The organism is Pantoea deleyi, from assembly GCF_022647325.1.
GTDB classification, from domain to species: Bacteria; Pseudomonadota; Gammaproteobacteria; order Enterobacterales; family Enterobacteriaceae; genus Pantoea; species Pantoea deleyi.
In genome coordinates this window covers 401,969-512,169 of the sequence record NZ_CP071405.1, presented here as the reverse complement: position 1 = coordinate 512,169, position 110,201 = coordinate 401,969, and the positions used below count along the sequence as shown (strand labels likewise).

Below are 110,201 nucleotides of genomic sequence, written 5' to 3'. Positions count from 1 at the left end.
CAGCCCTACACGGCCGATCAGAAACGTATTCTCGATGCCCAGCTCCGCACCCAGCGAGAGCTGCTGAATTCCCTGATCTCCGGCTGCGACACGCTGATCCTGGAGATCACCAAACTGAAAGTTGGCAACACCCAGTTGCAGGACGCGCTGACTGAGGTCAAAGATGCGACCCACCGCTACCTGTTCTGGACCGCCGATGTCAGCCCGATCACTCTGAGCTACCCTTTGGATCTGGCGAAAGATCTCTCCCGTTTGCTGTCGCTGGACACCCTGGGCCAGCTCGGCAAAGCGATGGCGATGATGTTTACCAGCCGCCATTCGGTGCTGCCGATTATCGGCGCGCTGCTGCTGGTCGGCTTCAGCATCAGCTCGCGCCGTCACTTCAATGCCTTTCTTGAGCGCTCCGCCAGCAAAGTGGGCAAGGTCACGCAGGATCGCTTCCGCCTGACCATCCGGACGGTGTTCTGGTCGATTCTGGTCGCGCTGCCGCTGCCGGTACTGTGGGGCGCGCTGGGTTATGGCCTGCAGAACGCCTGGCCCTACCCTATCGCCGTGGCGGTTGGTGATGGCATCACCGCCACACTGCCTCTGCTGTGGGTCTTTATGATCAGCGCGGCTTTTGCCCGGCCCAACGGCCTGTTTATTGTGCATTTCCGCTGGCCGCAGAACCGGGTGGCGCGCGCCATGCGCTACTACTCGCTGAGCATCGGCCTGATTGTGCCGCTGATCATGTTGCTGATCGCCCTGGGAAATCTGGAAGATCGCCAGTTCTCCGCGTCGCTGGGCCGTCTCTGCTTCATCCTGATCTGCGGGGCCATCAGCATTGTCACGGTGAGCCTGAAGCGTTCCGGTATTCCGCTCTACCTCGACAAAGAGGGGAACGGCGAGAACATGGTCAACCGGATGCTGTGGAATCTGATGATCGCCATGCCGCTGATGGCGGCCCTCGCCTCCGCCACAGGCTATCTGGCGACCGCCCAGGCGCTGCTGGCACGTCTGGAAACCTCCGTCGCCATCTGGTTCCTGCTGCTGGTTATCTATTACATCATCCGTCGCTGGATGCTGATTCAGCGTCGCCGGCTCGGCTTTGACCGCGCCCGTCAGCGCCGTGCCGATATGCTGGCCAACCGCGCGCGCAGCGAAGAGGAAAAAGAGCAGGGCACTCAGAATACCGATGCGATTGAAATCGAAGAGCCGGTAATCGATCTGGATGCTATCAGTGCCCAGTCACTGCGGCTGGTGCGTTCTCTCCTGACGCTGATCGCGCTGGTGTCTGTGATTGTGCTCTGGTCGGAAATCCACTCCGCCTTCGGCTTCCTGGAAAATATTCAGCTGTGGGATGTCAGCTCGTCCGTGCAGGGCGTGGAGTCAATTCAGCCAATTACCCTGGGCGCGGTGCTGATCGCCATTCTGGTGTTTATCATCACCACTCAGCTGGTGCGCAATATGCCTGCGCTACTCGAACTGGCGCTGCTGCAGCACCTGAATCTGACGCCCGGTACCGGCTACGCCATCACGACCCTGACCAAATATCTGCTGCTGCTGGTCGGCGGACTGATTGGGTTCTCGATGATCGGGATTGAGTGGTCGAAGCTGCAGTGGCTGGTTGCGGCACTCGGTGTGGGACTGGGATTTGGTCTGCAGGAGATCTTTGCCAACTTTATCTCTGGCCTGATTATCCTGTTTGAAAAACCGATCCGTATCGGCGACACCGTGACGATCCGCGACCTGACCGGCAGTATCACCCGGATCAATACCCGCGCGACCACCATCACCGACTGGGATCGCAAAGAGATTATCGTGCCGAACAGGGCGTTCATCACCGAACAGTTTATTAACTGGTCACTGTCCGATTCGGTCACGCGCGTGGTGCTGACCATCCCGGCCCCGGCCAAAGTCAGCAGCGAACAGGTCACCACCATTCTGATACAGGCGGCCGAACGCTGCAGCTATGTGCTCGACACGCCACAGCCGGAAGCCTTCCTTGTGGATCTGCAGCAGGGTATTCAGCTGTTTGAGCTGCGCGTACATGCCGCAGAGATGGGACACCGGATGCCGCTGCGTCACGAGCTGCATCAGCTGATTCTGAGCGGGTTTGACCAGCACGGTATTGAGATGCCGTTCCCGCCCTTCCAGATGCGGATGGAAACCCTGGGTAAGAAGCTGCCTGCCAGCAACGGCACACCGGCGGCCCGCGCCTATAAATCTGGCGGTCTGTAATGCAAAACGCCCGGCTGAGCCGGGCGTTTTCACACTGCGCGATGCGTTACTGCTTAACGAAAGCTTCGCCCTGAGCAATGTCTTTCTTCAGCGTCTCCAGCATGCCGGAGAGCGCCTGCTGTTCATACGCGCTCAGCGTGCCAATCGGCCTGCGTTCCGCAATACCGTTTTTACCCAGCAGCAGCGGCTGTGAGAAGAAGCGCGCATATTCGCCCTCACCTTCCACATAGGCACACTCCACTACGCCTGACTCGCCATTCAGCGCCCGCACCAGAGACAGACCGAAACGGGCAGCCGCCTGACCCATCGACAGCGTCGCCGATCCGCCACCCGCTTTGGCTTCCACCACTTCTGTTCCGGCATTCTGGATCCGCTTCGTCAGATCGGCCACTTCCTGATCGCTGAAGCTGACGCCGCTGACCTGAGACAGCAGCGGCAGAATCGTCACGCCAGAGTGTCCGCCGATGACCGGAACTTCAACCTGGTCAGGTTGCTTGCCCTTCAGCGCTGCCACAAAGGTGTTGGCACGGATGATGTCCAGCGTCGTGACGCCGAACAGACGGTTTTTGTCGTAGACGCCGTGCTTTTTCAGCACTTCTGCCGCGATAGCCACGGTGGTGTTAACCGGGTTGGTGATGACACCAATCAGCGCTTTAGGCGCGGTCGTCGCCACCTGTTCAATCAGATTACGAACGATGCCGGCATTCACATTAAACAGATCTGCGCGGTCCATACCCGGCTTACGGGCGACACCGGCGGAGATCAGAACCACGTCTGCGCCCTGTAACGCTGGTGTGGCATCTTCGCCGCTGAATCCCTGAATGGAGACGGCGGTCGGAATATGACTGAGATCAACGGCAACGCCAGGCGTAACCGGCGCGATGTCATACAGTGAGAGTTCTGAACCTGCAGGAAGCTGGGTTTTGAGCAGAAGTGCGAGCGCCTGGCCTATGCCGCCAGCGGCACCGAGAACGGCAACTTTCATTCTTAACTCCTTATTAAGGTGGGGCAGAGATGGGCCGAAATTCTATCTGTGTCAGACCTTAATCAACTGCTCAGGCGATGATAATTATCCGCTGTTAATTCTACGTGCTTTCGCACTTAATCTCCGGATTCAAAAGTTACTTATCATTACGCCTGAATGACCGACAACCTTGCCGTCGTCAGACAGAGAACGGCTATGTGCGTTTTCTGTTACTACACCACCAATAATATAACAACTTTGCAACCTTTGCCTTCTGCGGCTGTGACGGGGGTTTTGGTCTGAGCGGATTTATTTGCTATTATCGCCGCCCGCCAGCCGCCCGAACCCTGCTCATCAATCGAACGATTGCATAAAAATGCATTTAAATGCATAATCACCACTCTGCCGCGGGCGGATGCGCGGTTATTCTCTCTATATATTGGTAACCTATGCGAAACCCATCGAAACAAGACGATCTGATCAAGGCTTTCAAAGCCTTATTAAAAGAAGAAAAATTCAGTTCCCAGGGCGAGATTGTTCAGGCGCTGCAGGATGAGGGCTTTGAGAATATCAATCAGTCCAAAGTCTCTCGCATGCTGACGAAGTTTGGCGCAGTGCGGACCCGCAATGCCAAGATGGAGATGGTCTACTGTCTGCCGGCAGAACTGGGCGTGCCAACGACCACCAGCCCGCTGAAAAACCTGGTACTGGATATCGACTACAACGACGCCCTGGTGGTGATTCATACCAGTCCTGGTGCCGCACAGCTGATTGCCCGCCTGCTGGATTCGCTGGGTAAATCGGAAGGGATTCTGGGAACGATTGCCGGTGATGACACGATTTTTATTACCCGTGCGCGCGACTTCACGGTGAAGCAGCTGCACAGCGCCATTCTCAACCTGTTTGAACAGGAACTCTGAGGATCGACTGACGGCTTCCGGTACAGACCTGGCCGTCAGCCCCTTAAGCCTGTTCAGGCTCGCCGTATTGCCCGCACGCATACACCCAACAGTCTGTTTTAAGCCCTGCGCCCGCGGACAGAAATCAGCTTCTGCTTCACCTTCTGCGCTATTTTACGCTGCTTTACATCACTAATCCGGCACCATCGCCCGGATCCAGATCAAACCCCAGCCCGAAACACCCCTGCATTTCGCACTAAACGTTAAAGTGATCTATATCACTGTTTTTGCAATTAAAAGCGGCATAAAGGCTATTTTTTCATCGTTTTTTATAACGTTGAGTTATTAAAAGTAGCCATAAGGATAAAGTATCACAAGAAAACATTATTAGCGGAATATTAATTTCTCGCGTTATTAGTTCTATACTTCTTTTCGTGACGCAAATCACACAAACCAGAAAGATAAAAATAGACGACGAGGAAATATCTATGAACGTTAAAACTACTATCGCTACCCTGAGTATTCTTTCCGCCCTTTCATTTGGCGCTGTCGCAGCAGAATCTATCGATGCTGCTCAGGCGCAGAATCTGCAGCCCGCAGGCACCATCAGCGTCAGCGGCGTCGCGGGTTCACCGATGGATATCCGTCAGCAGCTGAGTGACAAAGCCGATCAGCAGGGCGCAAAAGCCTATCGTGTGATCGAGGCTTACAACAACGGCAACTATCACGCCACCGCCGCGCTTTATAACTAAGACGCAGCCCGGTTTAGCCTGCCGCTCTCTGTCAGATGCGCACAGCCGCACCGGAGAGCAGAGGCAGAAACAGATATTGCAGGAGAGTGAATTATGAAAATGAAATTAGCTATCGCCGCCCTTGGCCTTTCCCTGATCTCAATGGGTGCTGGCGCTGCCAGCCTGGTGACCAATCAGGAAGCTCAGGGTTTGCAGTCGATGAACCAGACCATCAGCATTAGCGGCCGTAATGGCGACCAGACGCACGTGCGTCAGGTGCTGTCAGAGAAAGCGGATGCCCAGGGTGCCGGTCACTATCGCATCATCGAAAACAACCAGGATAACACCTGGCATATCACCGCTGAACTCTATAAATAACCGACCATGATGACGCCGGAACGGCGTTGAAAATATCGACGACCCGCCTTTACGATTAACCGCAGGTTGTTGAATGTATTGAGGAGACGAACATGAATATCAAAACAACCATTGCTACAGTCAGCCTGCTTTCCGTTATGGCGTTCGGCGCTTCTGCCGCTCAGCTGGTAACCGGCGACCAGGCACAGAATCTGCAGCCTGCGGGAACCGTGACCATCAGTGGTACAGCGGGTGCACCAATGGATTACCGCGCTGAACTTTCTCAGAAAGCCGATGCGCAGGGTGCCAGCGCCTATAAAGTGATTGAGGCGCGCACCGGTGACAACTACCACATCACCGCACAGCTCTATAAGTAATTCCTCGTCAGATGTTGACGAACCCTTTGGCCCCGCTCTCCGGGGCCTTTTTTTTATCTGACGTTAAAGTGAAGCTGCCCTTCCAGCTCCTCTTCCGCTTCATCGAACAACAGAATCAGCGCGCCGTAACGCCGTCGCTGCCCCCTGCCCAGATTGACAAATTCAATCTCCAGCGGCATGGGTAACAGATCGCCCGTCACCACATCCCATAATCCATCCAGATCGCAGATGCGGCGCTCTTCCAGCGCAAATCGCTCGCTGAACTGGCGGAAGAAATGGGCCTGATCGACAATTTCATTAAAATCAAAACGCTCGATTTTCATGCTGACCGCTCCCATGCTCCGTCTGTGGGCGACCTCTGCCGCCCGTTCCTGTCCGTTAGCTCAAACCGCCCAGGTGGAGCGCTTTGACCTCCAGATACTCTTCCATTCCCAGGACCGACCCTTCACGGCCCAGTCCCGACTCTTTCACGCCGCCAAAGGGCGCCAGTTCGGTCGAAACGGCACATTCGTTAATGCCGATCATGCCGCTCTCCAGCGCCGCCGAGACGCGGAACACCCGCTGCAGATTCTGGGTGTAGAAGTAGGCGGCCAGACCAAATGGCGTGGCGTTGGCGCGGCGGATGACATCCTCCTCATCCTCAAAGCGGAAACAGGCCGCCACCGGACCGAATGTCTCTTCCTGCGCGAGCTGCATCTCTTCGTGGGCATCGGCGATCACCGTGGGCTGCCAGAAATTGCCGCCCAGCGCATGGCGTTCGCCCCCCGCCAGTAGTTTGCCCCCTTTTGCGACGGCGTCTTTAACGTGCTGCTCCACCTTTTCCACCGCCGAGGCTTCAATCAGGGGACCGACGATCACGCCCTCCTCCATGCCGTTGCCGACCTTCAGCTTGTTGACCTCGGCCGCCAGTTGCTGCGTGAAGCGGTCATAGACCGCATCATGAATGTAAAAGCGGTTCACGCTGACGCACACCTGGCCCGCGTTACGGAATTTGTTGGCGATAGCGCCCTGGACGGCGGCATCGATGTCAGCATCGTCAAACACGATGTAGGGGGCATTGCCGCCCAGCTCCATCGACACTTTTTTCATGGTTTCGGCGGCATTGCGCATCAGCAGCTTGCCCACCTGCGTCGAGCCGGTGAACGAAATTTTACGCACCGCGCGGCTGGCCATGATCGCGTCGCTGATGGCGTGGGTGTCACCGGCCACCGCATTCAGCACGCCATCCGGGACGCCCGCCTGCTTCGCCAGGGCCAGCAGCGCAAAGGCCGACAGCGGCGTGTTATTGGCAGGCTTAATGATACCGGTGCAGCCTGCGGCCAGGGCGGGCCCCAGCTTGCGGGTCAGCATCGCCATCGGGAAGTTCCACGGCGTAATGGCCGCCACCACGCCAATCGGTTCGCGGGTAGCCAGGATACGCGAGCCCGGTTTCGCGGGCGGTATGATCTCACCGTTGGCCCGTTTTGCCTGCTCGGCGAACCACTGAATAAAGCTGGCGGCGTACTCAACTTCCCCCTCCGCCTCTTTTACCGGCTTGCCCTGCTCCGTGGTCATCAGTTCGCCCAGCCAGCGCTTGTTCTCAATAATCAGCTGGTACCAGCGCATGAGGATCTCAGCGCGCGCTTTTGCAGTGAGCGCCCGCCAGGCGGGGAAGGCGCGCTCTGCGGCGGCGATAGCCTGTTCCGTCTCCGCTTTGCCCGCTTTTGCCACCTGAGCAATGACCTCGCCAGTCGCCGGATTGGTGACGTCGAAGGTGGCGGCCGCCTGATGCCACTGGCCATCCGCTAAATAGCCGGTGCGGAACAGCTCGCTCTCTTGCAGTGATTTCATGGATTCGCTCCTGTCAGTTTTACGCTTCCGTTCAGAGAGTATAGTTGGCAAAAGCGGCAGGTTTTATGACGGGCGGGGATTGGGCAGGCCGCTGCCGGTGGCAGCGGCCAGATTCAGATTTGGATGAGGGTGTTCTGATATTTGTCGAGCATGAGCGCCAGCCGTCTGACCGGCTCCGTGACGCTTTCTGGTGCCTCATAATGGGCCAGTTTTTCCTGATAGACCGCCAGCTCTTTCAGCAGACGTTCAAAATAGTAACGCCGTTTGTCATCGCTGCTGGCGGAGATCACCCGATCCGCGGTGTAGCGCAGTTGCCGGTGATATGCTGAGAGATCGGCATTGATCGGCACTTCCGCATCCCGCAACCGCTGATGGCCGATGATCAACGTTAAGGCGATGCGGTACTTGTTGATATCGCCGGGAAACAGGTTCAGCAGCAGAAAGAGTTGCTGATAAAGCGCCGGTAAATGGTTTTCACGCCGGCGCGCCTGGTTGGTGGTCATCGCCGACACCGCCGCATACATAAAGCGGTTCAGCAATTTACGGCCGGTGCGCGCTTTCGATTTATCGCGGATCAGCAGGATCACCATCATCGCCACGAAGCAGCCGATGACCTGGCCAAGCACGTTGTCGAGAAAGACGTTGATGTGGAACTGCATCGGGTTATCAAGGACCAGCACGTTGAGCGTACCAATCAGCGCCCCGAGCGTGCCGAGCTGACGCCGCTGGATAAAGATGCCGCCAATAAAACCCAGCAGCCCGATGGCGATGCAGAGCAGCAGCGCGCTCTGCTGCGTGGCGGGCAGGACATACATAAAGTAGAGGGCGCCCAGCGGAACCGCGACCGTCATGCCGTAGAGGAAGTCTTTCGCCATCATCAGCGGGTTCGGCATACGCATCGCCAGCGCGGTGATCACCGCCAGCATGACCATGCAGCCGCTGCCGGAGGTCCATCCGGTGTAGAGCCAGAACAGCGAACCCAGCGCGGTTGCCACGAAGGTCCGGATCCCGTTGATCATCGCATGATGGGTCTCCGCAGAACGCGCCTGAATCACGACTTCGCGCTGCAGGATCGCCTCTTCCAGTGAGGTGATGCGGCTGTTGCTTTTAATGCCGTTGATCAGCAGCAGATATTCGGTGGCGGCACCGACCCAGCTGCCCAGCGTGACCGGCGTGGTTTTGCCGCTGGCTCCCATCACCCGCCGCATCACTTTCATCCGCTTGTGTACCTCCTCCACCGTGGTGGCAGGCTTCTCAACCATCAGGCGATACTGAGGCGGGATGTAGTCAGGGCGGGAGTTCTGGATCAGAAAGGTTTCGGCGGCCTGGGTAATCAGCGTCAGCGACAGCGTGTTCAGCATCTGCAAACGGCGATGGCTGTTCTTCCAGCGGGAGGATTCCATCATCAGCTGACTGCGCATGGTGTTCAGCGCCGTGGTGCGCCGGACCAGCGCGCTCCAGGCTTTGTCCACCTCTTCTTTGTCGCCGTGGGCGACGCAGAGCTGCAGCAGGTGATAGTGCGCCACCAGCAGCGAGTCGACCTCCGCATCGATCACTTTTTTGATCGAACGGGGCGAGAAGATCATATCGGCCAGGATAGCGCACAGGATGCCGAGCACAATCTCACTGCAGCGCTCGACCGCATACTGTGGCACCAGCGTCAGCCCGCCGCTGGCGTTCGCCGTCACCACGATAATCAGCGCGGTGTAGCCCGCCAGTCCCAGCGCGTAGGAGTTTTCGACCTTGATCAGCGAGGAGAGCCAGACGCAGAGTCCTGCCCAGATGCAGCACAGCAGCAGCATCACGACCGGCGCACGCACGGTGGCGATCATGATAGTCAGTGCGGCGATACAGCCGATAAATGTCCCGATAATACGCAAAACACCGCGATAGCGCAGCGCCCCGGAATAGGGGTCGCCACCGGCGGCGAAGGCGGTGCCGCCCGCCACGATCCCGGCGGTCATGACCGCCCAGCGCGGCGTTTCGAGGTTAAGGTGGAAGCCCACCATCAGCGCTAAAACCAGCGCGAAGGTGAGTTTTACCGGGAACCGCAGGAACTCGATCATATCGCCCTCTTAACCAAACTCACGCAGGCGATTCAGCAGACGGACCAGCGGTGAAACCTGTTCGGGCTGACGGTCGCCCGGCCCGGTGATGACGACGGTCGCCGTGGTGCCAGCCGGGAAGCGGTTGCCGGGCTGCTGATCCAGCCGGATGCGTACCGGCACACGCTGCGCCAGACGCACCCACTCCAGGTTGGAGTCCACCGTCGCCATGCCTTTGCTGTCCACCGAGCTGCTGCTGTTGGTGACGCCCGCGGCCACGCTGTCGACGGTGCCGCGCAGCACTATGTTGCTGCCGAGCGGTGTCACCTCGGCGCGGAAGCCCTTCTCCACGCCGTGAAGTTTGGTCTCTTCCAGATAAGCGAGCACATAGAAGGAGTGCTGCTGAACCAGCGCCACCGCCACGGAACCCCGGGTGATGAACTCGCCCTGATAGACATTCAGGTTAGTGACCCAGCCATCGGACGGCGCTTTGATGGTGGTACGCTCCAGATCAATCTCCGCCAGATCGCGAGTCGCCATCGACTTCGCCAGCTGATGTTCGCTGGTTTGCAGATCGTTGTTGGATTGTTCAATCGCTTCGCGCGACATCGCGGAGGTACCAAGCTGATTACGACGTCCGGCTTCGCGACGTTTCTCGCTGACCAGCGCCTGGTAATATTCAACATCCGCCTGAGCCTGTGCCAGCGCTTTCTGATAGCGCGGCCGATCCACCACAAACAGCGTATCGCCCTTCTTCACCAGCTGGTTATCGTGCACCGGAACATCGGTGATCAGGCCGGTGACATCGGGCGAGATCGCCACCACGTCAGCCGCAAAACGTGCATCGCGCGTCCAGGGGGATTCGGTATAGAAGACCCAGGCACGAAAGATGATAACCACTGCGATGATGACCAGCAGGAGTGTAATCGCGTAACGCGCGATTTTTCTTATGAGTGCTTTCACTTAAACCTCAGACTAATAAACGGGAGACAAGGTAAAACACACAGCAGTAAAGCGCTGTATTAAAAAGTGCCGGATGCCAGACAAGATCGTAGATGCCGCTCGGCGTCAGCACGCGTTTCACTAACCAGAACAGCATGAGTGAAATAATAAGTTCGATGAAAACGGGCGGAAAAGAGAGCCCAAACATGACAAATACCGGAAGCACACTCATCAGAAATCCTTAGTTCGACCTTGCCGGGAGACGCCTTTGCCTTCTGCAGATGCCACAGGAAAACCCTCTGCCAGCGCTATCTGAACCGCAGCTGGCTTAATAATAGCGTATCATCGAGGGGTATCAGGCAATGAAGAATCACCGGAAAATACCCCGGCCCGCTTATAATAACGTGCATTACTAACCATTTTCTACAGAATGTGATCTAAATCACTTTTAAGCCAGAGTAAACAATGGAACGACTGAAAGGTATGTCCGTTTTCGCCCGTGTGGTCGAACTGGGTTCGTTCACCGCCGCGGCGCGTCAGCTTCATCTGAGCGTCTCCTCAATCAGCCAGATCGTCGCCAGGCTGGAGGATGCGCTGCAGGTCAAGCTGCTGAATCGCAGCACCCGCAGTATCGGGCTGACCGAGGCGGGCAAAATCTACTATCAGGGCTGCCGCCGGATGCTGGCGGAAGCGACCCAGGTGCATGAACAGCTCTATGCGTTTAACAATACGCCGATTGGCGTACTGCGGATTGGCAGCTCCTCGACCATGGCGCAAAACGTGTTAGCCGGCATGACCAGCGAGATGCTGCGGGAGTATCCGGGGCTGAGCGTGAACCTGGTGACCGGCGTACCGGCACCGGACCTGATCGCCGACGGGCTGGATCTGGTGATCCGCGTCGGCACGCTGAAAGATTCCAGCCTCTTTTCACGCCGTCTTGGCGCGATGCCGATGGTAGTGTGCGCCGCCAAAAGCTATCTGGCGCAGCACGGTACGCCGGAGAAACCGGGTGACATCGATAATTTTTCCTGGCTGGAATATAGCGTGCGGCCCGACAACAACTTCGAGCTGATTGCACCGGAAGGGTTAGTGACCCGTCTGGCGCCGCAGGGCCGTTTTGTCACCAACGATTCGCTGACGCTGCTGCGCTGGCTGAAGTCGGGCAACGGTATCGCCTATGTCCCGATGATGTGGGTCATCGATGAGATCACCGCGGGCGAGATTGATATTCTGTTTCCGCAGTATCAGTCCGATCCACGTCCGGTCTATGCGCTCTATACCGAGAAAGATAAGTTACCGCTGAAGGTGCAGGTCTGTATCGATTATCTGACCGGCTATTTTGAGCAGGTGGCTGAGCAGTATCAGCTGCACCGTAAGAGCTGACAGGAACGGGTGATACCCGCTGGCTGCGAAACCCGGCCAGCGAAGTGTCGGAACGCGGCAGCGTTTCTCTTACTGAGGGGCTCGTTTCTGTTGCCTGTGCTTTCAGCCGGTGCATTGCCTGCCGGCATCGTGCGGGTCACTGCGTTCCGCAACCCGCCGGGCGGCGGGTTGCGGAGGTCACATCAGGCGGTGCCGCCGATGGTCAGTTTATCCAGCTTCAGGGTCGGCTGTCCGACGCCGACCGGCAGGCTCTGTCCCTCTTTGCCGCAGACGCCGACGCCTTTGTCCAGCGCCAGGTCATTCCCCACCATCGAGATCTGCTGCATCGCTTCGATACCGGAGCCAATCAGCGTGGCCCCCTTAACCGGTTTGGTGATTTTGCCGTTCTCGATCAGATAGGCCTCTGAGGTAGAGAAGACGAATTTGCCGGAGGTGATATCGACCTGGCCGCCGCCAAAGTTCGGCGCATAGATGCCATAATCGACGCTTTCGATAATGTCCTGCGGTGAGGATTTGCCCGCCAGCATGTAGGTGTTGGTCATGCGCGGCATCGGCAGGTGCGCATAAGATTCACGACGGCCGTTGCCGGTCGGGCTGACACCCATCAGTCGCGCGTTCAGCTTATCCTGCATGTAGCCTTTCAGCACGCCGTTCTCGATCAGCATATTGTACTGCCCGGGAACGCCCTCATCATCAATCGCCAGCGATCCACGCAGCCCTTCAAGGGTGCCATCATCGACCACGGTACAGAGTTCAGACGCGACCTGCTGGCCGATTTTGCCGCTGAAGACGGAGGTGCCGCGACGGTTAAAGTCGCCTTCCAGGCCGTGACCGACCGCTTCATGCAGCAGAACGCCAGGCCAGCCCGCCCCCAGCACCACCGGCAGAGCACCGGCTGGCGCGGCGACCGCAGAGAGATTGACCAGCGCCATCCGCACGGCTTCCCGCGCCCAGGCGTCAGCGCGGACTTCGCCATTTTCATCCGCCAGGAAAAACGCATAGCCGGTACGCGCACCGCCGCCGCTGGCGCCGCGCTCACGCTTGCCCTGATCTTCCACCTGAACGCTGACAGAGAGGCGCACCAGCGGCCGCACATCGGCGGCCAGCGTGCCGTCGGTAGCCGCCACCAGCACCTGCTCGTAAACGCCGGTCAGGCTGGCATTCACCTCCTGCACGCGCGGGTCTTCGGCACGGGCCACTTTATCGACGCGATGCAGCAGGGCGATTTTCTCTTCGCGCGTCAGGCTGCTCAATGGATCGACCGCCTGATAGAGCGAACGGTTCATCACGGCAGAGAGCGTATGGGCTTTGCCATTGCCCTGTTCGCGCACGATGCTGCGCGCCGCGTCAGACGAGAGACGCAGCGCATTCAGCGTAATCTGGTCCGCATAGGCGAAGCCGGTTTTCTCACCGCTGACCGCGCGCACGCCCACACCCTGATCGATATGATATGAGCCATCTTTAATGATTTTATCTTCCAGCACCCAGGATTCATGGAAGCTGGACTGAAAGTAGAGATCGGCATAATCCAGACGACGTTCTGAAAGCTGCCCTAACAGGGAAAATAGGTCCTGCTGATTAATGCCGTTAGCAGTCAGTAACTGCTCACTTACCAGGTTCAGAGTCATCGTTTCTCACTCATTATGTGCTCAGATAATCATAGCCTGCGGTAATTCCGGTACGGCGTCAAATTCACTTGTTATCCGTTTCACGCGGTTTGCGCAGTACCTCATTGATTTCCGGTTTATCCAGCGGGCCGCCGATGTGATAACGCAGCAGTGAGATCTTATTCCACAGCGGTCCCAGCGCCTTACTGGCCGCAAAGACTGCCGCACCGATCACCGGGTTGATGGCAAAGGCGGTTGCCACGCCGACCGACGCCGATATCTCAGGCGCGACCACCGCTTCCATATCGATCTGACGCTTCACCAGGTCGAGTTTACCCTGCATCGCGATGTCGGCTTCCAGCCCGTCCACCAGCAGATTGTCGGTGCGCATCACGCCATTTTCGATCCAGGCCGTACCGTTGATGGAATCGAAGTAGAAGGCGTTGGTGAAGGTGTCGCTGAAGTCGAAGCGCAGCTTACGCAGCAGCGCATCGAAACTCACCAGACGCAGGATTTTCCCCGCCGTGCCGGTGTTCACATCCGCGATCTGCCCTTTGCCGAAATGGGTCTTCAGGGTGCCGCTCAGGGTCTCTGCTGCGGGCTGCCACGGTGCCGATTTCCAGTGCAGGTCGTAGGCGATATCGAAAGGCGCATCGCGCAGCGGCGTATTCACGCCAAACCAGTTGGTGGCGTTGTTAATATTCGGCCCTTTCAGCGTGCCTTTCAGCGAAGTGCGCGGATCGCCCGGACGATTGACCCACTCACCGTCGATTTTCAGCTGTGAACTGCCGGTATCCACCTTTCCGTTAGTAAGCGCTAACGTATCCCCGCGAGGCTGAAGCCGCGCGGATATCTGCCCATACTTCTGGCCGAGTACCCAGCACTCTTTGCAGAAGAGCTGGAGTGCAGGCCACTGGCTGAAGTTAATCGTGCTGGCCTGCTGCGAAGCCCCTTTCTCGCCTTCGCTGGCTCCCTTCTCCCACTGCGGGTTGTAATAGAGATAATCCAGGCTGACCTGCCACGGTGCCGCAGGGGCCATGGTCAGTCTGCCGCGCAGCTCTTTCGCATTAACGCTGACCTGACTCCTGCCGCCCGCACTCTGCGCCAGGGTCGCATCGACATCATGCCATTGCTGCCCGCCCAGCGTGACCGCCGGGCTGCGCAGAGTGACGTTGCCAGGCAGCGTGACGCCGCCGGTCTGGAAATCGCCGTTGCCCGACTGCCGTCCGCCCGCGGAATCCCCGGCGGCCAGCATCGCTACCCAGGCTTCGCCATCCAGCGCGGGCAGATTCAGCACCATCCCCGTGTGATCGGGCAGTGCCGGGGTGTTGCGTGCCTCGTTCAGCCAGATGCCGCGATCCACGCGCAGCGTCGGCTCCAGCAGCCAGCGGCTGTTGAAACGCTGGTTGCTGTTAACGCTGCCGCTGAGATCGAAATGTTGCAGATCGCCACTGGCCTGAATCGTAACGGGCATCGGCTCGCCAGCCGGTTTTGCCAGCGGTGCAGGTAAGCGACTGCTTACTTCTTTCGCATTGCCGTTCAGCGCCACGTCATAACGTGCGCCGCCCTTGTGCGGTAACGTGATGCCGACCTCACCCTGCCACGGCAGATGTCCGCCCAGCTGCCTGCTGACGGCGGCCGGGATCTCGCGGATTTTAGCGGGTTGCCAGTCGCCCTGAAGGTTGACGCTGACGCCGAAGTCATCCGGGTTCTCCTGGGTGCTGAAACGCACGCCCATCGGCTGACCAAACCACTCCGCGCGCAGATCGTCGCTGACCAGATTACCGTTGTCATAGCGGAAGCGGCCGGAGAGGCGGTTGATTGTGGTTTTTAACGGTTTGATAAACAGCGCGTTATCTTTCAGGTCGACGTTGCCTCTGGCATGCACCTGCTCGCCATCCAGCGGGATATCCAGGTTCAGATGACCGTCGACCCGCCCGCTGATTTGCAGCTGCTCCAGCGCGGCACCCAGAGAGGGTTTCAGCGGGGTCTGCTGGAAGTAATCCGCAACCTGCGACCCCTGCCCGCTGATATCACCATCGATAATCAGCTTCTCTTTCAGGTAGTCCGGGATCACCGCACTGACGTTGCGCGCCTCCACCTCGCCCAGTCTGGCCACCGGCGCATTCATCCAGAGGCCATCATTCAGGAAGTTAAGGTCGATATCGAGATTGCTGATTGCGGGCCATTTCGGCTGAAACGCATAGGTCGCCTGGCGCAGCGGCACCCAGACCTGGAACATGCCGTCATTGTGCCTGAACGGGAACAGGGCCGGATTACCGGCAAACAGCAGCGTGGCGTTATCGACTTTGCCGCCCTTTACGGCGCCGCTCAGATAGTGCGTCAGGCCGTTGCCCATCAGCGGAACCGGGAAATAGCGCCAGGCATCGCCCGCATCCGTCACCCGTATGCCGGCCAGAATATCCAGACGTGGCTCGCCGCCGCTGTTCTGCTGGTAACGGAAGTCACCGTGCGCGTGCAGTGAACGCGCCTGCAGATCCAGATCCTCACCCGCCAGCGTCAGTCCATGTTCATCACGTAGCCAGCGCAGCCCGCCGGTCACCCCTTTGATCTCCAGCGGGGCCTGGAACATGTCGCCATAGGGAACGGTCGCCGCGCCCATATCGACGCTGATCTGGCCATTAGTCAGGCTGCCGCGCGCCTCGCCGCTGAGATGGCTGATGCCCGGCAGCAGCTTCCAGTGCTGCCAGCTGAAATCGTGCCACTTCACCTGCATCCGGGTTTTTTCAGGCTGCTGCAGCGGGATATCCAGCGCCAGCCCCTCAACGGTGCCCTGCGGCTGCAGCGCCTGCCAGTTCTCAAACAGCGCCGGAGAGAGCGGCGCGAATAGCGGAACGATCGGCGCAATGTGTTTCAGCACCAGCTGCGTGGCGCGTACGCGGACTTCCGCCTGGCTCCCGGTGCCCAGCAGCTGTTTGTCTTCTGGACGCCATAACAGCGAGAAGTGACCAGCGGGCCAGGGCTGGTTGTCGGTGCTGAGGCGGGTCTGCGGCACGCTGACCACCCAGCCATTCTGGAAGCGTGACAGGTGCGCGGTCAGCCCGTCCACCGTGATCTGATGGCGTCCGGCTTCGCCCTGCCAGCTGGCGCCGCCCTGACGTAACAGCAGATCGCCCGCGTAGATGTCCCCATCGCGCAGGCTGACCCAGGCCGCCAGGCTGAAACGGGCGCTGTCCAGACGGGTGTTGTCACGCATCCAGCGGCCCAGCCACGGCCGCATATCCACGTCGTCGGCCTGCATCCAGATCCGGCCATCGTTCAGCAGACCGTTGCTGTCATTGAGGTCGAGCCGCACCTGAACCACGCCATGCTGGCCGGTAAAGCTCGACAGGCTGACTTCCCCCTCGGCCCGGTGGCGATTATCTTCGTTGAGCCAGGTCAGGCGGGGGATCGCCAGCTCAGCGTGCTGCCCGGAAGGGGTGCGGAAACGGATGGTGCTGTCGCGCAGGTCGAAGTGGTCGAACTGGCGCAGGAAAAGTTCGTTAATCTGCGCCGGACGGAAACTGTTTTTCTCTTTGTCGTTATCCAGCAGCGGGCGATTGCTGTCGAGATGGAGCTGCCAGAAGGTAAGATCGCGGAACTGCCAGCGCCAGTGCAGCAGGGATTGCCAGACATCGAGCGCAAGGTTGATGCGTTTGATGGTGAGGCGGCCGTTGTCGTGCAGATCGACGCGGAGATCGCGCACCTGCAGCGTCGGGCCGAAGTTCTCCCATTTGCCCTGCAGTTCGCTGGCATCGACCGGCACGCCGCTGCGGGCCGAGATGAATTGCAGAAGGTTGCTGCGATAGCTGTCGAGATGCGGCATCACCAGACGCAATCCACTGACCAGCAGCGCAACAATCACGATGATTGCCGCGACCAGCAGTAACAAAATCCTCGGCAACTGCCTCACTCACGCCTCTCCTTGTGTTCCGTAAACAGTGGATAGTGGGTTCGCATACCCGACCGTCTTCAGATAAAAGCGTCCGTCCGCATTTTATCCCCAACAAGGGCGTTGAATCAGCCCGGTGGCCGGGCTGGCGTTACATCATGACAACGTCAAACTGCTCCTGCGTGTAGAGCGCTTCGACATGCACTTTAACCTGCTTGCCGACAAAGATTTCCACTTCGGCCAGCGCATGCGACTCATCGGTTTTCAGCGCCTCACCCACCGTCGGAGAGACATAGACCAGAAAACGATCGGCGTCGTAAGCGTGGTGCACCCTGACAATCTCACGCATAATTTCGTAGCAGACGGTTTCAACCGTTTTCAGCGTGCCGCGCCCTTTGCAGACCGGGCAATCCTGACACAGCACATGCTCAATGCTTTCACGGGTTCGCTTACGCGTCATCTCCACCAGTCCCAGCGCAGAGAAGCCGTTGATACCGGTCTTCACCCGATCTTTGCTGAGCGCACTCTCCAGCGAATGCAGGACCCGCCGACGATGGTCTTCGTTGCTCATATCGATGAAGTCGATAATGATAATGCCGCCCAGATTACGCAGCCGCAGCTGGCGCGCAATCGCCTGAGTAGCTTCAACGTTGGTGTTGAATATTGTCTCATCCAGATTGCGATGACCGACGAAGGCACCGGTGTTGATATCGATGGTCGTCATCGCTTCGGTCTGATCGATAATCAGATATCCGCCTGACTTTAGTTCAACTTTGCGATCCAGCGAGCGCTGAATCTCATTTTCCACGTCAAACAGATCGAAAATAGGCTGTTTACCGTTGTAGAGCTCCAGCTTACCGGCCATTTCCGGGATATATTCACCGGTAAACTCCACCAGCATGTCGCAGGTCAGACGCGAGTCAACCCGGATGCGATCCAGCGCGGCACCGGCGAAATCGCGCAGAATACGCTGGGCCAGCGCCAGCTCGCCGTAGAGCAGGCAGCGGGTCTGATTGCGCTTTTTACGCTCGCTGACTTTGGTCCAGAGACGTTTGAGGAACGCAGCATCCTGCGCCAGCTCCTCTTCGCCGATTCCTTCTGCCGCCGTGCGGATAATAAAGCCGCCCAGATGGTCGCAATAGTCCGCCACCACCGCCTTGAGCCGGTCGCGCTCTTTCTCGCTTTCGATACGCTGAGATACCCCAACGTGTGACGCGCCAGGCATAAAGACCAGGTATCGCGACGGCAGCGTGATGTCTGTAGTCAGACGGGCGCCTTTGGTGCCCAGCGGATCCTTGACCACCTGCACCACCAGATCCTGGCCCTGACGCACCAGCTCGGCGATGTCACGAACGATGAAGTTTTTCTTTTCATCACCCGCGACGCATTCCGTGTGCGGCATGATGTCGGAGGCGTGCAGAAACGCCGCTTTTTCCAGACCGATATCAACAAAGGCAGCCTGCATACCTGGCAGAACACGGCTTACGCGTCCTTTATAGATATTGCCAACGATGCCGCGCCGCGCTTCACGCTCAATGTGTATCTCCTGAAGGATGCCGCCGTCGATATAGGCCACACGCGTTTCAGAAGGCGTGACGTTAATCAGTAATTCAGCCGTCATGTTGACCCCTTACGGCACGCAGTGACTGGAAATGACTGATGAGCTCCGCCGTCTCAACCAGCGGTAATCCCACCACTGCATGGTAACTTCCATTAATTTTGCGGACAAAGTTTCCCCCCCTGCCCTGAATACCGTACGCGCCCGCTTTATCCATCGGTTCACCGGTCGCGATATAGTCGTCGATGTCGCTGCCGGTTAAGGTGCGGAAGGTCACATCCGTCGTCACGACACAATCCAGCGCCTGCTGACTGTCGGCCAGCACCACGGCGGTCATCACCTGATGCGTCTGTCCGGAGAGTTTGCGCAGCATCGCGTGTGCATCGGCGGCGTCGCGCGGTTTTTCCAGCACCTCGCCATTCAGCACCACGATAGTATCTGCGCCCAGTACGGGCAGATCCTGCGCGGCCAGCCGGACGCCCGCCTGCGCTTTGTCATGAGCGAGACGGCGGACATAGACCGCTGCCGCTTCACCGGGCTGACGCTGCTCCTCAACGTCAGTTACGATGCGTTCGAATGTCAGGCCAAGCTGAGTCAGCAGCTCACGACGACGCGGTGAACCGGAAGCAAGATAGAGGGTTACCATAAATTTCCTTATTGAACAGCAAACTGACGACGAATTTTTCTCATTAACAAGAATAGCCAGGGCCAGAGAATACCGTCGACAACACTGCTCCAGAAAATTTCAGGTCGGAATGAAACGTTGATTACCAGGAATTCAGCCCAGAAGACGATCACATCCATCGCCAGCGACAGGACCATTACCATCAGCGCCTGCTGCCATAACGCTAAGTTGCGGAATAGCTGGAACTTAAAGGCAATCAGGTAGGCGATGATGCTGAGCGCCAGCGCCCGCACACCGAGCGTGGAGCCTGCGATCAGATCCATGATGGCACCCAGCACGAAACCGGTGCCGACATTGACCCGATGCGGCAGGGCCAGCACCCAGTAGATCAAAATCAGCAGCAGCCATGACGGCCGGAACATATAGATCTCATCCGGCCACGGCATGATCTGCAGGACGAGCGCCACCAGGAAGGAGAGCCAGATGACCCAACGTCCCTGGCTGCGGTATCGACTCAAGGCTGGCCCCCGCGTGAACGCGAGGCGCCGCTCTGTCCGCCACTGCTGCTACTGCTGGTTGAAGGTGCAGGCGGTCCCATCTGCGTGGAAGACGCAGGCGGGCCCATTTCACCTGCAGGCGGTAAGACCTGCGGCATCATCTGCATCAGACGCTCATTCGCCACGCGATGAACTTCATCCTGCGGCAGCGGCATATCGCCGTTGCGATCCGCTCCCCATAACAGCAGCAGATAACGCAGACGCTGCAGTCCGGCGGTCGGATGGGCCTGAATCACCGTGTAGGCACGCTGGGTGTCCACTTTCACCGAGGAGACGACCCCGACCGGATACCCTTCAGGGAAGCGTCCGCCAATGCCGGACGTGACCAGCACGTCGCCGACCCGGATATCCGTGTTGCCCGGCAGATGCTCAAGCTGGAGATCTTCGGTACAGCCGTTACCCGCCGCAATCACACGAATGTCATTGCGCAGAACCTGAATCGGCAGAGCATGTGAGGCATCACAGATCAGCAGCACACGACTGGTGAGCTGCCCGACCGCAATGACCTGACCGACCACCCCTTTATCACTGATCACCGGCTGTCCTTCATAGACGCCGTTGACGCTGCCTTTGTCGATCACCACCTGGTCCGTATAAGGATCGGTGCCGGTCGAAATAACCTGCGTCACCATCTTTTGCTCATCCTGGCGCAGCGGTGAACCCAGCAGTTCACGCAGACGGGCGTTTTCCTGCTTATATTGCCCCAGCATTAGCAGGTTACTGTTTTTCAGGAAGAGCTCACGACGTAAGGCTTTGTTTTCCTGCTCCAGCTGCTGACGGGACGCCAGCGACTCTGACACGCCATCCAGCAGCTGACGTGGCCCATTGGCCAGGAAGTAAAACGGGCTGACCGACGTATCCAGATAGTTGCGTATTTGGGTGAAAGACCCCACACGGCTGTCGGCGATAATAATGGCAATTGCCACAATGACCGCCAGAAAAAGACGCAACTGCAGGGAAGGCCCCCTGCTAAAAATCGGCTTCATATAATCTGCGTGATCCTCGACAACAGGAGAGGAAGCAGCGGCAGAATACCGTGCTTCCCTGGGCTGAACGCAATGTACCGGTACAGACTTCGCCGGTTCACATGCCGCTCCCTTGCATGATCATCGCGTTCTCAGCCGGTTGAGGCAATTATTCTTCGCTGAACAAATCGCCGCCATGCATGTCGATCATTTCCAGCGCCTTGCCGCCACCGCGTGCCACGCAGGTCAGCGGATCTTCAGCGACGACGACCGGAATGCCCGTCTCTTCCATCAGCAGACGGTCCAGGTTGCGCAGCAGCGCGCCACCACCGGTCAGCACCATGCCGCGCTCTGAGATATCAGAGGCCAGCTCAGGCGGACACTGCTCAAGGGCAACCATCACCGCGCTCACGATGCCGGTTAACGGCTCCTGCAGCGCTTCCAGAATTTCGTTGGAGTTCAGCGTGAAACCACGCGGCACACCTTCTGCCAGGTTACGGCCACGCACTTCGATTTCACGGACTTCGTCGCCCGGATAGGCTGAACCGATCTCATGCTTAATGCGCTCGGCGGTCGCTTCACCAATCAGTGAACCGTAGTTACGACGCACATAATTAATAATAGCTTCATCGAAACGATCGCCGCCAATACGGACAGAAGAGGAGTAAACCACGCCGTTCAGGGAAATCACGGCGACTTCGGTGGTACCGCCACCAATATCGACTACCATTGAACCGGTCGCTTCTGACACGGGCAGACCTGCACCGATTGCGGCAGCCATCGGCTCTTCAATCAGGAAGACTTCGCGAGCACCTGCGCCCTGGGCGGATTCACGGATGGCGCGGCGTTCAACCTGGGTTGCCCCGACGGGGACACAGACCAGCACACGTGGGCTGGGACGCATAAAGCTGTTGCTGTGAACCTGTTTGATGAAGTGCTGCAGCATCTTTTCGGTCACGAAGAAGTCAGCGATAACGCCATCTTTCATCGGACGGATAGCGGCAATATTGCCGGGCGTACGGCCAAGCATCTGTTTGGCGTCATGACCCACGGCCGCGACACTTTTCGGTGAACCGGCACGGTCCTGTCGGATAGCGACAACGGAAGGCTCGTTCAGCACGATGCCCTGTCCTTTTACATAAATCAGGGTATTCGCAGTACCCAGGTCAATGGACAGGTCGTTGGAAAACATGCCACGAAATTTTTTAAACATACTAAGGGATAATCCTGCAAGCTGGGGGCGGAAAATAAAATCCGCTTACTTTACCAACCACACGAAGCGGCCACAAGGCGCAAAAACGTTCTGCTTCGGTGAAAAAAGAGGCCTGATTGCGTTTAAGTCATCTGAACCTGCGATCCGTCATGGCAGAATGGCGACCAGAGGCCATCAGCACTGCCTTTCCCGATCTCTGCCCGCTTTCTGCCCGACATAAAATCTAACATTTCCGACAGAACGGGCCGGGGTTCAGACGCGGCTAAACATTAAAAAAAACCGCCTATTACCGTCTGTATAACGGCAATTGATTAAATACGGTAACGTTGTGAATACTTTTTCACGTTACTGTTAACCGGAAGCGAAGGGGCAAAAAAATCGCCCTGACCGCCAGCCACACCCAGCGCCGCCAGCGTCTGCCACTCGGCTTTCGTCCGGACGCCGGCAGCAAACACCCGCACACCCGTACTCTTACAGACTTCCAGCAGACTCTGCACGAACAGCTGATTTTCGGTCCGCCGCTCGATGTTGCGCACCAGACCGGCATCCAGCTTGATCACTTCCAGCGGCAACTGCCGTATATAGGCGCTGCTGACCACGGTCAAACCGGCCTGATTCACCGCAATCCGGCAGCCAAAAGCCTTCAGCGCACGGAATACCGGCGCTAACCGGTTGATGTGTTGACAAACATCTGCCTCGGCAAGTTCAAATAAAAATCGTTTTCTTTGCGATTTCGGGCACTGCAGCAGCATGTTCTGCAGCCAGAGTACGAAGGATCGCTGCAGGAGCGAGTTGATCGTCACCGGGATCACCAGCGTCTCTTCGGGCCAGAGTTCAGAGAGCGCCGCGATGCGAGTCATCAGCTGGCGATCCCAGCTCTCCGCCATGCCGAGCTGCTGTACCAGTGGCATATACTCCGCAGCCAGCACCTCTTTATCGCCGTCGAAGATGCGGGTCAGCATGACCCGATGCTGCACCTTGCCTTCAAGGTTGACGGCGGGCTTATGGTAGAGCCGTGGCCCGCCCCGGCTCAGCGTATTCTCCAGCAGCGTCCGCCAGCGTACGCTTCCCCGCCCGGCATCCTGCGGATTACCGGCGCCGTTGGTCCAGTTGTTGCCGCCCAGCAGCGTCGCGCGGCGCGTCGCCATCTCAACATTTTCCATCACCTGCGGCACCGTCTGACCGCTGCACCAGGCGCTGATACCGATATGAATCAGGTCATCCCGATTGACCAGCCGCATCGGCGGCAGAGAGTCCACCGCATTGATCAGCTGATCGGCGATCGCGTTGGCCTCTTTAAGACTGCGATGCGGCAGCAGTACGGCGAAATCGCTGCGGAAATAGCGCGCCAGCAGCGCGCCGGGATAGCGCAGTACAAAGGTGGAGAGCATATTGACGAAGTTAAAGAGGTACTCCTCTGGCAGCCCCGGCTCCAGAGCGTCTCTCAGCGTGTCCAGATCGGGCAGACGGATCATCATCACCACGCCGTGGGTGCCGACATTTTCCTGATCCTCCAGCAGCGTCGCCAGCTGGTTATCGAAGAAGAGCCGGTTATTCAGGCCGGTGCGGCCATCCTGAGCGGCAAAGGTGCGGATCAGCGTGTCGATACGCAGACGCTGTTCGCCCGCCTCCTGCAGATCGGCCAGCAGCACATCCAGTGCGCGGCTGGCCCGGGGCGGCCACTCATCTATTGCGCGCTTCGGCATCACACCGCGCTCCCCGCTGATAATCGCTTCAGCCCGCGCTTCGAGATGCTCCATGCCGCGCCACTGACGCGTAAGCCAGCGATGCATCATCAGCAGCGTCAGGCTCATCACCAGTATGATGGCAAACAGCAGGCTCAGCGTGGAGGTGCCGGTGATCGAACCCAGCCAGGTTTTGGCCGGATCGAGCGTAACGACCCGCAGTGCTAAGCCGGTCTGATGCATCAACGGCACATCGACCTGAATAAACCGGTTAGGCTCATCCTGCAGCATCGGGTTTTCATGTCGGGAGAGGGTGAGAAACGTCTGTCTGCCGTTGTGAAGCAGGATCTGCTCGGCATTCATGACCGGCATCATGCGCACCAGCCAGCGCTGCATCTCTGACGGCGTCTGGGTGAACATCGCCTGATCCACTTCCGTGGCCAGCGCCTGCGCCCGATGTTCAACCCGTTCATGGCTGAACCAGAAAACGCTGAATGCGCAGCCCGCCAGCATCAGTGACATAGCCAGCAGGCTTACAAACGTGATAATCGCCGATAATTTTGTGGTTAGTCGCATCCCTGTGCCTGTCTTACTGGGGTGATAACCGGATCACCCAACCTTGTACCGTCAGCCTGACGAAAACGCGAGCAAAAATAGCATAATTTGCCGCTGTCGACAGCGCCGGGTGGCATGAAGCCGAAGTATATCGTTGTGACAGCGGGGCTGATGTTGATCCGGACACTTTTCAGTGCATTCTCATCGCTAAGCGCAGCCAGGAAATTTCACATTTTTCACGGCGAAACTGGCTGATATCAGCGATAGTCATCATGCTGGTTGATGACATCCTGTCTGGAGAAGCCCATGAAACGCACACCCTATCTGACCGAAGGCGACGTAACGCCGGAAAGCATTTTTAATATGAAGCGCCGTCAGGTGCTGAAAACGCTGGGGCTCAGCGCGGCGGCGATGGGGATGCCGGGCGTGGCAAATGCCGACATTCTCAGCTGGTTTAAAGGCAACGACCGCCCCGCCGCACCCGCAGGCCGGCCGCTGGACTTCACCAGACCCGCGCAATATCAGGCCGACCTCACCCTGACTCCGGCGGATAAAGTGTCCGGCTATAACAACTTCTATGAGTTCGGGCTGGACAAGGCTGACCCGGCGGCCAATGCAGGCACCCTGAAAACGGAACCCTGGAAACTGACCATTGATGGAGAAGTTGCGAAGCCGGTGACCCTGGACATGGATGACATCTTTAAAAAGTTCGCGATGGAGCAGCGAATCTACCGTATGCGCTGCGTGGAGGCCTGGTCGATGGTGGTGCCCTGGATAGGCTTTGAGCTGAATAAACTGCTCTCACTGGCGGAACCCACCAGCAAGGCGCGTTTTGTCGCCTTCCAGACCCTTTACGATCCTGAGCAGATGCCGGGTCAGAAAGACCGCTTTATCGGCGGCGGCCTCAACTATCCCTATGTCGAGGGGCTGCGTCTGGATGAGGCGATGCATCCGCTGACCATACTGACCACCGGCGTCTATGGCAAAGCGCTGCCGCCGCAGAATGGCGCGCCGATTCGGCTGACCGTGCCGTGGAAGTATGGCTTCAAGGGCATCAAATCAATCGTGAAAATTACGCTGACCGCGAATCAGCCGCCGACGACCTGGAATCAGATCGCCGCCGATGAATATGGTTTTTATGCCAATGTGAACCCGCACGTTAACCATCCGCGCTGGTCGCAGGCGACCGAGCGGTTTATCGGTCCGGGCGGCACGCTGAAGGTTGAGCGTCAGCCTACCCTGCTGTTCAACGGCTATGCCGATCAGGTGGCCTCGCTCTACCGTGGCATGGACTTACGGGAGAATTACTAAGTGGTGCGCCTGTCGCTGAAACAGATCACCGCCTTAAAGGTGATTCTGCATCTGGCGGCGTTTCTGCCGCTGGTCTATCTGATCCTTGCCGCGATGCAGGGTGGACTGAGCGCGGACCCGGCCAAAGATATCCAGCACTTTACCGGCCGGATGGCGCTCAAGCTGCTGCTGGGTACACTGCTGGTTTCGCCGCTGGCCCGTTACGGTAAACAGCCGCTGTTAATCCGCACCCGTCGTCTGCTGGGCGTCTGGACATTTGTCTGGGCCTCTCTTCACCTGCTGAGTTACTACCTGCTGGAGCTGGGCATGGATAACCTGCGTCTGCTGGGCAGTGAGCTGATCTCCCGTCCTTATCTGACGCTGGGCATTATCAGCTGGCTGATATTGCTGGCCCTGGCGCTGACCTCGTTTCAGCGTGCGCAGCGCAAACTCGGTAAACGCTGGCAGACCCTGCACAACCTGGTCTATCTGGTCGCTATCCTGGTGCCGATTCACTACATCTGGTCGGTGAAAATCCTCTCTCCCCAGCCACTTATCTACGCACTGCTGGCAGCGATACTGTTAGCCTGGCGTTACAAAAAATTTCTCAAATGGTGGCCCCGCTAGCGCTTCGCCCGTTGTTTTCCGCTGCTGTTTTCTGATAAAAGATGTGGCCCCCAGGCCACATCCGATCATCTTCGCAGATAAGACCAGTATTTTGCTGCGAAATGACACGAAACGGATATAATGCCCGGCTTTATTGCTCGTCGGGTCTTCTTTTTCATCCTGAAAGGTGACAAATGAAGATTCGCAAGGTATTTTACGCGATGCCTCAATGATTGCGGGAGATGGCAGCACGATGGCGCATAAATTACATATTCTGCTTTTGAACGGACCCAACCTTAACCTGCTGGGAACCCGTGAACCTGAGAAGTATGGTCATACCACGCTGCGTCAGATCGTTGACGATTTGACACAACAGGCAGACCAGCTGAATGTGGAGTTGAGCCACCTGCAAAGCAATGCTGAATTTCAGCTGATTGATCGCATTCATGAGGCCAAAGGCAATGTGGATTACATCATCATTAATCCTGCCGCGTTTACCCATACCAGTGTCGCACTGCGTGATGCCTTGTTAGCGGTAGAAATACCCTTTATCGAGGTTCATCTCTCCAATGTGCATGCCCGCGAGCCCTTCCGTCATCACTCCTATCTTTCTGATGTTTCTGCTGGCGTGATTTGTGGGCTTGGCGCTGACGGCTACACATGGGCTTTACAAACGGCAGTCAAACGCCTGTCTCAAACTAATTAATCAAACTGAGTACGGAACCCCACTCATGGATATTCGTAAAATTAAAAAACTGATCGAACTGGTTGAAGAGTCTGGCATTTCTGAGCTGGAAATCTCTGAAGGTGAAGAGTCCGTTCGCATCAGCCGTGCACCTGCAAATAGCGGTTACCCGATGATGCAGCAGGCTTACGCTGCGCCTGTTCAGCAGCCTGCGCTGGCAACGGCGGTTGCGCCTGTTGCGGCGGTTGCCGAAGCGGCACCGGCTGAGATCAGCGGTCACATCGTGCGTTCACCTATGGTAGGCACCTTCTACCGCACGCCAAGCCCGGACGCGAAAGCCTTTGTGGAAGTCGGTCAGAAAGTGAATGCAGGCGATACCCTGTGCATCGTCGAAGCCATGAAAATGATGAACCAGATCGAAGCAGACAAATCAGGCGTGGTAAAAGCGATCCTGGTTGAGAGCGGTCAGCCGGTCGAATTTGACGAGCCACTGGTTATCATCGAGTAACGGGGCAGATCATGCTGGATAAAATTGTTATTGCTAACCGCGGTGAGATTGCGCTGCGCATTCTGCGTGCCTGTAAAGAACTGGGCATCAAGACTGTTGCGGTACACTCAAGCGCGGATCGTGACCTGAAGCACGTGCTGCTGGCAGACGAAACCGTCTGCATCGGCCCGGCGCAGTCAGTTAAAAGTTACCTCAACATCCCGGCGCTGATCTCTGCTGCAGAGATTACTGGCGCGGTAGCGATTCACCCGGGCTACGGCTTCCTGTCTGAGAATGCCGATTTTGCCGAGCAGGTTGAGCGCTCAGGTTTCATCTTCATCGGTCCGAAAGCCGACACCATTCGCCTGATGGGCGATAAAGTCTCTGCGATCAATGCGATGAAGAAAGCCGGCGTGCCGACCGTACCGGGCTCTGACGGTTCGCTGACGGATGACATGGAAAAGAACCGTGCCTTTGCCAAGCGCATCGGTTATCCGGTCATCATCAAAGCGTCTGGCGGTGGCGGCGGTCGTGGTATGCGCGTCGTGCGCAGCGACAAAGATCTGGAACAATCCATCAACATGACGAAAGCGGAAGCCAAAGCGGCTTTCAACAACGACATGGTGTACATGGAGAAGTATCTGGAGAATCCGCGTCATATCGAGATTCAGGTGCTGGCTGATGGCCAGGGCAACGCGATCTATCTGGGCGAGCGCGACTGCTCCATGCAGCGTCGCCACCAGAAAGTTGTCGAAGAAGCACCAGGCCCGGGCATCACGCCGGAGCTGCGCAGTTTCATCGGCAACCGCTGTGCGAAAGCCTGTATCGAGATCGGCTATCGTGGCGCAGGCACCTTCGAGTTCCTGTATGAAAACGGTGAGTTCTACTTCATTGAAATGAACACCCGTATTCAGGTGGAACACCCGGTGACAGAGATGATCACCGGTGTGGATCTGATCAAAGAGCAGCTGCGTATTGCTGCCGGTCAGCCCCTGTCGATCAAACAGGATGAAGTGGTGATTCGCGGACATGCGGTTGAATGCCGTATCAACGCCGAAGATCCGGTGACCTTCCTGCCAAGCCCGGGTAAAATCACCCGCTTCCACGCGCCAGGCGGTTTTGGCGTGCGCTGGGAGTCGCACATTTACTCAGGCTATACCGTTCCGCCTTATTACGATTCCATGATCGGCAAGCTGATCACCTACGGCGAAACGCGTGACGTGGCTATCGCCCGCATGAAGAATGCGCTGGCGGAACTGATCATCGACGGTATCAAGACCAACGTTGATCTGCAGATGAAAATCATGTCCGATGAGAATTTCCAGCACGGTGGAACCAATATCCACTATCTGGAGAAAAAACTCGGCTTGCACGAGAAGTAATCGCAACGCTGAGTCAGTCAGAGGCCGGGTAATCCGGCCTTTTTCTTTTGCCGCTGGCGTTAAGGTTGAATCATGGATGCTCGTTTTATCCAGGCACATAAAGAGGCGCGCTGGTCTCTCTATCTCACCCTGCTCTGGCTCGCTGCCTGGGGGCTTTCCGCCTGGCTGGGTGGCAGCGAAAGCGGTGTGACCGGACTGCCACGCTGGTTCGAACTCTCCTGCCTGTTTGCTCCCCTGTTGTTCATTTTTCTGTGCTGGCTGATGGTGCGGATGATTTTCCGCGATATGCCGCTGGAGGATAAAAATGAACGGTGAAATTATCCTGCCGTTACTGATCTATCTGGTGCTGATCGCCGCGCTGTCGATCTTTGCCGTGCGTAAAAGGCGTCAGGGCAGTTTTCTGACGGAATATTTTCTTGGCAGCCGCTCGATGGGCGGATTTGTGCTGGCGATGACCCTCACCACCACCTACATCAGCGCCAGCTCGTTTATCGGCGGACCCGGTGCAGCCTACAAATATGGGCTGGGGTGGGTTCTGCTGGCGATGGTACAGGTGCCCGCCGTCTGGCTTTCGCTGGGCGTGCTGGGGAAAAAGTTTGCTATCCTGGCGCGGAAATATAATGCGGTCACGCTGAATGACATGCTCTATGCCCGCTATCAGAGCCCGCTGCTGATCTGGCTGGCGAGCCTGAGCCTGCTGATCGCCTTTATCGGTGCCATGACGGTGCAGTTTATCGGCGGTGCCCGACTGCTCGAAACCGCCGCGGGCATCCCCTATGACAAAGGATTGCTGATCTTTGGCGGCACCATCGCGCTCTATACGGCGTTTGGCGGCTTCCGCGCCAGCGTTCTCAATGACGCGATGCAGGGGATCGTGATGCTGATTGGCACCTTCCTGCTGCTGTTCGCGGTGATCCATCAGGCTGGCGGCCTCAGCATGGCCGTTGAGAAACTGCATGCGATCGATCCTGCGCTGCTGTCGCCGCAGGGGCCTGGCGAGATTATTACGCCAACGTTCCTGAGTTCGTTCATCGTTCTGGTCTGCTTTGGGGTAATTGGCCTGCCCCATACGGCGGTGCGCTGCATCTCATACAAAGACAGCAAGGCCGTGCATCGGGCCATTATTCTGGGCACCATCGTGGTGGTGATCCTGATGCTGGGGATGCATCTGGCCGGTGCGCTGGGCCGCGCGGTTCTGCCGAATCTGACCGTGCCGGATAGCGTAATACCGACCCTGATGATCACCGTTCTGCCTCCGCTGGCGGCCGGTCTGTTTCTGGCTGCGCCGATGGCCGCCATTATGTCGACCATCAATGCTCAGCTGTTGCAGGCGTCGGCTACGCTGATAAAAGATCTCTATCTGCGTGTCGCCCCGCAACATCTGGAGAATGAGCCGCGGCTGCGACGGCTATCTGCCACGATTACCTTTGCACTGGGTATTCTGCTGCTGATTGCGGCATGGAACCCGCCCGATATGATTATCTGGCTAAACCTGCTGGCATTTGGCGGCCTTGAGGCGGTGTTCCTCTGGCCCCTGGTTCTGGGCCTCTACTGGGAGCGCGCCAATGCCGCCGGAGCCATTACCGGCATGGTGGTGGGCGGAGGCTGCTACGCCTTTCTGGCGAGCCTCAACCTGCAGATTCTGGGTTTTCACCCCATCGTGCCCTCACTGATTCTGAGCCTGCTGGCCTTTTTAGTGGGTAACCTGTTTGGACGCGCGACGCACAGGGTCGACGCGCCGCAACATTGACGGAAAGAGAGACGTTATGCCGTGGATTCAAATCAAGATAAACAGCTCAGGTGAACATGCGGAAACGCTGAGCGACGCGCTGATGGAGATCGGTGCCGTTTCCGTGACGTTTCAGGATACCAACGACACGCCGGTTTATGAACCGCTGCCGGGTGAAACGCGCCTGTGGGGCGATACCGATGTCATCGGCCTGTTCGATGCAGAAACAGACATGGCTTTTGTCACCGCCGAACTGGCTCAGCATCCGCTGCTGGGCGCAGGTTTTCGCCATCGGATCGAGCAGATCGAAGACAAAGACTGGGAGCGCGAGTGGATGGAAAACTTCCACCCGATGCGCTTTGGCGAGCGCCTCTGGATCTGCCCAAGCTGGCGCGACGTGCCGGATCCCGATGCCGTCAACGTGATGCTGGATCCTGGCCTGGCGTTTGGCACCGGCACGCATCCCACCACCTCGCTCTGCCTTACCTGGCTTGACGGGCTGGATCTGGCGGGCAAGACCGTGATCGATTTCGGCTGTGGTTCGGGGATCCTGGCGATCGCCGCCCTGAAGCTGGGTGCCGCTCAGGCGATCGGCATTGATATCGATCCGCAGGCAATTCAGGCCAGCCGGGATAATGCTGAGCGCAATGGCGTCGCCGATCGCCTGTCGCTCTATCTGCCCCACCAGCAGCCCGATAATCTGCAGGCGGATGTGGTCGTCGCCAATATCCTGGCAGGCCCGCTGCGCGAGCTGGCGCCGCTGATTAGCGTGTTGCCGAAGGCTGGCGGTCATCTGGGGCTGTCCGGCGTGTTAGAGAGCCAGGCGGAGGGCGTCTGCGAAGCCTACGCCAGCGAATTTGCTCTCGACCCGGTGGCGGTCAAAGAGGAGTGGTGCCGGATTACCGGAATTAAATCCTGATTTCTGCCTGCGTCTGCCTCCGCGGATAGCGCGGTTTCAGGCGCAAAGCGCCGTAACAGCATATTCAACCAGTCCGCAGCGTAAGTTGCGGGCTTTTCTGACCTGAACTGGATGCTTGTATCGTTAATCACGGCATGTGACGTTTATTATCTGGTGAATTGCCGTACTTTTCTGGAAAAACTTTTGTTCACAATTTCAGCATAAATTATTAAGTAACTGATATTTAAGTTTAATTATCAATGCTACCGATCATCACCCGGTTTTCATTGATCTTTCTTGCTGATTGTTCAAAGTTTGGCCTTTCATCTTCCTGCAAAAATGCGTAATATACGCCGCCTTGCAGACACAGTATGGCCATTCTGACTTCATGCGTATTGGAAACCTCCAGCTGAGAAATCGACTGATTGCAGCGCCTATGGCCGGTATTACCGACAGGCCGTTCAGGACGTTGTGTCATGAAATGGGGGCAGGTATGGCAGTTTCTGAGATGTTGTCATCTAACCCCGAAGTCTGGGCAAGCGACAAATCTCGATTACGTATGGTGCACAGTGATGAGCCAGGCATTCGCGCCGTGCAGATTGCCGGTTGCGATCCCAGCGAAATGGCGCAAGCCGCACGCATTAATGTTGAGGCTGGTGCACAGGTCATCGACATTAATATGGGATGCCCTGCCAAGAAGGTTAACCGCAAAATGGCGGGTTCAGCCTTGCTGCAATATCCCGCCGTGGTGGAGTCGATTCTCTCCGCAGTGGTTAATGCAGTGAACGTGCCGGTCACGCTGAAAATTCGTACTGGCTGGGATCCTGAAAACAGGAACTGTGTCGCGATTGCCCAATTGGCTGAACGCTGCGGTATCCAGGCTCTGACGATACATGGCCGCACTCGTGCCTGCCTGTTCAACGGAGAAGCTGAATATGACAGCATTCGGACAGTTAAGCAGAGTGTTTCCATTCCGATTATCGCGAATGGAGACATAACTGACCCGCATAAAGCCAGAGCGGTGCTCGACTATACAGGGGCCGATGCTCTGATGATAGGACGCGCTGCTCAGGGAAGACCGTGGATCTTCCGGGAAATCCAGCATTATCTGGACACTGGGGAGCTGCTTGCCCCGCTGCCACTGGCAGAGGTCAAGCGCTTGCTTGTTTCGCATATACGTGAGCTGCACGACTTTTACGGTTCAGGCAAGGGATACCGTATAGCGCGCAAGCACGTCTCCTGGTACCTGCAGGAGCACGCCCCAAATGACCAGTTTCGGCGCACATTCAACGCCATTGAGGATGCCAGCGAACAGCTGGAGGCGTTGGAGGCATACTTCGAAAATCTTGCGTAACGAAATAAAGAGCTGAAAGAACTATGTTCGAACAACGCGTAAATTCTGACGTACTGACCGTTTCTACCGTTAACTCACAGGATCAGGTAACTCAAAAACCTTTGCGTGATTCGGTTAAACAGGCACTGAAGAACTATTTTGCTCAACTGAATGGTCAGGATGTGAGCGACCTGTATGAGCTGGTTTTGGCTGAAGTCGAGCAGCCTCTGTTGGACATGGTGATGCAGTATACCCGTGGCAACCAGACCCGTGCTGCCCTGATGATGGGTATCAACCGCGGTACGCTGCGTAAGAAACTGAAAAAATACGGCATGAACTGAGTCTGAGTTCAGTCTGTTAATCACGCCAGCCTTCGGGCTGGCGTTTTTATTTGTGCGGTGTCCCACAAAGTCGCGGCACCGGGCGTGAAACAGTTGCCCGCAATATGGTAACTATAGTTGCAGTTTCCGGCGTGATATTTTGCCCCCTCGCCTTTGCCTTTCGTCGCTGCGGTTTTTATTTCTGGTCTGGCTCTCCATCCCTGTCACCTCTGATTGTGTGATTTTCTGCGCATTAAAAAGCAACCGTTCCTCTCCATACATTTCTGCCTGAGTGAACGCTCACACTGCTCTCATATAGTGAAACTATTTGCACTAATTGTGATCGGGTCGACTCGCATTGCTTCCTTTTGGTGCGCGATATTAGCGGAACTTTCTAAGTGCTTCCGATTATTAACCGTTCTTTCAGCCCTGTTCAGGCCTCTGCAAACCTGGCATCAGCTTTGCAGAGTCGTGGATGGCTGACAGCCACAGACAGGAAAAAACGCACAGTAAAGTGCGCAAACATAACAACATAATCCCGCCACACAGGATGCTTTATGAAAAAGATGATGCTCTCTACGCTGATCGCCGTCGCCGCGCTGGCTGGCCTGGCTCAGCAGGCACACGCAGGCACCACACTGGATGCGATCAAGAAAAAAGGATTTGTTCAATGTGGGATCAGTGACGGCTTGCCGGGCTTTTCCTATGCCGACGCCAGTGGCAAGTTCACGGGTATCGATGTGGATGTCTGTCGTGCTGCGGCTGCCGCAGTGTTTGGCGATGCCACCAAAGTGAAATATACCCCGCTGACCGCCAAAGAGCGTTTCACCGCCCTGCAGTCCGGCGAAGTCGATGTGCTGTCACGTAACACCACCTGGACCTCATCGCGCGATGGCGGCATGGGCTTCCTGTTTGCGGGCGTGAACTATTACGACGGTATCGGCTTCCTGACTCACCAGAAAGCCGGTCTGAAAAGTGCGAAAGAGCTGGATGGGGCCACCGTCTGTATCCAGGCGGGCACCGACACCGAGCTGAACGTGGCGGACTTCTTTAAAGCCAACAAAATGCAATATACCCCGGTGACCTTTGACCGCTCCGATGAGTCGGCCAAGGCGCTGGATAGCGGCCGCTGCGACACGCTGGCCTCTGACCAGTCTCAGCTTTATGCACTGCGTATCAAGCTGGGCAAGCCTGACGACTTCATCGTACTGCCCGAAGTGATCTCTAAAGAGCCGCTGGGGCCGCTGGTACGCCGTGGTGATGATGACTGGTTCACCATCGTGAAATGGTCTCTTTACGCCATGCTTAACGCGGAAGAGATGGGCATCTCCTCGAAGAACGTCGATCAGATGGCCGCCAAGCCAACAACGCCGGATATGGCGCACCTGCTGGGCGCAGAGGGTGATTTTGGTAAAGACCTGAAGCTGGATAACAAGTGGGCCTACAACATCATCAAGCAGGTGGGTAACTATCAGGAAAGCTTTGACCGTAACGTGGGTAAAGATAGCGCACTGAAGATCGCTCGCGGTCAGAATGCGTTGTGGAACCAGGGCGGCATTCAGTACGCACCGCCGGTACGTTAACAGACCTCGCCAATCGGGCACCGTATTCTGCGGTGCCCTACCCCAGCTTTCGTTACTGAGGTTTCAACATGTCACAACGCCCAACCGTGAAAAGGGATTTTTCATTTGGTAATCCCACGGTTCGCGCCTGGATTTATCAGCTCATCGCCGTTGTTGCGGTGCTTGGTGTGGTGGGTTATCTGGTGCACAACACCATTATCAACCTCGCCAGTCGCGGCATCACATCGGGATTCGGATTTCTTGAGCGCACGGCCGGTTTCGGCATCGTGCAGCACCTGATTGAGTACACGGAGGGAGATACCTACGCGCGCGTGTTTATGGTCGGATTAACCAACACGCTGCTGGTCTCTGCGCTCTGTATTGTTTTCGCGTCGATTATCGGATTTGCGGTCGGTCTGGCTCGTCTGTCTGACAACTGGCTGCTGCGGAAGCTTTCAAATATCTATATCGAGACCTTCCGTAACATCCCGCCCCTGCTGCAGATCTTCTTCTGGTACTTTGCGGTACTGCGCAACCTGCCCGGCCCGCGCCAGGCACTGAACGCCTTCGATCTGGCCTATGTCAGCAATCGCGGGCTCTACGTGCCGTGGCCGACCTACGCACCGGGCAGCTGGCCGTTTATTATCGCACTGCTTCTGGCGTTAGCCGTGAGCTATGGCCTGTTCCGCTTCAACCGGACGCACCAGCTGAAAACTGGTCAGTTGCGTCGCACATGGCCCGCTGCGGTGGGGATGCTGATCCTCTTCCCGCTGCTGGCCTATATGGGGTTTGGCCCGGCGACGCACTGGGATGTGCCGCAGCTGCGCGGGTTCAACTTCCGGGGTGGCTCGGTCATGATTCCGGAGCTGGCGGCGCTGACGCTGGCACTCTCGATCTATACCTCGTCGTTTATCGCGGAAGTCATCCGATCCGGCATTCAGTCGGTGCCGCATGGTCAGCATGAAGCCGCACGATCGCTGGGCCTGCCGAATCCGGTGACGCTGCGCCAGGTGATTATCCCGCAGGCCATGCGGGTGATTATTCCGCCGCTGACCAGCCAGTACCTGAACATCGTGAAGAACTCCTCTCTGGCCGCCGCCATCGGTTATCCCGATATGGTGTCGCTGTTTGCCGGTTCGGTCCTGAATCAGACCGGCCAGGCTATCGAGACGATCGCGATCACGATGGGCGTTTACCTGATTATCAGCCTGCTGATATCGCTGCTTATGAACCTCTACAACCGCAAGATTGCGCTGGTTGAGCGTTAAGAGAACGGGATCCTTATGTCTGTTACTACACATGAAACGCCCCCCGTCCCGACGACGCTGTTCAGTCGCGCCTGGCTCTGGGCTCGTAAAAATCTGTTTTCAAGCTGGTTTAATACCTTACTGACGCTGCTGTGCCTCTGGGTAATCTGGCATGTCATTCCGCCCGCGCTGAACTGGCTGGTCTTTCAGGCCAACTGGATCGGCTCCACGCGCGCCGATTGCACCAAAGAGGGCGCCTGCTGGGTCTTTATCCATGCGCGATTCGGTCAGTTCATGTATGGGCTCTACCCGCATGAGCTGCGCTGGCGCATTAACCTGGCTCTGGTGATTGGCCTGCTGTCGATTGTGCCGATGTTCGTGAAAAGCCTGCCCTGTCGTGGACGTTACATCGCTGCCTGGGCGGTTATCTATCCGCTGACGGTCTGGTTCCTGCTCTATGGCGGCTACCTGGGGCTGGAGCGGGTCGAAACCCGTCAATGGGGTGGATTAACGCTGACGCTGATCATCGCCTCGGTCGGGATTGCCGGCGCGCTGCCGCTGGGCATCCTGCTGGCGCTGGGTCGTCGTTCACGGATGCCGGTGGTGCGCACGCTGTCGATTATCTTCATCGAGTTCTGGCGTGGCGTTCCGCTGATTACCGTGCTGTTTATGTCATCCGTAATGCTGCCGCTGTTTATGTCGGAAGGAACGACGATCGACAAGCTGGTGCGTGCGCTGGTTGGGGTAATCCTCTTCCAGTCCGCCTATGTGGCTGAAGTGGTTCGCGGCGGCCTTCAGGCGCTGCCTAAAGGGCAGTATGAAGCCGCCGAATCCCTGGCGCTGGGCTACTGGAAGACACAGATGCTGGTGATCCTGCCGCAGGCACTGAAGCTCACGATCCCCGGCCTGGTGAATACCATCATCGCCCTGTTCAAAGATACCAGTCTGGTCATCATTATCGGCCTCTTCGATCTTTTCAGCAGCGTCCAGCAGGCCACGGTCGATCCGGCCTGGCTGGGCATGTCGACCGAAGGCTATGTGTTTGCTGCGCTGGTCTATTGGATTTTCTGTTTTAGCATGTCGCGCTATAGCCAGTATCTGGAAAAGCGCTTTCACACCGGGCGTACACCGCACTGAGGTTTTACATGACTGACTCTATGACACACTCTTCCGACCCGTTGATGATCTCGCTTGAGAACGTGAATAAATGGTACGGGCAGTTCCACGTACTGAAAGACATCAATCTGCAGGTAAAACCCCGCGAACGCATCGTGCTGTGCGGCCCTTCCGGCTCCGGCAAATCGACCACGATTCGCTGCATCAACCATCTGGAAGAGCATCAGCAGGGGCGCATCGTGGTGGATGGCATTCACCTCAACGATGACGTTCGTAATATTGAGCGCGTGCGCACCGAAGTGGGTATGGTCTTCCAGCACTTCAACCTCTTCCCCCATCTGACCGTGTTGCAAAACTGCACCCTGGCACCATCGTGGGTAAGGAAGATTCCAAAGAAGGAAGCGGACGAACTGGCCATGCACTATCTGCAGCGCGTGCGCATCGCTGAACACGCGCATAAATTCCCGGGACAGCTCTCGGGCGGTCAGCAGCAGCGTGTAGCGATTGCCCGCTCGCTCTGTATGAAACCGAAAATTATGCTGTTCGATGAGCCAACGTCGGCGCTGGATCCTGAAATGGTGAAGGAGGTGCTGGATACGATGATTGGCCTGGCTGAGGATGGGATGACGATGCTCTGCGTGACCCATGAGATGGGCTTTGCCCGCACGGTCGCAGACCGGGTGATCTTTATGGATCGGGGTGAGATCGTCGAAGTCGCGCCACCTCAGGAGTTCTTTGCCAATCCAAAATCGGAGCGTACCCGGGCATTCCTGTCGCAGGTTATCCACTGACAGGACGTTCAGACAGTCTGTTAACCCGGCCTGGTGCCGGGTTTTTTATGGCCCGGAATCCCCTGGCCGCTTCGCTAGCCTGGTAGCCGATGCACAGACAGCAGAGCGATGGGGTAACAGACGCCAGAGAGAGTGAAAGGATTATTACGCCACAACGAAAAAAGCCCTTCGCATACGCGAAGGGCTCTCTCTTATTTGATGCCTGGCAGTTCCCTACTCTCGCATGGGGAGACCCCACACTACCATCGGCGCTACGGCGTTTCACTTCTGAGTTCGGCATGGGGTCAGGTGGGACCACCGCGCTACAGCCGCCAGGCAAATTCTTTAATTTACCGAACTCGTGTCTTAACTGGTGCTGATACCCAGAGTCGAACTGGGGACCTCACCCTTACCAAGGGTGCGCTCTACCAACTGAGCCATATCAGCACACTAAATTTGATGCCTGGCAGTTCCCTACTCTCGCATGGGGAGGCCCCACACTACCATCGGCGCTACGGCGTTTCACTTCTGAGTTCGGCATGGGGTCAGGTGGGACCACCGCGCTAAAGCCGCCAGGCAGATTCTGTCTTCCGCGCCGCCCTCGGGGCCGCGCAGATTATCCGGTTCAGGCTGAAAATTGTCTCTCAAAAACGCCTCTGGCGTTGTAAGGTTAAGCCTCACGGGTCATTAGTACCGGTTAGCTCAACGCATCGCTGCGCTTACACACCCGGCCTATCAACGTCGTCGTCTTCAACGTCCCTTCAGGACTCTCAAGGAGTCAGGGAGAACTCATCTCGGGGCAAGTTTCGTGCTTAGATGCTTTCAGCACTTATCTTTTCCGCACTTAGCTACCGGGCAGTGCCATTGGCATGACAACCCGAACACCAGTGGTGCGTTCACTCCGGTCCTCTCGTACTAGGAGCAACCCCCCTCAATTCTCCAGCGCCCACGGCAGATAGGGACCGAACTGTCTCACGACGTTCTAAACCCAGCTCGCGTACCACTTTAAACGGCGAACAGCCGTACCCTTGGGACCTACTTCAGCCCCAGGATGTGATGAGCCGACATCGAGGTGCCAAACACCGCCGTCGATATGAACTCTTGGGCGGTATCAGCCTGTTATCCCCGGAGTACCTTTTATCCGTTGAGCGATGGCCCTTCCATTCAGAACCACCGGATCACTATGACCTGCTTTCGCACCTGCTCGAGCCGTCACTCTCGCAGTCAAGCCAGCTTATGCCATTGCACTAACCTCACGATGTCCGACCGTGATTAGCTGACCTTCGTGCTCCTCCGTTACTCTTTAGGAGGAGACCGCCCCAGTCAAACTACCCACCAGACACTGTCCGCACCCCGGATTACGGGGCCACGTTAGAACATCAAACATTAAAGGGTGGTATTTCAAGGATGGCTCCACGCAGACTGGCGTCCGCGCTTCAAAGCCTCCCACCTATCCTACACATCAAGGCTCAATGTTCAGTGTCAAGCTGTAGTAAAGGTTCACGGGGTCTTTCCGTCTTGCCGCGGGTACACTGCATCTTCACAGCGAGTTCAATTTCACTGAGTCTCGGGTGGAGACAGCCTGGCCATCATTACGCCATTCGTGCAGGTCGGAACTTACCCGACAAGGAATTTCGCTACCTTAGGACCGTTATAGTTACGGCCGCCGTTTACCGGGGCTTCGATCAAGAGCTTCTCCTTACGGATAACCCCATCAATTAACCTTCCGGCACCGGGCAGGCGTCACACCGTATACGTCCACTTTCGTGTTTGCACAGTGCTGTGTTTTTAATAAACAGTTGCAGCCAGCTGGTATCTTCGACTGGCTTCAGCTCCGGGAGCAAGTCCCTTCACCTACGCGCCAGCGTGCCTTCTCCCGAAGTTACGGCACCATTTTGCCTAGTTCCTTCACCCGAGTTCTCTCAAGCGCCTTGGTATTCTCTACCTGACCACCTGTGTCGGTTTGGGGTACGATTCTGTGTTACCTGATGCTTAGAGGCTTTTCCTGGAAGCAGGGCATTTATCACTTCAGCACCGTAGTGCCTCGTCGTCACGCCTCAGCGTTAAAAGAGTCCGGATTTACCTGGACCCTCCGCCTACACGCTTAAACCGGGACAACCGTCGCCCGGCTGATATAGCCTTCTCCGTCCCCCCTTCGCAGTAACACCGAGTACAGGAATATTAACCTGTTTCCCATCGACTACGCCTTTCGGCCTCGCCTTAGGGGTCGACTCACCCTGCTCCGATTAACGTTGAACAGGAACCCTTGGTCTTCCGGCGAGCGGGCTTTTCACCCGCTTTATCGTTACTTATGTCAGCATTCGCACTTCTGATACCTCCAGCATGCCTCACAGCACACCTTCGACGGCTTACAGAACGCTCCCCTACCCAGCAACGCATACGCGCCGCTGCCGCAGCTTCGGTGCATGGTTTAGCCCCGTTACATCTTCCGCGCAGGCCGACTCGACCAGTGAGCTATTACGCTTTCTTTAAATGATGGCTGCTTCTAAGCCAACATCCTGGCTGTCTGTGCCTTCCCACATCGTTTCCCACTTAACCATGACTTTGGGACCTTAGCTGGCGGTCTGGGTTGTTTCCCTCTTCACGACGGACGTTAGCACCCGCCGTGTGTCTCCCGTGATAACATTCTCCGGTATTCGCAGTTTGCATCGGGTTGGTAAGCCGGGATGGCCCCCTAGCCGAAACAGTGCTCTACCCCCGGAGATGAGTTCACGAGGCGCTACCTAAATAGCTTTCGGGGAGAACCAGCTATCTCCCGGTTTGATTGGCCTTTCACCCCCAGCCACAGGTCATCCGCTAATTTTTCAACATTAGTCGGTTCGGTCCTCCAGTTAGTGTTACCCAACCTTCAACCTGCCCATGGCTAGATCACCGGGTTTCGGGTCTATACCCTGCAACTTAACGCCCAGTTAAGACTCGGTTTCCCTGCGGCTCCCCTATACGGTTAACCTTGCTACAGAATATAAGTCGCTGACCCATTATACAAAAGGTACGCAGTCACCCCATAAAAGAGGCTCCCACTGCTTGTACGTACACGGTTTCAGGTTCTGTTTCACTCCCCTCGCCGGGGTTCTTTTCGCCTTTCCCTCACGGTACTGGTTCACTATCGGTCAGTCAGGAGTATTTAGCCTTGGAGGATGGTCCCCCCATATTCAGACAGGATACCACGTGTCCCGCCTTACTCATCGAGCTCACAGACCGTGTGTTTTTGTGTACGGGAGTATCACCCTGTACCCTGCGACTTTCCAGACGCTTCCACTAACACACAGGCTGATTCAGGCTCTGGGCTGCTCCCCGTTCGCTCGCCGCTACTGGGGGAATCTCGGTTGATTTCTTTTCCTCGGGGTACTTAGATGTTTCAGTTCCCCCGGTTCGCCTTGCAGCACTATGTATTCATGCTGCAATGATGCACAGAGTGCACCGGGTTTCCCCATTCGGACATCGACGGCTGTAGCGGTTCATATCACCTTACCGTCGCTTTACGCAGATTAGCACGTCCTTCATCGCCTCTGACTGCCTGGGCATCCACCGTGTACGCTTAGTCGCTTAACCTCACAACCCACAGGCGTTTTTCACGCTGCGGACTGCAAGCATTGAGAGACCCGACCGTATCGCCCTGTCACCCCTTATTACGGAGGGATGACGCGCTACGTCGTTTCAATTTTCAGCTTGTTCCGGATTGTTAAAGAGCAAATATCTCAAACGCGTCTCCGCCGCTTACGCAGCCGAACCGGTTTTGAGATACTGTGGAGACACCTTTCACCTGTCACCAAGCAGGTGGCGTCCCCTAGGGGATTCGAACCCCTGTTGCCGCCGTGAAAGGGCGGAGTCCTAACCGCTAGACGAAGGGGACACGATAGTGTCACGACTTCGCAGCCGTCCTGCTCATTACTTTTTATCAGACAATCTGTGTGAGCACTGCGCGGGAAGGTATCTTAAGGTAAGGAGGTGATCCAACCGCAGGTTCCCCTACGGTTACCTTGTTACGACTTCACCCCAGTCATGAATCACAAAGTGGTAAGCGCCCTCCCGAAGGTTAAGCTACCTACTTCTTTTGCAACCCACTCCCATGGTGTGACGGGCGGTGTGTACAAGGCCCGGGAACGTATTCACCGTGGCATTCTGATCCACGATTACTAGCGATTCCGACTTCACGGAGTCGAGTTGCAGACTCCGATCCGGACTACGACGCACTTTGTGAGGTCCGCTTGCTCTCGCGAGGTCGCTTCTCTTTGTATGCGCCATTGTAGCACGTGTGTAGCCCTACTCGTAAGGGCCATGATGACTTGACGTCATCCCCACCTTCCTCCGGTTTATCACCGGCAGTCTCCTTTGAGTTCCCGACCGAATCGCTGGCAACAAAGGATAAGGGTTGCGCTCGTTGCGGGACTTAACCCAACATTTCACAACACGAGCTGACGACAGCCATGCAGCACCTGTCTCAGCGTTCCCGAAGGCACCGGGGCATCTCTGCCCCGTTCGCTGGATGTCAAGAGTAGGTAAGGTTCTTCGCGTTGCATCGAATTAAACCACATGCTCCACCGCTTGTGCGGGCCCCCGTCAATTCATTTGAGTTTTAACCTTGCGGCCGTACTCCCCAGGCGGTCGACTTAACGCGTTAGCTCCGGAAGCCACTCCTCAAGGGAACAACCTCCAAGTCGACATCGTTTACGGCGTGGACTACCAGGGTATCTAATCCTGTTTGCTCCCCACGCTTTCGCACCTGAGCGTCAGTCTTCGTCCAGGGGGCCGCCTTCGCCACCGGTATTCCTCCAGATCTCTACGCATTTCACCGCTACACCTGGAATTCTACCCCCCTCTACGAGACTCAAGCCTGCCAGTTTCAAATGCAGTTCCCAGGTTAAGCCCGGGGATTTCACATCTGACTTAACAGACCGCCTGCGTGCGCTTTACGCCCAGTAATTCCGATTAACGCTTGCACCCTCCGTATTACCGCGGCTGCTGGCACGGAGTTAGCCGGTGCTTCTTCTGCGGGTAACGTCAATCGGCGCGGTTATTAACCGCACCGCCTTCCTCCCCGCTGAAAGTACTTTACAACCCGAAGGCCTTCTTCATACACGCGGCATGGCTGCATCAGGCTTGCGCCCATTGTGCAATATTCCCCACTGCTGCCTCCCGTAGGAGTCTGGACCGTGTCTCAGTTCCAGTGTGGCTGGTCATCCTCTCAGACCAGCTAGGGATCGTCGCCTAGGTGGGCCATTACCCCGCCTACTAGCTAATCCCATCTGGGTTCATCCGATAGTGAGAGGCCCGAAGGTCCCCCTCTTTGGTCTTGCGACGTTATGCGGTATTAGCCACCGTTTCCAGTGGTTATCCCCCTCTATCGGGCAGATCCCCAGACATTACTCACCCGTCCGCCACTCGTCACCCGAGAGCAAGCTCTCTGTGCTACCGTCCGACTTGCATGTGTTAGGCCTGCCGCCAGCGTTCAATCTGAGCCATGATCAAACTCTTCAATTTAAAGTTTGATTTGCCGGAACAAGTCCAGCGATGCTCATCTGTAAAACGTCATAATGAATTTCATTATGTGTTCACTCGTGAGGCTTAATATTTTTTGCGTCCGGAGACGCTGATATCAATCCTGCGAGTGCCCACACAGATTGTCTGATAAATTGTTAAAGAGCAGTGCGAACAGTGCGTTAGCGTCCTGTCGCGAGGTGGCGTATATTACGCTTTCCTCCTTCAGAGTCAACCTCTTTTTTCAGAAGTTTTCTCCGGCGGCGCAGTCTCCTGTGCCTCTCAGCCCGTTTCCCGTTGCCGGTGTGCCGTGTTGATGGAGGCGCATTATAGGGATCCCGTTTCAGAGCACAACCCTTTTTTTGGATCTTTTTTCTGAATGGTTATAAATGATCCAGATTGATGAGATCGCCAGCGATCCAGGCCAGAATGGGCTTGTCAGCTGGTTGAAATCGCATCAGGCTGAACTGTAAACACGATAAAGGAGAACATAATGAGTTCCGCTCTACGTCCCTATAAACATCTTTTTCCGCAAACCGGTCAGCGCGTCATGGTGGATCCCAGCAGTGTCGTCGTCGGCGATGTGATTATGGAGGATGACGTCAGCATCTGGCCGCTGGTTGCTATCCGGGGTGATGTGAATCAGGTGCGCATTGGCGCCCGCACCAATGTCCAGGATGGCAGTGTTCTGCATGTGACGCACAAATCCGCATCTAATCCACAGGGCTTCCCGCTGATTATTGGCGAGGATGTCACGGTCGGACATAAAGCCATGCTTCACGGCTGCACCATTGGGAATCGTGTGCTGGTTGGTATGGGATCGATTCTGCTCGATGGCGTGATAGTAGAAGAAGAGGTGATGATTGGCGCGGGCAGTCTGGTGCCGCCGGGTAAAAGACTGGAGAGCGGCTATCTCTATCTGGGGAGTCCGGTCAGACAGATCAGGCCGCTGAATGAGAGTGAGAAAGAAGGTTTACGCTATTCCGCTAACAACTACGTTACCTGGAAGGATGACTACCTGGCTGGCGATAACCAGATCCAGCCCTGATCATCAATACGATCCTGACGTATTGCCGCTTCGGCTTCATCTTCCAGATCCCAGCGATGGTGCTGAAACAGCGCCATCGCCTCCCCTTCACCAAAACGCGCCACCAGCGCCGCAGCGCCGATGGCACAGTTCAGCCGCATGCCGTTTACCAGCACCGGGAAACAGACAGCATTCCGTTCCGCGTTATAGGTTTCCTCATCCGGAAACTGGATAGCCTGATTCACGGTTGCATGGCCTGCTTAAGCTGAACGATGACCGGCGCAATTTCCGGCATCACACCGTGCCACAGATAGAAGGCATGGGCGGCCTGGCCAACCAGCATGCCCACGCCATCGGCAAGATGCTGCGCGCCGTGCGCCTGGCACCAGTGCAAAAACGGCGTCAGCCCGCTTTGATAGAACATGTCATAGCAGCGCACCCCGGGATGGATGAGTTCCGCAGGTAAAGGCGGTGTCTTCCCCTCTACGCCGCTTGAGGTGGCATTAATGATTAAGTCGAAGTGCTGATCTGCTAACTGGTCGAAATCAGAGGCGCGGAGGGTGCCATGCTTATTGAACAGGCTGACCAGCTCTTCTGCCCGCGCGGCGGTGCGGTTGACCACCGTCAGTGTGACCCCTGATGAAAGCAGCGGCAGGATGACTCCACGCGCCGCGCCGCCGGCGCCCACCAGCAATACCTTGTCACCGGCAGTGATCATCCCCAGCCGTTCAAGATCGCTTAGCAGGCCAATACCATCCGTATTGTCGCCCTGGATTAGCCCATCGCTGAGTTTCTTCACCGTATTTACCGCGCCGGATAGCGCGGCACGTTCAGTGAGCCGATCGGCAAATTCAAATGCCTGCTGTTTGAAAGGCAACGTCACGTTGGCACCACGTCCGCCCTGTTCAAAAAAAGCCGTCAGCGCCTGAGGAAATCCCTCCATCGGCGCGCAGATACGGCCATAGCGGTGTTCGATGCCCGTCTGTTCAGCGAAAGCCTGATGGATCAGCGGAGATTTACTGTGGTTGATCGGATTACCGAAAACGGCGAAGTGGTCCATACATTAACCCTGACGTATAAGTTCGCCGCTGATGACATCGCGGATTTCGGAAGGATTGAGTCGTCCACCTGTCTTTCCAGACAGCACCGGGAAATGCTCGCCAAACTGGCGCTTCACCTCTTCTGCCGTGCGGCAGGGAGGCAGACCGGTCAGATTTGCGCTGGTCGATACCAGCGGTTTGCCGAATGCCCGGCAAATCGCCTGCACATCCGGATGGTCGCTGACACGGATCGCCAGTGAATCAAACTGTCCGGTAAGCCAGCGCGGCGTCTGAGGCGGAACGGGGACAACGAACGTGACCGGGCCAGGCCAGCATGCAAACATCCGTTCCCGCTGGGTTACAGAGAGTTCGCGCGCGGAGATGTAAGGCTCCAGCTGGCTGTAGTCAGCCGCGATCAGAATCAGCCCCTTCTCTACCGGACGCTGTTTCAGCGCCAGCAGAGCCATAACGGCGGATTCACTGTCAGGGTCACAGCCCAGACCAAATACGGCTTCAGTGGGATAGGCGATGACCGCCTGTCGATTCAGCTGCTCTAAGCAGGTTTCAAGCGAATCGGCGAGGTGTTGATTTTCCATGAACGATCAATTCTCTTCAGTAATGGCTTTGCCACAACGCTTACTGGCGCAGAAGCGTTTCACGCCCTGCGCCGTCTTTTTCTCAACTAACAGCGGATACTGGCAATAAGGACAGACTCCGGCAACGGGGGTCAGGTTTACGACAAACTGGCAGGCCGGATAGCGATCGCAGGAGTGAAACGTTTTGCCATAGCGGGAGCGGCGCTGAACCAGGTGGCCTTCATGACACTGCGGACAGGCCAGCGTGGTTTCATCCGGCTTGTCGATGGTTTCCGTATATCCGCATTCCGGATAGTGGCTGCAGCCAATGAACATGCCAAAACGCCCCTGCCGCAGCACTTTATCTGCGCCGCATTCAGGACAGGGATGCCCTTCCAGCACTTTGACCACATGGCCATCGGCCTGACTTTTTAAAGGACGAATGTAGTCGCACGCCGGATAGTTCGCACAGCCCAGGAAAGGACCATGTTTACCGGAGCGGATAACCAGTTCTGCCCCGCAAGCGGGGCAGGGATCCTGTTTAGGCACCGTGAAAAGTGCAGCTTTACTCATAGCGATCAATGCATGAAAGGAAATTTAGTGCAGCATACCGTCATTGACGTCGAATAACAGTTCTTCCATCTGCTGATAGGCGTTCTCACATCCCGGGATGTTGAACAGCACCATCAGCACCACCCATTTCAGATCTTCCAGGTCGAACTCTGAAGTGTCCAGCGCCATGACGCGTTCGATAACCATTTCACGGGTTTCCAGATTCAGCACCTGAATCTGCTCCAGGAAGAGCAGGAAACCGCGGCTGTCGGCATCTAAACGCTTGCTCTCTTCATCAGTGTAGATGCGCATAGAGAGCGGATCATTCGTCATTAAAACTGGCGCCACCAGTCCTTCCTGGTAATCCGCCAGTCTTTCCAGCCAGTTCAGCGCACTGTAGATATCTTCACGATGGAACCCGGCATCCGTCAGGTCGTCTGTCAATCTGTCCTGATCAACACCCATTTCTGCTTCGTTGTGGATATATGTTTCAAACAAATACATCAGTACGTCGAACATGGCATGCCCTCCTCAATCGGACATAGCCGCCGGGTACAGCTGCGATCCATCCTGCTAACTCCAGTTCCAGCAACTGAGCTGAGATAACTGGCACAGATTGGCCGGCACGTTCAGCGACAACGTCAACAGGTGTAACCTCATCACCTACGTTAGCCAACACATCAGCAAATGGCAATGGAGCAGCGTCACTCATCTCAGAATAAATTTCACTGGTCTGGATCTGCGGCAGCCAGTTAAGTGCGCTGGCCAGGTCTTCCAGGATGTTATTGGGGTGGGCCACCAGTAGCGCTCCCTGCTGGATCAGCCAGTTTACGCCTTCACTGAGCGGGTTGCCGAGCGCGCCCGGCAACGCGTAGACGTTGCGGTTCTGCTCCAGCGCATAACGGGCCGTCACCAGCGAGCCACTCCTGAGCGTTGCTTCTGCCACCAGCACGCCATGACTCAGGCCACTGATGATGCGATTACGGCGCGGGAAGTGATGCGGATGCGGGAGCGCCGTCAGCGGAAACTCTGAGACGACAGCCCCGCCCTGCTCAACAATCTCAGCGGCCAGCCGGGCATGATTTTTGGGATAGAGCCGCTGCAGGCCACTGCCTAACACCGCCACCGTTTTTCCGCCCGCGCTCAGCGCGGCCCGATGGGCCACACCATCGATCCCCCGCGCCAGCCCGCTGGTGATAGTCAGACCGCTGAGCGACAGGTGCCGGGTAAACCAGTCACACCAGTACCGGCCATTCTGAGACCCGTTCCGGCTCCCCACCACAGCTAGCTGAGGCGTACTCAGCGCGCCAGGATCACCATTAATATAAAGCAGCGGCGGAAAGTGACGGGTTTCTCTGAGACGAAGAGGATAGGCCGGGTCCAGCGCACTCACCAGATGATGGGACGGGCTCTGTGCCAGCCAGGTGCAGACCCCGGCAATCGTCTGTTCGCTGACGCCATCATATTGACGGCGCTGATTCGTATCTAACCCAGCCCGAATCAGAGGCGCAGGGTCTGCTGCACCGGCTTCGGTTTTCTGCACCGCATCAACCCAGCGTTTCCCTGTCATTCCACTCACGGCCGCCAGCCGCATATAGTGCGCTAATCTCTCCATCTTCGGCTCCCTGAACACCCCGGCTTCCTGCCGCACAATGCTGTCAATCAGGTCCCGAAAAGTCTACAATATGGGGTAGTAATCTTTTCATAACCGAATACAGATCTGGATATTTATGTCAGTTTTGCAGGTATTACATTTCCCTGACGAGCGCCTGCGCAAAGTCGCCGCGCCCGTTAAAGAAGTTAACGCAGACATTCAGCGTATCGTTGATGATATGTTCGATACGATGTATGCCGAAGAAGGTATTGGTCTGGCGGCAACGCAGGTCGATATTCATCAGCGCATTATCGTGATTGATGTCTCTGAAAGTCGCGAAGAGCGTTTAGTGCTGATCAACCCTGAGCTGCTGGAAAAAAGCGGTGAAACCGGTATCGAAGAGGGTTGCCTCTCTATTCCGGAACAGCGTGCTTTTGTTCCGCGCGCCGAGCGGGTGAAGGTCCGTGCGCTGGATCGCGACGGTAAAAGTTTCGAACTGGAAGCCAGCGAGTTACTGGCTATCTGTATCCAGCATGAGATCGATCATCTGGAAGGCAAGCTGTTTATCGATTATCTGTCGCCGCTGAAGCGTCAACGGATCAAAACGAAGTTAGAGAAGCTGGCGCGTCAGAACGCCCAGGCTTCCTGAGACCTTAAGAAGGGATAAACGTGTCTGCCCCGCTAAAAATCATCTTTGCCGGCACACCTGACTTTGCAGCGCGTCATCTTGACGCGCTGCTTGCTTCTGAACATCAGGTTATCGGCGTATTCACCCAGCCCGACCGCCCTGCGGGTCGCGGTAACAAATTAACGCCTGGCCCGGTCAAAACGCTGGCCCTCGCGCATGACATTCCGGTCTTTCAGCCTAAATCTCTGCGACCTGAAGAGAATCAGCAGCTGGTCGCTGATCTGCAGGCCGATGTGATGGTGGTCGTGGCCTATGGCCTGATTCTGCCGAAAGCCGTGCTTGATATGCCCCGCCTGGGCTGTATCAACGTGCATGGCTCGCTGCTGCCTCGCTGGCGCGGCGCGGCGCCGATTCAGCGCGCGCTCTGGGCGGGCGACAGCGAAACCGGCGTGACCATCATGCAGATGGATGTGGGTCTGGATACCGGCGATATGCTCTATAAACTTGCCTGTCCGATTACCGCTCAGGACACCAGCGCCACGCTCTATGATCGGCTGGCCGGACTCGGGCCGCAGGGGTTGCTGGAGACGCTGACCTTACTGAATACGCAGCAGGCTTCCCCGGAGAAGCAGGATGAGGCGCAGGTCAGCTACGCGGAAAAGCTCAGCAAAGAAGAGGCCCGTCTGGACTGGACCCTCTCTGCAGAGCAGCTTGAACGCTGTATTCGCGCGTTTAATCCCTGGCCGATGAGCTTCTTTACTGTCGGCGATCAACCGGTAAAAGTCTGGCAGGCAAGCGTTCTGCCGCACGTCGACCGTTCGCCAGGCGAAATCATCAGTGCCGATAAGCATGGCATCCGGATCGCGACGACGCAGGGTGTTCTGAACCTGCTGCAGTTACAGCCTGCCGGTAAAAAACCGATGTCGGCTCAGGATCTTCTCAACTCGCGCCGGGAATGGTTTGAACCTGGAACCCTTCTGGACTGACTCTCTGGCCCGGTGACTCGCCGGGCTTTTTGTTTGATGACAAAACCCTATGACGAAATCAATTAACCTGCGTAGCCTCTCCGCTCAACTCATTGAGCGCGTCGTCGACAAAGGTGAATCCCTGAATACCGCCCTGCCTGCCGCCCAGAAAAAACTCTCCGATAAAGACAGTGCCCTGGTGCAGGAGATCTGTTTCGGCGTCCTGCGCACCTTGCCGCAGCTGGAAGCCCTGATCGGCAAACTGATGGAACGCCCGCTGACCGGTAAACAGCGGGTTCTGCACTATCTGATCATGGTCGGGCTGTATCAGCTGGAGTATACCCGTGTCCCTGCCCATGCCGCACTGGCAGAAACCGTGGCGGGTGCCGAGGCCCTGAAGCGTACCAGTCTGAAAGGCGTGCTGAATGGCGTACTGCGCCAGTTCCAGCGCCAGCGGGAAACGCTGCTGGCCAGCATTCAGGAAGGCCCGCAGCGCTATCTGCATCCGGGCTGGCTGCTGAAACGCCTGCAGCACGCCTGGCCGACGCAGTGGCAGCAGATTGTGGAGGCGAATAATCAGCGTCCGCCGATGTGGCTGCGTGTCAACCGTCAGCACCAGGATCGCGACGCCTGGCTCGCGTTGCTGGCCGAAAGCGGCCGCAGTGCGCAGCCCGCTGACGACGTGCCGGATGCGCTGCGGCTCGATGCCCCGGCGCCGGTCAGCCAGTTACCCGGCTTCGGACAGGGCTGGGTGACCGTGCAGGATCTATCTGCGCAGCGCTGCGCCCAGCTGCTTGAGCCGCGGAATGGCGAACAGATTCTGGATTTGTGCGCGGCGCCCGGCGGTAAAACCACCCATATTCTTGAAATCGCGCCCAAAGCCAGCGTGCTGGCGGTCGACGTGGATGCGCAGCGCCTGAAGCGGGTTCATGAGAATCTGACACGACTGGGCATGAACGCCGAGGTGAAACAGGGTGACGGACGGACGCCACAACAGTGGTGCGGCGATCGTCAGTTTGATCGTATCCTGCTGGATGCCCCCTGCTCCGCTACCGGCGTTATCCGCCGTCATCCCGACATCAAATGGCTGCGCCGGGATCGGGATATCGCCGAGCTGGCCGCGCTTCAGCGCGAAATTCTGGACGCTATCTGGCCCCATCTGAAACCTGGCGGTACGCTAATCTATGCCACCTGTTCTATCCTGCCCGAAGAGAATCATCAGCAGATAGACGCTTTTCTCCAGCGTCAGCCTGATGCCCGGGCCGAACCGCTGCAGGGTGCGCCCGCGAACGGGCTACAGGTTTTCCCACAGGCCGAAGGCGGAGATGGTTTCTTCTACGCGAAGCTGATAAAGAAATCGGGTACAAACTGAGATGAGTATTGATAAGCGATGAAAATAATCATTCTGGGTGCAGGACAGGTTGGCGGCACGCTGGCAGAAAATCTGGTGGGCGAGAATAACGATATCACGGTGGTTGATACCGACGCGTCGCGCCTGCGCCATCTGCAGGATAAGTTCGATCTTCGCGTGGTGCAGGGTCATGGTTCCCATCCACGCATCCTGCGTGAGGCAGGCGCCGAAGATGCCGACATGCTGGTTGCCGTCACAAACTCCGACGAAACCAACATGATTGCCTGTCAGATCGCCTATTCGCTTTTCAATACGCCTAATCGTATCGCCCGTATTCGCGCTGCCGACTATCTGCGTGACGCAGATAAGCTGTTTATCCCTGAAGCGGTGCCTATCGATCATCTGATCTCACCTGAGCAGCTGGTGATCGAAAATATCTATCGTCTGATCCAGTATCCCGGCGCACTGCAGGTGGTAAACTTTGCGGAGGGGAAAGTCAGCCTGGCCGTGGTCAAGGCTTACTATGGCGGACCGCTGGTCGGCAATCCGCTGTCGATCATGCGTGAACATATGCCGCATATTGATACGCGCGTCGCCGCTATCTTCCGTCAGGATCGCCCTATCCGCCCGCAGGGCTCTACCATCGTCGAAGCCGGCGATGAGATCTTCTTCATCGCGGCCAGCCAGAACATTCGTGCGGTGATGAGTGAAATGCAGCGGCTGGAGAAACCCTACAAGCGCATTATGCTGGTCGGTGGCGGCAATATCGGGTTTGGTCTGGCGCAGCGACTGGAAAAACACTACAGCGTGAAGCTGATTGAACGGAACCCTCAGCGGGCCGCCGAGCTGGCAGAACATCTGCAGGACACGGTGGTCTTCTATGGCGACGCGTCAGATCAGGAGCTGCTGGCAGAAGAGCATGTCGAACAGGTCGATCTCTTTATCGCCGTCACCAATGATGATGAAGCCAATATTATGTCAGCGATGCTGGCGAAGAAGATGGGCGCGAAGAAGGTGATGGTGCTGATTCAGCGCCGCGCCTATGTCGATCTGGTTCAGGGCAGCGTGATTGATATTGCGATTTCACCTCAGCAGGCGACCATTTCTGCCCTGCTGGGACATGTGCGCAAAGCCGATATCGTGGGTGTCTCTTCATTACGACGCGGTATCGCAGAGGCGATCGAAGCAATAGCGCATGGCGATGAATCGACTTCACGCGTAGTGGGTCGCTCAATTGATGATATCAAGCTGCCGCCGGGCACCATTATCGGCGCGGTGGTTCGCGGCGACGACGTGATGATCGCCAACGATAACCTGCGCATCGAACAGGGCGACCATGTCATCATGTTCCTGACCGACAAAAAATTTGTCTCCGATGTGGAACGCCTGTTCCAGCCCAGTCCGTTCTTCCTCTGACTTTCATCAGTACAGGCTCACCCAATCAGCGGTAACTAAAACTGCCGCTTAATTCGCTGTGCAGATGGCAAAACCAGTCAGGTTTGTTAGACTTTATGACATTGGCTTGGGCAAGGAGATAAGTATGAGTTTAATCAAAGAGTTTCGTGAGTTTGCAATGCGCGGCAATGTGATAGATCTGGCCGTCGGTGTCATCATTGGTGCGGCTTTCGGTAAGATCGTTTCATCACTGGTCGCCAACATCATCATGCCGCCGCTGGGCTTACTGATTGGTGGGGTCGATTTTAAATCTTTCCAGTGGGTGCTTAAGCCTGCAACCGGCGACGCGCCAGCCGTGGTCATGCAGTATGGTATCTTCCTGCAGACGATCTTCGATTTTGTGATCATCGCGTTTGCGATCTTTATGGCTATCAAACTGATGAACCGTCTGTATAAGAAAAAAGAAGTTGAGAAGCCGGTTGCTAAGCCGTCGAATGAAGAAGTGCTGCTGACTGAAATCCGCGACCTGCTGAAACAGCAGAATACCCGCGTATAGTCTCTGAGCCGTCAGAACTTATCTGACGCTTTTAGCAGAAGGGCAGTGATAAGACGCTTTCTTATCACTGCCCTCCCATCCATTCCCCTTGTTGTGTTTTTCCTTCCGCTTAAAACTTCCTTTACCCTTTTGCTTCTGCTCCACGCGCTGCCTGAAGAGCGGGTCGTGTAACAGAGCCTGAATTGCGTTATCGCGAATCTGCCCTTTGGTATGCTGATATTTACTCATGACGCCTCCTGTTGAGATAGAGTGATACTTTATGCTTTTGCAGCAAAATAACAATACGCTTATTTATCCTGTGCCCCGCCGCGCTCCAGCGCTTCCAGAATTGAGCACGAAACGCTACTGTGACTGTCACCGCAGCAGGCATCGGAAAGGTGCCGAAGCGAACGCTGCATCGTTTCTAATTCTGCGATCATTTCAGCCACTTCACTGAGCCGCTTTTCGACGATCGCTTTCGACTCCTGACAGGTATGATGCGCGGGATCGACCCGGATCGAGAGAAGCTCTCTGATGGCTTCCAGGCTGAACCCCAGTTTGCGGCCATAGCGGATAAACTTCAGACGCTGAAGGTCGCCCTCGTTGTAGAGCCGAAAACCGCCCTCCGTCCGGCCATCATGATCCATCATCTGCTGCTTTTCATAGAAGCGGATGGTGTCTGGCGTGACCTCAGCCAGCTTCGCTAACTGCCCGATGCGAAACATTTACTCCTCCTCGCGGAAACGCTGCTCAATCGCCGTGGAATAGGATCCGTGCAGAAAATCAGTACTCATGCCCGCCTGACGCAGTCTCAGCTCCAGTATCTGCAGCCGATGACAGTGATCCTGATAGTGACGATCGTCCGGATCGAGCTGACGGATCAGATCGTTCACCTCCACGGCCTCGCGTCTCAGCTCAAGCTCGGGCGGCAGAAAGCCTGCATTTTTCAGTAACCGGTAGCCCGCTCTTAATTCTGGCGGAACATGACTGTCATCATCCAGCTGCAGCGGCTTACCGGCGCCGGGAAGATTACTCAGCTCGCCTTTTTGCAGTGCTGCTCTGATATGCTGTTCAGCAAGTTCGTCAACCAGCCACATAGCCGACTCCTCTGAAGTTAATTGCGCTGCTTCTAAAATAGTAAATTTCAGGCAATAAAAAACCCGCCGAAGCGGGTTTTTTACGTTGCTGCAGATTACTCTGCGGCTGCTTCTGCTTGAGCTTCTGGACGATCAACCAGCTCGATGTAAGCCATCGGAGCGTTGTCACCAGCACGGAAGCCACACTTCAGAATGCGAGTGTAACCACCGGCACGGCTCGCGAAACGCGGGCCCAGCTCGTTAAACAGTTTTGCCACGATCTCGTTATCACGAGTACGGGCGAATGCCAGACGACGATTAGCTACGCTGTCGGTCTTGGCAAGAGTAATCAGCGGCTCAACTACGCGACGCAGTTCTTTGGCTTTCGGCAGAGTCGTTTTGATGATCTCGTGACGAACCAGAGAACCGGCCATGTTGCGGAACATAGCCTGACGATGGCTGCTGTTGCGGTTCAGTTGACGACCACTCTTACGATGGCGCATGACCTTATCCTTCTCAGTGAAACCTTAACCTGTGATCTGATTATTCATCAGCAATGCTTGCTGGCGGCCAGTTCTCAAGGCGCATGCCCAGAGAAAGACCACGCGAAGCCAGCACATCTTTAATCTCAGTAAGAGATTTTTTACCAAGGTTAGGCGTTTTAAGCAGCTCAACCTCGGTACGCTGTACCAGATCACCGATGTAGTGGATAGCTTCTGCCTTGAGGCAGTTAGCAGAGCGGACAGTCAATTCCAGATCGTCAACAGGGCGCAGCAGGATCGGATCGAATTCTGGTTTCTCTTCTTTCACTTCCGGCTGACGTACATCACGTAAGTCAACGAAAGCTTCAAGTTGTTCTGCCAGAATGGTTGCCGCACGACGAATCGCCTCTTCAGGATCGATTGTGCCGTTGGTTTCCATTTCGATGACCAGCTTGTCCAGGTCGGTGCGCTGCTCAACACGTGCTGCTTCAACATTGTAGGCGATACGGTCTACAGGGCTGTAGCAAGCGTCAACGAGCAGACGGCCGATTGGGCGCTCATCTTCTTCCGAATGAATTCGGGCAGAAGCCGGTACATAGCCACGACCACGCTGAACTTTGATACGCATGCTGATAGCAGCGTTCTCATCGGTCAGATGGCAAATGACATGCTGAGGCTTGACGATTTCGACATCACCATCATGGGTAATGTCGGCTGCAGTCACAGGGCCAATGCCAGATTTATTCAGGGTCAGAATAACTTCATCTTTACCCTGAACTCTTACCGCCAGCCCTTTCAGGTTGAGCAGGATTTCCAGGATATCTTCCTGTACGCCCTCTTTGGTGCTGTACTCATGAAGTACACCATCAATTTCAACCTCGGTCACCGCGCAACCCGGCATGGATGAAAGCAGAATACGGCGCAGTGCGTTACCAAGAGTATGGCCAAAGCCACGCTCTAAAGGCTCAAGGGTCACCTTGGCGTGCGTCGAACTCACTTGCTCGATATCTACCAGGCGCGGTTTTAGAAACTCTGTCACAGAACCCTGCATTGTGTCCTCTCTTTGGTACTAAGCTTTACTTGGAGTAAAGCTCGACGATCAGGTGTTCGTTAATGTCCGCAGACAGATCAGTACGTTCAGGAATACGCTTGAACACACCTTCCATCTTAGTCGCATCAACTTCCAGCCAGGTTGGCTTTTCACGCTGCTCAGCCAGCTCCAGAGCGGCCTTCACGCGAGATTGCTTTTTGGCTTTCTCACGGATGCTAACGACATCATTCGGAGATACCTGATAAGAAGCGATGTTAACAACGCGACCATTTACCAGAACAGACTTATGGCTTACCAGCTGACGTGCTTCTGCACGAGTGGCACCAAAGCCCATACGATAAACGACGTTGTCCAGACGACCTTCCAGCAGAGCCAACAGGTTTTCACCGGTGTTGCCTTTCAGACGAGCTGCTTCTTTGTAGTAGTTACGGAACTGACGCTCCAGCACGCCGTAGATACGACGAACTTTCTGCTTTTCACGTAACTGACCGCCGTAATCAGACAGACGCGGTTTACGCGCACCATGCTGACCAGGGGCTTGTTCAATCTTACACTTGGAATCGATCGCGCGAACGCCAGACTTAAGGAATAAGTCAGTGCCCTCACGACGGCTCAGCTTGAGCTTAGGACCCAAATATCTTGCCATTTTCTTTCTCCAACTATCCTAAAAAACGGGCGTTATACGCGACGTTTTTTCGGCGGACGACAACCGTTATGAGGGATAGGAGTCACATCAGTAATATTAGTGATGCGGAAACCAGCGGCGTTCAAAGCACGAATAGTAGATTCGCGACCTGGACCCGGACCCTTTACCATAACTTCCAGATTCTTAATTCCGTAATCTTTTACCGCTTCTGCACAGCGCTCTGCAGCGACCTGGGCAGCAAACGGAGTGGATTTACGTGAACCGCGGAAACCGGAACCACCGGCGGTTGCCCAACCCAGTGCGTTACCCTGACGATCGGTAATGGTAACGATGGTGTTGTTAAAAGAAGCATGGACATGAGCCACGCCATCTGAGACTTGTTTTCTTACACGCTTACGTGCACGAACTGGTGCCTTTGCCATTATTTACTCACCCCGATTATTTCTTGATCGGTTTACGCGGACCCTTACGGGTACGTGCGTTGGTCTTGGTACGCTGACCGCGAACCGGAAGACCACGACGATGGCGCAAACCACGGTAGCAACCAAGGTCCATAAGACGCTTGATGCTCAGGGTGATTTCACGGCGCAGATCACCTTCAACAACGAATTTCGCAACTGCATCACGCAGCTGATCAATTTGTTCTTCAGACAGCTCACTGATCTTAACATTTTCAGCAATACCCGTTGAAGCGCAGATGGCTTTTGAACGAGTTTTGCCGATACCGAAGATCGAAGTTAATGCGATAACGGTATGTTTTTGATCAGGAATGTTAATGCCTGCTATACGGGCCACTATGCACTCCTATAATTAAATAAGCACGTCCCATGCTGAAAAGCCCGTTTTCAGGATACTCAAATGGAAACGCACTGACATACAAAAGATTGGCTGGCTAATCTAGCCAGCTCAACCCGACTTTGCAAGAAAAATATGTGACAAAATCAGCCTTGGCGCTGTTTATGCTTTGGCTCGGCGCTGCAGATCACACGTACGACACCGTCGCGACGAATGATTTTGCAGTTACGACATAATCTCTTGACGGAAGCACGAACTTTCATTTTTACTCTCCGTAACTTCTCAACCAACTGAATTAACGGCCGTAGCCTTTCAGGTTAGCTTTCTTCAGTGCCGACTCGTACTGACTTGACATCATCAGAGTTTGCACTTGAGCCATAAAGTCCATGATGACGACAACTACAATAAGCAGTGAAGTACCGCCAAAGTAGAAGGGAACCTTCATCGCATCACGCATGAACTCCGGGATAAGGCAGATAAAAGTAATGTACAGCGCGCCGATTAAGGTCAAACGCGTCATGACTTTATCAATATACTTCGCCGTTTGCTCTCCCGGACGAATTCCCGGTACGAATGCACCAGACTTCTTCAGGTTATCTGCTGTTTCACGTGGGTTGAAAACCAACGCCGTATAGAAGAAACAGAAGAAGATGATTGCAGTCGCATAGAGTAGCACATAAAGCGGCTGTCCTGGCTGCAAATACAGCGAAATTGTTGTCAGCCAGTTCCAACCGGTACCGCCCCCAAACCACGATGCAATCGTTGCCGGGAACAGAATAATGCTGGAAGCAAAGATGGCTGGAATAACACCCGCCATGTTCACTTTCAACGGTAAATGTGTGCTCTGTGCAGCGTAAACGCGACGACCCTGCTGACGTTTTGCGTAGTTCACCACAATGCGGCGTTGACCACGTTCAACGAAGATAACAAAGAAGGTCACTGCGAATACGAGTACTGCAACCAACAGCAACAAGAGGAAGTGCAGGTCGCCTTGCCGCGCTTGCTCGATGGTATGGCCAATGGCCGGCGGAAGACCCGCAACAATACCCGCGAAGATAATGATCGAAATACCGTTACCGATACCTCGTTCAGTAATCTGTTCGCCCAGCCACATCAGGAACATGGTTCCTGAGACCAGACTTACAACAGCGGTAAAGTAGAAGGCAAAGCCTGGATTCATAACCAGACCTTGCATTCCTGGCATATTCGGCAGACCGGTAGCAATACCGATCGACTGGAATATGGCCAATACCAACGTACCGTATCGGGTGTACTGGCTAATCTTACGACGGCCAGCCTCCCCTTCTTTCTTAATTTCCGCTAACGCTGGATGCACCACCGTTAATAACTGGATAATAATCGATGCCGAAATATACGGCATGATACCCAGTGCGAAAATAGAAGCACGGCTGAGAGCACCACCAGAGAACATGTTAAACATTTCAATGATGGTGCCACGCTGTTGCTCAAGCAGTTTGGCAAGTACAGTGGCATCAATACCAGGGATTGGAATGAAAGAGCCAATTCGGAAGACAATCAGTGCGCCGATAACAAACAGAAGTCTGCGTTTCAGCTCACCAAAGCCGCCTTTGGCGCTTTGAAAATCTAATCCCGGTTGTTTAGCCATCTGCTACTTATTCCTCGATTTTACCGCCAGCAGCTTCGATTGCAGCACGAGCACCTTTGGTGACACGCAGACCGCGAACCGTTACCGGTGTAGAAACTTCACCAGACAGAATTACTTTAACGAATTCAATCTGAACACCGACAATGTTGGCTGCTTTCAGCGCGTTCAGGTCGACGATACCGCCTTCAACTTTCGCCAGATCAGACAGACGAATCTCTGTCGTGATCATTGCTTTGCGAGAGGTGAAACCGAACTTCGGCAGACGACGGTACAGCGGCATCTGACCACCTTCGAAACCGCGACGTACGCCACCGCCAGAACGAGAGTTCTGACCTTTGTGACCACGACCACCGGTTTTTCCGAGGCCAGAACCGATACCACGACCCAGACGCTTGGTAGCGTGCTTAGACCCTTCGGCCGGAGACAGAGTATTTAAACGCATCTCTTACTCCTCCACTTTAACCATATAGGAAACCGCGTTAACCATACCGCGTACTGCAGGCGTGTCTTCACGCTCAACGGTGTGGCCAATACGACGCAGACCCAGGCCAACCAGAGTGGCTTTATGCTTAGGCAAACGGCCAATAGCACTGCGGGTTTGAGTGATTTTAATAGTCTTAGCCATCGTGATTACCCCAGAATTTCTTCAACGGATTTACCACGCTTAGCAGCGACCATTTCCGGAGATTTCATATTGCCCAGGCCGTCGATAGTTGCACGAACCACGTTAATCGGGTTAGTAGAACCATAGGCTTTTGCCAGAACGTTATGAACTCCAGCGACTTCCAGAACGGCGCGCATTGCACCACCGGCGATGATACCGGTACCTTCTGAAGCCGGCTGCATGAACACGCGGGAACCCGTGTGTGCACCTTTAACAGGGTGCTGCAGGGTGCCGTTGGTCAGCGCGACGTTAACCATGTTGCGACGGGCTTTCTCCATCGCTTTCTGGATCGCTGCTGGAACTTCACGCGCTTTACCGTAACCAAAACCTACGCGACCGTTGCCATCGCCTACCACAGTCAGTGCTGTGAAGGAGAAGATACGACCACCTTTAACAGTTTTAGAAACACGGTTTACCGCGATCAATTTTTCCTGCAGTTCGCCAGCTTGTTTCTCGATGTGTGCCATCTTAGACCTCTACCTTAGAACTGAAGGCCAGCTTCACGGGCAGCATCTGCCAGTGCCTGGACGCGACCATGATATTGGAAACCGGAACGGTCGAAAGAAACACCAGTGATGCCTTTTTCGATTGCGCGTTCTGCGATAGCTTTACCTACTGCAGCTGCGGCTTCTTTATTGCCGGTATACTTCAGTTGTTCAGTGATAGCTTTTTCTACAGTAGAAGCAGCGACCAGAACTTCGGAACCGTTCGGGGCGATTACCTGTGCGTAAATATGACGCGGGGTACGATGTACCACCAGGCGAGTAGCACCCAGCTCTTTGAGCTTGCGACGTGCACGGGTCGCACGACGGATACGAGCAGATTTCTTATCCATAGTGTTACCTTACTTCTTCTTAGCCTCTTTGGTACGCACGACTTCGTCGGCGTAACGGACACCCTTGCCTTTGTAAGGCTCAGGACGACGGTAGGCGCGCAGGTCCGCTGCAACCTGACCAATCAGCTGCTTATCAGCGCCTTTCAGCACGATCTCAGTCTGAGTAGGACATTCTGCAGTGATTCCCGCGGGCAGCTGGTGATCGACTGGATGAGAAAAGCCCAGAGACAGGTTAACCACGTTGCCTTTGATGGCCGCACGATAACCTACACCAACCAGCTGCAGCTTCTTAGTGAAGCCTTCGGTAACACCGATAACCATTGCGTTCAGCAGCGCGCGAGAAGTACCCGCCTGCGCCCAGCCGTCAACGAAACCTTCGCGCGGAGCGAAAGTCAGAGCGTTGTCAGCATGCTTAACTTCAACAGCATCATTGATAGTACGAGTCAGCTCGCCGTTTTTACCTTTAATCGAAATTACCTGACCGTTGAGTTTTACCTCTACGCCGGCAGGAACAACGACAGGTGCTTTAGCAACACGAGACATATGTATCCTCCGATTACGCTACGTAGCAGATAATTTCGCCACCAAGACCAGCCTGGCGCGCTGCACGATCAGTCATGACACCTTTGGATGTAGAAACTACAGCGATGCCCATACCAGCCATTACCTTTGGCAGCTCATCTTTTTTCTTATAGATGCGCAGGCCAGGACGGCTTACTCGCTGAATGCTTTCTACAACAGCTTTACCCTGGAAATACTTAAGAGTCAGTTCCAGTTCCAGCTTGATGTCGCCTTCGATTTTGAAATCTTCAATATATCCTTCTTCCTTCAGAACGTTGGCAATTGCCAATTTCAGCTTGGAGGAAGGCATGGTGACCGCAACTTTGTTCGCGGCCTGACCGTTACGGATACGGGTCAGCATATCCGCGATCGGATCTTGCATGCTCATCTGTGTTACTCCCGTGATTCAATTGGTGACAATTACCAGCTAGCCTTTTTCAGACCCGGAATTTCACCGCGCATGGCGGCTTCGCGGACCTTGATACGGCTCAACCCAAACTTCCGCAGGAAACCGTGCGGACGACCTGTTTGACGGCAGCGGTTACGCTGACGTGAAGGGCTGGAATCACGCGGCAGACTCTGCAGCTTCAGAACAGCATCCCAACGATCTTCGTCGGAAGCGTTCACATCAGAGATGATCGCTTTCAGTTCAGCGCGTTTAGCGAAGAATTTGTCTGCTAATTTCGCACGCTTAACTTCGCGTGCTTTCATAGATTGCTTAGCCATTAAGTAACCCTACCTTACTTACGGAACGGGAAGTCAAAGGCAGCCAGCAGAGCACGGCCTTCATCATCAGATTTCGCAGTAGTGGTAATGGTGATATCCAAACCACGAACGCGATCGACTTTGTCGTAGTCGATTTCTGGGAAGATGATCTGTTCACGTACACCCATGCTGTAGTTGCCACGGCCATCGAATGACTTAGCGGACAAGCCACGGAAGTCACGGATACGTGGAACAGCAATGGTGACCAGACGCTCAAAGAACTCCCACATGCGCTCGCCACGCAGAGTTACTTTACAGCCGATCGGATAGCCCTGACGGATTTTGAAGCCTGCAACTGATTTGCGTGCTTTGGTGACCAGCGGTTTTTGACCGGAGATTGCTGCCAGGTCAGCTGCTGCGTTATCCAGCAGTTTCTTGTCAGCGATCGCTTCACCAACACCCATGTTCAGGGTGATCTTCTCGACCCGAGGGACTTGCATGACAGAATTGTAGCCAAACTCTGTCATGAGTTTCTGGACTACTTCGTCTTTGTAGTAATCATGCAGTTTCGCCATCGTACTACTCCAAATTACTTGATAGTTTCGCTATTAGACTTGAAGAAACGGACTTTTTTGCCGTCTTCGAATCTAAAGCCTACACGGTCAGCCTTACCAGTTGCCGCGTTGAACAGTGCAACGTTAGAAACCTGAATAGCAGCTTCTTTTTCAACGATGCCACCTGGCTGGTTCAGAGCCGGAACCGGCTTCTGATGTTTCTTCACCAGGTTGATACCTTCAACGATGACCTTACCAGAAGACAGGACATTCTTAACTTTACCGCGCTTACCTTTATCTTTACCGGTCAACACGATAACTTCGTCATTACGACGGATTTTAGCTGCCATTGTTCGCTCCTTAGAGTACTTCTGGTGCCAGAGAGATAATTTTCATGAACTTTTCAGTACGAAGTTCACGAGTTACCGGCCCAAAAATACGCGTACCGATAGGCTGCTCACTGTTATTGTTCAGAATAACGCATGCATTACCATCGAAGCGAATGACAGAACCGTCCGGGCGACGAACACCCTTCCTGGTGCGCACCACTACCGCCTTCAGGACATCACCTTTCTTCACTTTACCACGCGGAATTGCTTCCTTGATGGTAACTTTGATGATGTCACCGACGCCTGCGTAGCGACGGTGCGAGCCACCCAGAACCTTGATACACATTACGCGACGTGCACCGGAGTTGTCGGCGACGTTCAGCATAGTCTGTTCTTGGATCATTTTAGTGCTCCGCTAATGTCAACTACTACTTCGGGACCTAAACCTCAGGTCGTTAGAAAGCCCCATAATTGAGGGCGCGGCATTGTAACACCGGTTCTCACAGATGGGTAGAAAAAATAAACGGCTCTCAATCGAGCCGCTGATTTTCCCTGATGACAGGGAGGGCGTATTCTAGGGAATAGTGCGAACAGTAGCAAATGTAATCTGCCTTATTTTTCGTCGATCTCTGAATAAAGTCCATTACAGGTGCCGCCCGTCTCTTTTTCAGCCAGTGCGTTATGCTGAGGCTTCGCTAACGGCCATACAATTACTGCCCGTTGTTCGTCTGGCTCCTGACTTATCCGCTGATCATGCTGTAAGTGAGTGGTCAGAGGGTTCTGCGTCTGCCCTGCCCCGCCACCCTGGTGTGCAGATGCCTGTTCCGCTGCTGGCTGACCTCAGCCTGTCTCTGAAAGAGTATTCTGTGGCCGCACGTTCTGCGCCCCTGTGGATAGGGGGCAGACGGGCCCTGACAGAGAACGACATGTTGCAGAGCTCTGTCGCCTGCCGGGTGTGCTGGCTGGCGCCGGCACCTGAGCGGTGTATCTCTCTAGCCACACGCACCGATGTTGTACCGAAGAAGCGGTAGCGCTGCAGTGCACAGATAAGCCGTTACCGCGTGTTGTGCGGTGTGCTGCCAGCGTTCCGCACCTGCAGCGTCGCGCTGTATAGCGCAACCTTATTATCACAAACTGCGTAACCCGCATCTGGCAAGCCTGCACGCGTGGAAACCGTTTCCAGCACAAGGTAGCGGCACGCTATCCTGGGCCTCTTTTGAGAGTGCGCGTGCCCGTCCGATAGGCCTCCTTACAGCGCGCAGTCCTGAGATGCAGGCAAAAAAAAACCCCCTGCCGAAGCAGAGGGTTTCTCAGAAAAAACGGTTCCTGTTACAGAACAGCTTTCTCGATTACGCGAACCAGGGTCCAGGATTTGGTCTTGGACAGTGGACGGCATTCGCGGATTTCTACCACGTCACCAATTCCACATTCATTGTTCTCGTCATGGATGTGCAGCTTAGTCGTACGCTTGATGAATTTGCCGTAGATCGGGTGTTTCACGAAACGTTCGATAGCAACAACTGCAGATTTCTGCATTTTGTCACTTACTACACGACCCTGCAGAGTACGGATTTTATCGGTCATTACGAACCCGCCTTCTCAGTCAGTAAAGTCTTAACGCGTGCAACATCACGGCGAACCTGTTTCAGCAGATGAGTCTGCTGCAGTTGGCCAGATGCTGCCTGCATGCGCAGGTTAAATTGCTCACGCAGCAGATTAAGCAGCTCAGTGTTCAGCTCTTCAACGCTTTTTTCACGCAGCTCAGTTGCTTTCATTACATCACCGTCTTAGTTACAAAGGTGGTTTTGATAGGCAGTTTTGCTGCTGCCAGCTTGAATGCTTCACGGGCCAGCTCTTCTGGTACGCCGTCCATTTCATACAGGACTTTACCAGGCTGGATCAGGGCAACCCAATACTCTACGTTACCCTTACCTTTACCCATACGCACTTCCAGCGGCTTCTCGGTGATCGGTTTGTCCGGGAATACTCGGATCCAGATCTTACCTTGACGCTTAACTGCACGGGTCATAGCACGACGTGCTGCTTCGATCTGACGAGCAGTCAGACGACCACGGCCAACAGCTTTCAGACCGAAAGTACCGAAGCTGACATCCGTACCCGCAGCCAGACCGCGGTTACGGCCTTTATGCACTTTACGGAATTTCGTACGCTTTGGTTGTAACATCAGCGACTCTCCTTACTTACGGCCTTTACGCTGCTGCTTTTTAGGTTGAGCAGCCGGTTCCGGTTGTTCAACAGCAGCCATACCACCCAGGATCTCACCTTTGAAGATCCATACCTTAACGCCGATTACACCATAAGTGGTGTGCGCTTCAGAGGTGTTGTAGTCAATGTCAGCACGCAGAGTGTGCAATGGCACGCGACCTTCACGGTACCATTCGGTACGTGCGATCTCAGCGCCACCCAGACGGCCGCTAACTTCAACTTTAATACCCTTCGCGCCAAGACGCATGGCGTTCTGAACTGCACGCTTCATAGCACGACGGAACATCACACGACGCTCCAGCTGTGAAGTGATGCTGTCAGCTACCAGTTTCGCGTCCAGTTCCGGCTTGCGGACTTCGGCGATATTGATCTGTGCAGGAACGCCAGCGATTTTCGCGACGACCGTGCGCAGTTTTTCGACATCTTCACCTTTCTTACCGATAACGATGCCCGGACGAGCGGTGTGAATAGTCACACGGATGCTCTTCGCTGGACGCTCGATAACGATACGAGAGACAGACGCTTTAGCCAGTTCTTTAGTCAGGAACTGACGTACTTTAAAATCGCTGTCCAGGTTGTCAGCGAATTCGTTGGTGTTCGCAAACCAGGTAGAGTTCCATGGTTTTACAATACCCAGGCGAATACCATTAGGATGTACTTTCTGACCCATTGCTAGTCTCCAGAGTCTCAGCGATCGGACACAACCACAGTAATGTGGCTGGTGCGCTTCAGGATGCGATCTGCACGACCTTTGGCACGCGGCATAATGCGTTTCATGGTCGGACCTTCATCAACGAAAATTTTCGTGATTTTCAGATCGTCGATATCAGCGCCATCGTTGTGTTCGGCGTTAGCAATGGCAGATTCCAGAACTTTCTTGACCAGTACAGCCGCTTTCTTGTTGGTGTAGGTCAAAATGTCCAGAGCCTGCGACACTTTCTTACCGCGAATCAGGTCAGCAACAAGGCGAACCTTCTGAGCAGAAGAACGAGCGTGGCGATGTTGAGCAATAGTTTCCATCTCTTCCTCCTACTTATTTCTTCTTGGCTTTTTTATCAGCCGCGTGACCGCGATAAGTACGTGTCGGCGCGAATTCACCCAGTTTGTGACCAACCATTTCGTCGGAAACAAAGACAGGAACGTGCTGACGACCATTATGGACAGCGATGGTCAAACCGATCATGTTAGGAAAGATCGTTGAACGACGGGACCAAGTGCGCAAAGGCTTCTTGTCACCGCTTTCCACCGCTTTCTCTACCTTCTTCAGCAAGTGCAGGTCAATAAAAGGACCTTTCTTGAGAGAACGTGGCATGGCTTATCCTCTAATATTATTTGCTACGGCGACGTACGATAAATTTATCGGTACGCTTGTTGCTACGGGTCTTCTTACCTTTGGTCTGAACGCCCCACGGTGAAACCGGGTGCTTACCAAAGTTACGACCTTCACCACCACCGTGCGGGTGATCAACTGGGTTCATCGCGGTACCACGAACGGTCGGACGAACACCACGCCAACGGGCTGCACCAGCTTTACCCAGAACGCGGAGCATGTGCTCAGCATTACCGACTTCGCCCAGTGTTGCGCGGCAGTCAGACTCGACTTTACGCATTTCACCTGAACGCAGACGCAGGGTAACGTAAGAACCTTCACGCGCAACGATCTGCACGTAAGCACCGGCTGAGCGAGCAATCTGACCGCCTTTGCCTGGTTTCATTTCTACGTTATGCACGGTTGAACCCACCGGGATGTTACGCATCGGCAGAGTGTTACCTGCTTTGATCGCAGCATCAACGCCAGATTGGATCTGGTCGCCGGCTTTCAGGCCTTTAGGGGCCAGGATGTAACGGCGCTCGCCGTCTTTGTACAGAACCAGTGCGATGTTCGCAGAGCGGTTCGGATCGTACTCAAGACGTTCAACAACTGCCGGGATACCGTCTTTGTTGCGTTTGAAGTCAACAATACGATAAGCCTGCTTGTGACCACCACCGATGTGACGGGTAGTGATACGACCATTGTTGTTACGGCCACCGGATTTGCTGTTTTTTTCTACCAGCGGGGCAAATGGTTTGCCCTTGTGCAGCTCCGCGTTTACCACTTTAACTACATGGCGACGACCCGGAGATGTCGGTTTACATTTAACAACTGCCATTGTCTTTCTCCTCCGACTTACTCAGCGCCGCCAGCGAAGTCCAGATTCTGGCCTTCTTTCAGGGTGACGTAAGCTTTTTTCCAGTCGCTACGACGACCGATACGCTGTCCTTGACGCTTAACTTTGCCCTTAACTACCAGGGTGTTTACGTCTTTAACTTCTACTTCGAACAGTTTCTCAACAGCAGCAACGATCTCTGCTTTGGTCGCGTCATTAGCAACTTTGAGAACGATGGTATTGGTTTTTTCCATCGCGCTAGATGCTTTTTCAGATACGTGCGGCGCGCGCAGTACTTTCAGCAGACGTTCTTCACGGATCATGCCAGCATCTCCTCAACTTGCTTAACTGCGTCAGCAGTCATAACGACTTTGTCGAAGGCGATCAGGCTAACTGGGTCGATACCTGATGCATCACGCACGTCAACCTTGTACAGGTTACGGGCAGCCAGGAACAGATTCTCATCCAGTTCACCGGTGATGATCAGCACGTCTTCCAGCGCCATGTCTTTCAGTTTCTGTACCAGCAGCTTGGTTTTCGGTGCTTCGACAGCAAATGATTCGACAACGATCAGACGATCTTGACGTACCAGCTCGGACAGGATGCTTTTCAGCGCGCCGCGGTACATCTTTTTGTTAACTTTTTGACTGTGGTCCTGCGGCTTCGCAGCAAAGGTCACGCCACCTGAACGCCAGATTGGGCTCTTTACAGAACCTGAACGCGCACGGCCGGTGCCTTTCTGACGCCAAGGCTTTTTGCCTGAACCAGTTACTTCGGCGCGAGTTTTCTGCGCACGAGTACCCTGACGGGCGCCTGATGCGTAAGCAACTACAACCTGGTGAACCAGCGCTTCGTTGAAATCACGACCGAAGGTAGTTTCGGAAACAGTCAGCGCGCTCTGCGCGTCTTTCAATACTAATTCCATTGCTATCCCCTTACGCCTTCACAGCTGGTTTAACAATCAGGTCGCTACCGGTAGCACCGGGAACTGCACCTTTAACCAGCAGCAGGTTGCGCTCAGCGTCAACACGTACTACGTCCAGACTCTGAACGGTTACGCGCTCATTACCCAGCTGACCTGCCATTTTCTTGCCTTTGAACACTTTGCCCGGAGTCTGGTTCTGACCGATAGAACCCGGAACGCGGTGAGACAAGGAGTTACCGTGAGTCGCGTCCTGGGTACGGAAGTTCCAGCGCTTAACGGTACCAGCGAAACCTTTACCTTTAGAGGTACCGGTTACGTCAACTTTCTTAACTTCAGCGAAAATCTCAACGCTGATGCTCTGACCTACAGAATATTCTTCACCTTCAGCGGTGCGGAATTCCCACAGACCACGGCCAGCTTCAACGCCAGCTTTAGCAAAATGACCAGCTTCAGGTTTGGTCACACGGTTTGCTTTTTTAGCACCGGTGGTAACCTGAATTGCCTGGTAACCATCGTTTTCCAGGCCTTTGACCTGAGTAACGCGGTTCGCTTCAACTTCGATTACGGTGACGGGGATAGAAACGCCATCTTCAGTGAAGATGCGGGTCATGCCCACTTTTTTACCGACTAAACCAATCATTGTTTCAACCTCTCAATCGCTCGATGACCTGATTAACCCAGGCTGATCTGCACGTCAACACCGGCAGCCAGATCCAGACGCATCAGAGCATCAACGGTTTTTTCAGTTGGCTCAACGATGTCTACCAGACGCTTGTGAGTGCGAATTTCGTACTGATCACGCGCATCTTTGTTGACGTGCGGAGAGATCAGAACAGTAAAACGCTCTTTGCGGGTTGGCAGCGGGATTGGACCACGAACCTGCGCACCAGTGCGCTTGGCGGTCTCAACGATTTCCGCGGTTGATTGATCGATCAGACGATGATCAAACGCTTTAAGACGGATACGGATTCTTTGGTTCTGCATGAGACCAGAGCTCCAAACTTTTTATAGACGAAAAAAATTACTACTCGAACCCATTACGATTGATGGGAGAGTGTAATCGTTCAGCATATAACTCCCCAATTGGGAGTATTGTCAGGCGGCCCAAATTTCAGCCGTCTGCGATTCTGCTCGAATCGCGCCTGCAATATCTGCAGGCCCGCGCATTATACGTAAATCTGTTCAGGAAGCAACCCGTGTTGTGGTTTTCACAGGTAAATAGTGGCGCGCAGCTGTGATGCGACTCGCATGGTGCTGTTGCCTGACAGAGAACGCCGCTCTCTGGTTGCGGGCTGCTCTCCATTGCGGCGGATTCGCTGATGACGCAGACCACGTTGCCGGTGAAACTCTGCCTGTCTCTATTACCCGGAGCCTTATTATGGTCGCTGTTGTTATCACCTGGCTGGCTGCGCTTGCAGGCGGAGGCGCACTGGGCAGCTTCCTGTCGCTGGCCTGCGCCCGCTTTTCCCCTGCCCTCTCACCGGCGCAGTGGTTTGCCGCAATGTGCTCTCCCGCCTCACGCAGCGACTGCTGCCAGAGACGCCTGTTATGGCGCGATACCCTGCCCCTGGTAAGCTGGCCAGCGTTGAGAGGACGCTGCCGCGTCTGTCAGCAACCGTTCGACGCAGGCAGTTTTCTCACCGAGTGGCTGTTCGCCCTGCTCTGTCTGCTGCTTCTGCAAAGCGTTGATAGCCATGCAGAGAGGCTTTACCTGATCGCGGCCGCCAGCCTCCTGTTTCTGCTGGCAGCCATCGATCGCCGCCACTACTTTCTGCCGGACCCGCTTAACTACCTGCTGCTCTGGCTGGGCATACTCCATGCAGCACTGACTGGCCGCGAAACGGCGGCTATCTATGGCGCGGTGGCGGGCTACTGTTCGCTGTGGCTGCTCGCATGGGGCTATCGCAGAGTGCGGGACGTGGAGGGACTAGGCTACGGCGATATCAAGCTGTTTGCTGCGCTGGGCGCCTGCTGTGGCTGGCAGGCCTTACCCGGTATCGCGCTGGGCGCCACCTTGCTGGCGCTGGCGGCAATGATGTCAGCGCTGTGGCGTGGGTTAAGACCGGGTGACAGTCCGCTGCCGTTTGGTCCTTTTCTGGCCATTGCAGGCTGGGTCACCCTTGTGCTTCAGACCCGGTTCACTCTTCTTTAATCTGAGCCTGCAGGTAGTTCTGGATGCCCATCATCCGGATCAGCTCCAGTTCGGTTTCAAGCCAGTCGATGTGATGCTCCTCATCGGCCAGGATCTCAATCATCATGTCACGGCTGACATAGTCGTGCACTTTGTCAGCGTAGGCGATCGCCTCACGGAGATCCTTCGCGCCTTCCAGTTCCAGGCTCAGGTCTGAGCGGAGCATCTCCTCGACGTCTTCGCCGATACGAAGCCGCCCCAGATCCTGAAGGTTCGGGATCCCCTCCAGAAAAAGAATGCGCTCGATATATTTATCGGCATGCTTCATCTCGTCGATCGATTCGTGATACTCCACGTCGTTCAGACGGGTCAGCCCCCAGTTTTTAAACATGCGCGCATGGAGAAAATACTGATTGATGGCAACCAGTTCATTTCCCAGCAGTTTATTCAGATGAGTGATGATTTTGATATCGCCCTTCATTGTTAACCCTCCGCGTCTGGTTTATTAGAGCGTAGATGCGGTTAAAAAGAAGTCAAAAAACCGTGACAGAAACTGTGGGTATTGCCACAGCAGAGAGAGGTCAGGCGATCTCTTTATAGAGCGGGGCGTGCTGCATTTCAGCATCCATGATTTCCCGCGCAGCGCGGATGCACTTGCCGCACTGTTTGCCTACGGGCACAAACTGACGCAGCTGCTGGATAGATTTGGGCTGGTAGCGACGCACGACTTCACGGAGGGTTTTATCACTGATGGCATTACACAGGCAGACGTACATTGTTTCATCACTCGGGTACATTTTATGCACAGTGTAAATGCGAATCGTTTTTATTTCAAACCCACCCTTAGCAGGGTTATCCCGGATGTCGGGCAAAAAAAAAGAGCACCGAAGTGCTCTTTTTTTATGTTGCAGTGGCCGTTTGCACGACCACAGCAGATATCACAATTAAGCGATAACTTTAGCAACAACACCCGCGCCAACGGTACGGCCGCCTTCGCGGATTGCGAAGCGCAGACCTTCGTCCATAGCGATTGGGTGGATCAGGGTAACAACCATTTTGATGTTGTCGCCTGGCATAACCATTTCAACGCCTTCTGGCAGCTCTACTGAACCGGTCACGTCAGTGGTACGGAAGTAGAACTGTGGACGGTAGCCCTTGAAGAACGGAGTATGGCGGCCACCTTCGTCTTTAGACAGAACGTAAACTTCTGACTCGAACTGGGTGTGTGGCTTGATGGTGCCTGGCTTAGCCAGAACCTGACCACGCTGGATGTCTTCACGCTTGATACCGCGCAGCAGAACACCACAGTTTTCGCCTGCCTGACCCTGGTCCAGCAGCTTACGGAACATCTCAACACCGGTACAGGTTGATTTCGCAGTATCTTTGATACCAACGATTTCAACTTCGTCGCCGACTTTAACGATGCCGCGCTCAACACGACCGGTAACAACGGTACCACGGCCAGAGATTGAGAAGACGTCTTCGATTGGCAGCAGGAACGGCATGTCGATCGCACGCTGTGGTTCTGGAATGTAGTTATCCAGGTGTTCAGCCAGCTCGATGATTTTAGCTTCCCACTCTGCTTCGCCTTCCAGCGCTTTCAGCGCAGAACCGCGAACGATTGGGGTGTCGTCGCCTGGGAAGTCATAAGCTGACAGCAGGTCACGAACTTCCATCTCAACCAGTTCCAGCAGCTCTTCATCATCAACCATGTCACACTTGTTCAGGAACACGATGATGTAAGGAACGCCAACCTGACGACCCAGCAGGATGTGCTCACGGGTCTGTGGCATCGGGCCATCAGTCGCAGCAACAACCAGGATCGCGCCGTCCATCTGCGCAGCACCGGTGATCATGTTTTTCACATAGTCGGCGTGGCCTGGGCAGTCAACGTGTGCGTAGTGACGAGTCGGGGTTTCATACTCAACGTGTGACGTGTTGATGGTGATACCACGCGCTTTCTCTTCTGGTGCGTTATCGATCTGATCGAATGCACGCGCCTGGCCGCCGTAAGTTTTAGACAGTACGGTGGTGATAGCTGCAGTCAGGGTGGTTTTACCGTGGTCGACGTGACCGATGGTGCCCACGTTTACGTGCAGTTTGTTACGCTGAAATTGCTCTTTCGCCATGGCGATAATTCCTTACGTTGTGCCTTCACCCTCGGGTGAAGGCATCAGTTCAAATTTAAACCGTAGCTTATTTGCCACGAGCTTCAATAACGGCCTGCGCTACGTTGTTCGGCGCATCGTCATACTTCAGGAACTCCATGGAGTAAGAAGCACGACCTTTGGTCAGAGAACGCAGCTGAGTTGCGTATCCGAACATTTCAGACAACGGAACTTCAGCGTGAATCTGAACGCCAGTAGCGTTAGATTCCTGCCCTTTGAGCATACCACGACGACGGCTAAGGTCACCGATGACATCACCCGTGTTCTCTTCCGGCGTTTCAACTTCAACCTTCATGATAGGCTCAAGCAGAACAGGTGTCGCTTGTTTAAAGCCTTGTTTAAAGGCAATAGACGCGGCCAGTTTAAACGCCAGTTCTGAGGAGTCGACATCATGGTAAGAACCGAAGTGCAGACGCACGCCCAGATCCACAACCGGATAACCAGCCAGAGGGCCTGATTTCAGCTGCTCCTGGATACCTTTGTCAACCGCAGGGATGTATTCACCAGGAATCACACCACCTTTGATGTCGTTGATGAATTCGTAACCTTTCGGGTTCGAACCTGGCTCCAGTGGGTACATGTCAATCACAACATGACCATACTGACCACGACCACCAGACTGCTTGGCGTGTTTACCTTCAACATCGGTAACTTTGGTGCGAATCGCTTCACGGTAAGCAACCTGTGGTTTACCCACGTTTGCTTCAACGTTGAACTCACGCTTCATGCGGTCAACGATGATGTCGAGGTGCAATTCACCCATACCTGCGATGATGGTCTGGTTAGATTCTTCATCAGTCCATACGCGGAATGATGGGTCTTCTTTTGCCAGACGGCCCAGAGCCAGACCCATTTTTTCCTGGTCAGCTTTGGTTTTTGGTTCCACGGCGATAGAGATTACCGGCTCCGGGAACTCCATGCGCTCAAGGATGATGACGTTGTCTGGGTCACACAGGGTATCACCAGTGGTCACATCTTTCAGGCCGATCGCAGCTGCGATATCACCCGCACGGACTTCTTTGATTTCTTCACGTTTGTTAGCGTGCATCTGAACGATACGGCCCAGACGCTCACGGTTTGACTTAACCGGGTTAAATACGGTGTCACCGGTGTTAACAACACCAGAGTAAACGCGGAAGAAGGTCAGGTTACCTACAAACGGGTCGGTAGCGATTTTGAACGCCAGTGCAGCGAACGGCTCGTTGTCGTCAGAGTGACGAACAGCCGGCGTGTCTTTACCGTCGTCCAGCATACCGTTGATCGCGGTAACGTCAGTTGGTGCTGGCAGATATTCAACCACGGCATCCAGCATCGCCTGAACACCTTTGTTCTTAAATGCAGAACCACAGGTTACCAGGATGATTTCGTTGTTCAGAACACGCTTACGCAGAGAAGCTTTGATCTCTTCTTCAGTCAGTTCTTCACCACCGAAGAATTTCTCCATCAGCTCGTCAGAGCCTTCAGCAGCGGCTTCAACCAGCTTCGCACGCCATTCTTCAGCCAGTTCCTGCATATCAGCTGGGATATCTTCGTAGTCGAAGGTTACGCCCTGATCGGCGTCGTTCCAGTTGATTGCTTTCATTTTCACCAGGTCAACAACACCGGTGAATTTCTCTTCTGCGCCGATAGCCAGCTGCAGAGGAACTGGTGTTGCACCCAGACGAACTTCCATCTGGTTAACAACTTTCAGGAAGTTAGCACCCATGCGGTCCATTTTGTTAACGAACGCAATGCGTGGAACTTTATATTTGTTAGCCTGACGCCATACGGTCTCAGACTGTGGCTGAACGCCACCAACTGCACAGTAAACCATTACCGCGCCATCAAGCACACGCATAGAACGTTCAACTTCGATGGTGAAGTCAACGTGTCCAGGGGTGTCGATGATGTTGATGTGGTGTGGTTCAAACTGCTTAGCCATACCAGACCAGTAACAGGTGGTCGCAGCGGACGTGATGGTAATACCACGTTCCTGTTCCTGCTCCATCCAGTCCATGGTTGCTGCGCCGTCGTGTACTTCACCAATTTTGTGGTTTACACCGGTGTAGAACAGAACGCGTTCGGTAGTGGTAGTCTTACCGGCGTCGATGTGCGCACTGATACCGATGTTACGGTAGCGAGCAATGGGTGTTTTACGAGCCATTTGATTCCTCTGATTCTCGGACGTTCAAGGTAAGTCGACCCCAGCGGGTTGGCTATCTGAGCGCCCGCTGGTTTAACAACTACGTGGTTATTACCAACGGTAGTGAGCGAACGCCTTGTTGGCTTCTGCCATGCGGTGAACGTCTTCACGTTTCTTAACTGCAGTACCTTTGTTCTCTGCAGCATCAGAAAGTTCGTTCGCCAGGCGAAGAGCCATTGATTTATCACCGCGTTTACGAGCAGCATCTACGATCCAGCGCATTGCCAGGGCATTACGACGAACCGGACGGACTTCAACAGGAACCTGATAAGTAGAACCACCAACGCGACGTGACTTAACTTCGACAGTCGGACGCACGTTTTCCAGGGCTACTTCAAAAGCTTCCAGAGAGTTTTTACCTGAACGCTGAGCCAGGGTCTCAAGCGCGGTATAAACGATAGATTCTGCAGTAGATTTTTTACCATCTACCATCAGGATATTTACAAATTTGGCCAGCAGCTCTGATCCGAACTTAGGATCTGGCAGAATTTTACGCTGACCAATGACGCGACGACGTGGCATGGAAATACTCCGTTGTTAATTCAGGATTGTCCAAAACTCTATGAGTTTATTTTGACATTTAATTTAAAACGTTTGGCCTTACTTAACGGAGAACCATTAAGCCTTTGGCTTCTTCACGCCGTACTTGGAGCGAGCCTGCTTACGGTCTTTAACACCTGAGCAGTCCAGCGCGCCACGAACGGTGTGGTAACGCACACCTGGCAGGTCTTTTACACGACCGCCACGGATCAGGATCACGGAGTGTTCCTGCAGGTTGTGACCTTCACCACCAATGTAGGAGGTGACTTCAAAACCGTTGGTCAAACGCACACGGCAGACTTTACGCAGTGCGGAGTTTGGTTTCTTAGGAGTGGTGGTGTACACACGAGTACAAACGCCACGTTTTTGCGGGCAAGCTTCCAGCGCCGGCACGTTGCTCTTTGCAACTTTGCGGACGCGTGGTTTGCGAACCAGCTGGTTAACTGTTGCCATTAAATAGCTCCTGGATTTGCTTTTGCTTCGTAAACACGTAATAAATCGCCTCGTAGAATTACGAGGAGGCAGAATTTTAGGGCTGCGTCAAAGGGGTGTCAAGAAATAACCAGGTTTTAGCCGATCACCAGACCATTTGTTGCGGATGCCTGATCGTTAGCGTGACAAACCCATTATAGTCTATAGCGTGTACGCTGGTCGAAATTTGTCCAGCGAGCCCGCGCGCCTGAACGTCCTCCTCCAGCACCCACAGCGTCGCAGGGCTGGCGGCCAGTTGCTGCAGAGCGCGACTGCCCGCCACGGCTGCCAGTACTCCATCCTGCAGCAGCAGCAGGTCATCTCCGGCTTCCGTCATCAATATCAGCGTTTCAAGATCGCTGTGTGACGGGGAGTGCAATAAAGTGTGCAGCATTCGCGCCTCTCAGAAAGTCAGGATGCGGTCGTAGCTGGCCAGGGTCTGGCGCAACGCAGGCGCATCCAGCAGCGTAACGTCCAGCAACCGCTCAGCCTCAGCATCCAGCCCCCGTGCCTCCAGTGAGGTCCGGCAGAGATAGCACTGCTCAATGTCATACAGGGCCAGTACGCCAAAGGTCGCCGCGTAGTGACGGCTCCTGATCGCCTCAGGTTGCTGATGCAGGTTGAGCTGCAGAACGCCATCGCCAATAAAAAACAGGCCGATATCCTCGCTGAGTGCGCCCGTTGCCAGCGCCGCGTCCAGCCCTTCCCGTCCGGCACTGCTTCCGTGCGGTGCCTGCGTAAAGACAAATGCGACCCGGTTCATCAGAATTGCACCAGACGTTCGCAGCGCAGCGCCGCCTCGGCCAGCGCCCCCAGCCCGCTCAGGGTAAAGCCCGGCTGCAGGTTACTGCCCGCCAGCTGAAGCCGTGCCGACTCCTGCGGATCGCTGACGCCACGCCGCAGCGCGGCCGCCACACAGATATTCAGTACCACGCCCTGCTCCTGATGCAATGTCTGCCACGCCCGGACCAGATCAAACTCGTCGCTGGCTGGCGCGGTAAGCTGGTTCGCGTTCAGCACCCCTTCCCGGTAGAAGAACACGCTGTCAAGCTGATGGCCCGCCGCCAGCAGCGCACGGGCAAAGAGCCACGCGCTGGTCGCCTGTTGTGTTCCATAGGCCGGGCCGGTGACCAGCAGGGTGTAACGCATTACCGATCCTGTCCCTGGAAGTCGCCGTTTTTAAACTGGCGGATATAGAGATAGACCGTGTGCTTTGAGATGTTCAGACGATCCGCCACCTGGTTTATCGCATCCTTGATGTCAAAGATCCCCTTCTCATAGAGATTCAGCACAATCTGACGGTTCTTGGCGTTGTTTGAGACATTGCGGTCCGCGCTCACCTCTTCGATCGTAAACTCCAGCGTCTGCATCACCAGGTCGTCCACCGAGCTGGCGAAGTTCACGCTGGAATCAACCTGCTGCATCTCGGGCGGCATAAAGGTCGACATAATCTGTGAGAACGGCACATCGAGGTTCATGTTGATACAGAGCAGGCCAATCACCCGCTGCTGACGATTACGGATCGCGATCGTGACCGACTTCATCAGCACGCCACTTTTGGCCCGGGTGAAATAGGCGCGCGACACATTACTGTCCGCTCCGTGCATATCGTGCAGCATGCGCAGCGCTAAATCGGTAATCGGTGAACCGACTTTACGTCCGGTGTGCTCGCCATTGGCGATGCGCACCGCCGAACACTTAAGATCCTCAAGCGAATGCAGGACAATCTCGCAGTGGGAGCCAATCAGCATGGCCAGGCCATCCACGACAGCCTCGTACGATTTCAGAATATCGTAATCAGTTTGTTCGAACGGGCGCTGCTCAAGCAGATCGAAGTCGCTCAGTTCACCCGGATTGAATGGATTAGACATTGAAGAGTTTCACCCTGAATGGCTGGAGCCTGTCACAGCGGCTTATGGGCAGACTCAATATTGGGATAATTCGGCAGGCATTAGTCTGGCAAATGTCGTCGGCTTATGCCAGAGGTTTGTCGTGACGCGGAAATGAAACCGCCGCCCGGAGGCGGCGGCTGGCAGATTACTGCGCTTTCTGTGCAGCGGCAGCAGGCGCTGGGGCCTGTGCTTTTTCATCGGCCTTTGGTGCCGGTTTGATATCCAGCAGTTCAACATCGAACACCAGCGTGGAGTTAGCCGGAATGCCCGGAACGCCATTTTTACCGTAGGCCAGCTGTGGTGGGATCACCAGCTTGATCTTGCCGCCTTTCTTCACGTGCTTCAGACCTTCAGTCCAGCCCGGGATCACGCCATCCAGACGGAATGAGAGTGGCTCGCCACGGGTGTAAGAGTTATCGAACTCTGTGCCGTCGATCAGCGTACCTTTGTAGTTCACAACTACGGTGTCGCTGTCTTTAGGTGCGTCACCGGTGCCCTCTTTCTCAACTTTATAGAGCAGGCCGGTTTCAGATTTCTTTACGCCGCTCTCTTTAGCAAATTTGGTTGCGTAAGCTGCGCCCTTATCGGCGTTCTCTTTCGCATCTTTTTCCATTTTCGCTGAGGCTGCGCCTTTTACGCGGCCTTCGAAGGATTGCAGGGTCTGCTCGATCTCTTCATCAGAGAGTTTGCTCTTGCCACCGAATGCATCCTGAACGCCCGCGATCAGCTGCTGCTTGTCCAGTTTGATGCCCAGTTTTTCCTGCTCCTTCAGGGAGTTGTCCATGTAGCGTCCCAGTGAAGCACCCAGCGCGTAAGCAGACTGCTGGTCTTCATCTTTGAAGGCCGCATTTTTCGGTGCCTGAGGCGCAGACTGTGGCGCCGCAGCCGGTGCAGCCTGAGGTGCGGCTGCCGTGTCTGCCGCCATGGCCAGCGGAGCATTCAGCGCAACGGCCATCGTGGTAGCTAACATTGTGACTTTAAACAGTGATTTCATCCTTTCTCCAAAACCGAAGCGTCTAACCTCGGGAAACATTGCGGACTTGAGGGTCCACACTATAACTTTACGTGGCAGTGTCGAACACTCCCACAATGTAATTACCCGGTCTACCTCCGACCTTTATAACATCGGGAAGTTTCATCAGAGATGATGGCGCGCCCCCTTTTTTCAAGCGCAACGCCGGAGAACGTGAAAAAAACAGGTGATTCCTGGCAGTCAGGTCGTAGAATCACGCCCCGAATCGCACCTTAACAGAGGAACAGGTCATGCAACAATCCGAGTGGGAACAGCGTCTGGAGACGTTAGAGAGCAAACTGGCCTTTCAGGAGATGACGATTGATCAACTGAACACGGTGGTCGTTGAGCACGAGCTGCAGATGAGTAAGCTGCGGGAGCAGATGCGCATTTTAACCGACAAGCTCAAGGCTAATGCGCCCTCCATGGTCGCCTCTCAATCTGAAGAGACCCCTCCGCCGCACTATTAAGCGCACGGACATCAGACACACCGGACCCGATACGCGCCAAAAGAAAGGCCACCCGGAGGTGGCCTTGAACGATGTGTCGGGACTTAGTGGCTGCAGCCACAGCCGCCTGTACCACAACCGCCTTTACCGTGATCGTGGTCGTGATCATGACCATGATCGTGGTCGTGATGATGGCCATCAGCACCGTGAACGTGGCCATGTGCCAGTTCTTCCGGTGTGGCTTCACGGATAGCAACCACTTCAACGTTGAAGTTCAGGTTCTGACCCGCCAGCATGTGGTTACCATCAACCACGACGTGATCGTCTTCCACTTCGGTGATTTCTACCGGTACCGGGCCCTGATCGGTCTCTGCCAGGAAGCGCATGCCGACCTGCAGTTCGTCAACGCCCATGAAGACGTCTTTAGGAACGCGCTGCACCAGGTTGTCGTCATACTGACCGTAAGCGTCGTTTGCCGGGATATGCACGTCAAACTTGTCGCCGGCAACGTGGTTTTCCAGCGCATTTTCCAGACCAGAAATCAGGGAACCATGACCGTGCAGGTAGTCTAACGGTGCACTCACCGGTGACTCGTCAACTAACACGCCGTCTTCTGTACGTACCTGATAGGCCAGGCTTACCACCAGGTCTTTTGCTACTTTCATGATATCTCCTAACCGTTGAGAGCTGAGATCCCGTCTCATTGGTCTATTCTTGCGTGCAATAACACCAACCAGAAAGGTTCGGGGCTGAGTACAAGAGGGGTTTCACTTTCTCTTGCGACTCCAGCCTTAATGGCGTCAATTGTAACGGAATTCAATGCCGCTGTAAGTTTAAGCGTAAAAAAAGCTGGTCGCTTACGCTATTCCGGATGGAAAATGCCGATAACCTGCTCATTCGTGCGAACCTGATCGCGGGCCTGTTTATCGGCCTCACGCATCTGGTGACCGCATTTCACGCACTCCACCACATCGACATTATTTTCGCGCCACATCGCCAGCGTGTCCTTCTCCTGGCAGTGCGGGCATGTCGCACCTGCAATAAAACGTTTACGCATCAGCTTCTGCCTTTAAAAAGATTATTGATCATCGTCCCAGCCGTCGATCTGCCGCTTCTCGCGCTGCATTTCACGCTGGAAGATATCTTCCAGTTCACGCCGCGCTTCACGCACGCGCGAAGCCTGGGCGCTTTCGGCCGGATTCGGCATCAGCTCGCGCAGCATCCGCATATCCAGCCGGCGGAAATGCTGCTGGGCGCGGTGCGCCTGATGCGGATGCATCCCCAGCGACATCAATGTTTTGCGTCCCAGCTCCAGCGCACTGGAGAACGTTTCGCGCGAGAACTGCGTCACGCCAGCCTGTAACAGCTCGTGCGCTTCCACACGTCCACGAGCGCGCGCCTGAATCTGCAACTGCGGAAAGTGCTGCTGGCAGAGATGCACGATGGTCATCACATCTTCCGGCTCGCTACAGGTAATCACTATCGACTGGGCGCTGGCCGCACCGGCGGCCCGCAGCAGTTCCAGTTCGGTAGCGTCACCGTAATAGACCTTATAGCCATATTTCCGCATCAGGTTAACCGCGCTGATATCGCGCTCCAGCACGGTGATGCGTTTGTTGTTCGCCATCAGCAGACGGCCCACCACCTGACCGAAGCGGCCAAAGCCCACCACAATCACCTGCGGCTGATCATCCTCAACGAAGTGCTTCTCCGCCTCATCGTCCGGCTCGTTAAAGCGTCGCGCCAGCAGACGATCGATCCCCTGCATCAGCAGCGGCGTGGTCATCATCGACAGCGTTACGGTGACCAGCAGCATCGGCAGCTGATCGCCGGCGAACAGTTTTGCCGACGACGCCGCAGAAAAGAGCACGAAAGCGAACTCGCCGCCCTGGCTCAGCACGCCCGCAAACTGCTGCCGCTCGGAGCTGCGCAGACCATAGATGCGGGCCAGCAGATAGAGCACCACCGTTTTCACCGCCACCAGCGTGATCACGCCCAGCAGGATGGTCACAATATGGGTATAGAGCACCCCGAGGTTGAGCGCCATGCCCACCGAGATAAAGAACAGCCCCAGCAGTAACCCTTTAAACGGCTCGATCGCGACTTCCAGCTCGTGGCGATATTCGCTCTCCGCCAGCAGGATACCGGCGATAAAGGTGCCCAGCGCCATCGACAGCCCCAGCGCATCCATAAAGAGCGCCGAGCCAAGAACCAGCAGCAGCGACGCTGCCGTAAAGACCTCGCGTACGCCCGATGCGGCGATATAGCGGAAGATAGGCCGCAGCAGATAGCGTCCGCCCACCAGCATCCCGGCGAACGCCACAACCTTCATGCCGACTTTCATCCAGTCAATATGGCCGCTGTCGGTGCCCGCCAGCAGCGGGATCAGCGCCAGCGCAGGGATGACCGCGATATCCTGAAACAGCAGAACCGAAAAGCCCAGTTGCCCCGCCTCGCTGCGGTTCATGCCCTTGTCCATCATCAGCTGCAGCGCCATGGCGGTCGAGGACATCGCCAGCCCGATGCCGCCGATGATCGCCGCCTGCCAGCTAAAGTCCGTCAGCCACAATAAACCGCCGAGAATCGCGGCGGAGAAGATAACCTGCGCCGCGCCGACCCCAAAAATGGAGCGGCGCAGCGCCCACAGCTTTGCCGGGTTAAGCTCCAGCCCGATGATAAACATCAGGAAGACCACGCCCAGCTCCGAGAAATGAAGAATCTCTTCGACGTCACTGATAAAGCCTAATCCCCACGGGCCGATAGCGATACCCGCGACCAGATAACCCAGCACGGCGCCAATCCCCAGGCGAGCGGCGACCGGTACCAGCAAGACCGCCGCGACCAGATAGATCACCCCGGCGGTCAGCAGCGTTTGTCCTTCCATCTATACTCCTCCGTTCGGCAGCGGTGCTGCCAGCCAGTCGCCATAGGCGCGGGCGTAGTTTTTCATTAATTCCGGCCCCTGACGACGCGCCCAATAGACTATCATCGGCGGCATCCAGTGCATCCGGCACATCTGCGCGGTCAGCTCAAAAGGACGCATAATGTCATTGAGCGAATAGCGGTTCAGGCCCTGCTGTTTAAAAGCACTTTCCGGCTCGCCGGTGGTGACGACGCTGCGCCAGTACTTTCCTTCCAGCGCATTGCCATCCACGCCGTTGGCGAAGCCGCGCGACAACACGCGATCCAGCCACTCTTTCAGCAGGGCCGGACAGCTATAGGTATAGAGCGGATGTTGAAAAATGATGACATCATGCTCACGCAGCAGCTGCTGTTCGTGATGAATATCGATAAAAAAATCCGGATAGGTCGCGTACAGATCGTGCACGGTGACATGTTCCAGCGCCTGAGCCGGCTGCAGCAGAATCCGGTTAGCCACCGAATCCTGTAATTCCGGATGAGCAAAAAGCAGTAATACCCTGGGTGGCTGCGACATCCTTTCCCTCCAAAGCGTCGTCATTGAGGCGGTTTTCCGCTACCATGCACGACGCAGCAAAATCTCATTATGTTGCCAGTAAATTAACATATTCTGACGATACGGCGCTTACATGATTGTCTTCTCTGCCTTACAAATTCGCCGCGGCATCCGCGTCCTGCTCGACAACGCCACCGCCACCATCAATCCGGGTCAGAAGGTCGGGCTGGTGGGAAAAAACGGCTGTGGTAAATCCACGCTGCTGTCGCTGTTAAAAGGTGAAATCACCAGCGATGCCGGCACCGTTACGCTTCCGGCACACTGGGCGCTGGCCTGGGTGAATCAGGAAACCCCGGCGCTCGACAAAGCCGCGCTGGAGTATGTCATCGACGGTGACCGCGTCTATCGCCAGCTGGAGGCAGAACTGGCGGAGGCCAATCTGCGTGACGATGGCAACGCCATCGCGCTGCTGCATGGCAAACTGGATGCGGTACAGGCGTGGAGCATCCATGCACGCGCCTCAAGCCTGCTGCACGGTCTGGGCTTCAGCCAGGAGCAGCTGCAACGGCCGGTCAGCGACTTCTCCGGTGGCTGGCGCATGCGACTCAACCTGGCGCAGGCGCTGATTTGCCGCTCCGACCTGCTGCTGCTGGATGAACCGACTAACCACCTGGATCTCGATGCCGTGATCTGGCTGGAGCGCTGGCTGAAGAGCTACGAAGGCACGCTGATCCTGATCTCACACGATCGTGATTTTCTCGATCCGGTCGTCGACAAAATCATTCATATCGAACAGGCGTCGATGTTCGAATATACCGGCAACTACAGCTCCTTTGAGCGGCAGCGCGTCGCCAAACTGGCGCAGCAGCAGTCGCTGTATGAGAGCCAGCAGCAGAAAGTGGCGCACCTGCACAGCTACATCGATCGCTTCCGCGCCCAGGCGACTAAGGCGAAACAGGCGCAGAGCCGCATCAAGATGCTGGAACGCATGGAGATGATCGCGCCCGCCCACGTCGATAACCCGTTCAGCTTCACCTTCCGCAAGCCGGAAAACCTGCCCAATCCGCTGCTGAAGATGGAGAAGGTCACCGCGGGTTATGGCGATCGCATCATTCTGGACGCCATCAAACTTAACCTGGTGCCGGGTTCGCGCATTGGCCTGCTGGGGCGCAACGGTGCCGGTAAATCGACGCTGATTAAGCTGCTGGCGGGCGAGCTGGAGGCGATGGAGGGCAGGATCGGGCTGTCTAAAGGGATCAAGCTCGGCTACTTCGCTCAGCATCAGCTGGAATATCTGCGGGCCGACGAATCCCCGCTTCAGCATCTGGCGCGCATTGCGCCCAACGTGCTGGAGCAGCAGCTGCGCGACTACCTGGGCGGTTTCGATTTCCGTGGCGATAAGGTAACTGAAAACACGGAGCGCTTCTCCGGCGGCGAGAAAGCGCGGCTGGTGCTGGCGCTGATCGTCTGGCAGCGCCCTAACCTGCTGCTGCTCGACGAACCGACCAACCACCTCGATCTTGATATGCGTCAGGCGCTGACCGAGGCGCTGATCGACTTCGAAGGGGCGCTGGTGGTGGTCTCGCACGACCGTCATCTGCTGCGCGCCACCACCGACGATCTCTATCTGGTGCACGATGGCAAAGTCGATGTATTTGCCGGCGATCTCGAAGATTATCAGCAGTGGCTGAGTGACCTGCAAAAGCAGCAGGCGCAGCAGGAGGCCGCGCCGAAGTCAGATAACGGCAACAGCGCCCAGGCGCGCAAAGATCAGAAGCGCCGCGATGCCGAACTGCGCACCCAGACGCAGCCGCTGCGTAAAGAGATCGAGAAACTGGAAAAGCAGATGAGCAAGTGGCAGAGCCAGCTCGCCGAGGCGGAAGCGCAGCTCTCCGACAGTGCGATTTATGAGCCGGGGCGTAAAGCCGATCTGACCACGGCGCTGCAGCGTCAGGCGGAGAGTAAATCGGCGCTGGAAGAGGTGGAGATGGCGTGGCTCGACGCGCAGGAACAGCTCGAAAAGATGATGAGTGCCTGACACGCAGGCGTTCTCCCTGCCCGCAGGGAGAACGCCTCGCGCTTAGCGCGGCCTGTCGCCCAGTACCGTCGCCCGCTGCATGACCCGCCGGGCAGGATAGTAGTCAGCATTGGCATAATGCTGCGTCACCCGATTATCCCAGATCGCCAGATCGTCTGGCTGCCAGCGCCAGCGCACCTGAAACTCCGGTTTGGTGGCGTGGGCAAACAGAAAGCTCAGCACCGCATCGCTCTCCTTCTCGCTGAGATCCACAATCCGCGTGGTAAAGCCCTCATTCACAAACAGCGCTTTCCTGCCGCTGACCGGGTGGGTGCGGATCACCGGATGCTGCACCGGCGGATGCTTCGCCACCGCCTGCTGCCAGCGCTGATGCTCCTCTTCCGTTTTGCGGTACTTAAACTCCTGGAAAGACTTTTTAAAATCATGCTCGGCGCTCAGGCCGGCCAGCAGCTGCTTAAAGGGTTCAGAGAGCGCCTCGTAAGCCGCAATCCCGCTGGTCCAGAGCGTATCGCCGCCCGCTTCCGGCAGCACCTTTGAGGCCAGCAGGGCGATGGCTGGTGGCGTGTCGATGAAGGTGACATCGGTGTGCCAGTTGTCGTTGTCCGGCGGATTATCCTGGTGCGTATCCAGCACGATGATCTCCTTCACGCCCTCCGCATGGGGATAGACCGGATGGATGTGCAGATCGCCAAAGCGGATCGCCAGCGCCCGGTGCTGTTCCGGCGTTATTTTCTGGTCGCGCAGAAACAGCACCTGGTGACGCAGCAGGCCGTGATAGAGCTGCTCAAACTGTGCATCGCTCAGCGGGCGGGAGAGATCCAGGTTTGCAACCTGCGCGCCAATCCACGGACCAAGCGGGGTAAAACTGAGACGTTCATTCATGACTGTTCTCCACTCCAGGGCGTCAGGCGACGCTGCAACGCGCGCAGCCCGAGTTCTAAACTAAAAGCGATAAGGGCGATCACCGCGATCCCCGCCAGCACCACATCCGTGGCGAGAAACTCTCCCGCGGACTGCACCATAAATCCCAGACCCCGCGTGGCGGCAATCAGCTCCGCCGCCACCAGAGTGGACCAGCCCACCCCCAGGCCAATACGCAGGCCGGTGAGGATCTCCGGCAGGGCGCCGGGCAGAATCACCCAGCGCAGCAGCTGCCAGCGATTCGCCCCCAGTGAACGCGCCGCCCGCAGCCGCACCTGTTGTGTATTCCGCACGCCCGCCAGGGTCGAGAGCGTGACCGGTGCGAAGATGGCCAGGTAGATCAGCAGGATCTTCGAGGTTTCTCCGATGCCGAACCAGATCACCATCAGCGGCAGATAGGCGAGCGGCGGAATCGGCCGATAGAGTTCGATCAGCGGATCGAGCAGCCCGCGGGCAATCGGGCTGAGCCCCATCAGAATCCCCACCGGAATGCCAATCGCCGCCGCTGCCGTCAGCGCAATCAGCATCCGCGTCAGGCTGGCGGCCAGGTGCTGCCACAGCGTGGCATCCATAAAGCCCTGCGCGCTGGCGATCACCAGCAGCTTGCTGAACACCTGCTGCGGCGACGGCAGGAATAGCGGCGCGATCAGGCCCAGCGCGGTCACGCCCCACCAGATCAGTAGCAGCAGTGACAGGCTCAGCAGGCTCAGCGTAAAGGGGATCGAAAAGGGCCAGCGCAGGCGGCGACGAGCCGGCAGCGATTTGTCATGCGTGAAGGCGCTCATGCAAACGCCTCCCGCTGGTCGAATACCCGGCTCAGCACATATTCACGCTGAGCGATAAAGTCCGGATCGGATTTGATGCTGCGGCACGACTCGCCCGCGGCAAAGCGCTGACCGAAGCCGGGGCGCAGCCGCTCAACGATGCGGCCCGGCCCGGGCGACAGCAGGATCAGTTCACTGGCGAGAAAGATCGCCTCTTCTATATCGTGGGTAATCAGCAGGATCTGTTTTCCACTGTCGCGCCACAGCGTCAGCAGCAGGGTCTGCATCTGCTCACGGGTAAAGGCATCCAGCGCGCCAAAGGGTTCATCCAATAGCAGCAGTTGCGGATCGGTGGCCAGCGCACGCGCGATACCGACCCGCTGCCGCTGACCGCCGGAGAGCTGCCAGATGGCGCGCGTCTCTGCACCTTCCAGACCGACCTGCCTGATAAGCCTCCGCGCAATGGTCTCCCGTGCCTGACGCGCCATCCCCGCCAGCTGCAGGCCAAAGGCCACGTTTTCCAGCACGTTACGCCACGGCAGCAGGCCTTCATGCTGAAACACCACGCCGCGCTCTGCGCCGGGTCCGGTCACCGGCTGATTATCCAGCGTGATACTGCCCGACTCCACGGGCAGAAATCCGGCAACCAGATTGAGCAGGGTCGTTTTGCCGCAGCCGGACGGGCCGAGCACTACCAGCAGTTCATGGCTGTCCAGCTGCAGGTTGATATCCTGCAACACCGGCTGTCCGGCATACCGTGCGTTGAGGTGAGCGATGCGCAGCATGGTGCCTCCTTAGGGTTTCACGAGTGGCGCGACGAAGCGCGAGGTCACGTAGCTGCTGTAGTCGTTGTCCGCCTGCGGCACTCTGCCCTGTGCTTTCAGGAACTGCGCGGTATCGACGATCGCCTGGTTGACCGGTTTGCCCAGCTGCTCAACCTGCTGCTGTGCCGTGAGGTAGGTATTGCCTTTGACCAGTCCCGGCACCTGCGCTTCCGGCACGCCGCTCAGGCGCGAGAGCTTACTGAGGTTCTCAGGCTGCTTCAGCCAGTTATCGGGGCCGTTTAGGTAGGCCTGCTGCGCCTCGATCGCGCTGCGGGCGAAAGCGGTGACGATCTCCGGATGCTGCTCCGCAAAATCTTTGCGCACCACCCAGACATCCAGCGTTGGCGATCCCCAGCGTCCGACTTCCGCCGAGTCGGTTAACACCCGGCCCTCTTTTTCCAGCTCGTTCACCGCCGGTGCCCAGACGTAGGCGCCATCAATATCGCCCCGCTGCCAGGCTGCGATAATGGCGGGCGGCTGCAGGTTTACCAGCTGGACCTGCGATGGCTTAATGCCCCAGTGTTTCAGGGCCGCCAGCAGGCTGTAATGGGTGGTGGAGATAAACGGCACGGCGATGCGCTTGCCGATGAGATCCTGGGGATGCGTGATGCTCTTCTTCACCACCAGCGCTTCAGAGTTTCCCAGCTGAGAGGCGAGTAAAAAGGCTTCGATCGGCAGCTTCTGCGCCGCCGCGACCGCCAGCGGGCTGGAGCCGATATTGCCAATCTGCACGTCGCCGGAGGCCAGCGCGCGAAGCACGCCTGCGCCGCTGTCAAACTTGCGCCAGTCAACGCTGGCCCCGCTCGCTTTAGCAAAACTGTTGTCGGCCTGCGCCACCTTTGCCGGTTCAGCAGAGGTCTGCCAGGCGACGGTGACATTGACCGCTTCTGCCCTGAAAGCCAGCAGCGCCAGCGCCGCCGCTAAAAATGTTAAACGTGTTGCTGCCATGATCGCGTCCCCCTTTTTTATCGTGGGGGCAGTGTCTCCGGGCGCTATAATTTCATAAAGGAATTAAAAATTATCCCCTATAGAAATAAGTTCTTAGATCACTATCTGCAAACGTAAGTCGGAAATCGCAATTGCTGAAAAAGGCTAAAGTAAGCAAAAATGTCAGGCGCTCACATTGCCCCTGTGTTATTGATATGCATTCCCAATCACTGCCTGTTAAGGTCTCTGTATCTGATGTCGATCGAGAAAGTCGCTCAACTGGCTGGCGTCTCTAAAGCCACGGTATCGCGGGTTCTCAACGCGCATCCCGGCGTAAAGCCTCACACGCGTGAGAAAGTTCTGGCGGCAATCTCTGCCTGCGACTATCAGCCCAACCTGCTGGCGCGTCAGTTGCGCACGGCGCAGAGCCACATGCTGCTGGTGCTGATCTCGGATATCACCAACCCCTTCTGTTCACGCGTGGTTCAGGGTATCGAGGCCGAAGCCGAACTGCATGGCTACCATATCCTGCTCTGCAACTCCGCCTCGCAGCTCCAGCGCGAAGCCGCCTATCTGAGCTTGCTGACCGGCAAAGTGGTGGATGGCGTGATCACGATGGATGCGGCGTCCGGCTTGCAGGATCTGCAGGCGCTGATTGCGGGTGCGCCCTGGGTGCAGTGCTGTGAATTCGATCCGGCAATCCCCGCCTCATCCGTCAGCATCGACCACCTCGAGGCGGCGCGCGACACCGTCCACTACCTCGCGGGCAAAGGGCGCCAGCGCATCGGTCTGGTGAATGGCGACATGCGCTACCTCTATTCACATCACCGGGAAAAGGGCTACCGGCAGGCGATAGACGAGCTGGGCCATGCGTGGTCCGCCGTTGCCTATACCTATGAGATTACGCCCGAAGCGGGCAGTCAGGCGCTGCGCGAACTGATGGCGCTGCCAGAACCGCCCGATGCGGTGTTTGCCGTATCCGATGTGCTGGCGGTCGGCGTGGTGCACGCCGCGCTGGAGGCGGGTCTCCGGGTGCCGGAGGATCTGGCCGTGGTAGGATTTGATGGCGTGCCCTTTACCCGCAGCCTTAACCCGCCGCTGACCACCATTGAGCAGCCGATGAACGAGCTGGGCGCGCGCAGTGTGCAGTTGCTGCTGCAAAAGATCCGTCAGCCTAACGCGCCGGTGATCCATGAGGTATTGCCCTGGACGCGCGTTGAACGCGCATCCAGCTGACTCAGTGCCAGATTAACAGGACGCAGGCAGCGGTCAGCAGCCCCATCGCCACGTTAAAGATTTTCCAGGCGCGACGGCTGCGCAGGATGCGGCCAATCATCGCGCCAAATCCCATCCAGATGACGCCAGACACCAGGTTAACCATAAACATGCCGACGCTGATCGCCATCACAGAGTGACGATAGGCGTCACCGGCCAGGCTGAAGCTGGCGACCGCGCCCAGCGCCATCAGCCAGGCCTTGGGATTGATCAGCTGCAGCAGCCCACCCTGCCAGAACGGCATGGGCGCATCGGGTGCCGCATCGGTCTCCAGCTTTTCGTAACTGGCGGTGGCGATTTTCCACGCCAGCCAGAGCAGATAGAGGCTGCCGGCAATTTTCAGCACCAGATGCAGCGAAGGATAGAGCAGGATCAGCCCCCCCACGCCAAAGGCCACCATCAGCAGCATCACCTGCATCCCGATCATGATGCCAATCATCAGTGGAAAGGTGCGCATGAAGCCAAAATTAGCGCCCGAGGCGGTGAGTAACATATTATTGGGGCCGGGCGTGATCGCCGCGACCCAGAGAAAGCCCAACATTGATAAGAAAAGACTCAGTTCCATGACAATCGGGTACTCCCTGCCCCGGCAAGAAAAAACCTATCGAAGCTAACAGTGTGATATGGAACAGACAAGCTTTTACCACATGAAATTTACCGGACCGGAAAACGAGCAGTTCATGCCGCCTGCCGGGCTGCGAAACGCGCACCTGCAGACGATGCTGCCGCGTCTGTTACGCCGACGCAGCACGCTGGTTCCCCACTGGCAGCGTCTCGATCTGCCCGATGGCGATTTTGTCGATCTCGCCTGGAGTGAAGATCCGCACTCTGCGCAGCATAAGCCACGCGTGGTGCTGTTTCACGGGCTGGAGGGGAGTTTTCACAGCCCCTATATTCACGGCCTGATGGCGATCTGTCGCGCGCGCGGCTGGCTGGCGGCGGTGATGCATTTTCGCGGCTGCAGCGGCGAGCCTAACCGGCTGAACCGCATCTATCACTCCGGTGAAACCGACGACGCCCGCTTTTTCCTGCGCTGGCTGCACACCCGCTGGGGCCGCGTGCCCACCGCCGCCGTGGGGTTTTCGCTGGGCGGCAACATGCTGGGCTGCCTGCTGGGTCAGGAGGGCGCCGCCGCAGAGGTCGACGCCGGTGTAATTGTTTCCGCGCCGCTGCTGCTGGCACCCTGCAGCGTCAGACTGGAACGCGGTTTTTCACGCTTCTACCAGCACTATCTGCTGGCCCAGCTCAAGAAGAATGCCCGCCGTAAGCTGCACGCCTGGCCGGACACGCTGCCGGTGAATCTGGCGGAGCTGAAGGCGCTGCGGCGGCTGCGCGATTTCGATGATGCAATTACGGCACGCGCCCACGGTTTTCTGGATGCGGCAGATTACTATCATCGCGCCAGCGCCATGCCCTGGCTGAAGCAGGTAGAAAAACCGCTGCTGATCCTGCACGCCCGTGACGATCCCTTTATGAGTGATGAGGTGATCCCGCAGAGCGGTCAATTATCTGCCACTATTACGTATCAACTGACATCACACGGCGGCCACGTAGGTTTTGTCGGCGGCACATTACGCCAGCCTGAAATGTGGCTGGAACAGCGCATCCCTCAGTGGATCGCCCCTTTTCTGGATAACTGATCTCGTGATTATTCCCTGGCAACAGGTCTCGCCTGAGACCCTTGAAAACCTGATTGAAACCTTTGTGCTGCGCGAAGGCACAGACTACGGCGAGCAGGAGCGCAGCCTGCTGGACAAAGTGGCGGATGTACGACGCCAGCTGGAAAGCGGTGAAGTGGTACTGGTGTGGTCGGAACTGCATGAATCGGTCAATATTATGCCGCGCAACGCCTTTCATGGCTGATGCGCCTGCTGCCATTTCATGCTAACAATGCCTGTTACCCGATCTCACAGGGAGCTTCTCTATGTCTGCACGTCATCCTATTATCGCGGTGACCGGTTCCAGCGGTGCAGGAACCACCACCACCAGCCTCGCGTTTCGCAAAATCTTTCAGCAGCTTGATCTTCGTGCGGCGGAGCTGGAAGGCGACAGTTTTCACCGTTTTACCCGTCCTGAGATGGATATGGCGATTCGTAAGGCGCGCGATTTAGGACGTCACGTCAGCTACTTCGGCCCCGAAGCCAATGACTTTGGCCTGCTGGAGCAGAGCTTTAAAGAGTATGGCTATAGCGGACAGGGGCAGTCGCGCAAATATCTGCACACCTACGATGAGGCGGTGCCGTGGAATCAGGTACCGGGTACCTTTACGCCGTGGCAGCCGCTGCCGCAGAACACCGATATTCTTTTCTATGAGGGGCTGCACGGCGGCGTGGTGACGGCGCAGCACAACGTGGCGGAGCAGGTCGATCTGCTGGTTGGCGTGGTGCCGATTGTTAACCTTGAGTGGATCCAGAAGCTGGTGCGCGATACCGGCGAGCGCGGCCATTCCCGTGAGGCGGTGATGGACTCGGTGGTCCGGTCGATGGAGGATTACATTAACTTCATTACGCCCCAGTTCTCCCGCACCCATATCAACTTCCAGCGCGTCCCGACCGTGGACACCTCCAACCCGTTCGCCGCCCGTGCCATCCCGTCGCTGGATGAGAGTTTTGTCGTGATTCACTTTCAGGCGCTGGAAGATATCGACTTCCCCTATCTGCTGGCGATGTTGCAGGGCTCCTTTATCTCGCACATCAATACGCTGGTGGTGCCGGGCGGCAAAATGGGTCTGGCGATGGAGCTCATTATGGGCCCGCTGGTGAAACGGCTGATGGAAGGCAAACGGATAGAGTAAGGGGCCAGGAAAGCGCTCTTCAGACGGTTTAAAAACCAGAGCAGGCAATGTTATCGCAGCGGATAAGCTTAACTCGCTGAGCAGGCTTCAGGAAGCAGACGTCCGGTAGCCGCATCCGGTTTCAGTCAGGCCGCGATAGACAACCGCGGGCAGAAAGCATCTGGCCGTAACAGAAAAGTTCAGCAGGCAGGGAAGAGCGTCAGAAGCGGAAAGTGTCCCGCGCCAGGAGGGCGCGGGCAGAGCATGCCATAAAGGGCGGACGTTGCGGCTTTACCGATCTGACCCGCTTCGCTGCGCCATCACTGTCTCAACGCAGACTCTCTGCGATGCTAAGGTCTGACAACAGACTACCGGCAACCTCAAACACCGATGACGGTTACAGCGCGATCACTTCGTAGCTGTGCGTGATCGTCACGCCTTTGCCCAGCATGATGGCGACCGAGCAATATTTTTCCGCCGAAAGATCCACCGCGCGTGAGACCGCTTTATCCTGGAGCGCTTTGCCACTGACGATAAAATGCAGGTTGATGTGCGTAAAGATTCGCGGCGCCTCTTCACGACGTTCTGAGGTCAGTTTTACTTCACAATCAGCCACATCGTTGCGGCCTTTTTGCAGAATTGAGACCACATCGATCGCGCTGCATCCGCCCGCCGCCATCAGCACCATCTCCATTGGGCTGGGCGCTTTATCCCCTGAATTACCATCCATCAGGATCTGATGGCCGGATGAGGATTCTCCGAGGAATGTCAGCCCTTCTACCCACTTCACTCTTGCCTGCATGTTTTTTGCTCCGGAATACACTGTTTTGCCGCCAGAGTACGCTTTCCCCTGGTAAACAGCAATCCGGAGAAATCCGCCCGTAGCTGAAGCGAGACAACAGAAGACAGTCGGCTAAAGCTGTGCTACAAACAGTGCTGAAAATATTTTTCGTCACCCGATGACGAAGCCGGGAAGAATGATGCGCACTGCGCCTGATGCGGCCCGAATAATTTCCTGAAATGGAAAACGCTTGAAGCTTTCACCGCCTGACAGGGAAAACTGCCCCCTGTATTTTGGGCACGATTACAACAGAGGATAATAGCGAATGGTTCTCGGCAAACCGCAAACAGACCCTACACTCGAATGGTTCCTGTCCCATTGCCATATTCACAAGTATCCATCCAAAAGTACGCTGATTCATCAAGGTGAAAAAGCAGAAACGCTTTACTACATCGTGAAAGGTTCCGTCGCGGTTCTGATTAAAGATGAAGAAGGCAAAGAGATGATTCTTTCCTACCTGAATCAGGGTGATTTTATTGGTGAGCTTGGCCTGTTCGAAGAAGGCCAGGAGCGCAGCGCCTGGGTACGTGCGAAAAGCGCGTGTGAAGTGGCAGAGATTTCGTATAAGAAATTCCGTCAGCTGATCCAGGTGAACCCTGACATCCTGATGCGACTCTCGTCGCAGATGGCGCGTCGCCTGCAGGTCACGTCCGAAAAAGTGGGTAACCTCGCTTTCCTCGACGTTACCGGACGCATTGCACAGACCCTGCTTAACCTGGCGAAACAGCCAGATGCCATGACGCATCCCGACGGCATGCAAATTAAAATTACGCGTCAGGAAATTGGCCAGATTGTAGGGTGTTCACGTGAAACCGTGGGCCGTATTCTGAAGATGCTGGAAGATCAGAACCTGATCTCTGCACACGGCAAAACCATCGTCGTTTACGGCACCCGCTGATTCCTGTCACCCACGGCGTGATGGCAACATCACGCCGTTATTGTTTGTGCTGAGCCGATGTGGCGTCGAATAATCTACCATCCTGAAGTGAACTACGCCCTGCGGCAAACGCTGGTGCTCTGCCTGCCGGTGGCGCTGGGCTGGCTGGCTGGCGACCTGCAAAAGGGTCTGCTCTTCTCACTGGTGCCCGCCTGCTGCAACATCGCCGGTCTGGATACGCCGCATAAACGCTTCTTCAAACGCCTGATCGTCGGTGGCAGCCTGTTTGCCCTCGGCAGCTTCCTGATCCAGTGGCTCACCCTGCAGGCGGTGCCGCTGCCGCTGATCCTGTTTATTATGCCGCTGCTGCTCGGCGTAACCGGGGAGATCAGCCCGCTGCATGGCCGCCTGCTGCCCGGCACCCTTATCGCCGCCATCTTTACCCTGAGCCTGATCGGGCGCATGCCGATCTATGTTCCGCCGCTGCTCTATATCGGCGGTACGCTCTGGTACGGGCTGTTTAACTGGTTCTGGTTCTGGCTCTGGAAAGAGCAGCCGATGCGCGAGAGCCTGAGCCTGATCTACCGCGAGCTGGCCAACTACTGCGACGCCAAATATACCCTGCTGACGCAGCTGACCGATCCGGAGAAGGCCCTGCCGCCGCTGCTGGCTCGTCAGCAGAAGGTGGTCGATCTGATCAACACCTGTTATCAGCAGATGCACATGCTGTCGGCCAGCCGCGACCACAGCCACAAGCGGCTGACGCGCGCCTTTCAGGTGGCGCTGGATCTGCAGGAGCATATCTCGGTCAGCCTGCATCGGCCGGAAGAGGTGCAGAAGCTGGTCGAGCAGAGCCATGCCGAAGCGGTGATCCGCTGGAATGCCAAAACCATCTCGGCCCGGCTGCGGGTGCTGGCGGATAACATCCTCTATCACCGGTTACCCGAGCGCTTCGCGATGGATAAACAGCTCGGCGCGCTGGAGAAAATCACCTGGCAGCATCCCGACAATCCGGTGGGGCACTTCTGCCTCTATCACTTCAACCGGATTGCCCGGGTCCTGCGCACGCAGAAACCGCTCTATCAGCGCGACCTGATGGCCGATCGCCAGCGTCGTCTGCCGCTGCTGCCCGCCCTGCGCAGCTATCTCTCGCTGCGCTCCTCGTCGCTGCGTACCGCCGGACGCTTTGCGGTCATGCTGATGCTGGGCAGCGCGCTGGCGCTGTTCTTCAACATTCCCAAGCCCTACTGGATCCTGATGACCATTATGTTCGTCAGCCAGAACGGCTACAGCGCCACCCGCGTCCGCATTCAGCACCGGGCGCTGGGCACCTTTGCCGGGCTGGTGATCGCGGCCGCCACGCTGCGTCTGGCGGTGCCGGAGTCGCTGGTGCTGCTGATCATGCTGGCCATCACCTTTATCAGCTATCGCTTTACCCGTCAGTTTTATGGCTGGTCGATGATTGGCTTCACGGTGACCGCCGTCTACTCGCTGCAGCTGCTGTCGCTGAACGGCGCGCAGTTTCTGCTGCCGCGCCTGATGGATACGCTGATGGGCTGTCTGATCGCCTTTGGCGGAATGCTCTGGCTCTGGCCGCAGTGGCAGAGTGGCCTGCTGCGGCAGAACGCGCATGATGCCCTGGAAACCTATCAGGATGCGCTGCGGCTGCTGCTGGGCGATGAGCAATCGCCCGGCAAGCTGGCTTACCAGCGCGTGCAGGTGAATCAGGCACACAATGCGCTGTTCAACTCCCTTAATCAGGCGATGCAGGAACCGGCGTTCAACGCCCAGTATCTGAAAGATATGCGGCTCTGGGTGACGCACAGCCAGTTTATCGTCGAGCATATCAATGCGATGACGATTCTGGCGCGCGAACACACCATGCTCACCGCCTCGCTGGCCGAGCGCTATCTGCAATCCTGTGAAATCGCGCTGCAGCGGTGTCAGCAGCGGCTGGAGTATGAGGGTGCAAGCTCGCAGGTCAACCTGCTGGATGAGCTGGAGAATATCAGTGAGGGGCCGGTTACGGTCGTGGAGCAGCATGTGCGGCGCATCCTCGATCATCTGAGCGTGATGCACACCATCTCATCGCTGGCGTGGAGCCAGCGACCGCAACATGGCCGCTGGCTGATCCGGCATTTACGGAAGCGCTGATTTAGCCGTTGAGCACTTTGCCGACCGCCGTGGCGAAGCGACGCATGCCCTCTTCGATGTCAGTGGGTTCAATGATCAGTGACGGCGCGAAACGCATCACGTCAGTACCGGCAACCAGCACCATCACCCCTTCGGCCGCCGCGGCATTCAGGATGTCGCGCGATTTACCGGCGTGCTGAGGCTTCAGCGCCGCACCAATCAGCAGCCCCTTGCCGCGAATATCGCTGAACAGATCATACTTCGCGTCAATCGCCTGCAGCGCCGTCACAAAGTGCTGACGACGCTCTTCCACGCCCGCCAGCACGGCCGGGGTGTTGATGATATCCAGCGCGGTTTCGGCGATGGCGCAGGCCAGAGGATTCCCGCCATAGGTGGTGCCATGAACGCCCGGCGCCATCGTCGAGGCAATCTCATTGGTGGTCAGCATGGCGCTGACCGGGAACCCGCCGCCCAGCGCTTTGGCCGAGGTCAGGATATCGGGCTGAATGCCATAGTGCTCATAGGCGAAGAGCTTGCCGCTGCGCCCCATGCCGCTCTGCACCTCATCCAGCACCAGCAGCGCCTGGTGCTGATCGCAAAGCTCACGCAACCCCTGCATAAAGGCCTGTGTGGCAGGCATCACGCCGCCTTCCCCCTGAACAGGCTCAACCACGATGGCGCAGGTATGGTCGTCAATCACCGCTTTCACCGCGTCCAGGTCGTTGAACGGCACATGGACGATATCTGCCGGTTTAGGCCCGAATCCGTCTGAATATTTTGGCTGCCCGCCGACCGTGACGGTAAAGAGCGTCCGGCCATGAAAAGCGTTGTGGAAGGCGATGATCTTGCTTTTGAACGGGCTGTGGCGCTTGCAGGCGTAATAGCGCGCCAGCTTAAATGCGGCTTCGTTGGCTTCGGCGCCGGAGTTCGCGAAGAAAACGCGCTCGGCAAAGGTGGCGTGAATGAGTTTACTGGCGAGACGCAGCGCCGGTTCGTTGGTGAACACGTTGCTGGTGTGCCACAGCGTCTCGCCCTGGCTTTTCAGCGTCTCAACCAGCGCAGGATGGCAGTGTCCAAGTGCGGTGACGGCGATGCCACCCGAGAAATCGATATACTCTTTGCCCTGCTGATCCCATACACGGCTGCCCTTGCCTTTTACCGGCACGAACTGCGCAGGTGCATAAACAGGCAAAATAACGTTATCGAACGTCTCCCGCGTGACCGCAATTTTTTCCGCTGCCATTGATGACCCCATTTGAATGATGTTTGTGCAACCTTGAAATAATAATCACAAAATATGCATAAAAAATCACTCAAAGGCAACTTATTGCGTCAGGAAATTGCGCAGCAGCTGGTGGCCCTGTTCGCTGAGAATGCTCTCGGGATGGAACTGCACGCCCTCCAGGGCAAGGGTCTTGTGGCGGAATCCCATGATTTCGTCGGGTTCGCCGTCACGCACCGTCCAGGCCGTTATCTCAAAATCGTCCGGCAGGGAATCACGCTGCACAATCAGCGAATGGTAGCGGGTCACGGTCAGGGGATTATTGAGATCGCGAAACACACCCTGACCGGTGTGCTGAATAGCGGACGTTTTGCCGTGCATCACCTGACGCGCCCGCACCACCTGTGCGCCATACGCCTGGGCGATCGCCTGATGCCCCAGGCAGACACCCAGCACCGGCAGCTGACCGGCAAAGTGCCTGATCGCCGCCAGCGAAATTCCCGACTCCGACGGCGTGCAGGGACCTGGCGAGATCACCAGATGGGTCAGCGGTAAGGCCGCCATCTGTGCCAGGGTGATGGCATCATTGCGCACCACCTGCACTTCTGCGCCCAGTTCACAGAAATATTGATAAAGATTCCAGGTAAAGGAGTCGTAGTTGTCGATAAGCAGCAGCATGAACCATCCAGAGTGATAACCCGCGCCGCTATTCTACGCGGTTAAGCTGCCTCACTCACCACTTTCGCAAACACCTGCTCCAGCGGTTCCAGATCGCCGGCCACGCCAGCCTGATTCGCCGCTTTCCAGCTTTCCGCATCCGTCTCTTCCCACGACAGCAGATAACCGGCATGCAGCGCCAGCTGTTCGAAGAAGATGCGCTGTGCGCGGCCATTCCCGTGACGAAACGGGTGCAGCATATTGATTTCACAATAGTAGTGCGCGATGCGGCGGATAAACTCCTCGCGCGGCAGCTCCGCCAGCCCCTTCTCCTCCTCCAGCGCGGCCATCAGCGCGTTGCCCTCTTTTTCGATATATTCGAAATGGCAGAAGGGCGTCTCATCGCGCCAGATATCGATGGTGCGCAGCTCACCCGCCCAGCTGTAGATATCCTGGAACAGCGTGCGGTGGATCAGACGCAGATAGGGCAGCCCCGGATTGCGCGGGCCCAGTTCCAGTGTCGCGGCCCGCGCCGCGCTGAAGCTCAGCTCCGCCTTGCGCAGCTGGGCGGCATCGTGAATATCGGCCAGGTTTTTCAGCACGTTGTCATGCTGCCACAGGTAAGGATCCTGACTGACGGCGCTGTTAGAGTCCATATTGCCTCCTCAGGGACGCCAGGCGTGCCGCCGCATCATCGCTGTTAACGCTGGTTTCATTCGGTGCAAAGCCCTCCAGACGGCAACTGGCCTGATAGCTGGCGCTACGCCGCTGCTGCCACAGGGTGACTTTCTGTTTTTCGGTGAGTCTGTTCGCCATACCGCCTCCTGCTCAGGTTTTTTGCCCTAAGTATAAGAGCAAATTCTGGCTTTGCCGGAGGCGGCAGGCTGTCGCCCTCCGGAGAGGGCAACAGGGAGGCTTAAGGCAGGACTTTGGCGGAGAGAATGACAACCGGTTTGGACGGGACATTCTGGTAAGGGCCAACATCTTTGGTTGGCACCTGCGAAATTTTTTCTACCACATCCTGACCTTTCACGATCTTACCAAACACGGCATAGCCAAAATCACGCTGTCCGTGGTCGAGGAACGCATTGTCCGCCACGTTCAGGAAGAACTGGCTGGTCGCGCTGTCTTTGTCGGCGGTACGCGCCATCGAGATGGTGCCACGCAGGTTACGCAGGCCATTGTCAGCTTCGTTTTTGATCGGCGCGTTGGTCTGCTTCTGCTGCATATCGGTGGTGAATCCCCCACCCTGCACCATAAAGCCCGGGATCACGCGATGAAAAATGGTGTTGTTATAGAAACCGCTGTTCACGTAATCAACGAAGTTTTTCACGGAGACCGGCGCTTTCTGGTTATTCAGTTCGAGTTCGATATTGCCGGCGGAGGTGGTGAGCAGAACGTGGGTGTCACCTTTTGCGGCCAGCGCCTGGACAGAAACGGAAGAGAGCGCTAACAGGGTGAAGGCCGCTGCTAAAGTACGTTTAAACATGAAAGATTCCTTACCTGGGAGAGCGGGCACAAAAACGTGATTGATTGTAAAGAGACTCTATTCCAGGAGCCAGCGTTTTACCTATATTTACGCTGTGGCGGTAAAAGTGGGAAGCAAACGATAAACCGGCGCATCAGCGTGATTAAAATCACACAACGCGTGAAATATGGATCTCATGTTTCACTGCTTGTTTATTAAGATCACAGTTCCGTTTACACTTTCTGACACTTTTTGCCACCCGGTTCTCAACAGGTTCAGAACATGACAAACCGTAATCGTATTGGCCTCACCTGGATAAGCTTCTTCTCCTACGCGCTGACCGGCGCGCTGGTGATCGTTACCGGTATGGTGATGGGCGATATCGCCAAAGATTTCCAGATCCCCATCTCCAGCATGAGTAACACCTTCACCTTCCTGAACAGCGGCATCCTGGCGGCCGTTTTCCTCAACGCCTGGCTGATGGTCATCGTGCCGCTGAAGCGCCAGCTGATTTTTGGCTTCGTCCTGATGGTCCTGGCGATAATCGGCCTGATGACCAGTCGCGATCTGACGGTCTTTTCGCTCTGTATGTTCGTGCTGGGCGTGGTCAGCGGCATCACCATGTCGATCGGGACCTTCCTGATCACCCATATGTATGAAGGCCGTCAGCGCGGTTCCCGCCTGCTGTTTACCGACTCCTTCTTCAGCATGGCGGGCACGCTGTTTCCGGTGCTGGCAGGCATTCTGCTGGCGCGTCAGCTGCCCTGGTACTGGGTCTATGTCTGCATCGGCTTTATCTACGTCGCCATCTTCATCATGACGCTGTTCGTGGAGTTCCCGGTGCTGCGTAAGCCTGAGAACAGCCCGACGGTTGAGAAGGAAAAATGGGGTGTGGGCGTCCTGCTGCTGGCGGTGGCGGCACTCTGCTACATTCTGGGCCAGCTCGGTTTCATCTCCTGGGTGCCGGAATATGCCACCAAAGTCATGGGCATGAATATCGATGATGCCGGGCAGCTGGTCGGCAGCTTCTGGACCGCGTACATGGTCGGCATGTGGGCCTTCAGCTTCCTGCTGCGTTTCTTCGACCTGCAACGCATTCTGATGGTGCTGGCGGGTCTGGCGACCCTGCTGATGTACTGGTTCGTCAGCAGCAGCGATGCCGGAATGCTGAAATGGATCATCATGATTCTGGGCTTCAGCTCCAGCGCCATCTACACCACCATCATCACCCTGGGTTCACTGCAGACCAGAGTGGCCTCACCGAAGCTGGTGAACTTCATTCTGACCTGCGGCACCGTCGGCACCATGCTGACCTTTGTGGTGACGGCGCCTATCGTGGAGAAGAGTGGCGTGCACACCGCCCTGGCGACGGCGAACGCCCTCTACGCCGTGGTATTTGTAATGTGTGCCCTGCTTGGCTTTGTCAGCCGTCACCGTTCTCACGGTCACGTCATGCACTAATCTCTTCAGGGCGGCGGGATATCGCCGCCCTGCTGTTTAACGCCGGAAGTCCACGCGCTCCCGCTCCCGCCAGTAAATCTCACTCTCTGCCGGCTTCGTCTCTGCCACAACCCTGCCCTGACGCAGCGAATAGCGCACCGGAACCTGCCTTCTTACCGCATCAAAACCACTCTCCGCAGGCAGAATCACCAGGCTGGCGTCATGGCCGACCTCAATGCCGTAATCCGGCAGCTGCAGCGTTCTGGCGCTGTGGTGCGTAATCAGGTCCAGACCCGCATTGATCTGCTCATAGCCCATCAGCTGACAGACATGTAACCCCATATGCAGCACCTGCAGCATGCTGGCAGTGCCCAGCGGATACCAGGGGTCAAACACATCGTCGTGACCGAAGCAGACGTTAATTTCCGCCTCCAGCATCTCTTTTACCCGCGTGATGCCGCGCCGTTTAGGGTAGGTGTCAAAACGCCCCTGCAGATGGATATTGACCAGCGGGTTAGCGACAAAGTTGATGCCGGAGAGTTTCAGCAGCCGGAACAGCCGCGAGGTGTAAGCCCCGTTGTAAGAGTGCATCGCGGTGGTATGGCTGGCCGTCACCCGCGCCCCGTTGCCATCGCGATGCGCCAGCGCCGCCACGGTTTCAACGAAGCGCGACTGCTCATCGTCGATCTCGTCACAGTGCACGTCGATCAGCCGGTCGTAGCGGTTCGCCAGCGCAAAGGTTTTATGCAGCGATTCGACGCCATACTCGCGGGTAAATTCGAAATGCGGGATCGCGCCGACCCCATCCGCACCCAGCCGCAGCGCCTCCTCCAGCAGCGCTTCGCCGTTGGGATAGGAGAGGATCCCCTCCTGAGGGAAGGCGACAATCTGGATGGTGATCCAGGGCGCCATCTCCGCCTTCAGCTTCAGCATCGCCTTCAGGGCCGTCAGCGACGGATCGGAGACGTCGACGTGGGTGCGGACAAACTGGATGCCGTTAGCGATCTGCCACTTCAGCGTCTGCAGCGCCCGCTGTTTCACATCTTCATGGCTGAGCAGGGCTTTGCGCTCGGCCCAGCGCTCGATCCCCTCAAACAGGGTGCCGGACTGGTTCCAGGCCGGTTCGCCCGCCGTCTGGGTCGTGTCCAGATGGATATGTGGCTCAACAAAGGGCGCGCAGGCCAGGCCGCCCTCCCCATCCAGCGCCTGATCTGTCGCCGGGAGCGGCTGCGGCTGAGCGGAAAGCCGGGCAATTTTGCCGTCGGCGATGTCGATTTGCCACAACCCGTCCTGGCCGGGCAAACGCACGTTATTGATCCTGCCGGGTGACTGCATGGCTGATTCCTTCCTCGGTTAGCGGTGAGGTTAAAACTAGCACGATTCATACCAGGAACCGCAATGCAGGCTATTCAGCAGGTTAGCCGCATCTGACAAACTCAATGAAAATCAGACACCTACCTCTTAATGGGTATATGGCGCTGTGGTTGATGCATATCAATAAGCGTCAGAAACGGCGCGCTATTGTAGCCGCAGATATCGCAAATTTGAGGCAAAAATGAGCAAGCACAATGTCGTCGTTATCGGTAACGGCATGGTCGGCCACCGCTTCATCGAAGAGTTGCTGGAGAAAGCGGAACCCGACCAGTTTTCGCTGACCGTCTTTTGTGAAGAACCCCGCGTCGCCTACGATCGTGTCCATCTGTCCGCTTACTTCTCCCATCATACTGCTGAAGAACTGTCGCTGGTGCGGGAAGGCTATTACGACAAACATCAGGTCAGCCTGCTGCTGGGCGAGCGCGCCATCACCATTAACCGTGATGAGAAGCTCATTCACTCCAGCACCGGCCGCGCGGTGCACTACGACACGCTGATTTTTGCGACCGGCTCCTATCCGTGGATCCCGCCCATCAACGGGGCAGAGGGCAGCGACTGCTTTGTCTACCGCACCATCGAAGATCTCAACGCCATTGAAGCCTGCTCGCGCCGCTGCAAACGTGGTGCGGTGATTGGCGGGGGCCTGCTGGGGCTGGAAGCGGCAGGCGCACTGAAAAATCTGGGTATCGAAACCCACGTCATCGAGTTTGCCCCGGTGCTGATGGCGGAGCAGCTGGATCAGCAGGGCGGCGAACTGCTGCGTCGCAAGATCGAACAGATGGGCGTGCGGGTACACATCGGTAAAAACACCCGGCAGATTGTGCATCACGAGCACGGCGGCAAAACGCTGGCGTTTGCCGATGGCAGCGCGCTGGATGTCGATTTCATCGTCTTCTCCACCGGCATTCGTCCGCAGGACAAACTGGCAAAACAGTGCGGGCTGACCCTGGGGCCGCGCGGCGGCATCGCCATTGATGACCAGTGCCGCACCAGCGATCCCGATATCTACGCGATCGGCGAGTGCGCCGCCTGGCAGAATCGCGTCTACGGCCTGGTGGCTCCGGGCTATAAAATGGCGCAGGTCGCCAGCGACCACCTGCTGGGCCGCGATAATGCCTTTACCGGCGCAGACATGAGCGCCAGGCTGAAACTGCTGGGTGTCGATGTCGGCGGCATTGGCGACGCCCGCGGCACCACGCCCGGCGCGCGCAGCGTGGTCTGGCTGGATGAAGGCAAATCGGTCTACAAACGCCTGGTGATCAGCGAGGATCAGAAAACCCTGCTGGGTGCCGTGCTGGTGGGTGACACCCGCGACTATGGCAACCTGCTGCAGCTGGTGCTGAATGCGATTCCGCTGCCGGACAATCCGGAGGCGCTGATCCTGCCGGCGGGCAGCGGGGATAAGCCGGCGATCGGCGTCGATTCCCTGCCGGATAGCGCGCAGATCTGCTCCTGCTTCGACGTCAGTAAAGGCGACATCGTCAAGGCGGTTCAGGGCGGCTGTCACACCGTGGCGGCGCTGAAAAGCACGACCCGCGCGGGCACCGGCTGCGGCGGCTGTATTCCGCTGATTACCCAGGTGCTGAACAGCGAACTCAGCCGCCAGGGTATCGAGGTCACTAACCATCTCTGCGCCCATTTCGCCTGGTCACGTCAGGAGCTTTATCATCTGATTCAGGTGGAGGCGATCAAAACCTTCGATGAGCTGCTGGCCCGCTACGGTCAGGGTTACGGCTGTGAAATCTGCAAGCCTGCGGTGGGTTCGCTGCTCGCCTCCTGCTGGAATGAGTATGTGCTCGCCCCTCAGCATGCGCCGTTACAGGACAGCAACGACCTCTATCTGGGCAATATCCAGAAAGATGGCACTTATTCAGTGATCCCGCGTTCGCCCGGCGGTGAGATTACGCCGCAGGGCCTGAAGGCGATCGGTGAGGTCGCCGAACGTTATCGCCTCTACACCAAAATTACCGGCTCCCAGCGTATTGGTCTGTTTGGCGCGCAGAAAGATGACCTGCCTGCGATCTGGTCACAGCTGATCGACGCCGGATTCGAAACCGGTCAGGCCTACGCCAAGGCGCTGCGTATGGCGAAAACCTGCGTCGGCAGCGCCTGGTGTCGTTATGGCGTGGGCGACAGCCTTGGCTTAGGCGTGATGCTGGAGAACCGCTACAAAGGGATCCGGACGCCGCACAAGATGAAGTTTGGCGTTTCCGGCTGCACCCGTGAATGCGCGGAAGCCCAGGGCAAAGATGTCGGCGTGATTGCCACGGAAAAAGGCTGGAACCTCTACGTCTGCGGTAACGGCGGCATGAAGCCCCGCCACGGCGATCTGCTGGCGGCCGATCTGGATCAGCAGACGCTCATCACCTATCTCGACCGCTTCATGATGTTCTACATCCGCACCGCCGACCGTCTGCAGCGCACCTCGCTGTGGCTGGAGAGTCTGGAGGGCGGCATCGACTATCTGCGCAGCGTGATCGTGAATGACAGGCTCGGCCTCAACAGCCAGATGGAAGCGCAGCTGACCGCCCTGCGCGCCACGGCCCATTGTGAATGGAAAACCACGCTGGAAGATAAAGCGCATCTGACGCGCTTCGCCCACTTCATCAACTCATCACAGCGCGATCCTGATGTGCAGTGGGTCGCCGAGCGCGATCAGCATCGCCCGGCACGCGTCGATGAACGTATCGCTGTAACCCTGATTGAGGAGACCGAACGATGAGCCAGTGGAATCCGGTTTGCCCGCTGACGGAGATCCTGCCCGTCACCGGCGTCTGTGCGCTGGTCAAAGGGCAGCAGGTTGCGATCTTCCGCCCACGCGACGATGAGCAGCTCTATGCCCTCAGCAATATCGATCCCTTTGCCCATGCCAGCGTGCTGTCACGCGGCATTATTGCCGAACATGAGGGGACACTCTGGGTCGCCAGCCCGCTGAAAAAGCAGCGTTTTCGCCTCAGCGATGGCTACTGCATGGAGGATGAGACGCGCTCCGTGGCGGCCTGGCCGGTGCGGGTCAACGCCGGACAGGTAGAGGTCTGCCTGTAACGCCCTCAACAGCCCGCCTGCGCGGGCTTTTTAATAAGGACGCCTGATGGACTACTTTCCCCTGTTCTGCCGCCTGCAGGGCAGACGCTGCCTGCTGGTGGGCGCAGGTGACGTGGCGGAGCGAAAAGCCCGGCTGCTGCTGGCGGCCGGGGCCGATCTGTGGGTCGGCGCACCGGATTTCTCGCCCGCGTTCCGGCACTGGGCGCAGCAGCAGGCCGTGACGCTGCTGCACGGCCCTTTTGAGCCGCACTGGCTGACGGGCTGCTGGCTGGTGGTCGCGGCCACCAGCGACAACGCCGTGAATCAGCAGGTCGCTGACGCGGCGGAAAAGCAGCAGATCTTCTGCAATCTGGTGGATGCCCCGCAGCAGGCCAGCGCCATCATGCCTTCCGTCATCGACCGCTCACCGCTGATGGTCGCCGTCTCATCCGGCGGACGCGCGCCGGTGCTGGCCCGCCTGCTGCGGGAGAAGCTGGAGGCGATGCTGCCGCAGCATCTCGGCAAGCTGGCGCAGCGGGCAGGCGCCCTGCGCGACCGGGTAAAAACGCAGTTCGCCTCCCCATCTGGTCGTCGCCACTTCTGGGAGCGTTTTTTCAGCAGCGAGCGGCTGGCGCAGACGCTGGCGAACGGCGATGAGGATCGTGCCGCACAGATCACCGAGACGCTTCTGAGTGCCGATCCCGCCGTGCGCGGAGAAGTGGCGCTGGTGGGGGCCGGTCCGGGCGATGCCGGTCTGCTGACCCTGAAAGGCCTGCAGCTGATCCAGCAGGCGGATGTCATCGTCTATGACCGGCTGGTCTCGGATGCGATCCTGAATCTGGTGCGTCGCGATGCCGAACGCATTTTTGTCGGTAAGCAGGCCGGCTATCACTGCGTGCCGCAGGAGGCGATCAATCAGGTCCTCTGCGAACAGGCGCTGCGCGGTAAACGGGTGGTGCGGCTGAAAGGGGGCGATCCCTTTATTTTCGGACGCGGTGGCGAAGAGCTGGAGGCGCTGGCACAACAGCAGATCCCGTTCAGCGTGGTGCCCGGCATCACCGCCGCCTCCGGCTGTGCCGCCTACAGCGGTATTCCCCTGACCCACCGCAATCACGCGCAGAGCGTCAGGCTGGTGACCGGGCATCTGCAGAAAACGGGGTCTCTCGCCTGGCAGACCCTGGCGGCGGAGCGGCAGACGCTGGTGTTTTACATGGGTCTGACCCAGGCCGCAGAGATTCAGCAGCAGCTCATCACGCACGGTATGCGACGTGATATGCCGGTGGCGCTGGTGGAAAACGGCACCACGCCCCGTCAGCGCGTGGTGAGCGGAACACTCGGCGAGCTGGAAGCGCTGGCGGATCAGGTCGCCAGCCCCGCCCTGATGATTATCGGCAGCGTGGTCGCGCTGCGTGAGACGCTGCGCTGGTTCTGAGCCTGCAAAGAAAAACGGCGGGCATTCTGCCCGCCGTCCTGTCTGTCGACTCAGCCGTTACGGCATCGCAACAAAGCCCACCGCTTCATATACCTTCTTCAGCGTTTCCTGCGCCTGAGCGCGAGCTTTGGCCGCGCCATCACGCATCACCTGCTCCAGCAGCGCTTCATCGTTGCGGAAACGGTGATAGCGCTCCTGCAGCTCGGAGAGCATGCCGGAGACGGCATCCGCCACCGCGCCTTTCAGGTGGCCATACATCCTGCCTTCGAACTCCTGCTCCAGCTCGGCGATGGTTTTGCCGGTCACGCCCGACAGAATATCCAGCAGGTTAGAGACGCCCGCTTTCTCTTTGATGTCGTAACGCACGACAGGCGGCTCTTCAGAGTCGGTCACGGCGCGTTTAATCTTCTTCACCACCGCTTTCGGATCTTCCAGCAGGCCGATAACGTTGTTGCGGTTATCGTCAGACTTGGACATTTTCTTCGTCGGCTCCAGCAGCGACATCACGCGCGCGCCGGACTTCGGAATAAACGGCTCCGGCACCTTGAAGATCTCGCCATACAGCGCGTTGAAGCGATGCGCGATATCGCGGCTCAGCTCCAGATGCTGTTTCTGATCTTCGCCGACCGGCACCTGATGGGTCTGATACAGCAGGATGTCAGCCGCCATCAGCACCGGGTAGTCGAACAGACCGGCGTTGATGTTCTCTTCGTAGCGCGCAGATTTATCCTTGAACTGGGTCATGCGGCTCAGCTCACCGAAGTAGGCGTAGCAGTTCAGGATCCAGCTCAGCTGCGTGTGCTCCGGCACGTGCGACTGCACGAAGATGGTGCTTTTTTCCGGATCGATACCACAGGCCAGATAGAGCGCCAGCGTATCCAGCGTCGCCTTACGCAGTGCAGCAGGATCCTGACGCACAGTGATCGCATGCAGATCCACGATGCAGTAGATGCAGTGGAAATCATCCTGCATCTGCACCCACTGACGCAGTGCTCCCATGTAGTTGCCGATGGTCAGTTCGCCGGACGGCTGTGCGCCGCTGAAAACGATGGGTTTCATACTTAAGTCCTGATATTTACAGCCCCAGAGCGGGCAATAGTTCGTCGAAAGAGTCGAGGGTTAAATCGGGCTGGCTGGTGGCAATCGGCTCGCCATAGTTGTAGCCAAAGGTCAGGCCAACATGCGGAACGCCCGCCGCCTGCGCGGCCTGGATATCATTGCGGGAATCACCGATAAACAGCAACTCCTTCTGCAGCAGACCAAAGGTGCCCAGCACCTTAAAGATCGCCGCCGGATGCGGTTTTTTAACCGGCACATCGTCGCCACCGATAATCAGTGAAAACGCATCCTCAATACCCAGCGACGCGAGCAGCGGTGCCACAAACGGCGTCGGCTTGTTGGTGACAATCGCCATCGGCAGCCCGGCGGCTTTGAATGCGTCCAGCGTCTCCTTCACCTGCGGGAACAGCGTGCTGCCCGCCTCAACGGTGTCGGCGTAATGACGGTCAAACAGCGCCCGGGCATCACGCTGCTCCTCTGGCTGCGGCTCGCGGCCCAGCGCGAAGGTCAGCGCGCGGGCCATCATGATATCGGCACCGTTGCCAATCCAGGTTGACACACGCGCCAGGCCCGCCTGCGGCAGGCGAAGGTCGTTCAGCGTGCGGTCAATCGCATCGGCCAGGCCTGGCGCGCTATCGACCAGCGTGCCATCCAGATCGAACGCCAGCGCACGAATATCAGTGAAATGAGCCATTGGTCTTCTCCAGTTCGTTGCGCATATCGTCGATCACTTTTTTGTAATCGGGATGACCAAAGATGGCCGAGCCGGCCACAAACATATCCGCCCCCGCGGCCGCGATCTGGCCGATGTTGTCGATCTTGACGCCGCCATCCACTTCCAGACGAATGTCGTAGCCGCTCTGATCGATACGTCTGCGCGCTTCACGCAGCTTATCCAGCGTGCCGGGAATAAAGGACTGACCGCCAAAACCGGGGTTGACGGACATCAGCAGAATGATATCCAGCTTATCCATCACGTAATCGAGGTAGCTCAGCGGCGTGGCCGGGTTAAACACCAGGCCCGCTTTGCAGCCGTGCTCCTTGATCAGTTGCAGGGTGCGATCGACATGTTCGCTGGCTTCGGGATGAAAAGTGATATAGGTGGCGCCCGCTTTGGCGAACTCGGGGATGAGTGCATCCACCGGTTTCACCATCAGATGCACATCGATGGGGGCGGTGATGCCATAGTCGCGCAGGGCTTTCAGCACCATCGGCCCCATGGTCAGGTTAGGGACATAGTGGTTATCCATCACGTCGAAGTGAACCACGTCACCTCCGGCCGCCAGCGCTTTGGCCGTATCCTCGCCCAGGCGAGCGAAGTCTGCCGAAAGGATTGAAGGGGCCAGCAAATATTGTTTCATCCGATTCTCCCACTGTTGTGCGCCAGCCCTGCGGCTGGCGTAATGCGTTGGTCGCGGACGAAACAGACTAGCGATAAAGTGCCAGCAGTTCGTCGACCTTGGTGCGACCGGTTATGCTCCGGCTGATGGAACGCCGGGCTTTGACCACATGTAACACTGCATCCTGATACCACAAACGCGTCAGTGCAGTGTCGTGGTTGGAAATCAGTACCGGAATCCGGTGCTCCGATGACGAAATCTCTGCCGCCAGCGCCGCCAGATTCTCCTGCTCACGCAGGCTGAAGCTGTTGGTGTGGTAAGCCGTAAAATTAGCCGTCGCCGACAGCGGCGCATAAGGCGGGTCGCAATAGACCACCGATCCTTTACCGGCCCCTTTCAGGGTAACATCGTACGATTCACAGACAAACGTCGCTTTCTGTGCACGCTCAGCAAACCATAACAGTTCTGCTTCCGGAAAGTAGGGTTTGCGATAGCGGCCGAACGGGACGTTGAATTCACCCCGCAGGTTATAGCGGCACAGGCCGTTGTAACAGTGACGGTTCAGATAGAGGAACAGCAGCGCACGCTGATAAGCGTCCGTGCTGGTATTGAATTCGGTGCGGTGCTGGTAATAACAGAGTTCGTTGTTATTTTCTGGCGTGAACAGCCGCTGCGCATCGCGGATAAAGTCCGACGTGCGCGTTTTAACGATGTTGTAGAGATTAATCAGATCACTGTTGATATCGGCAAGATGATAGCGATCAAATTCAGTGTTCAGAAACACCGAACCTGCACCAACAAATGGCTCGACCAGACAGTCGCCCTGCGGCAGATGGCGATGGATCTCTTCTACTAAGGGAAATTTTCCCCCTGCCCATTTCAGGAAAGCGCGATTTTTTTTCATGCTGTCGTGGTTATTACATCTTATTGTGAGGCTGTGGCTGAACCGACAGCAGATCTGCGCTTTAAACGGGGCCAGCGAGTGGCCCCACATCCGCTATTGGCTGGCTTCTTTTTTCACCTGGCTGACGGGTTTCACCCATGGGTTTTTCGCACGCACATCTGCAGGCAGTGAGGCCACCGCCCGCTTAGCATCCGCTGGCGTCGCGTAGGAGCCACTGACCAGCACATACCACGGCTGACCGCTGCGGGTGGTTTTGTAGACGTGATAGCCACTCAGGTTCTGCTGCTTCGCCCAGGCGTTCAGGCTTTCCGGCTTCGACGCGCCGCTCAGCTGCAGCGTGTAGCTACCGCCTGGCAGGGATTTGCTGGCCGTACCGCTACCGGCAACGGACGTAGCAGGTGCAGAGGTGGCTGGCGTCCGCGCGGGCGTCGTGTGTGTTCTGCTGTCACGGGTCGCCGGCTTCGACGCGGTGGCCGTTTTGTGCGATGACTCGTGCGCGGGACGGGCCGCTGTACTGGTCCGGTTTGGCGTCTGGCGGCTCGGTGCGGTAACCGGGTTAGCTGCGGTGCCGGATGTGCCCGCCGTGCCGCTGACGGTCGCAGGCGCGGTGGGCAGAGAGCTGCCCCCCTGCGAGCCCATCGCAGCGGTATCGACCTGCTGCTGCTGATTCGTCAGCGCACTGTTGAGATCGCCCGGCAGCGTCACACGCTGCTGATTCGCGGGCGCATCAACCGGTGCCGCCTGCGTCGGCGTAGAAGCCACTGGCGGCATGGAGATGTCGCGCTGCGCGTCAGAGCCGCTGTTTGCGCCGGTCGCCGGGCTGTTTTCGGTCGTGGCCGGGCTGTTCTGCGCACCAGACATGGATGAAGAGCCGGTCAGATCGATATTTTTCTCGCTGCCAGAACCGCCACCCGCCGCCGGCGCATTCGCCGCCGTGGTGGATTTCTTCTCATCCGGGCCATTCAGTGCCGATCCAATGCCCAGCACCAGTAACAGCAGGACCAGGATCCCGACACCCATCATGATACGCTGGC

At 56.5% G+C, this 110,201-nt stretch carries 122 protein-coding genes, 2 tRNA genes and 4 rRNA genes (2 of these 128 running past the window's edge); 39 read left to right on the top strand and 89 right to left on the bottom strand.

Features of this window, described 5'->3' with window-relative positions; genetic code table 11:
• A protein-coding gene (gene mscM, locus J1C59_RS02465; protein WP_128084833.1) for a miniconductance mechanosensitive channel MscM crosses the window boundary here: on the top strand, positions 1–2,220 show its 3' portion. 1,110 nt of this gene lie to the left of the window's left edge; 2,220 of the gene's 3,330 nt are visible here — the last part of the coding sequence; the start codon falls outside the window, past its left edge; it ends in the stop codon at positions 2,218–2,220.
• 46 nt (positions 2,221–2,266) lie between these two features.
• On the opposite strand, the gene mdh is transcribed toward mscM, so the two are convergent.
• The gene (gene mdh, locus J1C59_RS02460; protein WP_128084834.1) at positions 2,267–3,205 is read right to left on the bottom strand and encodes a malate dehydrogenase; all 939 of its coding nucleotides are present in this window, start codon (positions 3,203–3,205) and stop codon (positions 2,267–2,269) included.
• Between the two features lie 428 nt (positions 3,206–3,633).
• On the opposite strand from mdh, the gene argR reads away from it, so the two are divergent.
• From argR to yhcN (J1C59_RS02440), 4 genes are all read left to right on the top strand, one after another.
• The gene (gene argR, locus J1C59_RS02455; RefSeq protein ID WP_009087485.1) at positions 3,634–4,104 is read left to right on the top strand and encodes a transcriptional regulator ArgR; all 471 of its coding nucleotides are present in this window, start codon (positions 3,634–3,636) and stop codon (positions 4,102–4,104) included.
• A 467-nt stretch (positions 4,105–4,571) separates the two neighbouring features.
• Positions 4,572–4,835: a peroxide/acid stress response protein YhcN gene (gene yhcN, locus J1C59_RS02450; protein WP_111139663.1), complete on the top strand. Its 264-nt coding sequence runs from the start codon at positions 4,572–4,574 to the stop codon at positions 4,833–4,835.
• A gap of 93 nt (positions 4,836–4,928) precedes the next feature.
• Positions 4,929–5,192 (top strand): YdgH/BhsA/McbA-like domain containing protein, encoded by a 264-nt coding sequence (locus J1C59_RS02445; protein ID WP_111139664.1) that lies wholly within the window; start codon positions 4,929–4,931, stop codon positions 5,190–5,192.
• 92 nt (positions 5,193–5,284) lie between these two features.
• Complete coding sequence (gene yhcN / locus J1C59_RS02440; protein ID WP_128084835.1) at positions 5,285–5,548, top strand: peroxide/acid stress response protein YhcN; 264 nt, start codon at positions 5,285–5,287, stop codon at positions 5,546–5,548.
• Between the two features lie 53 nt (positions 5,549–5,601).
• On the opposite strand, the gene J1C59_RS02435 is transcribed toward yhcN (J1C59_RS02440), so the two are convergent.
• From J1C59_RS02435 to aaeX, 5 genes are all read right to left on the bottom strand, one after another.
• Positions 5,602–5,871: a barstar family protein gene (locus tag J1C59_RS02435; protein WP_128084836.1), complete on the bottom strand. Its 270-nt coding sequence runs from the start codon at positions 5,869–5,871 to the stop codon at positions 5,602–5,604.
• Positions 5,872–5,926: 55 nt separating this feature from the next.
• The gene (locus J1C59_RS02430; RefSeq protein WP_128084837.1) at positions 5,927–7,378 is read right to left on the bottom strand and encodes an NAD-dependent succinate-semialdehyde dehydrogenase; all 1,452 of its coding nucleotides are present in this window, start codon (positions 7,376–7,378) and stop codon (positions 5,927–5,929) included.
• Between the two features lie 113 nt (positions 7,379–7,491).
• Positions 7,492–9,444 (bottom strand): p-hydroxybenzoic acid efflux pump subunit AaeB, encoded by a 1,953-nt coding sequence (gene aaeB, locus J1C59_RS02425; protein ID WP_128084838.1) that lies wholly within the window; start codon positions 9,442–9,444, stop codon positions 7,492–7,494.
• Positions 9,445–9,453: 9 nt separating this feature from the next.
• Complete coding sequence (aaeA, locus tag J1C59_RS02420; RefSeq protein ID WP_140917318.1) at positions 9,454–10,386, bottom strand: p-hydroxybenzoic acid efflux pump subunit AaeA; 933 nt, start codon at positions 10,384–10,386, stop codon at positions 9,454–9,456.
• A 7-nt stretch (positions 10,387–10,393) separates the two neighbouring features.
• Positions 10,394–10,597 carry a p-hydroxybenzoic acid efflux pump operon protein AaeX gene (aaeX, locus tag J1C59_RS02415; RefSeq protein ID WP_003855277.1) on the bottom strand — a complete coding sequence of 68 codons (204 nt, stop codon included), beginning with the start codon at positions 10,595–10,597 and terminating at the stop codon, positions 10,394–10,396.
• Between the two features lie 233 nt (positions 10,598–10,830).
• On the opposite strand from aaeX, the gene aaeR reads away from it, so the two are divergent.
• On the top strand, positions 10,831–11,748 hold the full coding sequence (aaeR, locus tag J1C59_RS02410; protein ID WP_140917317.1) for an HTH-type transcriptional activator AaeR: 918 nt from the start codon (positions 10,831–10,833) through the stop codon (positions 11,746–11,748).
• 182 nt (positions 11,749–11,930) lie between these two features.
• Here the strand turns inward: aaeR and tldD are convergent, their stop codons facing one another.
• The 8 genes from tldD to csrD all read right to left on the bottom strand — a co-directional run bounded on the left by tldD (position 11,931) and on the right by csrD (position 24,426).
• Positions 11,931–13,376 carry a metalloprotease TldD gene (tldD, locus tag J1C59_RS02405; protein WP_128084839.1) on the bottom strand — a complete coding sequence of 482 codons (1,446 nt, stop codon included), beginning with the start codon at positions 13,374–13,376 and terminating at the stop codon, positions 11,931–11,933.
• A 64-nt stretch (positions 13,377–13,440) separates the two neighbouring features.
• Positions 13,441–17,268, bottom strand: a complete 3,828-nt coding sequence (yhdP, locus tag J1C59_RS02400; protein WP_140917316.1) for an AsmA2 domain-containing protein YhdP — start codon at positions 17,266–17,268, stop codon at positions 13,441–13,443.
• A 130-nt stretch (positions 17,269–17,398) separates the two neighbouring features.
• Positions 17,399–18,868 carry a ribonuclease G gene (rng, locus tag J1C59_RS02395; protein WP_128084840.1) on the bottom strand — a complete coding sequence of 490 codons (1,470 nt, stop codon included), beginning with the start codon at positions 18,866–18,868 and terminating at the stop codon, positions 17,399–17,401.
• Positions 18,858–19,451, bottom strand: a complete 594-nt coding sequence (locus tag J1C59_RS02390) for a Maf family protein (RefSeq protein ID WP_140917315.1) — start codon at positions 19,449–19,451, stop codon at positions 18,858–18,860. Before J1C59_RS02390 ends, rng begins: the two co-directional genes overlap by 11 nt.
• An 8-nt stretch (positions 19,452–19,459) precedes the next feature.
• The gene (mreD, locus tag J1C59_RS02385) at positions 19,460–19,948 is read right to left on the bottom strand and encodes a rod shape-determining protein MreD (RefSeq protein WP_111139674.1); all 489 of its coding nucleotides are present in this window, start codon (positions 19,946–19,948) and stop codon (positions 19,460–19,462) included.
• Positions 19,945–20,973 carry a rod shape-determining protein MreC gene (gene mreC, locus J1C59_RS02380; RefSeq protein ID WP_128084841.1) on the bottom strand — a complete coding sequence of 343 codons (1,029 nt, stop codon included), beginning with the start codon at positions 20,971–20,973 and terminating at the stop codon, positions 19,945–19,947. The genes mreD and mreC overlap by 4 nt, the downstream gene beginning before the upstream one ends.
• Positions 20,974–21,121: 148 nt before the next feature.
• A complete protein-coding gene (mreB, locus tag J1C59_RS02375; RefSeq protein WP_003855260.1) occupies positions 21,122–22,165 on the bottom strand; it encodes a rod shape-determining protein MreB in 1,044 nt (347 codons plus the stop codon).
• 311 nt (positions 22,166–22,476) lie between these two features.
• On the bottom strand, positions 22,477–24,426 hold the full coding sequence (gene csrD / locus J1C59_RS02370) for an RNase E specificity factor CsrD (RefSeq protein ID WP_128084842.1): 1,950 nt from the start codon (positions 24,424–24,426) through the stop codon (positions 22,477–22,479).
• A 285-nt stretch (positions 24,427–24,711) separates the two neighbouring features.
• Here csrD and msrP point away from each other — a divergent pair, with 285 nt between their 5' ends.
• The 14 genes from msrP (at position 24,712) to J1C59_RS02300 (ending at position 37,851) form a co-directional block, all read left to right on the top strand.
• A complete protein-coding gene (msrP, locus tag J1C59_RS02365; RefSeq protein ID WP_128084843.1) occupies positions 24,712–25,716 on the top strand; it encodes a protein-methionine-sulfoxide reductase catalytic subunit MsrP in 1,005 nt (334 codons plus the stop codon).
• Between the two features lie 3 nt (positions 25,717–25,719).
• Complete coding sequence (msrQ, locus tag J1C59_RS02360) at positions 25,720–26,322, top strand: protein-methionine-sulfoxide reductase heme-binding subunit MsrQ (RefSeq protein ID WP_128084851.1); 603 nt, start codon at positions 25,720–25,722, stop codon at positions 26,320–26,322.
• 232 nt (positions 26,323–26,554) lie between these two features.
• Positions 26,555–27,007, top strand: coding sequence for a type II 3-dehydroquinate dehydratase (aroQ, locus tag J1C59_RS02355; protein ID WP_128084852.1), 453 nt, complete (start codon positions 26,555–26,557; stop codon positions 27,005–27,007).
• Between the two features lie 25 nt (positions 27,008–27,032).
• Positions 27,033–27,494 (top strand): acetyl-CoA carboxylase biotin carboxyl carrier protein, encoded by a 462-nt coding sequence (gene accB, locus J1C59_RS02350; protein ID WP_128084844.1) that lies wholly within the window; start codon positions 27,033–27,035, stop codon positions 27,492–27,494.
• An 11-nt stretch (positions 27,495–27,505) separates the two neighbouring features.
• Positions 27,506–28,855, top strand: coding sequence for an acetyl-CoA carboxylase biotin carboxylase subunit (gene accC / locus J1C59_RS02345; protein ID WP_128084845.1), 1,350 nt, complete (start codon positions 27,506–27,508; stop codon positions 28,853–28,855).
• Between the two features lie 72 nt (positions 28,856–28,927).
• On the top strand, positions 28,928–29,170 hold the full coding sequence (locus tag J1C59_RS02340) for a YhdT family protein (RefSeq protein ID WP_111139680.1): 243 nt from the start codon (positions 28,928–28,930) through the stop codon (positions 29,168–29,170).
• Positions 29,160–30,605, top strand: a complete 1,446-nt coding sequence (panF, locus tag J1C59_RS02335; protein ID WP_128084846.1) for a sodium/pantothenate symporter — start codon at positions 29,160–29,162, stop codon at positions 30,603–30,605. The genes J1C59_RS02340 and panF overlap by 11 nt, the downstream gene beginning before the upstream one ends.
• A gap of 16 nt (positions 30,606–30,621) precedes the next feature.
• Positions 30,622–31,503, top strand: a complete 882-nt coding sequence (gene prmA / locus J1C59_RS02330; RefSeq protein WP_128084847.1) for a 50S ribosomal protein L11 methyltransferase — start codon at positions 30,622–30,624, stop codon at positions 31,501–31,503.
• 367 nt (positions 31,504–31,870) lie between these two features.
• Positions 31,871–32,836, top strand: a complete 966-nt coding sequence (gene dusB, locus J1C59_RS02325; protein ID WP_009087532.1) for a tRNA dihydrouridine synthase DusB — start codon at positions 31,871–31,873, stop codon at positions 32,834–32,836.
• A 23-nt stretch (positions 32,837–32,859) separates the two neighbouring features.
• Entirely contained in the window at positions 32,860–33,156 is a 297-nt protein-coding gene (gene fis, locus J1C59_RS02320; protein WP_003855228.1) for a DNA-binding transcriptional regulator Fis, read from the top strand.
• Positions 33,157–33,692: 536 nt separating this feature from the next.
• Positions 33,693–34,718, top strand: coding sequence for an amino acid ABC transporter substrate-binding protein (locus J1C59_RS02315; RefSeq protein ID WP_128084848.1), 1,026 nt, complete (start codon positions 33,693–33,695; stop codon positions 34,716–34,718).
• Between the two features lie 68 nt (positions 34,719–34,786).
• Positions 34,787–35,965: an amino acid ABC transporter permease gene (locus tag J1C59_RS02310; RefSeq protein ID WP_128084849.1), complete on the top strand. Its 1,179-nt coding sequence runs from the start codon at positions 34,787–34,789 to the stop codon at positions 35,963–35,965.
• Positions 35,966–35,980: 15 nt separating this feature from the next.
• On the top strand, positions 35,981–37,081 hold the full coding sequence (locus J1C59_RS02305; protein ID WP_128084850.1) for an amino acid ABC transporter permease: 1,101 nt from the start codon (positions 35,981–35,983) through the stop codon (positions 37,079–37,081).
• A gap of 8 nt (positions 37,082–37,089) precedes the next feature.
• On the top strand, positions 37,090–37,851 hold the full coding sequence (locus J1C59_RS02300; RefSeq protein ID WP_111139686.1) for an amino acid ABC transporter ATP-binding protein: 762 nt from the start codon (positions 37,090–37,092) through the stop codon (positions 37,849–37,851).
• Between the two features lie 200 nt (positions 37,852–38,051).
• Here J1C59_RS02300 and rrf (J1C59_RS02295) read toward each other — a convergent pair.
• From rrf (J1C59_RS02295) to J1C59_RS02270, 6 genes are all read right to left on the bottom strand, one after another.
• Positions 38,052–38,167: ribosomal RNA gene (gene rrf, locus J1C59_RS02295) — 5S ribosomal RNA — on the bottom strand.
• Between the two features lie 34 nt (positions 38,168–38,201).
• Positions 38,202–38,277: transfer RNA gene (locus J1C59_RS02290), tRNA-Thr, on the bottom strand.
• A 14-nt stretch (positions 38,278–38,291) separates the two neighbouring features.
• Positions 38,292–38,407, bottom strand: a 5S ribosomal RNA gene (gene rrf / locus J1C59_RS02285).
• Positions 38,408–38,496: 89 nt separating this feature from the next.
• Positions 38,497–41,403, bottom strand: a 23S ribosomal RNA gene (locus J1C59_RS02280).
• A 226-nt stretch (positions 41,404–41,629) separates the two neighbouring features.
• A tRNA-Glu gene (locus J1C59_RS02275) sits at positions 41,630–41,704 on the bottom strand.
• An 88-nt stretch (positions 41,705–41,792) separates the two neighbouring features.
• Positions 41,793–43,332, bottom strand: a 16S ribosomal RNA gene (locus tag J1C59_RS02270).
• The 16S, 23S and 5S rRNA genes sit together here with 2 tRNA genes alongside, the layout of an rRNA operon.
• A 490-nt stretch (positions 43,333–43,822) precedes the next feature.
• On the opposite strand from J1C59_RS02270, the gene J1C59_RS02265 reads away from it, so the two are divergent.
• Positions 43,823–44,377, top strand: a complete 555-nt coding sequence (locus J1C59_RS02265) for a gamma carbonic anhydrase family protein (protein ID WP_128085591.1) — start codon at positions 43,823–43,825, stop codon at positions 44,375–44,377.
• On the opposite strand, the gene J1C59_RS02260 is transcribed toward J1C59_RS02265, so the two are convergent.
• From J1C59_RS02260 to dprA, 6 genes are read right to left on the bottom strand one after another with little or no spacing between them, the layout of a single operon-like run.
• Entirely contained in the window at positions 44,344–44,601 is a 258-nt protein-coding gene (locus J1C59_RS02260; protein ID WP_128085590.1) for a DUF1488 family protein, read from the bottom strand. The two genes, J1C59_RS02265 and J1C59_RS02260, sit on opposite strands and share 34 nt — an antisense overlap.
• On the bottom strand, positions 44,598–45,416 hold the full coding sequence (aroE, locus tag J1C59_RS02255) for a shikimate dehydrogenase (protein ID WP_128085589.1): 819 nt from the start codon (positions 45,414–45,416) through the stop codon (positions 44,598–44,600). The genes J1C59_RS02260 and aroE overlap by 4 nt, the downstream gene beginning before the upstream one ends.
• A 3-nt stretch (positions 45,417–45,419) precedes the next feature.
• Entirely contained in the window at positions 45,420–45,992 is a 573-nt protein-coding gene (tsaC, locus tag J1C59_RS02250) for an L-threonylcarbamoyladenylate synthase type 1 TsaC (protein WP_128085588.1), read from the bottom strand.
• Positions 45,993–45,998: 6 nt separating this feature from the next.
• Entirely contained in the window at positions 45,999–46,544 is a 546-nt protein-coding gene (locus J1C59_RS02245; RefSeq protein ID WP_128085587.1) for a DNA topoisomerase family protein, read from the bottom strand.
• 24 nt (positions 46,545–46,568) lie between these two features.
• The gene (gene smg, locus J1C59_RS02240) at positions 46,569–47,042 is read right to left on the bottom strand and encodes a DUF494 family protein Smg (RefSeq protein WP_128085586.1); all 474 of its coding nucleotides are present in this window, start codon (positions 47,040–47,042) and stop codon (positions 46,569–46,571) included.
• Positions 47,014–48,138, bottom strand: a complete 1,125-nt coding sequence (dprA, locus tag J1C59_RS02235; RefSeq protein ID WP_140917333.1) for a DNA-protecting protein DprA — start codon at positions 48,136–48,138, stop codon at positions 47,014–47,016. The genes smg and dprA overlap by 29 nt, the downstream gene beginning before the upstream one ends.
• A 115-nt stretch (positions 48,139–48,253) precedes the next feature.
• On the opposite strand from dprA, the gene def reads away from it, so the two are divergent.
• The 5 genes from def (at position 48,254) to mscL (ending at position 53,012) form a co-directional block, all read left to right on the top strand.
• Positions 48,254–48,766, top strand: a complete 513-nt coding sequence (gene def / locus J1C59_RS02230) for a peptide deformylase (protein WP_111140918.1) — start codon at positions 48,254–48,256, stop codon at positions 48,764–48,766.
• A gap of 20 nt (positions 48,767–48,786) precedes the next feature.
• Positions 48,787–49,731, top strand: coding sequence for a methionyl-tRNA formyltransferase (gene fmt, locus J1C59_RS02225; protein WP_128085584.1), 945 nt, complete (start codon positions 48,787–48,789; stop codon positions 49,729–49,731).
• A gap of 49 nt (positions 49,732–49,780) precedes the next feature.
• Positions 49,781–51,082: a 16S rRNA (cytosine(967)-C(5))-methyltransferase RsmB gene (gene rsmB, locus J1C59_RS02220; protein WP_128085583.1), complete on the top strand. Its 1,302-nt coding sequence runs from the start codon at positions 49,781–49,783 to the stop codon at positions 51,080–51,082.
• Between the two features lie 18 nt (positions 51,083–51,100).
• A complete protein-coding gene (gene trkA / locus J1C59_RS02215; RefSeq protein ID WP_111140921.1) occupies positions 51,101–52,477 on the top strand; it encodes a Trk system potassium transporter TrkA in 1,377 nt (458 codons plus the stop codon).
• A 124-nt stretch (positions 52,478–52,601) separates the two neighbouring features.
• Positions 52,602–53,012: a large-conductance mechanosensitive channel protein MscL gene (gene mscL / locus J1C59_RS02210; protein ID WP_111140922.1), complete on the top strand. Its 411-nt coding sequence runs from the start codon at positions 52,602–52,604 to the stop codon at positions 53,010–53,012.
• Positions 53,013–53,030: 18 nt separating this feature from the next.
• Here the strand turns inward: mscL and J1C59_RS02205 are convergent, their stop codons facing one another.
• The 31 genes from J1C59_RS02205 to rpsJ form a co-directional block, all read right to left on the bottom strand.
• On the bottom strand, positions 53,031–53,240 hold the full coding sequence (locus J1C59_RS02205) for an alternative ribosome-rescue factor A (protein WP_128085582.1): 210 nt from the start codon (positions 53,238–53,240) through the stop codon (positions 53,031–53,033).
• Positions 53,241–53,299: 59 nt separating this feature from the next.
• Entirely contained in the window at positions 53,300–53,716 is a 417-nt protein-coding gene (gene zntR, locus J1C59_RS02200; protein WP_128085581.1) for a Zn(2+)-responsive transcriptional regulator, read from the bottom strand.
• A complete protein-coding gene (locus tag J1C59_RS02195; RefSeq protein ID WP_128085580.1) occupies positions 53,717–54,088 on the bottom strand; it encodes a DnaJ family domain-containing protein in 372 nt (123 codons plus the stop codon).
• A 95-nt stretch (positions 54,089–54,183) separates the two neighbouring features.
• Positions 54,184–54,570, bottom strand: a complete 387-nt coding sequence (rplQ, locus tag J1C59_RS02190; RefSeq protein ID WP_003850180.1) for a 50S ribosomal protein L17 — start codon at positions 54,568–54,570, stop codon at positions 54,184–54,186.
• A 40-nt stretch (positions 54,571–54,610) separates the two neighbouring features.
• Positions 54,611–55,600: a DNA-directed RNA polymerase subunit alpha gene (locus tag J1C59_RS02185; protein WP_003850179.1), complete on the bottom strand. Its 990-nt coding sequence runs from the start codon at positions 55,598–55,600 to the stop codon at positions 54,611–54,613.
• A gap of 25 nt (positions 55,601–55,625) precedes the next feature.
• A complete protein-coding gene (rpsD, locus tag J1C59_RS02180) occupies positions 55,626–56,246 on the bottom strand; it encodes a 30S ribosomal protein S4 (RefSeq protein WP_008927131.1) in 621 nt (206 codons plus the stop codon).
• A gap of 32 nt (positions 56,247–56,278) precedes the next feature.
• Entirely contained in the window at positions 56,279–56,668 is a 390-nt protein-coding gene (gene rpsK / locus J1C59_RS02175; RefSeq protein ID WP_004160563.1) for a 30S ribosomal protein S11, read from the bottom strand.
• A gap of 16 nt (positions 56,669–56,684) precedes the next feature.
• The gene (gene rpsM / locus J1C59_RS02170; protein WP_003850176.1) at positions 56,685–57,041 is read right to left on the bottom strand and encodes a 30S ribosomal protein S13; all 357 of its coding nucleotides are present in this window, start codon (positions 57,039–57,041) and stop codon (positions 56,685–56,687) included.
• A 146-nt stretch (positions 57,042–57,187) separates the two neighbouring features.
• Complete coding sequence (gene rpmJ, locus J1C59_RS02165; RefSeq protein WP_010252805.1) at positions 57,188–57,304, bottom strand: 50S ribosomal protein L36; 117 nt, start codon at positions 57,302–57,304, stop codon at positions 57,188–57,190.
• 32 nt (positions 57,305–57,336) lie between these two features.
• A complete protein-coding gene (gene secY, locus J1C59_RS02160) occupies positions 57,337–58,668 on the bottom strand; it encodes a preprotein translocase subunit SecY (RefSeq protein WP_003850175.1) in 1,332 nt (443 codons plus the stop codon).
• A gap of 7 nt (positions 58,669–58,675) precedes the next feature.
• A complete protein-coding gene (rplO, locus tag J1C59_RS02155) occupies positions 58,676–59,110 on the bottom strand; it encodes a 50S ribosomal protein L15 (RefSeq protein WP_003850168.1) in 435 nt (144 codons plus the stop codon).
• A 3-nt stretch (positions 59,111–59,113) separates the two neighbouring features.
• Positions 59,114–59,293, bottom strand: a complete 180-nt coding sequence (rpmD, locus tag J1C59_RS02150) for a 50S ribosomal protein L30 (protein ID WP_031376672.1) — start codon at positions 59,291–59,293, stop codon at positions 59,114–59,116.
• A gap of 5 nt (positions 59,294–59,298) precedes the next feature.
• Positions 59,299–59,799: a 30S ribosomal protein S5 gene (gene rpsE, locus J1C59_RS02145; RefSeq protein ID WP_003850164.1), complete on the bottom strand. Its 501-nt coding sequence runs from the start codon at positions 59,797–59,799 to the stop codon at positions 59,299–59,301.
• Between the two features lie 14 nt (positions 59,800–59,813).
• On the bottom strand, positions 59,814–60,167 hold the full coding sequence (gene rplR / locus J1C59_RS02140) for a 50S ribosomal protein L18 (protein ID WP_003850163.1): 354 nt from the start codon (positions 60,165–60,167) through the stop codon (positions 59,814–59,816).
• A gap of 9 nt (positions 60,168–60,176) precedes the next feature.
• Positions 60,177–60,710: a 50S ribosomal protein L6 gene (gene rplF, locus J1C59_RS02135; protein ID WP_128085578.1), complete on the bottom strand. Its 534-nt coding sequence runs from the start codon at positions 60,708–60,710 to the stop codon at positions 60,177–60,179.
• Between the two features lie 13 nt (positions 60,711–60,723).
• On the bottom strand, positions 60,724–61,116 hold the full coding sequence (gene rpsH / locus J1C59_RS02130) for a 30S ribosomal protein S8 (protein ID WP_003850158.1): 393 nt from the start codon (positions 61,114–61,116) through the stop codon (positions 60,724–60,726).
• Positions 61,117–61,148: 32 nt separating this feature from the next.
• Complete coding sequence (rpsN, locus tag J1C59_RS02125; RefSeq protein WP_008927132.1) at positions 61,149–61,454, bottom strand: 30S ribosomal protein S14; 306 nt, start codon at positions 61,452–61,454, stop codon at positions 61,149–61,151.
• A gap of 14 nt (positions 61,455–61,468) precedes the next feature.
• Positions 61,469–62,008 (bottom strand): 50S ribosomal protein L5, encoded by a 540-nt coding sequence (gene rplE / locus J1C59_RS02120; protein ID WP_003850155.1) that lies wholly within the window; start codon positions 62,006–62,008, stop codon positions 61,469–61,471.
• Positions 62,009–62,022: 14 nt separating this feature from the next.
• Positions 62,023–62,337 (bottom strand): 50S ribosomal protein L24, encoded by a 315-nt coding sequence (gene rplX / locus J1C59_RS02115; RefSeq protein ID WP_003850150.1) that lies wholly within the window; start codon positions 62,335–62,337, stop codon positions 62,023–62,025.
• 10 nt (positions 62,338–62,347) lie between these two features.
• Complete coding sequence (gene rplN / locus J1C59_RS02110) at positions 62,348–62,719, bottom strand: 50S ribosomal protein L14 (protein WP_006120590.1); 372 nt, start codon at positions 62,717–62,719, stop codon at positions 62,348–62,350.
• A 926-nt stretch (positions 62,720–63,645) separates the two neighbouring features.
• A complete protein-coding gene (rpsQ, locus tag J1C59_RS02105) occupies positions 63,646–63,900 on the bottom strand; it encodes a 30S ribosomal protein S17 (protein WP_003850147.1) in 255 nt (84 codons plus the stop codon).
• Positions 63,900–64,091 (bottom strand): 50S ribosomal protein L29, encoded by a 192-nt coding sequence (gene rpmC / locus J1C59_RS02100; RefSeq protein ID WP_003850146.1) that lies wholly within the window; start codon positions 64,089–64,091, stop codon positions 63,900–63,902. The genes rpsQ and rpmC overlap by 1 nt, the downstream gene beginning before the upstream one ends.
• On the bottom strand, positions 64,091–64,501 hold the full coding sequence (gene rplP, locus J1C59_RS02095) for a 50S ribosomal protein L16 (protein ID WP_008927134.1): 411 nt from the start codon (positions 64,499–64,501) through the stop codon (positions 64,091–64,093). Before rplP ends, rpmC begins: the two co-directional genes overlap by 1 nt.
• A gap of 12 nt (positions 64,502–64,513) precedes the next feature.
• Positions 64,514–65,212, bottom strand: a complete 699-nt coding sequence (rpsC, locus tag J1C59_RS02090) for a 30S ribosomal protein S3 (RefSeq protein WP_008927135.1) — start codon at positions 65,210–65,212, stop codon at positions 64,514–64,516.
• Positions 65,213–65,229: 17 nt separating this feature from the next.
• Entirely contained in the window at positions 65,230–65,562 is a 333-nt protein-coding gene (gene rplV, locus J1C59_RS02085; protein ID WP_046289651.1) for a 50S ribosomal protein L22, read from the bottom strand.
• Positions 65,563–65,575: 13 nt separating this feature from the next.
• On the bottom strand, positions 65,576–65,854 hold the full coding sequence (gene rpsS / locus J1C59_RS02080) for a 30S ribosomal protein S19 (protein ID WP_001138115.1): 279 nt from the start codon (positions 65,852–65,854) through the stop codon (positions 65,576–65,578).
• A gap of 16 nt (positions 65,855–65,870) precedes the next feature.
• Positions 65,871–66,692: a 50S ribosomal protein L2 gene (gene rplB, locus J1C59_RS02075; RefSeq protein WP_009087588.1), complete on the bottom strand. Its 822-nt coding sequence runs from the start codon at positions 66,690–66,692 to the stop codon at positions 65,871–65,873.
• Positions 66,693–66,709: 17 nt separating this feature from the next.
• Positions 66,710–67,012, bottom strand: coding sequence for a 50S ribosomal protein L23 (gene rplW, locus J1C59_RS02070; protein WP_003850708.1), 303 nt, complete (start codon positions 67,010–67,012; stop codon positions 66,710–66,712).
• Positions 67,009–67,614 (bottom strand): 50S ribosomal protein L4, encoded by a 606-nt coding sequence (gene rplD, locus J1C59_RS02065; protein WP_009087590.1) that lies wholly within the window; start codon positions 67,612–67,614, stop codon positions 67,009–67,011. Before rplD ends, rplW begins: the two co-directional genes overlap by 4 nt.
• Before the next feature lie 10 nt (positions 67,615–67,624).
• Positions 67,625–68,254, bottom strand: coding sequence for a 50S ribosomal protein L3 (rplC, locus tag J1C59_RS02060; RefSeq protein WP_003850712.1), 630 nt, complete (start codon positions 68,252–68,254; stop codon positions 67,625–67,627).
• A gap of 32 nt (positions 68,255–68,286) precedes the next feature.
• Positions 68,287–68,598, bottom strand: coding sequence for a 30S ribosomal protein S10 (rpsJ, locus tag J1C59_RS02055; protein ID WP_001181005.1), 312 nt, complete (start codon positions 68,596–68,598; stop codon positions 68,287–68,289).
• 394 nt (positions 68,599–68,992) lie between these two features.
• Here rpsJ and J1C59_RS02050 point away from each other — a divergent pair, with 394 nt between their 5' ends.
• Positions 68,993–69,766 carry a prepilin peptidase gene (locus tag J1C59_RS02050; protein WP_128085577.1) on the top strand — a complete coding sequence of 258 codons (774 nt, stop codon included), beginning with the start codon at positions 68,993–68,995 and terminating at the stop codon, positions 69,764–69,766.
• On the opposite strand, the gene bfr is transcribed toward J1C59_RS02050, so the two are convergent.
• From bfr to fkpA, 11 genes are all read right to left on the bottom strand, one after another.
• Complete coding sequence (gene bfr / locus J1C59_RS02045) at positions 69,753–70,226, bottom strand: bacterioferritin (protein ID WP_128085576.1); 474 nt, start codon at positions 70,224–70,226, stop codon at positions 69,753–69,755. The genes J1C59_RS02050 and bfr overlap by 14 nt on opposite strands.
• A gap of 100 nt (positions 70,227–70,326) precedes the next feature.
• Positions 70,327–70,521: a bacterioferritin-associated ferredoxin gene (gene bfd / locus J1C59_RS02040; protein ID WP_128085592.1), complete on the bottom strand. Its 195-nt coding sequence runs from the start codon at positions 70,519–70,521 to the stop codon at positions 70,327–70,329.
• A gap of 168 nt (positions 70,522–70,689) precedes the next feature.
• On the bottom strand, positions 70,690–71,874 hold the full coding sequence (tuf, locus tag J1C59_RS02035) for an elongation factor Tu (RefSeq protein ID WP_242281354.1): 1,185 nt from the start codon (positions 71,872–71,874) through the stop codon (positions 70,690–70,692).
• Between the two features lie 67 nt (positions 71,875–71,941).
• Positions 71,942–74,056, bottom strand: coding sequence for an elongation factor G (gene fusA, locus J1C59_RS02030; protein WP_128085313.1), 2,115 nt, complete (start codon positions 74,054–74,056; stop codon positions 71,942–71,944).
• 90 nt (positions 74,057–74,146) lie between these two features.
• Positions 74,147–74,617 carry a 30S ribosomal protein S7 gene (gene rpsG / locus J1C59_RS02025; protein WP_009087603.1) on the bottom strand — a complete coding sequence of 157 codons (471 nt, stop codon included), beginning with the start codon at positions 74,615–74,617 and terminating at the stop codon, positions 74,147–74,149.
• A 96-nt stretch (positions 74,618–74,713) separates the two neighbouring features.
• Positions 74,714–75,088 (bottom strand): 30S ribosomal protein S12, encoded by a 375-nt coding sequence (rpsL, locus tag J1C59_RS02020; RefSeq protein WP_003852912.1) that lies wholly within the window; start codon positions 75,086–75,088, stop codon positions 74,714–74,716.
• Positions 75,089–75,212: 124 nt separating this feature from the next.
• Positions 75,213–75,500, bottom strand: coding sequence for a sulfurtransferase complex subunit TusB (tusB, locus tag J1C59_RS02015; protein ID WP_128085314.1), 288 nt, complete (start codon positions 75,498–75,500; stop codon positions 75,213–75,215).
• Between the two features lie 9 nt (positions 75,501–75,509).
• Positions 75,510–75,869, bottom strand: a complete 360-nt coding sequence (gene tusC / locus J1C59_RS02010) for a sulfurtransferase complex subunit TusC (RefSeq protein WP_128085315.1) — start codon at positions 75,867–75,869, stop codon at positions 75,510–75,512.
• Positions 75,869–76,255: a sulfurtransferase complex subunit TusD gene (gene tusD / locus J1C59_RS02005; RefSeq protein ID WP_140917372.1), complete on the bottom strand. Its 387-nt coding sequence runs from the start codon at positions 76,253–76,255 to the stop codon at positions 75,869–75,871. The genes tusC and tusD overlap by 1 nt, the downstream gene beginning before the upstream one ends.
• The gene (locus J1C59_RS02000) at positions 76,255–76,977 is read right to left on the bottom strand and encodes a helix-turn-helix transcriptional regulator (protein ID WP_009087612.1); all 723 of its coding nucleotides are present in this window, start codon (positions 76,975–76,977) and stop codon (positions 76,255–76,257) included. Before J1C59_RS02000 ends, tusD begins: the two co-directional genes overlap by 1 nt.
• A 166-nt stretch (positions 76,978–77,143) precedes the next feature.
• Positions 77,144–77,992, bottom strand: coding sequence for an FKBP-type peptidyl-prolyl cis-trans isomerase (fkpA, locus tag J1C59_RS01995; RefSeq protein ID WP_128085316.1), 849 nt, complete (start codon positions 77,990–77,992; stop codon positions 77,144–77,146).
• A gap of 269 nt (positions 77,993–78,261) precedes the next feature.
• Here fkpA and J1C59_RS01990 point away from each other — a divergent pair, with 269 nt between their 5' ends.
• Positions 78,262–78,480, top strand: coding sequence for a SlyX family protein (locus J1C59_RS01990; protein WP_128085317.1), 219 nt, complete (start codon positions 78,262–78,264; stop codon positions 78,478–78,480).
• An 83-nt stretch (positions 78,481–78,563) separates the two neighbouring features.
• On the opposite strand, the gene slyD is transcribed toward J1C59_RS01990, so the two are convergent.
• From slyD to kefG, 4 genes are all read right to left on the bottom strand, one after another.
• Positions 78,564–79,124 (bottom strand): peptidylprolyl isomerase, encoded by a 561-nt coding sequence (gene slyD, locus J1C59_RS01985; RefSeq protein WP_009087618.1) that lies wholly within the window; start codon positions 79,122–79,124, stop codon positions 78,564–78,566.
• Between the two features lie 197 nt (positions 79,125–79,321).
• The gene (locus tag J1C59_RS01980; protein ID WP_010253033.1) at positions 79,322–79,516 is read right to left on the bottom strand and encodes a YheV family putative zinc ribbon protein; all 195 of its coding nucleotides are present in this window, start codon (positions 79,514–79,516) and stop codon (positions 79,322–79,324) included.
• A 21-nt stretch (positions 79,517–79,537) separates the two neighbouring features.
• A complete protein-coding gene (gene kefB, locus J1C59_RS01975; RefSeq protein ID WP_111139699.1) occupies positions 79,538–81,343 on the bottom strand; it encodes a glutathione-regulated potassium-efflux system protein KefB in 1,806 nt (601 codons plus the stop codon).
• Positions 81,344–81,895: a glutathione-regulated potassium-efflux system ancillary protein KefG gene (gene kefG / locus J1C59_RS01970; protein WP_111139700.1), complete on the bottom strand. Its 552-nt coding sequence runs from the start codon at positions 81,893–81,895 to the stop codon at positions 81,344–81,346.
• A 112-nt stretch (positions 81,896–82,007) separates the two neighbouring features.
• Between kefG and J1C59_RS01965 the strand changes: the two genes are divergently transcribed.
• Entirely contained in the window at positions 82,008–83,912 is a 1,905-nt protein-coding gene (locus tag J1C59_RS01965) for an ABC transporter ATP-binding protein (protein ID WP_128085318.1), read from the top strand.
• Between the two features lie 42 nt (positions 83,913–83,954).
• On the opposite strand, the gene tauD is transcribed toward J1C59_RS01965, so the two are convergent.
• From tauD to tauA, 4 genes are read right to left on the bottom strand one after another with little or no spacing between them, the layout of a single operon-like run.
• A complete protein-coding gene (tauD, locus tag J1C59_RS01960) occupies positions 83,955–84,794 on the bottom strand; it encodes a taurine dioxygenase (RefSeq protein WP_128085319.1) in 840 nt (279 codons plus the stop codon).
• Positions 84,791–85,618, bottom strand: a complete 828-nt coding sequence (gene tauC / locus J1C59_RS01955) for a taurine ABC transporter permease TauC (protein ID WP_128085320.1) — start codon at positions 85,616–85,618, stop codon at positions 84,791–84,793. The genes tauD and tauC overlap by 4 nt, the downstream gene beginning before the upstream one ends.
• Entirely contained in the window at positions 85,615–86,382 is a 768-nt protein-coding gene (gene tauB / locus J1C59_RS01950; RefSeq protein WP_128085321.1) for a taurine ABC transporter ATP-binding subunit, read from the bottom strand. Before tauB ends, tauC begins: the two co-directional genes overlap by 4 nt.
• Positions 86,383–86,391: 9 nt before the next feature.
• The gene (gene tauA / locus J1C59_RS01945) at positions 86,392–87,369 is read right to left on the bottom strand and encodes a taurine ABC transporter substrate-binding protein (RefSeq protein ID WP_128085322.1); all 978 of its coding nucleotides are present in this window, start codon (positions 87,367–87,369) and stop codon (positions 86,392–86,394) included.
• 234 nt (positions 87,370–87,603) lie between these two features.
• Between tauA and J1C59_RS01940 the strand changes: the two genes are divergently transcribed.
• The gene (locus J1C59_RS01940) at positions 87,604–88,584 is read left to right on the top strand and encodes a LacI family DNA-binding transcriptional regulator (protein ID WP_128085323.1); all 981 of its coding nucleotides are present in this window, start codon (positions 87,604–87,606) and stop codon (positions 88,582–88,584) included.
• Position 88,585: 1 nt separating this feature from the next.
• On the opposite strand, the gene J1C59_RS01935 is transcribed toward J1C59_RS01940, so the two are convergent.
• Positions 88,586–89,188: a LysE family translocator gene (locus tag J1C59_RS01935; protein ID WP_128085324.1), complete on the bottom strand. Its 603-nt coding sequence runs from the start codon at positions 89,186–89,188 to the stop codon at positions 88,586–88,588.
• Between the two features lie 58 nt (positions 89,189–89,246).
• Here J1C59_RS01935 and J1C59_RS01930 point away from each other — a divergent pair, with 58 nt between their 5' ends.
• The 3 genes from J1C59_RS01930 to J1C59_RS01920 all read left to right on the top strand — a co-directional run bounded on the left by J1C59_RS01930 (position 89,247) and on the right by J1C59_RS01920 (position 91,417).
• The gene (locus tag J1C59_RS01930; protein ID WP_128085325.1) at positions 89,247–90,263 is read left to right on the top strand and encodes a hydrolase; all 1,017 of its coding nucleotides are present in this window, start codon (positions 89,247–89,249) and stop codon (positions 90,261–90,263) included.
• A 4-nt stretch (positions 90,264–90,267) separates the two neighbouring features.
• Positions 90,268–90,486 carry a YheU family protein gene (locus tag J1C59_RS01925; RefSeq protein ID WP_128085326.1) on the top strand — a complete coding sequence of 73 codons (219 nt, stop codon included), beginning with the start codon at positions 90,268–90,270 and terminating at the stop codon, positions 90,484–90,486.
• A 61-nt stretch (positions 90,487–90,547) separates the two neighbouring features.
• On the top strand, positions 90,548–91,417 hold the full coding sequence (locus tag J1C59_RS01920) for a phosphoribulokinase (protein ID WP_128085327.1): 870 nt from the start codon (positions 90,548–90,550) through the stop codon (positions 91,415–91,417).
• 376 nt (positions 91,418–91,793) lie between these two features.
• On the opposite strand, the gene J1C59_RS01915 is transcribed toward J1C59_RS01920, so the two are convergent.
• A complete protein-coding gene (locus J1C59_RS01915) occupies positions 91,794–92,198 on the bottom strand; it encodes an OsmC family protein (RefSeq protein WP_128085328.1) in 405 nt (134 codons plus the stop codon).
• A 304-nt stretch (positions 92,199–92,502) separates the two neighbouring features.
• On the opposite strand from J1C59_RS01915, the gene crp reads away from it, so the two are divergent.
• Together crp and J1C59_RS01905 are read left to right on the top strand one after the other, a co-directional pair.
• Positions 92,503–93,135: a cAMP-activated global transcriptional regulator CRP gene (gene crp, locus J1C59_RS01910; RefSeq protein ID WP_003852956.1), complete on the top strand. Its 633-nt coding sequence runs from the start codon at positions 92,503–92,505 to the stop codon at positions 93,133–93,135.
• Positions 93,136–93,192: 57 nt separating this feature from the next.
• Complete coding sequence (locus J1C59_RS01905; protein WP_128085329.1) at positions 93,193–95,268, top strand: YccS/YhfK family putative transporter; 2,076 nt, start codon at positions 93,193–93,195, stop codon at positions 95,266–95,268.
• Position 95,269: 1 nt separating this feature from the next.
• Here J1C59_RS01905 and argD read toward each other — a convergent pair whose 3' ends face one another.
• From argD to ppiA, 5 genes are all read right to left on the bottom strand, one after another.
• The gene (argD, locus tag J1C59_RS01900) at positions 95,270–96,490 is read right to left on the bottom strand and encodes a bifunctional acetylornithine/succinyldiaminopimelate transaminase (protein WP_140917374.1); all 1,221 of its coding nucleotides are present in this window, start codon (positions 96,488–96,490) and stop codon (positions 95,270–95,272) included.
• 81 nt (positions 96,491–96,571) lie between these two features.
• Complete coding sequence (locus J1C59_RS01895; protein ID WP_128085330.1) at positions 96,572–97,147, bottom strand: aminodeoxychorismate/anthranilate synthase component II; 576 nt, start codon at positions 97,145–97,147, stop codon at positions 96,572–96,574.
• Between the two features lie 41 nt (positions 97,148–97,188).
• Positions 97,189–97,782 (bottom strand): putative adenosine monophosphate-protein transferase Fic, encoded by a 594-nt coding sequence (locus tag J1C59_RS01890; RefSeq protein ID WP_128085331.1) that lies wholly within the window; start codon positions 97,780–97,782, stop codon positions 97,189–97,191.
• Positions 97,772–97,942 carry a YhfG family protein gene (locus J1C59_RS01885; RefSeq protein WP_128085332.1) on the bottom strand — a complete coding sequence of 57 codons (171 nt, stop codon included), beginning with the start codon at positions 97,940–97,942 and terminating at the stop codon, positions 97,772–97,774. The genes J1C59_RS01890 and J1C59_RS01885 overlap by 11 nt, the downstream gene beginning before the upstream one ends.
• A 100-nt stretch (positions 97,943–98,042) precedes the next feature.
• Positions 98,043–98,615 carry a peptidylprolyl isomerase A gene (gene ppiA, locus J1C59_RS01880; RefSeq protein WP_128085333.1) on the bottom strand — a complete coding sequence of 191 codons (573 nt, stop codon included), beginning with the start codon at positions 98,613–98,615 and terminating at the stop codon, positions 98,043–98,045.
• A 261-nt stretch (positions 98,616–98,876) separates the two neighbouring features.
• Here ppiA and tsgA point away from each other — a divergent pair, with 261 nt between their 5' ends.
• Positions 98,877–100,055, top strand: a complete 1,179-nt coding sequence (gene tsgA / locus J1C59_RS01875) for an MFS transporter TsgA (RefSeq protein ID WP_128085334.1) — start codon at positions 98,877–98,879, stop codon at positions 100,053–100,055.
• A gap of 36 nt (positions 100,056–100,091) precedes the next feature.
• Here tsgA and J1C59_RS01870 read toward each other — a convergent pair whose 3' ends face one another.
• A complete protein-coding gene (locus J1C59_RS01870) occupies positions 100,092–101,369 on the bottom strand; it encodes a cytosine deaminase (protein ID WP_140917375.1) in 1,278 nt (425 codons plus the stop codon).
• 220 nt (positions 101,370–101,589) lie between these two features.
• Here J1C59_RS01870 and nirB point away from each other — a divergent pair, with 220 nt between their 5' ends.
• Genes nirB through cysG form a run of 3 tightly spaced genes read left to right on the top strand, consistent with a single transcriptional unit; the run spans position 101,590 to position 105,864 of the window.
• The gene (gene nirB / locus J1C59_RS01865; RefSeq protein ID WP_128085335.1) at positions 101,590–104,130 is read left to right on the top strand and encodes a nitrite reductase large subunit NirB; all 2,541 of its coding nucleotides are present in this window, start codon (positions 101,590–101,592) and stop codon (positions 104,128–104,130) included.
• Positions 104,127–104,453, top strand: coding sequence for a nitrite reductase small subunit NirD (nirD, locus tag J1C59_RS01860; protein WP_128085336.1), 327 nt, complete (start codon positions 104,127–104,129; stop codon positions 104,451–104,453). Before nirB ends, nirD begins: the two co-directional genes overlap by 4 nt.
• Before the next feature lie 46 nt (positions 104,454–104,499).
• Positions 104,500–105,864: a siroheme synthase CysG gene (cysG, locus tag J1C59_RS01855; protein WP_140917376.1), complete on the top strand. Its 1,365-nt coding sequence runs from the start codon at positions 104,500–104,502 to the stop codon at positions 105,862–105,864.
• A 57-nt stretch (positions 105,865–105,921) separates the two neighbouring features.
• Here cysG and trpS read toward each other — a convergent pair whose 3' ends face one another.
• The 5 genes from trpS to J1C59_RS01830 form a co-directional block, all read right to left on the bottom strand.
• Positions 105,922–106,923 (bottom strand): tryptophan--tRNA ligase, encoded by a 1,002-nt coding sequence (gene trpS, locus J1C59_RS01850; protein ID WP_111139722.1) that lies wholly within the window; start codon positions 106,921–106,923, stop codon positions 105,922–105,924.
• Positions 106,924–106,939: 16 nt separating this feature from the next.
• The gene (locus tag J1C59_RS01845) at positions 106,940–107,617 is read right to left on the bottom strand and encodes a phosphoglycolate phosphatase (protein ID WP_128086476.1); all 678 of its coding nucleotides are present in this window, start codon (positions 107,615–107,617) and stop codon (positions 106,940–106,942) included.
• Complete coding sequence (gene rpe / locus J1C59_RS01840) at positions 107,601–108,284, bottom strand: ribulose-phosphate 3-epimerase (RefSeq protein ID WP_128086475.1); 684 nt, start codon at positions 108,282–108,284, stop codon at positions 107,601–107,603. The genes J1C59_RS01845 and rpe overlap by 17 nt, the downstream gene beginning before the upstream one ends.
• A 67-nt stretch (positions 108,285–108,351) precedes the next feature.
• On the bottom strand, positions 108,352–109,167 hold the full coding sequence (dam, locus tag J1C59_RS01835; RefSeq protein ID WP_140917377.1) for an adenine-specific DNA-methyltransferase: 816 nt from the start codon (positions 109,165–109,167) through the stop codon (positions 108,352–108,354).
• Between the two features lie 93 nt (positions 109,168–109,260).
• Positions 109,261–110,201: the 3' portion of an SPOR domain-containing protein gene (locus J1C59_RS01830; RefSeq protein ID WP_128086473.1), read on the bottom strand. The gene runs 103 nt beyond the window's last position; only the last 941 of its 1,044 coding nucleotides appear in the window; the start codon falls outside the window, past its right edge; its stop codon occupies positions 109,261–109,263.

Excerpts from the sequence above, each read along its gene's own strand:
- dusB (WP_009087532.1), top strand. The coding sequence starts at position 31,871 with ATGCGTATTGGAAACCTCCAGCTGAGAAATCGACTGATTGCAGCGCCT.
- bfr (WP_128085576.1), bottom strand. The coding sequence starts at position 70,226 with ATGAAGGGCGATATCAAAATCATCACTCATCTGAATAAACTGCTGGGA.
- aroE (WP_128085589.1), bottom strand. The coding sequence starts at position 45,416 with ATGGACCACTTCGCCGTTTTCGGTAATCCGATCAACCACAGTAAATCT.
- J1C59_RS01935 (WP_128085324.1), bottom strand. The coding sequence starts at position 89,188 with ATGGAACTGAGTCTTTTCTTATCAATGTTGGGCTTTCTCTGGGTCGCG.
- J1C59_RS01895 (WP_128085330.1), bottom strand. The coding sequence starts at position 97,147 with ATGCTGCTGCTTATCGACAACTACGACTCCTTTACCTGGAATCTTTAT.
- cysG (WP_140917376.1), top strand. The coding sequence starts at position 104,500 with ATGGACTACTTTCCCCTGTTCTGCCGCCTGCAGGGCAGACGCTGCCTG.
- rpsJ (WP_001181005.1), bottom strand. The coding sequence starts at position 68,598 with ATGCAGAACCAAAGAATCCGTATCCGTCTTAAAGCGTTTGATCATCGT.
- fis (WP_003855228.1), top strand. The coding sequence starts at position 32,860 with ATGTTCGAACAACGCGTAAATTCTGACGTACTGACCGTTTCTACCGTT.
- rplQ (WP_003850180.1), bottom strand. The coding sequence starts at position 54,570 with ATGCGCCATCGTAAGAGTGGTCGTCAACTGAACCGCAACAGCAGCCAT.
- mdh (WP_128084834.1), bottom strand. The coding sequence starts at position 3,205 with ATGAAAGTTGCCGTTCTCGGTGCCGCTGGCGGCATAGGCCAGGCGCTC.
- mscL (WP_111140922.1), top strand. The coding sequence starts at position 52,602 with ATGAGTTTAATCAAAGAGTTTCGTGAGTTTGCAATGCGCGGCAATGTG.
- J1C59_RS01890 (WP_128085331.1), bottom strand. The coding sequence starts at position 97,782 with ATGGACTCTAACAGCGCCGTCAGTCAGGATCCTTACCTGTGGCAGCAT.
- rsmB (WP_128085583.1), top strand. The coding sequence starts at position 49,781 with ATGACGAAATCAATTAACCTGCGTAGCCTCTCCGCTCAACTCATTGAG.
- J1C59_RS02205 (WP_128085582.1), bottom strand. The coding sequence starts at position 53,240 with ATGAGTAAATATCAGCATACCAAAGGGCAGATTCGCGATAACGCAATT.
- tauB (WP_128085321.1), bottom strand. The coding sequence starts at position 86,382 with ATGCTGCGCATCGCTCACCTCAACGCACGGTATGCCGGACAGCCGGTG.
- aaeX (WP_003855277.1), bottom strand. The coding sequence starts at position 10,597 with ATGAGTGTGCTTCCGGTATTTGTCATGTTTGGGCTCTCTTTTCCGCCC.
- yhcN (WP_128084835.1), top strand. The coding sequence starts at position 5,285 with ATGAATATCAAAACAACCATTGCTACAGTCAGCCTGCTTTCCGTTATG.
- rpsD (WP_008927131.1), bottom strand. The coding sequence starts at position 56,246 with ATGGCAAGATATTTGGGTCCTAAGCTCAAGCTGAGCCGTCGTGAGGGC.
- rpmJ (WP_010252805.1), bottom strand. The coding sequence starts at position 57,304 with ATGAAAGTTCGTGCTTCCGTCAAGAGATTATGTCGTAACTGCAAAATC.
- J1C59_RS02430 (WP_128084837.1), bottom strand. The coding sequence starts at position 7,378 with ATGAAATCACTGCAAGAGAGCGAGCTGTTCCGCACCGGCTATTTAGCG.
- rplO (WP_003850168.1), bottom strand. The coding sequence starts at position 59,110 with ATGCGTTTAAATACTCTGTCTCCGGCCGAAGGGTCTAAGCACGCTACC.
- trkA (WP_111140921.1), top strand. The coding sequence starts at position 51,101 with ATGAAAATAATCATTCTGGGTGCAGGACAGGTTGGCGGCACGCTGGCA.
- J1C59_RS02300 (WP_111139686.1), top strand. The coding sequence starts at position 37,090 with ATGACTGACTCTATGACACACTCTTCCGACCCGTTGATGATCTCGCTT.
- mreB (WP_003855260.1), bottom strand. The coding sequence starts at position 22,165 with ATGTTTAAAAAATTTCGTGGCATGTTTTCCAACGACCTGTCCATTGAC.
- fkpA (WP_128085316.1), bottom strand. The coding sequence starts at position 77,992 with ATGAAATCACTGTTTAAAGTCACAATGTTAGCTACCACGATGGCCGTT.
- rplE (WP_003850155.1), bottom strand. The coding sequence starts at position 62,008 with ATGGCGAAACTGCATGATTACTACAAAGACGAAGTAGTCCAGAAACTC.
- tsgA (WP_128085334.1), top strand. The coding sequence starts at position 98,877 with ATGACAAACCGTAATCGTATTGGCCTCACCTGGATAAGCTTCTTCTCC.
- rplV (WP_046289651.1), bottom strand. The coding sequence starts at position 65,562 with ATGGAAACTATTGCTCAACATCGCCACGCTCGTTCTTCTGCTCAGAAG.
- rpmC (WP_003850146.1), bottom strand. The coding sequence starts at position 64,091 with ATGAAAGCAACTGAGCTGCGTGAAAAAAGCGTTGAAGAGCTGAACACT.
- tusC (WP_128085315.1), bottom strand. The coding sequence starts at position 75,869 with ATGAACCGGGTCGCATTTGTCTTTACGCAGGCACCGCACGGAAGCAGT.
- slyD (WP_009087618.1), bottom strand. The coding sequence starts at position 79,124 with ATGAAAGTAGCAAAAGACCTGGTGGTAAGCCTGGCCTATCAGGTACGT.
- tauD (WP_128085319.1), bottom strand. The coding sequence starts at position 84,794 with ATGAATGAACGTCTCAGTTTTACCCCGCTTGGTCCGTGGATTGGCGCG.
- rplC (WP_003850712.1), bottom strand. The coding sequence starts at position 68,254 with ATGATTGGTTTAGTCGGTAAAAAAGTGGGCATGACCCGCATCTTCACT.
- rpsL (WP_003852912.1), bottom strand. The coding sequence starts at position 75,088 with ATGGCAACAGTTAACCAGCTGGTTCGCAAACCACGCGTCCGCAAAGTT.
- J1C59_RS02435 (WP_128084836.1), bottom strand. The coding sequence starts at position 5,871 with ATGAAAATCGAGCGTTTTGATTTTAATGAAATTGTCGATCAGGCCCAT.
- J1C59_RS01885 (WP_128085332.1), bottom strand. The coding sequence starts at position 97,942 with ATGGCGAACAGACTCACCGAAAAACAGAAAGTCACCCTGTGGCAGCAG.
- argR (WP_009087485.1), top strand. The coding sequence starts at position 3,634 with ATGCGAAACCCATCGAAACAAGACGATCTGATCAAGGCTTTCAAAGCC.
- prmA (WP_128084847.1), top strand. The coding sequence starts at position 30,622 with ATGCCGTGGATTCAAATCAAGATAAACAGCTCAGGTGAACATGCGGAA.
- trpS (WP_111139722.1), bottom strand. The coding sequence starts at position 106,923 with ATGAAACCCATCGTTTTCAGCGGCGCACAGCCGTCCGGCGAACTGACC.
- J1C59_RS02390 (WP_140917315.1), bottom strand. The coding sequence starts at position 19,451 with ATGGTAACCCTCTATCTTGCTTCCGGTTCACCGCGTCGTCGTGAGCTG.
- nirB (WP_128085335.1), top strand. The coding sequence starts at position 101,590 with ATGAGCAAGCACAATGTCGTCGTTATCGGTAACGGCATGGTCGGCCAC.
- aaeB (WP_128084838.1), bottom strand. The coding sequence starts at position 9,444 with ATGATCGAGTTCCTGCGGTTCCCGGTAAAACTCACCTTCGCGCTGGTT.
- J1C59_RS01905 (WP_128085329.1), top strand. The coding sequence starts at position 93,193 with ATGTGGCGTCGAATAATCTACCATCCTGAAGTGAACTACGCCCTGCGG.
- J1C59_RS02195 (WP_128085580.1), bottom strand. The coding sequence starts at position 54,088 with ATGTGGCTGGTTGACGAACTTGCTGAACAGCATATCAGAGCAGCACTG.
- tusB (WP_128085314.1), bottom strand. The coding sequence starts at position 75,500 with ATGCTGCACACTTTATTGCACTCCCCGTCACACAGCGATCTTGAAACG.
- yhcN (WP_111139663.1), top strand. The coding sequence starts at position 4,572 with ATGAACGTTAAAACTACTATCGCTACCCTGAGTATTCTTTCCGCCCTT.
- J1C59_RS02305 (WP_128084850.1), top strand. The coding sequence starts at position 35,981 with ATGTCTGTTACTACACATGAAACGCCCCCCGTCCCGACGACGCTGTTC.
- rplX (WP_003850150.1), bottom strand. The coding sequence starts at position 62,337 with ATGGCAGCTAAAATCCGTCGTAATGACGAAGTTATCGTGTTGACCGGT.
- secY (WP_003850175.1), bottom strand. The coding sequence starts at position 58,668 with ATGGCTAAACAACCGGGATTAGATTTTCAAAGCGCCAAAGGCGGCTTT.
- msrP (WP_128084843.1), top strand. The coding sequence starts at position 24,712 with ATGAAACGCACACCCTATCTGACCGAAGGCGACGTAACGCCGGAAAGC.
- J1C59_RS02340 (WP_111139680.1), top strand. The coding sequence starts at position 28,928 with ATGGATGCTCGTTTTATCCAGGCACATAAAGAGGCGCGCTGGTCTCTC.
- dam (WP_140917377.1), bottom strand. The coding sequence starts at position 109,167 with ATGAAAAAAAATCGCGCTTTCCTGAAATGGGCAGGGGGAAAATTTCCC.
- rpsC (WP_008927135.1), bottom strand. The coding sequence starts at position 65,212 with ATGGGTCAGAAAGTACATCCTAATGGTATTCGCCTGGGTATTGTAAAA.
- rplR (WP_003850163.1), bottom strand. The coding sequence starts at position 60,167 with ATGGATAAGAAATCTGCTCGTATCCGTCGTGCGACCCGTGCACGTCGC.
- ppiA (WP_128085333.1), bottom strand. The coding sequence starts at position 98,615 with ATGTTTAAACGTACTTTAGCAGCGGCCTTCACCCTGTTAGCGCTCTCT.
- accC (WP_128084845.1), top strand. The coding sequence starts at position 27,506 with ATGCTGGATAAAATTGTTATTGCTAACCGCGGTGAGATTGCGCTGCGC.
- aroQ (WP_128084852.1), top strand. The coding sequence starts at position 26,555 with ATGGCGCATAAATTACATATTCTGCTTTTGAACGGACCCAACCTTAAC.
- J1C59_RS01870 (WP_140917375.1), bottom strand. The coding sequence starts at position 101,369 with ATGCAGTCACCCGGCAGGATCAATAACGTGCGTTTGCCCGGCCAGGAC.
- rpsE (WP_003850164.1), bottom strand. The coding sequence starts at position 59,799 with ATGGCACACATCGAGAAACAAGCTGGCGAACTGCAGGAAAAATTGATC.
- rpsH (WP_003850158.1), bottom strand. The coding sequence starts at position 61,116 with ATGAGCATGCAAGATCCGATCGCGGATATGCTGACCCGTATCCGTAAC.
- J1C59_RS01930 (WP_128085325.1), top strand. The coding sequence starts at position 89,247 with ATGGAACAGACAAGCTTTTACCACATGAAATTTACCGGACCGGAAAAC.
- csrD (WP_128084842.1), bottom strand. The coding sequence starts at position 24,426 with ATGCGACTAACCACAAAATTATCGGCGATTATCACGTTTGTAAGCCTG.
- mreC (WP_128084841.1), bottom strand. The coding sequence starts at position 20,973 with ATGAAGCCGATTTTTAGCAGGGGGCCTTCCCTGCAGTTGCGTCTTTTT.
- J1C59_RS01980 (WP_010253033.1), bottom strand. The coding sequence starts at position 79,516 with ATGCGTAAACGTTTTATTGCAGGTGCGACATGCCCGCACTGCCAGGAG.
- rplP (WP_008927134.1), bottom strand. The coding sequence starts at position 64,501 with ATGTTACAACCAAAGCGTACGAAATTCCGTAAAGTGCATAAAGGCCGT.
- rng (WP_128084840.1), bottom strand. The coding sequence starts at position 18,868 with ATGACGGCTGAATTACTGATTAACGTCACGCCTTCTGAAACGCGTGTG.
- J1C59_RS02265 (WP_128085591.1), top strand. The coding sequence starts at position 43,823 with ATGAGTTCCGCTCTACGTCCCTATAAACATCTTTTTCCGCAAACCGGT.
- kefB (WP_111139699.1), bottom strand. The coding sequence starts at position 81,343 with ATGGAAGGACAAACGCTGCTGACCGCCGGGGTGATCTATCTGGTCGCG.
- tuf (WP_242281354.1), bottom strand. The coding sequence starts at position 71,874 with ATGGCGAAAGAGCAATTTCAGCGTAACAAACTGCACGTAAACGTGGGC.
- tsaC (WP_128085588.1), bottom strand. The coding sequence starts at position 45,992 with ATGGAAAATCAACACCTCGCCGATTCGCTTGAAACCTGCTTAGAGCAG.
- rpmD (WP_031376672.1), bottom strand. The coding sequence starts at position 59,293 with ATGGCTAAGACTATTAAAATCACTCAAACCCGCAGTGCTATTGGCCGT.
- rpsG (WP_009087603.1), bottom strand. The coding sequence starts at position 74,617 with ATGCCACGTCGTCGCGTCATTGGTCAGCGTAAAATTCTGCCAGATCCT.
- tauA (WP_128085322.1), bottom strand. The coding sequence starts at position 87,369 with ATGGCAGCAACACGTTTAACATTTTTAGCGGCGGCGCTGGCGCTGCTG.
- nirD (WP_128085336.1), top strand. The coding sequence starts at position 104,127 with ATGAGCCAGTGGAATCCGGTTTGCCCGCTGACGGAGATCCTGCCCGTC.
- tauC (WP_128085320.1), bottom strand. The coding sequence starts at position 85,618 with ATGAGCGCCTTCACGCATGACAAATCGCTGCCGGCTCGTCGCCGCCTG.
- J1C59_RS01920 (WP_128085327.1), top strand. The coding sequence starts at position 90,548 with ATGTCTGCACGTCATCCTATTATCGCGGTGACCGGTTCCAGCGGTGCA.
- J1C59_RS02050 (WP_128085577.1), top strand. The coding sequence starts at position 68,993 with ATGGTCGCTGTTGTTATCACCTGGCTGGCTGCGCTTGCAGGCGGAGGC.
- rpe (WP_128086475.1), bottom strand. The coding sequence starts at position 108,284 with ATGAAACAATATTTGCTGGCCCCTTCAATCCTTTCGGCAGACTTCGCT.
- J1C59_RS02310 (WP_128084849.1), top strand. The coding sequence starts at position 34,787 with ATGTCACAACGCCCAACCGTGAAAAGGGATTTTTCATTTGGTAATCCC.
- J1C59_RS02445 (WP_111139664.1), top strand. The coding sequence starts at position 4,929 with ATGAAAATGAAATTAGCTATCGCCGCCCTTGGCCTTTCCCTGATCTCA.
- rplB (WP_009087588.1), bottom strand. The coding sequence starts at position 66,692 with ATGGCAGTTGTTAAATGTAAACCGACATCTCCGGGTCGTCGCCATGTA.
- J1C59_RS01940 (WP_128085323.1), top strand. The coding sequence starts at position 87,604 with ATGTCGATCGAGAAAGTCGCTCAACTGGCTGGCGTCTCTAAAGCCACG.
- panF (WP_128084846.1), top strand. The coding sequence starts at position 29,160 with ATGAACGGTGAAATTATCCTGCCGTTACTGATCTATCTGGTGCTGATC.
- zntR (WP_128085581.1), bottom strand. The coding sequence starts at position 53,716 with ATGTTTCGCATCGGGCAGTTAGCGAAGCTGGCTGAGGTCACGCCAGAC.
- J1C59_RS02000 (WP_009087612.1), bottom strand. The coding sequence starts at position 76,977 with ATGTCTAATCCATTCAATCCGGGTGAACTGAGCGACTTCGATCTGCTT.
- rplN (WP_006120590.1), bottom strand. The coding sequence starts at position 62,719 with ATGATCCAAGAACAGACTATGCTGAACGTCGCCGACAACTCCGGTGCA.
- J1C59_RS02245 (WP_128085587.1), bottom strand. The coding sequence starts at position 46,544 with ATGAGTAAAGCTGCACTTTTCACGGTGCCTAAACAGGATCCCTGCCCC.
- J1C59_RS02185 (WP_003850179.1), bottom strand. The coding sequence starts at position 55,600 with ATGCAGGGTTCTGTGACAGAGTTTCTAAAACCGCGCCTGGTAGATATC.
- tldD (WP_128084839.1), bottom strand. The coding sequence starts at position 13,376 with ATGACTCTGAACCTGGTAAGTGAGCAGTTACTGACTGCTAACGGCATT.
- accB (WP_128084844.1), top strand. The coding sequence starts at position 27,033 with ATGGATATTCGTAAAATTAAAAAACTGATCGAACTGGTTGAAGAGTCT.
- J1C59_RS01965 (WP_128085318.1), top strand. The coding sequence starts at position 82,008 with ATGATTGTCTTCTCTGCCTTACAAATTCGCCGCGGCATCCGCGTCCTG.
- rplW (WP_003850708.1), bottom strand. The coding sequence starts at position 67,012 with ATGATCCGTGAAGAACGTCTGCTGAAAGTACTGCGCGCGCCGCACGTA.
- argD (WP_140917374.1), bottom strand. The coding sequence starts at position 96,490 with ATGGCAGCGGAAAAAATTGCGGTCACGCGGGAGACGTTCGATAACGTT.
- dprA (WP_140917333.1), bottom strand. The coding sequence starts at position 48,138 with ATGGAGAGATTAGCGCACTATATGCGGCTGGCGGCCGTGAGTGGAATG.
- kefG (WP_111139700.1), bottom strand. The coding sequence starts at position 81,895 with ATGTCGCAGCCACCCAGGGTATTACTGCTTTTTGCTCATCCGGAATTA.
- rpsQ (WP_003850147.1), bottom strand. The coding sequence starts at position 63,900 with ATGACCGATAAAATCCGTACTCTGCAGGGTCGTGTAGTAAGTGACAAA.
- smg (WP_128085586.1), bottom strand. The coding sequence starts at position 47,042 with ATGTTCGACGTACTGATGTATTTGTTTGAAACATATATCCACAACGAA.
- rpsS (WP_001138115.1), bottom strand. The coding sequence starts at position 65,854 with ATGCCACGTTCTCTCAAGAAAGGTCCTTTTATTGACCTGCACTTGCTG.
- aaeR (WP_140917317.1), top strand. The coding sequence starts at position 10,831 with ATGGAACGACTGAAAGGTATGTCCGTTTTCGCCCGTGTGGTCGAACTG.
- rpsN (WP_008927132.1), bottom strand. The coding sequence starts at position 61,454 with ATGGCTAAGCAATCTATGAAAGCACGCGAAGTTAAGCGTGCGAAATTA.
- fusA (WP_128085313.1), bottom strand. The coding sequence starts at position 74,056 with ATGGCTCGTAAAACACCCATTGCTCGCTACCGTAACATCGGTATCAGT.
- rplD (WP_009087590.1), bottom strand. The coding sequence starts at position 67,614 with ATGGAATTAGTATTGAAAGACGCGCAGAGCGCGCTGACTGTTTCCGAA.
- def (WP_111140918.1), top strand. The coding sequence starts at position 48,254 with ATGTCAGTTTTGCAGGTATTACATTTCCCTGACGAGCGCCTGCGCAAA.
- tusD (WP_140917372.1), bottom strand. The coding sequence starts at position 76,255 with ATGCGTTACACCCTGCTGGTCACCGGCCCGGCCTATGGAACACAACAG.
- rplF (WP_128085578.1), bottom strand. The coding sequence starts at position 60,710 with ATGTCTCGTGTTGCTAAAGCACCTGTCGTTGTTCCTGCCGGCGTAGAG.
- J1C59_RS02315 (WP_128084848.1), top strand. The coding sequence starts at position 33,693 with ATGAAAAAGATGATGCTCTCTACGCTGATCGCCGTCGCCGCGCTGGCT.
- bfd (WP_128085592.1), bottom strand. The coding sequence starts at position 70,521 with ATGTACGTCTGCCTGTGTAATGCCATCAGTGATAAAACCCTCCGTGAA.
- crp (WP_003852956.1), top strand. The coding sequence starts at position 92,503 with ATGGTTCTCGGCAAACCGCAAACAGACCCTACACTCGAATGGTTCCTG.
- J1C59_RS01845 (WP_128086476.1), bottom strand. The coding sequence starts at position 107,617 with ATGGCTCATTTCACTGATATTCGTGCGCTGGCGTTCGATCTGGATGGC.
- J1C59_RS01990 (WP_128085317.1), top strand. The coding sequence starts at position 78,262 with ATGCAACAATCCGAGTGGGAACAGCGTCTGGAGACGTTAGAGAGCAAA.
- rpsK (WP_004160563.1), bottom strand. The coding sequence starts at position 56,668 with ATGGCAAAGGCACCAGTTCGTGCACGTAAGCGTGTAAGAAAACAAGTC.
- J1C59_RS01915 (WP_128085328.1), bottom strand. The coding sequence starts at position 92,198 with ATGCAGGCAAGAGTGAAGTGGGTAGAAGGGCTGACATTCCTCGGAGAA.